Below are 115,343 nucleotides of genomic sequence, written 5' to 3'. Positions count from 1 at the left end.
AGAAAGCTGGCAGCGATGAAGCCGCGCTTGGCAGCCTACGCGAAGCATTGGCGGCCGCCGAGCAGGCGCTGCACCAGGCCGAGGACGCATCCGGCAAGCCCGCGCCAGAGCTGGTGCGCACGGACAAAAAGCCGATCGATGAAACTACTCGCGCGCTGAAGACCGAAGTGGCCTTTGCCCGCGCCGACCTGCGCAAACTGGAGCGTGATGACAGCAGTGCAGCCGATGCCCTGGCCACCGCGCGCCAGCGCCTGACAGACGCCGAACGCCAATTACAGGAACACGCAGGCAGCTGATAACAGCCCTGCGTAGCCAACCCAACAACCGGAGCGCCAATGGCCCTGCCCCGTATCACATCGCCCCACGCCAAGGGCAGCAACCGCACCCAGCAAGTGATGCTGCAGGTGCTGCTGGCTACGGTGCCGGGCATTCTCGCCCTGACCTGGCTGTTCGGCGCCGGCACCCTGATCAATCTGCTGTGGGCCAGCGCCTGCGCCCTAGGCTTTGAAGCAGCCATCCTGGCGCTGCGCAAGCGCCCGGTACTGTTCTTCCTCAAAGACTACAGCGTACTGGTCACCGCCGTGTTGCTGGCCCTGGCGCTGCCGCCCTACTCGCCCTGGTGGCTGACGCTGGTGGCCACCGGTTTTGCCGTGCTATTTGGCAAGCAGCTGTATGGCGGCCTGGGGCAGAACCCGTTCAATCCGGCCATGCTCGGCTATGTGGTGGTGCTGATTTCCTTCCCGGTAGAAATGACCAGCTGGCCAGCGCCGCATACGGTTGGCCTGCTCGAAGGGCTGCAACAGATTCTCGGCATCGCCAACCTGCCGGACGGCTGGGCTCAGGCAACCGCGCTGGACGCGCTGAAGGTCAACAAGAGCCTGACCATCGACGAGCTGTGGGCGCAAAACCCCGCGTTCGGCTATCTCGGCGGCGCCGCCACCGAGGCGGTCAACCTGGCCTTCCTTGCTGGCGGCCTGTACCTGCTGCACAAGCGCCTGTTCACCTGGCATGCACCGGTCGGCATGCTCGCCGCCCTGGCGCTGATGAGCCTGCTGTTCTGGAACGGCTCGGGCTCGGACTCCCACGGCTCGCCGCTGTTTCATCTGCTGACCGGCGCGACCATGCTCGGCGCCTTCTTTATCGTCACCGACCCGGTCAGCGGCGCCACCAGTAACCTCGGCCGGCTGATTTTCGGCATCGGCGTGGGCGTGCTGGTGTATGTGATTCGCGCCTGGGGCGGTTACCCGGACGGCGTGGCCTTCGCCGTGCTACTGATGAACCTGGCGGCACCGACCATCGACTACTACACGCGGCCGCGCACCTACGGCCACCGCAAGCCGACGCGCGGCTTCAAGTTGGGAGAATGACCGTGGCCCTGCCTGAAATTAGCCGCTCGATGCTGAAAAACGCCCTGGTGCTTGGGCTGTTTGCCATCGTCACCGTGGGCCTGGTGGCCGTGTTGCAACAAGCCACTGCCGAGCGCATCGCCAACGCCGAGCGCGAAGCCCAGGTGCGCGCCCTGAGCGAGATCCTGCCCCAGGGCAGCTACGACAATCACCTGCTGGACAACAGCATTCAGCTGCACAACCCGCTGCTTGGCAGCAAATCGCCGCAGACCGCCTATATCGCCCTGAAAGATGGCAAACCCAGCGCGGTGATCCTGCGTGCCACCGCACCGGACGGTTACAGCGGCGCAATCCACTTGTTGATCGGTATTCAGGCCGATGGTCGCCTGGCCGGCGTACATGTACTCGGCCATCGGGAAACCCCCGGTCTGGGCGACAAGATCGAGCTGGCCAAGAGCACCTGGATTCGCAGCTTCGACGGCAAGTCATTGAGCAATCCCGGCGAGGATGGCTGGGCGGTGAAGAAAGATCGCGGTGAGTTTGACCAGTTTGCCGGCGCCACCATCACCCCGCGCGCGGTGGTCAGGGCCGTGCATAAGGCCCTGCAGTATTTCGATGCCAATCAAGAGCAGCTGTTCGCAGCCCAGGTGAAGTCCAATGGCTAGTCCCAGCTACCGCGAAATCACCCTTAACGGCCTGTGGAAGAACAACCCCGCGCTGGTGCAACTACTCGGCCTCTGCCCGCTGCTCGGGGTAAGCAACTCGGCGGTCAACGCCCTCGGCCTGGCGCTAGCCAGCGCCGTGGTGCTGGTGTGCTCCAACACCGCAGTTTCGCTGGTGCGCGGCGTGGTCAACACGGCGGTGAGGCTGCCGGCCTTTGTGATGATCATCGCCGCCCTGACCACCTGCATCGAACTGTTGATGCAGGCGTTCACCTACGAGCTGTACCAGATTCTCGGCATTTTTATCCCGCTGATCACCACCAACTGCGTGATTCTCGGCCGCGCCGATGGCTTTGCCGCGAAGAATGACCCCGCCCGCGCCGCCTATGACGGCCTGATGATGGGCCTGGGCTTTGGCGTGGTGCTGGTGATGATCGGCGCCCTGCGCGAGCTGTTCGGCACCGGCGCAGTGTTCGCCAATATGCACCTGCTGTTCGGGCCTATCGCCACCAACTGGCAGCTGACGCTGATCCCCGAGTACAAGGGCTTCCTGCTGGCCATCCTGCCGCCAGGCGCCTTTATCGTGCTGGGCCTGCTGATCGCCTGCAAAAACCGCGTGGACGAAGTGCTGGCCGAACGAGCCAAGGCGCAGCAGGTYGATACACCGGTGCAGAGCCGCCGTGTGCGGGTGACCGGAGTGATTGAGTGAACGCCGCCAAGCGCTACGAGATCTTCCGCCGCCTGCATGAAGACAACCCCGAGCCGAAGACCGAACTGGCCTACAGCACGCCATTCGAGCTGCTGGTAGCGGTCACCCTGTCCGCCCAGGCCACCGACGTCAGCGTCAACAAGGCCACGGCCAAGCTATTTCCGGTGGCCAACACCCCGGAGGCGATCTACGCCCTGGGTGTCGCGGGCCTCTCCGAATACATCAAGACCATCGGCCTGTACAACAGCAAGGCGAAGAACGTCATCGAGGCCTGCCGCATCCTGATCGAGAAGCATGGCAGCCAGGTGCCGGACAACCGCGAGGACCTCGAAGCCCTGCCCGGGGTCGGCCGCAAGACCGCCAATGTGGTACTCAACACCGCGTTCCGTCAGCTGGCGATGGCAGTGGACACGCATATCTTCCGCGTCAGCAACCGCACCGGCATCGCTCCCGGCAAGAACGTGCTGGAGGTGGAAAACAAGCTGATGAAGTTTGTGCCCAAGGAATTTCTTCTCGATTCACACCACTGGCTGATCCTGCATGGCCGCTATGTGTGCCAGGCGCGCAAGCCGCGCTGCGGCAGCTGTCGCATCGAAGACCTGTGCGAATACAAACAGAAAACCTCCGACGATTGAGCCGCTATTCAGCCGCTCAATAAGCTGATTGAAAAAATCTTTTTTACCCGCCCAGGTTTTGTCGCTATAAGGTGCGCAAATCAGGTTGTGTGAAAACGTAGCGAGCGAAGGTCAGGCAAGGCGGAAATAGGCGAGCACGCGGACGACTGCATGGATGCAGAAGGTAGAACGAAGCAGGATGCCCGAGTCGAGCTTACGAGCTGTAAATGAGCAGTGTGAGCCTGTTTCCAACGCAGCATGACCGAACGCAGTAGTTTTCACAGCAGCTGAATGGCCCTGGTAGCCTGGAGTGAATCTATGAGCACTGATAAAGAAGAACTTGAGCTCGACGAAGATTTTGTTGCCGAAGAAGCGGATGAAGCCGAAGCACCGGTAGAGGTTGCCAAGACCAACCTGACCAAGCGCCGCATCATCGACAACTTCCTCGAAGAGCGCCGCCTGCACAAGCAATTGGCCGAATACGACTTCGACCTCTAACGCCGCCAGCAACAAAAAGCCCCGCTACACTGCGGGGCTTTTTTGTTGCTTAGCCAACAGCCTGCAAACTGCGCCGGGAACACTTGTTGGCATACATCGCAGCATCCGCCTGGGTCAGCAACTGCTCCAGGCTTTGATCGGCCTGCAACGACGACTCCGCCGTGCCCACGCTTAACGACAATGGCCGCCCGGTGCGCTGCTGAAAGACCTGTAGCGCCCTGTCCAGGCGCGTCAGCACTTCTTCACTGCTGCTGTAATGACTGGCCAGCACCACGAACTCGTCACCGCCAATCCGCGCCACCACATCGGTGGTGCGAAACAACGATTTGAGCAGATCGGCTGCGTCGACCAACATGCCATCGCCGGCAGCATGACCGAAACGATCATTGGCCAGCTTCAGGTAGTCCAGGTCGACATACAGCAACAGGCTACGTCCCCGCCGCCTACGCGCGACTTGCAACTCGCGCTCAGCCAGCAGCAGGAAGCCACGGCGGTTGTACAAACCAGTCAGCTCATCAGTCAACGACATCTGCCGCACCAGCTGTTCGGCGCGCAGACGCTCGGCCACCTCGTCTTGCAGCAGTTGGTTGGCCTGCGCCAGTTGCGCCGTGCGCTCCTCGACCCGGCGCTCCAGTTCGGCATATACCTGGACATTCTCCAGGGCCACCGAAGTCGCGTCGGCCAGAGCTTGCAACATCTCGACCTGATCGGCTGTGGCGCGGTACTGACTGGCCCAGTAAGTGCCAATCGCACCAATGGGTTCCAGGGTGCGGATCGGCACCATAACCAGGCTTTTGACGAAGGTCGGTCGATAGGCGGCGTGGGGAATCCGCTCATCCTGATAGATGTCTTCGATCACCGTGGCCTGACGGTTGAGCATGGCCCAACCGCTGATGCAGGCCTGCAGAGGAAAACGCTGACCTTTCCATAACGGACAGATGGCATCTTCATCGCGGTAAAAGCACTGCTCGCCATCACGCAAGACAAAGGTGGCGCCATCGGCTCCCACCAGTTCACGCGCGGCGTGGCGCACCACCTCGGCAACAGCATCCAGATCCCTTGCCATGGACAACTCCTGCACGGCTCGAATCAGCCGCTTTGCATGGTTTCCGCAGGTCATGGAACACCTCGTCTGGCCGGGTAGATTGGCCATTCGCCTTGTAAGCTATCACTTACAAAGATAGCAGCAATCAGTCGGCACGCGATGGCGACAACAGCTCGATTTTGTAGCCGTCCGGGTCTTCGACGAACGCCAGGATGCTGGTGCCGTGCTTCATCGGCCCTGGCTCACGGGTGATCTTGCCGCCGCGGGTGCGAATGTCTTCACAGGCCTTGTACACATCGGCCACTTCCAGAGCGATATGGCCGTAGCCAGTGCCCAGCTCGTAACTCTCCACGCCCCAGTTATGGGTCAGCTCGATCACACTGTTGTGCGCTTCATCGCCGTAACCGACGAAGGCCAGGGTGAACTGCCCTTCCGGGTAGTCTTTGCGACGTAGCAGGGTCATGCCCAGCACTTCGGTGTAGAACGCGATGGATTTATCCATATCGCCGACGCGCAGCATGGTGTGCAGCAGTCTCATCAGGTGTCTCCTCATCATTGCCCATCTTGCGGGCTTATAAATGCAAACCCCGGCTTATGGCCGGGGTTTGGTGTGGCTCAGGTGCTCCAGTCTATCAGAGCATCTTGCGCCCTTTGCCCGCCGCAATGCGCATGCGCAGGGCGTTGAGCTTGATAAAGCCGCCAGCGTCAGCCTGGTTGTAGGCGCCGCCATCTTCTTCGAAGGTGGCGATATTGGCGTCGAACAGCGAGTCATCGGACTTGCGACCGGTGATGATCACATTGCCTTTGTACAGTTTCATACGCACCACGCCGTTCACGTTGGCCTGGGAGGCGTCGATCATCTGTTGCAGCATCAGACGCTCAGGGCTCCACCAGAAACCGTTGTAGATCAGGCTGGCGTATTTCGGCATCAGCTCGTCTTTCAGGTGAGCGACTTCGCGGTCCAGGGTGATCGACTCAATGGCGCGGTGGCCCTTGAGCATGATGGTGCCGCCGGGGGTCTCGTAGCAGCCACGGGACTTCATGCCGACAAAACGGTTTTCGACGATATCCAGACGGCCGATGCCGTTCTCGCCGCCGATGCGGTTCAGTTCGGCCAGCACAGTGGCCGGGCTCATTTCCTTGCCGTCGATGGCAACGATGTCGCCCTTACGGTAGGTCAGTTCGATATAGGTCGGTGCGTCTGGCGCGGCCTCGGGGGAGACAGTCCATTTCCACATGTCTTCTTCGTGCTCGGTCCAGGTGTCTTCCAGCACGCCGCCTTCATAGGAGATGTGCAGCAGGTTGGCATCCATGGAGTACGGCGACTTCTTCTTGCCGTGACGCTCGATCGGGATGGCATGCTTCTCGGCGTAGTCCATCAGCTTCTCGCGCGACAGCAGGTCCCACTCGCGCCAGGGGGCGATGACTTTTACGCCAGGCTTGAGCGCGTAGGCACCCAGTTCGAAACGCACCTGGTCGTTACCTTTGCCGGTGGCGCCGTGGGAGATGGCATCAGCACCGGTTTCATTGGCGATTTCGATCAGGCGCTTGGCGATCAGCGGACGGGCAATCGAGGTGCCCAGCAGGTATTCGCCTTCGTAGACGGTGTTGGCGCGGAACATCGGGTAGACGAAATCGCGGACGAATTCTTCGCGCAGGTCGTCGATGTAGATTTCCTTGACGCCCATGGCCTGAGCCTTGGCGCGTGCCGGCTCGACTTCCTCACCCTGGCCGAGATCCGCGGTAAAGGTCACCACTTCGCAGTTATAGGTATCTTGCAGCCACTTGAGGATCACGGAAGTGTCCAGGCCACCGGAATATGCCAGGACTACCTTGTTTACGTCGGCCATGCCATCAACTCCACGGGGTTGTGCGGGAAAACCGACGATTCTACTGCCCATGCCGCCTGATTTACAGAGGCGCGACAGCTTGTGACGACCAAGCGACGGATAATTGTTGGACAACAGACCAATAGCCGGCGCTAGGAGGTGGCCGCAGGATCAGTCGCTTCAGGCGCTGGAGCAGGTGCAGGCGGCACTGCAGCTTCCGGCACCCGGTCGAGGAGAATGGTTACCCGACGATTCTTTGCCCGATTGGCTTCATTGTTGTTCGGTGCCACCGGGTAGCGCTCGCCATGAAAGCGCATGGTGATCTGCTCGGCGGGAATGCCGTTGGCCTTGAGGTATTCCATCACCGCCAGCGCACGGCGGCGCGACAGGTCGCGGTTGGTCAGGCGATTGCCGCCATTGTCGGCATGCCCATCAAGCTGGATGCGATTGACGCTGGGATCGGCCTTGAGAAAGCTGAGGATGATATCCAGCTTGGCCTGGGCCAGCGGTTCAAGGTCGATACCGCCACCCGGAAAACCGACCTGGCTTTTGCGCACCTGATCGAAATTCACCGGCAGCAGTTTGGCCGTGCAATCCAGGTACTCGTTATAGGCCTTGTTGAATTTGGCCGGCAGCAAGCGCACTTCAACCGCATCACCGCCCATCGCCGCACGATGGCGCACCACGGGGCTGCGCCCTTCCAACAGGCCAGTGAGTAAGCGCGTGCCCTGCTCCTGGGAACTGTTGAACAGCACCTCGGCGGGCACCACACTGACCGAGCCCAGGTTGATATCACCGCGCCCCGGCTGCCAGGGCGCCGCCGCCGCCAGCAAGGTGGCATTGCCGGCACCCAGCCAGCGCTCACGGGCTTTCAGACTGAAGGTGACCTGCTCGCCGGCCCGACGTACAAACACCCCGGAGCCAAAATCGGTGATGGGTTGCGACAAACGGCACTCGAACTGATCGCCTTCGACCTGCCACTCGATCTTCTCCAGACGAGTCTGGAAGCTGATGGCTAGGACGGGCTGGCTTGCCAGCAGGCAAAGCACCGCGAGTGGGTAGGGTCGCACGACAGACTCCAGGGAATACGGCTTACCCTCTGTCTATCGGTGCCACGGCGGAAAACTTGAGCAGCGCTTTATGCCGCTTATGCAAGTCGGGCCACAGCACAACCCGGCCTTCAGTCAGCTTTACCTGTCGCGCCCGCTTTCAACGTGCTGCCACGGGGCTTTTCCGGTAGCATTCTCGCCACGTTTTGCCCGCCTGGAAGCTTCCATGACTGACCGCCTTACCCTGCTGCGTCCCGACGACTGGCACATCCACCTGCGCGACGGTGGCGTTCTGCCGCATACCGTTGCCGATGTAGCCCGCACCTTCGGCCGCGCCATCATCATGCCCAACCTGGTGCCGCCGGTACGCAATGCCAGCGAAGCCGATGCCTATCGCCAGCGCATTCTCAGTGCCCGCCCTGCCGGTAGCCGCTTCGAGCCGCTGATGGTGCTGTACCTCACCGACCTGACCCAGCCTGACGATGTGCGCACGGCCAAAGCCTCGGGCTTTGTACATGCGGCCAAGCTCTACCCGGCCGGCGCGACCACCAACTCCGATTCGGGCGTAACCAGCATCGACAAGATTTTCCCGGTGCTCGAAGCCATGGCCGAAGTCGGCCTGCCGCTGCTGGTGCACGGCGAAGTGACGCGCAGCGAGATCGATGTTTTCGACCGCGAGAAGGTGTTTATCGGTGAACACCTGAGCCGTGTGGTCGAGCGCTTCCCGACCCTCAAAGTGGTGTTCGAGCACATCACCACCCGCGATGCGGTGGAGTTTGTGCAAAGTGCATCGGCCAACGTCGGCGCCACCATCACTGCCCATCACCTGCTGTACAACCGCAACCATATGCTGGTTGGCGGTATTCGCCCGCACTTCTATTGCCTGCCGATTCTCAAGCGCAACACCCACCAGGACGCGCTGCTGGATGCGGCCACCAGCGGCAACGCCAAGTTCTTCCTCGGTACTGACTCGGCGCCGCACGCCAAGCATGCCAAGGAAGCCGCCTGCGGCTGCGCCGGGTGCTACACAGCTTATGCAGCCATTGAGCTGTATGCCGAGGCCTTCGAGCAGCGCAATGCGCTGGACAAACTGGAAGCCTTCGCCAGCCTCAACGGCCCGGACTTCTACGGCCTGCCGCGCAATACCGACAGCATCACCCTGGTGCGTGAAGACTGGACCGCACCAGCCAGCCTGCCGCTGGGCGAGCAAACCGTTATCCCGCTGCGCGCCGGTGAAACCCTGCGCTGGCGCCTGCTGGAGCGCCAAGCGTGAGTGAAGACCTGTACGACGACGAAGCCGAAAGCGGTAGCCACTCCGGCCCGCGCCACCCGATGGCCGCGCGCTTTCGTGGCTACCTGCCGGTAGTCGTGGACGTGGAAACCGGCGGCTTCAACTGCGCCACCGATGCCCTGCTGGAAATCGCTGCCACCACCATCGGCATGGATGAAGGGGGTTTCCTCTACCCGGAGCACACCCAGTTCTTCCGCGTCACACCGTTCGAAGGAGCGAATATCGAACAGGCGGCGCTGGACTTCACCGGCATCAAGCTTGATCACCCGCTGCGTATGGCGGTCACCGAAGAGCACGCGCTGACGGAAATCTTCCGTGGCCTGCGCAAATCGCTAAAAGCCAACAGCTGCAAGCGGGCGATCCTGGTCGGCCATAACAGCAGCTTCGACCTGGGCTTCCTCAATGCCGCGGTAAACCGCACCGGCATCAAGCGCAACCCGTTCCACCCGTTCTCCAGCTTCGACACCGCCACCCTGGCCGGCCTTGCCTATGGCCAGACCGTACTGGCCAAGGCCTGCCAGGCCGCCGGTATCGATTTTGACGGCAAGGAAGCGCACTCGGCCCGCTACGACACCGAGAAGACTGCCGAGCTGTTTTGCGGCATCGTCAATCGCTGGAAAGAGATGGGCGGCTGGATGGATTTCGACGACTAAGTACGTGCAAGACTACAATCTTCTGCGCGTCGGCCCTGCGGCGTTAAAAACAGACTCGGCAAGCCACTATTGCTAACGCGCGTAAGCTCGACCCGAAGGCGAGTGAAACGAGTAATGCTCATGTACAAAAGTACACACCGCTTGACTCGCTACGCTCACCCTTCGGGCCAGCCTGCGGCTGTTACTTCGCTTCGCTGCGTTTCTCGTCTGTTCTTACCTTGCAGGACTCTAGCGCGCGAGATCGGGAGCAATTGCGCCTTCACCACTCTAGACCTACCACCAACAAAAAAAACCGCACTAGGCGGGGCTTTTTGTTGGTTTATTACAGCGCGATCAATGCACTGGTCGCGGCCTGCCGCCAAACGCTTTACAGCACGTTTGGCTCGATCTCCAACTCCACCGCGAAACGCTGGGCGATATCCGCCTGGATACGCTGCGCCAGTGCCAACAACTGCGCACCAGTGGCGGCGCCGTAATTCACCAGCACCAACGCCTGCAGACGATGCACACCTGCATCACCCTCACGAAAGCCCTTCCAGCCCGCACGCTCGATCAACCAGCCCGCGGCCAGTTTGACCTGTCCGTCTACCTGGCCATTCACCACCTGAGGATAGGCCACAAGATCGGCATGCTCAGCGCGCAAGCGTTGCGCCAGCTCACTCGATACCAACGGGTTCTTGAAGAAGCTGCCGGCATTGCCTAGCTCAGCCGGGTCAGGCAATTTTTCGCTGCGAATGGCGCAGATCGCCTGGCTGACATCCAGCGCAGTCGGGGCATTGATGCCCTGCTCCGCCAGACGCTGACGCACCGGGCCGTAATCCAGATGCAGCGCAGCCGCACGGCTCAAGGCAAAGCGCACCCGGAGGATGACCCAGCGCCCGCTTTCGCGCTTGAACAGGCTATCGCGGTAGGCAAAGGCGCAGTCCTGCAGAGAAAACTCGAACAGCTCGCCACTCTGTCGATCCAAGGCGGTCAAACCGGCAAACAGATCCTTCAGCTCAACGCCGTACGCACCGATATTCTGCACAGGGGCTGCACCTACGGTGCCGGGGATCAGACTGAGGTTTTCCAGGCCGGCAAAGCCCTGCGCCAGCGTCCATTGCACAAACGGATGCCAGGGCTCCCCCGCTTCTGCCTCGATCACCACCCGCTCGCCGTCATCGCTCAGTACGCGAATACCGCGACTGGCCATACGCAGCACCAGCGCATCGACGTCGGTTGTGAGCAGCAGATTGCTGCCGCCACCGAGCAACAACAGCGGCAACTGCTGCGTTTGCGCATAGCTCAGCGCTTCGCGCACCTGCTGATCATTCTCAGCTTCGGCAAAATGGCTGGCCTGGGCCTCGACGGCAAAGCTGTTATAGGGTTTCAGTGATACCTGAGTGCGCACCTGCAGGCTCATAAGCGCCCCTTGAGTTCAAGCACCAGGGCATCACAAGCCTGCTCGATCAAATCCAGCACCTGAGAAAAGCCGGCCTCGCCACCGTAATAGGGGTCTGGCACTTCATCCAGCTCCAGCTGATAACGCCGCAGAAACAGGTCCAGCTCGGCCGCATCATTGCCCGGACGCAGCTGCTGCAGGTCGTGCAGGTTGCTGTTATCCATAGCCAGAATCAGGTCGAAGGCATGGAAATCCGCCGCCTTGACCTGTCGGCCGCGCAGTGCTGACAGGTCATAGCCACGCTGCTGCGCGGCCTGACGCGTGCGGATGTCCGCCGCCTTGCCCACATGCCAGTCGCCAGTGCCGGCCGAATCGACCTCGACGCGCCCTTCCAGCCCAGCCTCACGCAGCTTGTGGCGCAACACGCCCTCGGCCGTGGGCGAGCGGCAGATATTGCCCAGGCAGACGAACAGAACGCGCATCAGGCCCCCAGCAGGCGACGAACCCGCTCCAGGTCTTCCGGCGTGTCGACGCCCGCAGGTGGCGCTTGCAGGGCATCGGCGACATGGATACGCACGCCATGCCAGAGCGCACGCAGCTGCTCCAGGCACTCGGTGTCTTCCAGCCAGCACGGGCCCCAGGCGACGAAGTCATGCAGAAACTGCGCACGGTAGGCGTAGATGCCGATGTGGCGACGGTACGGCACGCCTGCTGGCAGCTCGTCACGGCTCTTGGCGAAAGCATCGCGCGCCCAGGCCAGCGGCGCGCGACTGAAGGTCAGGGCAAGGCCGGTCTTGTCGCTGACAACCTTGACCACATTGGGGTTGAACAGCGCCTGCACATCCTCAATCGGCTCAGCCAGGGTGGCAATGGCTGCCTGCGGATTGGCCGCCAGGTTGGCCGCTACCTGATCAATGATCGATGGCGGGATCAGAGGCTCGTCGCCCTGCACGTTGACCACGATGGCGTCAGCAGCCAGGCCCAGCGCCGTGGCCACTTCAGCCAGGCGGTCGGTGCCAGAGTTGTGGGAGGCGTCGGTCAGTACCACCTGCGCACCAAAGCTGCGGCAAGCCTCAACGATGCGCGCATCGTCGGTGGCTACTACTACCTGCTGGGCGCTGCTTTTGCAGGCCTGCTCCCAGACATGCTGGATCATCGGTTTGCCGGCAATATCCTGCAGCGGCTTGCCCGGCAGGCGGCTGGAAGCGAAGCGCGCCGGAATCACAACGGTAAAGGCAGTGCTCATTTACTTGTCCAGACGCTCGTCGACGTTGAGGGTGCGGGCTTCGGTTTCCAGCATCACCGGGATGCCATCGCGAACCGGAAAAGCCAGCGCGTCGGCCTTGCAGATCAGCTCGCTCTTGTCAGCGGCGAGCTTCAGCGGGCCCTTGCACAGTGGGCAGGCGAGAATATCGAGTAGTTTCGGGTCCATGGGAGATCCTTGATAGGAAGCAGCTGCTGGGGCGGACGAGGCCGCCGAATGATCAGAACAGTCAGGCGCGCGGCACTAGACGCTGCAATTGCTGATCAAACCAGGCGACAAACGCGGCCGAAGGCTCGGCATCCACCGCCAGGTACCACCAATCGTCAGCCGCAAAGGCACGGCACTTGACCGCATCCTTTTCCGTCATCAGCACCGGCAGTGCCGGGCTGAAATTCAGCAGCTCGGCGCTGTACGGCGCATGGTCGGCAAAGGCATGCGCGACAGGCCGCCAGTGTAGCCCTTCGAGGGTATTGAAGAAACGCTGCGGGTTGCCGATACCGGCTACCGCATGCAGGGCCTGACCGGCAGGGAAATGACTCAGCGGCTGCTGCTGGCCACTGCGCAGGTTAACCAAGGTACGCGGCTGCAGGGTRAAGCCGTAGCCATCCTGCGGATCGCTGGACGCGCCGTTATACAGCAGCGCATCCACGCCCTGCAGACGCTCGACCGGCTCACGCAGCGGGCCGGCGGGCAGGCAATGGCGATTGCCCAGGCCGCGCGCAGCATCAATCAGCACCAGTTCTAGATCTCGGGCCAACCGGTAGTGCTGCAGGCCGTCGTCACTGAGAACCAGGTCCAGCGGCTCGGCCGCCAGCAAGGCCGCTACAGCGCGACCGCGATCAGGATCAATCATCAGCGGCACGCCGCTGCGTTGCACGATCAGCAGCGGTTCATCGCCGGCCACACTGGCGGCCTGATCGGCCTGCACGCGCCAGGGCAGTTGCGGCGGCTGCGCGCCATAACCGCGACTGACCACACCGACGCGCAGCCCTTGACGGCGGCAATGCTCGATCAGCCAGAGAATCATCGGGGTCTTGCCAGTGCCGCCGACGGTGATATTGCCGACCACCACTACCGGCACGGGAGCACGGTAGATCTCACCTTCACCTGCCAGAAAACGCGCGCGCTTGCGCTGCACCACGGTGCGATACAACCACTCCAGCGGACGCAGCAGGCCCAGCGCCGGATGACCGGCGTACCAGGCAGCAGTGAGTCGTGCGGACAGGCTCATCGGCGGGCAAGCCTCAAGGCGCGGCTTGCGCCTCAATGGTGGTCATGCGCAGGTGGGCAAAACCCAGTTTGCCGGCCGCATCCATGGCGGTAATCACCGCCTGATGCTGGGCCTTGGCATCGGCGCTGATGATCAGCGGCAGGCTGTTATCGCCCTCCGATTCTTTCTGCAGCGCCGCCATCAGGCTTTCCAGATCACTTTTCAGCAACTGTTTGGCATTCAGCGAGTAGCTGCCATCGGCGGCAATCAGGATCTCCAGCTGCTTCAGTTCGCTCTGCTCCGGCGGCGTGCCAGTGGCAGCCTCCGGCAGATCGACCTTGAGCTGGGTCTCACGGGTAAAGGTGGTGGTGACCACGAAGAACAGCAACAGGATAAACACCACGTCGATCAACGAGGCCAGGTTGATCTCGACGTTCTCCCGCGGTTTGCGCCGGAATTTCACGCCTTGTCCTCGCCCATGTCGACATCACGGTCGCCCTGCACCACTTCCACCAGGCGAATCGCCTCCTGCTCCATGCCGACCACCAGCTCATCGATCCGGCGTTGCAGGTAACGGTGGAAGAACAGTGCCGGAATGGCCACCATCAGACCTGCCGCTGTGGTGATCAGCGCCTTGGAAATGCCGCCAGCGAGCAAGGACGCATTGGCCATGCCCGAGCCCATAAAGGAGCTGAAGATTTCGATCATGCCCAGCACCGTGCCGAGCAAACCCAGCAGCGGCGCGATACCGGCAATGGTGCCCAGGGCATTCAGGTAGCGTTCCAGGTCGTGGATCACCCGGGCGGCAGCCTCCTGAATGCACTCCTTCATGATCTCGCGACCATGCTTGGAGTTGGCCAGGCCGGCTGCGAGGATCTGCCCCAACGGCGAGTTGGCGCGCAGTTCCTTGAGCTTCTGGTTATTGAGTTTTTTATCCTTGATCCACTTCCACACCTGACCGAGCAGGTTGGGTGGCGTGATGCGGCTCGGCCGCAGCGTCCACAGGCGCTCGGCAATAATGCCGGCCGCAGCGATAGAACACAGAATGATTGGCAGCATCATCCAGCCGCCAGCTTTAACCAGTTCCCACACGGTGGCAGATCCCCTTCACAAAAGTGGCGCCACTCTAGCATAGGGTCGCGGCCTCGCCGACCGCTGCCGTTCTCATTTTTCCCGCCAAAAACGTGCGTGGTCGCGCAAACTCTGCGCCTGCTCGAATGCGCCCAGGCGAATCCGTACCGCACCGTGCTGCGCCGTGTCATAGGGCTGCGCCGACACCGCGCGATAACGTGCCATAACCTCGGCATGTGGATGACCAAAGCTGTTGTGCGCGCCACGGGAGATCAACACAGCAGCCGGTTTAACCTGTGCCAGCAGCGCCGCCGATGACGAGCTGCGGCTGCCGTGATGGGGCGCCAGTAGCCATTGTGCGRGCATCGCTAGGGCGCTGTTGAGCAAGGCCCGCTCAGCCTGGCTATCGATATCACCGGTCAACCACAGCCGCTCACCATTGGCCTCGATACGCAGCACGCAGGACGCCTGATTGCCATCGGTCGCATCCGTCCAGCGCCAGGTACTGAATTGCACGCCATCCCACTGCCAGTGCTGGCCACTGACGCAGGCTTCGGCCTGTAGTGAGGGCGCGAGCTTATCCGGTTCGCCACTGAGCACCTGCCTGACCGGCAGACCGCGCTTGATCGCTGCGGCGCCACCGGCGTGATCGTTATCGGCATGGCTGATCAGCAGCAGATCGAGCCCACGCACATCCAATGCACGCAACGATGGCAGCACCACCCGCTCGCCAGTATCGAACTCGCCAAAGCGCGGCCCGGCGTCATACAGCAGGTCATGCTCCTGAGTGCGTACCAGCACCGCCAAGCCCTGGCCGACATCCAGCATCCACACCTCGGCTCGCCCGTATTCAGGGCGCTGCTGCGGGCTAAATAACAAGGGCAGTAGCAATAACGCGCCCAGGCTACGCATCGGCAAGGCGGCCGGTAATAACAACACCAGCGCGCCAAGCGCCACCAGCAGCCAGGCCCAAAATGGCAAGGCGCTGGGCAACCAGGCTGGCAGCCATAAGGCCAATTGGATAAGCAGAGAGAACAGCAGGTCTAACACCCAGCCTGCCACCCAAAGCAGCGCAGCCCCCACTCCAGGCAAGGGCAGCAATAGCGTACCGAGCAATGCCAGCGGCACCACCAATAACCCCACCACTGGCACAGCCACCAGATTAGCCAAGGGGCCACTGGCACTCACCGGCAGACCGAGCGCCAGCAACAACGGCAGCAAACCAATGGCCATAGCCCATTGCGCGCGCAACAAGGTGCCCCACCAGGGCCAAGCGCCGAGTCGACCGCTGAAGATCAGGATCAACAGCATCACCGCACCAAAGGACAACCAGAAACCCGGCTGCAAGCTGGCCAACGGCTCACCCAGCAACACCGCAAGCAGTGCCAGCAACAGCGGTAACCACACGCCCAGATGGCGAAAGCGCCAGCGCCAGAGCAGCACTAGGCCGACCATCACACAGGCACGCTGCACCGGCACATCAAAGCCGGCCAACAACCCATAAGCCAATGCCCCGATAAAGCCCAACACACAGGCGCAGGGCAACCAAGGCCAGCTGCGTGGCCAAAGTCCCAGGCGCGCCAAGCCGGCAATCAGGCCATATAACAGCGCCGCCAGCAGACCGATATGCTGGCCGGAAATCACCATCAGATGCACCGTGCCGGTGTTCTGCAACACCTGCCAATCTGCCGTCGACAGCCCCGAATCATCCCCCAACACCAGCGCCGCCAAGGCGCCTTCGCGGCCATGCGCGGGGGTTGCCAAGAGCTGCTGACGCAAGCGGTCACGCCAGGCCCCAGCGCCACTGGCAGGCGCGATTAGCTCGCCGCTTTTTACTGTGCCCGTGGCGCCGATACGCTGCGCCAGCAGCCAGGCTTCGTAATCGAATGCTTGAGGATTGACCAGACCATGGGGGCGCTTGAGCCGTACTGCCAGGCGCCAGGTTTCACCGGCGCGCACGGCAGGCCCGCCATACCAGGCCAGACGCAAACGCGCGGGGAGTTTGCCGCGACGGGAAACCGCCTGTTCCAGCTGAAAGCGCACCACGCCCTCGCCCACCTCGGGCAGGCCGACCACCTGCCCTTGCAGCCACAGGGTACGCGCATCCAATTGCCGCGCCAGGCGATCATCCAGCGCCCACTGCGCCGACACACACGCCCAGGTGAAACCGAATAGAAACAAGGCGATGGGATAACTGCGAAATGGCAACAGCATCAAACCGGCGACCGGCAAAACAGCCAACAACCAGAACGGTGGCAAAACTGAAAGGAAGCGCAGCACCAGCAGCCCGACCACCAGTGCAAAAATCCCTGTGCGCATAGACTCGCTCCGTGAGTCGAATACTGCATTTAACCCATCGATCAGCTTTTGCTTATTTGCTGTCACAAAGTGTGAAAGCAGGCTGTCATCAAAGGGTGCATAATGTCGGCGCTTTTACCCGTCAGAGAGCCTTCATGCCGCGTCGTTTATTCAAGCGCTACATGCCCCACCCAGACCGCATCAAGGGCAATAAATCCCTGCGCTTTCTGGGCAGCCTGATCCACGATCCCAACCTCTGGCACCTCAACCGCCATTCTGTGTCACGCGCCATGGCCATTGGCCTGTTCTGGGCGATGATTCCCATGCCTCTGCAAATGTTAGCGGCAGCAGCCGTTGCCGTACCGGCGCGGGGCAATCTGCCCATCTCGGTCGGGCTGGTCTGGCTGACCAACCCCATCACCATGCCCGCCGTGTTTTACTGCAACTACAAGGTAGGGGCCTGGCTAATGGGCACCCCAGCGATGCACATGCCAGATAACATCAGCCTGGCCTGGGTTGGGCAAATGCTGCAAACCCATTGGCAGCCGCTGTATCTGGGCTCTCTGACGCTGGGTATCCTGCTCGCTCTGATCGGCTACTTCGGCACCAACGCTTACTGGCGCTGGTGGGTGCGGCACAACTGGCGCAAACGCCAGGAGAAACGCCGGCAGCGCGACGCGCAACATTGAAACAAAAAAGCCGTTACTGAGTAACGGCTTTTTTGTTTCTGCCAGCGTAGCTTATTCGTAACGCAGCGCATCGGCCGGCTGAATCTTCGCGGCCCGCCAAGACGGGTAGACGGTGGCCAGAAAGCTCAGACTGAACGCCGCGCCACAGATCAGCAGCACATCAGACAGCAGCAACTCCGACGGCAGGTTGCTGATGAAGTACACATCCGAACTCATCACCTGCTGGCCGCTCAAACGCTCGATCCAGCCCACCAGCTGACTGACATTCAGCGCCGCGAGAATACCCAGCACCGCGCCGATCAGCGTACCGATCACGCCGATCACCGTGCCTTGAACCATAAAGATGCCCATGATCTGCCCCGGCGTCGCGCCCAGAGTACGCAGGATGGCGATATCCGCGCCCTTGTCTGCCACCACCATGATCAACGTGGCGATGATATTGAAGGCCGCCACGGCGACGATCAGCAGCAGCAACAGGCCGATCATGGTCTTTTCCATTTTCATCGCGCTGAACAGGCTGCCCTGAGTCAGGGTCCAGTCTGCAGAGCTGTAACCCGCGCCCAGCTCGCCGACAATCTGTGCGGCCACTTGCGGCGCCTGATAGAGGTCTTTCAGCTTCAGGCGCACGCTCTGCACCTGACCCGGCTGCATACGCTGGATATGCGCGGCATCGGCAACGTGAATCAGCGCCAGCGAGCTGTCCAGCTCGGCGCCAACCTTGAAGATACCGACCACGTTAAGGCGCTGCATACGCGGGCTGATCCCCCCCGGCACACTGCTCAGCTCCGGCACGATCAACGCCAGCTTGTCGCCCACCCGCAGCTGGAAGCGCCGCGCGGCGATCTCACCGAGCACCACACCAAACTCGCCTTCACGCAAATCGCTCAGACGGCCTTGCTGCATATGCTGGTCGATGATCGACACCTGCGGCTCCAGCGCCGGATCGATGCCGTGCAGCTGCACCGGCTGCATCGCCCCACGCACCGAGAGCATGCCTTCGAGCTCGGCAAACGGCACAGCGGCGACCACTTGCGGATTGTTCTTCGCGGCAGCAGCAACCTGCTGCCAGTCATCCAGCGGCTGGCTGCCGGCAATGCTGGCATGCGGCACCATACCGAGGATGCGCGTGCTCATTTCCTTCTGGAAACCGTTCATCACCGACAGCACTACGATCATCGCCAGCACACCAAGGGCCAGCCCGATCATCGAGGTCATCGAGATAAAGGAAATAAAGTGGTTGCGCCGCTTGGCCCCGGTATAGCGGATACCGATAAAGATACTCAGCGGACGGAACATCAGGCAGCCACCAGCTTGCCGTCTTCCAGACGCAGGATGCGGTCCATCTGCTGGGCCAGCGCCATGTCGTGGGTCACCACCAGAAAGGCGGTCTGCGACGAGCTGCTCAGCTCCTTCATCAGGTCCTGAATGCCTTGCGCGGTGTGGTGATCGAGGTTACCGGTGGGCTCATCGAGCAGCACCAAACCGGGCTGATTGACCAGCGCACGAGCGATGGCCACGCGCTGACGCTCACCGCCGGACAGCTCCGAGGGTTTGTGCGCCAGGCGATGGCCGAGGCCAACCCGCTCCAGCAGCGCGGTGGCACGCTGACGCGCTTCGCTGATCGGCGTACGGCCAATCAGCAGCGGCATGCAGACGTTCTCCAGGGCAGTGAACTCGGGCAGCAGGTGGTGGAACTGGTAAACGAAACCCAGGGCGCGGTTACGCAGCAGACCGCGCTGCTTTTCATTCAGCGCCGACAACTCCTCGCCCGCCAGCCAGACGCTGCCGGTGCTCGGCGTATCCAGACCGCCAAGCATATTCAGCAAGGTGCTCTTGCCCGAGCCGGAACTGCCGACAATCGCCACGCGCTCGCCGGGGTGCAGCTCCAGCTGCAAGTCCTGCAGCACGACCACCGACTGTGGGCCCTCGTCGTAGCTTTTACCGAGGTTGCGACAACTCAACACTGCACGATCTTGCATAACCGAATCACTCATAACCTGATCATTCATAACGCAGAGCCTCCGCGGGCTGGGTACGCGCCGCGCGCCAGGCCGGATACAGGGTGGCGAAGAAACTTAGAATCAACGCCGCGCCGCAGACCAGCAGCACATCGGCCAGCATCAGCTGCGAGGGCAGGTAGTCGATGAAATATACGTCGGCATTGAGGAACTTGATCCCCAGCAACCCTTCCAACGCGGCAATCGCACTGCTGATATTCAAAGCGGCCAGGCAACCCAGCACCGCGCCGATGGCGGTGCCGAACACGCCGATCACCGTGCCCTGGACCATAAAGATCGCCATGATCTGTCGCGGTGTGGCGCCCAGGGTGCGCAGAATGGCGATATCGCCCTTCTTGTCGGTGACCACCATGACCAGAGTGGAAATGATGTTGAACGCGGCGACCGCAACGATCAGCAACAGCAGCAGGCCAATCATCGCCTTCTCCATGCGGATCGCCTGGTACAGGTTGCCGTGGGTACGGGTCCAGTCGCGAGCGTAGTAGTCGCCCTCACCCAACGTCTGCGCCAGCGCCCAGGCGGTGCGTGGAGCCTCGAACAGATCAGCGAATTTCAGGCGAATGCCCTGTACCTGATCAGCCTGCCAACGCTGCAAGCGCGCCAGATCCTGCACATGGGTCAGGGCCAGGTGGCCATCGATCTCGCCCGCGCCAACATGGAAAATGCCCACCACGGTAAAGCGCTTGAGGCGCGGAAACATACCGGCCGGAGTGACGGTTACTTCCGGCGCGACAAAGGTGACCTTGTCACCCAGGTCGACGCCGAGTTTGGCGGCTGCCTTGTCGCCCAGCACCATGCCAAACTCGCCGGGCTGCAGTGCCTCCAGGCGGCCCTGCTTGAAGAAGTCACCGATGATCGAGACCTTGGCTTCTTCCAGCGGATCGACCGCATTGATCAGCACTTTCTGCACCTTGCCGTCGTTGGTCAGCAGGCCCTGCATCTGGCTGAACGGCGCAACCGCCAGCACCTGTGGGTTGCTTTGCGCCCGTTCGGCCAGGCTGCGCCAGTCCTTGATCGGCGTGGCGCTCTCGACCGTGGCGTGCGGAACCATGCCGAGCACGCGGGTGCGCATTTCATGGTCGAAGCCATTCATCACCGACAGCACCAGAATCATCACCAGCACACCAAGTGCCAGCCCGATCATCGAGGTCAGGGAAATAAAGGATACGAAGTGGTTGCGACGCTTGGCCCGCGTGTAGCGCGTGCCGATAAATACGAACAGAGGTCTGAACATGTCGGGGCTGATTCGAGGGAAAAAGAAACGTCCTTGTGGGGGCTTGGCGAGCAGCCTTACACTCTAAACCAGGGTAAAGTCTGCTGCGCGTCGGACCTGCTACGTTGAAAACTGTCTCGGAATGCTCATTTACATTCGTAAACTGCGCTTCCTCACCACTTTTCGCCTTGCATGCCGCTAGCTCGCAAGACTTTGAACAGGTTCTTCGACCACTACTGCTGCCATGGGTTCGCCATGCCGACTCAAGATGAAGATGATCGCCGCGAATACTATCGTATCGACGATACGATCGCACTGGAATTCACCCTGCTCTCGGGCGCAGAAGCCCTGGCCAGTGACGAGCTTCACGACAGCTCGCCGCTGTTCAACCTGCTCAGTGATCTGCACCTGATGGACTTCGAGTCGCAGCATCTGCTGCGGCATATCACCGAGCGCGACCGCACCCTGGCCAATTACCTCAAGGTCATGAACAAGCGCATCGACCTGCTCGGTCAGGCCGTGGCACAAAGCCTGCTGCGCGACATCGGTACGCCGCGCAAGGTCAGCCTGTCCGAGGGCGGCGTCAGCTTCAATAACCCTCAACCCGTGGCAGCCGGCGCGCACCTGGCAGTAAAGATGGTGCTGATGCCACAGGCCTTGGGGTTGCTGCTACGAGCCAAGGTGGTGCATTGCCAACCACTGCCCTCGCAGCAATTTGAGATTGGCGCGGAATTCGAAGCTGTGAGCGATGCCCAACGCCAGTTGCTTGCCCGGCATATCCTGCAACGCCAGGCCCTGGAACGTCGCCAGGCCCGCGAGCAACCCCTGCAATCCTGATAGCGAGCCACCATGTCCCGCCTGTTTCTGCTTCTCGCCCTGCTCCTGCCTCTCGGCGCTGCCGCCGATACTCTGCAAATCCCCATCGGCCAGCAAGGTGGCGGCGAATTGCGCCTGCCGCAATTCGGCGAATCCCAGCGCGCGGTACTGGAGCGTTTCGGCCTGGCGGATGAAGAGCACCCCAGCGTTGGCAACCCGCCGATCACCCGCTGGGATTACCGTGAGTTCAGCGTCTATTTCGAGCATAAACACGTGATCAACAGCGTGCGTCATCACCAGCCCGGCGCCGCCCTGCCCGACAAGGAGCAACAGTGACAGTCATCTATGGACATCGCGGCGCCAAAGGCGAGGTGCCGGAAAACACCCTGGCCAGCTTCCAGCAATGCCTCAAGCACGGCGTGCGCCGTTGTGAGCTGGACCTGCACCTGTCGCGCGATGGCGAGCTGATGGTGATTCACGACCCAACGCTCAAGCGCACCACCGGCCATCGTGGCAAGGTAGTCGAGCATGACGCCGCCGAACTGGTGACCTATGACGCCCGTAAAGGTGGCCCTGGCGCCGTCACGCCCTGCCCGATCCCACGGCTGGAAGAGCTGTTCCAGCACTGCGATTTCGAGCACTGGCAGCTGGAAGTCAAAAGCGCCTCGAAGGTTCGCTCGGCGCGGATGGTCAAGGCGATTGCCGAACTGGCTGAACGCTACCAGCTGACCGACAAGGTCACCGTAACCTCCAGCTCACGCGAGGTGCTCGGCGCCCTGCAGCGCCTGACGCCGCACCTGCAGCGCGGCCTGGTCGCCGAATATGCCTGGCTTGATCCGCTGAAAGTCGCCAAGCATTACGGCTGCCACCTGCTGGCCCTGAACTGGACGCTGTGCACCCCGGAGCGCCTGCTCAAAGCGCAGAAAGCCGGCCTGCATGTTTCAGTGTGGACGGTCAACGAACCGGCGCTGATGCGCCGCCTGGCAGACTTCGGTGTGGACAGCATCATCACCGACTTCCCCGGCCTCGCCGTGGCGACCCTGGAGTAATCTCCCACCCAGTTCCAGCTACAGAAACGAAAAAACCGGCCGCAAGGGCCGGTTTTTCGTTAAGCCTGATCAGAAACTTTCGCGATTAGGCCAACGCCAGTCGCAGGAGTCGCTGAACGGGTTCTCCCCGGCCGGCTCAGGCCACCGGCCGGAGCCGCTCAAAAAAGCCGGTTGAGGCCGTCGAACGCCGCCACCCGGTAGGCTTCCGCCATGGTCGGGTAGTTGAAGGTGGTGTTGACGAAATACTTGATGCTGTTGGCCTCCCCCTTCTGGTTCATGATCGCCTGGCCGATATGCACGATCTCCGAGGCCTGGTAGCCGAAGCAGTGCACGCCAAGCACTTCCAGGGTTTCGCGGTGGAACAGCAGCTTGAGCATGCCCACCGGCTCGTGGGAAATCTGCGCACGGGCCATGCCTTTGAAGAACGCCTTACCGACTTCGTAAGGGATCTTGGCCTGGGTCAGCTCGCGCTCGTTCTTACCAATCGAGCTGATTTCCGGAATGGTGTAGATGCCGGTCGGCACGTCATCGACGAAGCGCCAGCTGCCATTGTCGACGATGCTACCGGCAGCCGAACGGCCCTGGTCGGCGGCGGCACTGGCCAGGCTTGGCCAGCCAATCACATCGCCCGCCGCGTAGATGTTCGACACCTGGGTGCGGTAGCTCTGGTCAACCTCGATCTGTCCACGGCTGTTGACCTTGATGCCGATGTTTTCCAGGCCCAGCTGATCGGTATTACCGGTACGGCCGTTGCACCAGAGGAAGGCGTCCGCCTTGATCTTCTTGCCGGACTTGAGGTGCAGGATCACCCCGTTCTCCACCCCTTCAACACTTTCGTACTCTTCGTTATGACGAATCAGCACGTTGTTGTTGCGCAGGTGATAGCTCAAGGCATCGGAAATTTCCGCATCGAGGAAGCTCAGCAACTGGTCACGGTTGTCGATCAGGTCGACCAGCACGCCCAGGCCGCTGAAGATCGAGGCGTACTCGGAACCGATTACCCCGGCTCCGTAAATGATGATGCGGCGCGGGGTATGACCGAGGCTGAGGATGGTATCGCTGTCGTAGATGCGCGGGTGGTGGAAGTCCACGTCCACCGGGCGGTAAGGCCGCGAACCGGTAGCAATGACGATCTGCTTGGCCACCAGTTTTTCCACCACGCCATTGGCGCAAACCACTTCGATGGTGTGCTCATCGGCAAAACTGCCAGTGCCGAAGAACACATCGATGCGGTTGCGCGCATAGTAGCCGGTACGCGAGCTGACCTGCTTGGCGATCACCCGCTCGGCGCTTTTCAGCACATCGGGGAAAGAGAACCAGCGCGGTTCGCCGATCTGGCGGAACATCGGGTTGGTGTTGAACTGCATGATCTGCCGCACCGAATGGCGCAGCGCCTTGGACGGGATGGTGCCCAGGTGGGTGCAGTTGCCGCCGACTTCGCGGCGGCTGTCGACCACGGCCACCTTGCGCCCGGCCTTGGCCGCGTTCATTGCCGCGCCTTCACCCGCAGGGCCGGAACCCAGCACCACTACGTCGTAGTTGTAGACCGCCATGTTTACTCCTTCAGATCACACCGGAGCACTTGTACCGCACTCTCGGCAGGGCCAGCACTGCGCGCGCAGCCTGACAATCAATTCGTTCGCTGCAAGCCTAGCCTTTTAGCCGGCCGCAGGACGATTAGCGTTTGGTCGCGTCATAGGCCAGGTCTTCGGTTTTGCCTTGCGGGTCGCTGTTGATCTCCTCGCACTTCTCGCGGCTACCACCACAGATCGAGCACTCCTTCTCGATACCCAAGTTGGCGATACCGCCGCACGAACCGGCGATGGGCTTGCGGCCCATGATCACACCCACAGCCATCATGCCGACTACCAGCACCATGACCAGAAACACCACTAAAAACGTCATTGCTCGTCTCCTGCAGCGAATAGCTGCTCGAAAGCCTGAGTTGTCTGTGTGACGAAAGCGTCACCTTCACGGGTCACGAAAAACGCCGCAATCCCCATGCGCTCAGCAAATGCCAGGCCACGCTCAGTGCCCATTACCATTAGCACTGTAGACAAGCCATCGGCGCGCAAGGTCGATTTGTCCACCACGGTTACCGCTGCCAGCTTGTGAGTGATCGGTGCACCGGTCAACGGATCGAGTGTGTGCGAGTAGCGCTGGCCCTCTTCCTCGAAGTAATTGCGGTAATCACCTGAGGTGGAAATACCGTAGCCATCCACCGCCAGCACCCGCTGGGCGACACGCTGACCGTCCTGCGGGGCCTCCAGGCCAATGCGCCAAGGCTGACCGTCGGGCTTTTTACCCGCGGCCTTAAGCTCACCAGTGACCTCAACCATATAGCTGGTCACGCCCAGCTCAGTGAAGCGCTGCACAAGCTTGTCCACCGCATAACCGGCAGCAATGCTGTTGAAGTCGACCTGTACATCAACCTCTTTGCACAGCTGCTGCCCATCACGACGCAGATGCTGCATGCCCACCCGCGCACGCGCGGCGGTCAGTTGCTCAGCGGTCGGCACCTTTTCGGCGCGCGCTTTGGGGCCAAAACCCCAGAGATTTAGCAGCGGTTCCAGGGTCAGGTCGAATGCACCCTGACTCTGCTCATGCAGCAGGCGCCCGGCGTCGACCAGCTCCAGCACCCCGTCCGGCATGGCCTGACAGGTACCCGCTGGGGCCTGGTTGAATTGCTCGATTGCGGAATCATCGCGATAGGTCGACATCTGTTGGTCAACCTCAGCCAGGATGGCATCGGTCTCGCGCTTGAGTAACTCAAGGCTCGGCGAATCCTTGCTGCGCACATATTTGACGGTGTAGGTGCTGCCCATGGTCGGGCCGCCAAATTCTTCTACACGTTCTGAAAACCAACAGCCCGTTAGGGCTGTCAGCAAGCTGACAGCGATAACGGGCCGCAGTAGCACATGGCTCATGCTTAACCGCCGAAGTCGTCGAGCAGGATGTTCTCCTCCTCCACACCCAGGTCGATCAGCATCTTGATCACGGCAGCGTTCATCATGGGCGGGCCGCACATGTAGAACTCACACTCTTCCGGAGCCGGATGGTCCTTGAGGTAGTTCTCGTACAGCACGTTGTGGATAAAGCCCTTGAGACCGGTCCAGTTGTCTTCCGGCAACGGATCGGACAAGGCCAGGTGCCACTTGAAGTTGGGGTTCTCGGCCTGCAGCTGATCGTATTCTTCAACGTAGAAGGCTTCACGCATGGAGCGCGCGCCGTACCAGAAGCTGATCTTGCGGGTCGACTTCAAGCGCTTGAGCTGGTCGAAGATGTGCGAACGCATCGGCGCCATACCAGCACCACCACCGATAAATACCATCTCGGCGTCGGTTTCCTTGGCGAAGAACTCACCAAACGGGCCGTACACATCGATCTTGTCGCCCGGCTTGAGGCTGAACACGTAGGAACTCATCTTGCCCGGTGGCAGATCGTCCTTGCCCGGTGGCGGCGACGCAATACGGATATTGAACTTCACCAGGCCCACTTCTTCCGGGTAGTTGGCCATGGAGTAGGCACGGATCACGGTCTCTTCGACCTTGGACACGTACTTCCACTGGTTAAACTTGTCCCAGTCGCCGCGGTACTCTTCCTGAATATCGAAGTCTTTGTAATGCACTTCGTGCGGCGGGCACTCCAGCTGCACATAGCCACCAGCGCGGAAGTCGACGCTTTCGCCTTCCGGCAGTTTCAGCGTCAGCTCCTTGATGAAGGTGGCCACGTTGGGGTTGGACTCAACGGTGCATTCCCACTTCTTCACGCCGAAGACTTCTTCCGGCACTTCGATCTTCATGTCCTGCTTGACCGGAGTCTGGCAGGACAGGCGCCAGCCAGCCTTAGCTTCGCGACGGGTGAAGGCAGCTTCTTCGGTCGGCAGCATTTCGCCGCCGCCATGCTCGACCACGCACTTGCACTGGGCGCAGGTACCGCCGCCACCGCAGGCCGAAGACAGGAAGATATTGTTGGCCGCCAGGGTCTGCAGCAACTTGCCGCCCGCTGGTACCACAATGGTTTTTTCGCCGTTGATCTCGATGCTTACGTCACCGCTGGAAACCAGCTTGGCGCGCGCCGCGATAATGATCAGCACCAACGCCAGCACAATGCCGGTGAACATGCCGATGGCGATGAAAATCTCGAAATTGATCATCTATTCATCCCTTCCTTACAACTGCACGCCGGAGAAGGACATGAAGCCCAGAGACATCAGACCGATGGTGATAAAGGTAATGCCCAGTCCCTGCAGACCTTCAGGTACATCGCTGTACTTGAGCTTCTCGCGAATCCCCGCCAGAGCGGCAATCGCCAGGGCCCAGGACACACCGGCGCCGACACCGTAGACGGTGCTTTCCGCCAGGTTGTAGTCACGCTCGACCATAAACAGCGAGCCACCCATGATGGCGCAGTTCACGGTGATCAACGGCAGGAACACACCGAGGGCGTTGTACAGCGAGGGCACGTACTTATCCAGGGTCATCTCGAGGATCTGTACGATCGCCGCGATCACACCGATAAAGGTCAGCAGGCCGAGGAAGCTCAGATCGACTTGCGGGTAACCGGCCCAGGCCAGTGCACCGTCCTTGAGCAGGTTGGTGTAGATCAGGTTGTTCACCGGCATGGTGATACCCAGCACCACCACTACGGCGATACCGAGACCAATGGCGGTTTCGACCTTTTTCGAGATGGCAATAAAGGTGCACATGCCGAGGAAGAACGCCAAGGCCATGTTCTCAACGAACACCGCACGGACGAACAGGCTGATGTAGTGCTCCATTAGTAGGCCTCCTTATTGGATACCTGAGGCGCCATCTTGAAGCTCGGCTTCTCGATCTGGTCTTTTTTCCAGACGCGAATACCCCAGATAAACAGACCGATCAGGAAGAACGCCGAAGGCGGCAGCAGCAGCATGCCGTTAGGCTGGTACCAGCCACCGTCGTTGATCACCGGAATGATCTCGTAACCCATCAGTTTGCCCGCGCCAAACAGCTCGCGAATAATGCCCAGAACGATCAGAAAGGCGCTATAGCCCAGGCCGTTACCAATACCGTCGAAGAACGACAGCACTGGCGGGTTCTGCATGGCAAAGGCTTCGGCGCGGCCCATCACGATGCAGTTGGTGATAATCAGTCCGACAAACACCGAGAGCTGCTTGGACAGGCTAAAGGCAAAGGCCTTGAGCACCTGATCGACCACGATCACCAGGGAAGCAATGATCACCATCTGCACGATCATGCGGATCGAGCCTGGGATCTGGCTGCGAATCATCGAGATAAACAGGTTGGAGAACCCGGTTACCAGGGTCAGCGCGGCAGACATCACCAGCGCGGTTTTCAGGTTCGAGGTCACCGCCAGGGCGGAACAGATACCGAGAATCTGCAAGCCAATCGGGTTGTTGTTGAAAATCGGGTTAAGCAGGACTTCTTTAATAGTCGGCTGCGACATGATCAAGCCTCCCCTGCGCGCAGGTTCGCGATAAACGGACCGAAGCCATTCTGGCCAAGCCAGAACTTCAGCAGGTTGTCCACACCAACGCTGGTCAGCGTAGCGCCTGCCAGGCCATCAACCTGATGCACGGCCTTGGGGCTCTGTGCATCGACACCACCCTTGACGATTTGTACGGCCAGTTTGCCGTCCTCATCGAACAGGGTTTTGCCTGGCCATTGGCCTTTCCACTTCGGATTGTCGACTTCACCACCCAGACCCGGCGTTTCGCCATGCTGGTAGAAGCCCATACCGACCACGGTATTCAGGTCGCCCTTGACTGCGATAAAGCCATGCAGAGTCGACCACAGACCGTAACCGCGTACCGGCAGAATCAGGGTTTCAACCTGACCATCCTTCTCCACCACATACACGGTGCTGAAGCGCTCCTGACGCTTGATCCCGGCGATGTCATCGCTGCCCTTGAGCACCGAGGACAGTTTCGGGTCCTTGGAGGCTTTAAGCGGGTCAAAGGTGACTGGGTCCTGGGCATCGGAAAACTTGCCGGTTTCCAGGTCCACCAGCTTGGCGCTGATGGTGCCTTTGAACATGTCCTTAACCTGGGCGCTGGACATGCTGGCATCGCCCAGACCGGCAATCGCCAGAATACTGCGCTGCTTGTCCAGCAGACGGTTGTCCACCTGGGTCGGCTTCAGCGCCACGGCTGCACCGGCAACAAACACCGAGCACACCAGGCACACCAACAGGGCCACCACCAGCGTACGGACGGTGGATTCTTTTTGACTAGACATTGCGCGCCAGCCTCCGCTTGATATTGGCTTGAACGACGAAGTGGTCGATCAACGGTGCGAACAGGTTGGCGAACAGAATCGCCAGCATCATGCCTTCCGGGAAGGCCGGGTTGACCACACGGATCAACACCACCATCACACCGATCAGGGCACCGAAAATCCACTTACCGGTATTGGTCATGGACGCCGACACCGGGTCGGTGGCCATAAAGAACATACCGAAGGCAAAACCGCCCACCACCAGGTGCCAGTACCAAGGCATGGCAAACATCGGGTTGGTGGTCGAACCAAGTGCGTTGAACAGCAGGCTCAGGCCAACCATGCCCAGCATCACGCCGGCGACGATGCGCCAGGCGGCAATCTTGGTGATCAGCAACACCAGGCCGCCGATGGCGATGGCCAGGGTGCTGGTTTCACCAAGCGAACCGTGGATGGTGCCGACAAAGGCGTCCATCCAGGTAATGCCGTTGTTGATCACGTTGTCGATGCCGCCGGAAGCCGCCAGGCTCAGCGAAGTGGCACCGGCAAAGCCGTCCACCGCAGTCCATACCGCATCACCGGACATCTGCGCCGGGTAGGCGAAGAACAGGAAGGCACGGCCGGTCAGCGCCGGGTTGAGGAAGTTCTTGCCAGTACCGCCAAACACTTCCTTGCCGATGACCACGCCGAAGCTGATACCCAGCGCGACCTGCCACAGCGGAATGCTCGGCGGCAGAATCAGGGCAAAGAGTACCGAGGTGACGAAGAAACCTTCGTTGACTTCATGCTTGCGGATCGAAGCGAACAGCACTTCCCAGAAGCCACCGACGATAAACGCCGTTGCATACACCGGCAGGAAGTAAGCCGCGCCCTGGATAAAGTTATCCCACAGGCTGTTCGGGTCAAACCCGGCCAGCGAGCCGATCAGCGCAAAGCGCCAGCCTTCCTGGGCCGCCAGCAGCTCAGGGCTGTTAGCGAAGATCAGGTTGGCCTGATAACCGGTGTTCCACATGCCGAAAAACATCATCGGGAAGGTACACAACCACACGGTGATCATCATGCGCTTGAGGTCGATGCCGTCACGCACGTGGGCGGTGGTCTTGGTTACGCTGCCAGGGCGATAGAAGAAGGTGTCCACAGCCTCATAGAGGGCGTACCACTTCTCGTACTTGCCGCCTTTTTCGAAGTTGTGCTCGACTTTATCGAGGAATGCACGAATACCCATGACTTAACCCTCCTTCTCAATACGGGCGAGGTTATCGCGCAGGATCGGGCCGTACTCATACTTGCCGGCACAGACATAGGTGCACAGCGCCAGGTCTTCTTCATCGAGTTCCAGGCAGCCCAGTTTCTGAGCCATCTCGGTGTCACCGACGATCAGGTAGCGCAGCAGTTGCGTCGGCAGGATATCCAGCGGCATCACAGCTTCGTAGTTACCCACTGGCACCATGGCGCGCGGGCTGCCATTGGTGGTGGTGGAGAAAGCGAACTTCTTCGCAGCATTGAGCTTGGAAACGAAGATATTCATCACCGAGTGCTTGTTAACCCCGGCACGCAGGTAATGCATCAACTCACGCTCATGCCCTTCAACCAGGCAGGACACCTGCAGGTGATAGCGACCGAGGAAGGCGAAAGCGCCCTGCGCGGTACGACCACCCAGTACCGAGCCGGAAATAACCCGGTTGAAACCAGGCTGCAGCTGACCTGCAGTCAGCTCGCTGAGGCTCGCGCCCAGGCGCGTGCGCAGCAGGCGCGGCTGCTCAACCACGGGACCGGCCAGCGCGACAACGCGCTCAGTCCAGAGCTGCCCGGTGGTGAACAGTTTGCCGACGGCAATCACGTCCTGATAATTGATCGACCAGACGCTCTTGCTGGCGCTGACCGGATCGAGGAAATGAATGTGCGTACCCGGCAAGCCCGCAGGGTGCGGGCCGGCGAAGGCCTCGGTATGTACCTTGCTCAGCTGTTCGCCAGGCAGGCTGGCGCCCTCAGCCTTGCACAGAAATACCTTGGCCAGATTGCTCAGCACCTGCAGACCATTAGTAAAGTCGGCGGCGTACTCGGCAATCACGACAGCCGGATCGGCTGCCAGCGGGTGGGTATCAATGGCCGTGACGAAAATCGAGCTAGGCTGTGCATCAGCAGCCGGTACTTTGCTGAACGGACGAGCGCGCAGCGCGGTCCACAAGCCCGATTGCAGCAGCACTTCACGCACTTTGGCGTCGCCGACGGTCGCCAGTTGGTCAACTGTTACGTGATCAAAGGTGATTTGCTCATCGCCCTCGACATCGATTACCACCGATTGCAGCACCCGCTTCTCACCGCGATGGATGGCGCTGATCACGCCTGCGGCTGGAGCGGTGTATTGCACGCCTGGCGACTTCTTGTCCGAGAACAGCACCTGGCCAAGCTTGACCCGGTCACCGACCTGAACCTCCATCGAAGGCTTCATACCGTGATAATCGAAGCCTATGACGGCGACGCTACGCACCGGCCTTGCAGCCTCAATGCGCTGCGCCGGCACGCCTGTTATGGGCAAATCAAGCCCATGTTTTATTTTGATCATAGGTTTGCCTAACCACTGATTTATAAGCTTTTTTAGAATACGGACGACACCAACGCAGAAAAATGCGGCGCAACGCCAAAAACACGTCAGGCGCTGGGCAGGATGTCGGTCGCGGGAAAAAATCTGGCCGATTATAAGTCGCACCTTCGGCCACTGACCACCCAAGCGCTTGCTTTTATCCGGTTTAACGTAACAGAAGGCAACAGATGGCGGCTTGACTGCCAAGCCGCCGCGCGCGACATAAGACTAATAGACCAACCGGAGCCCTGCCATGCGCCTGTTATTCGCGCTTACCACCCTACTGCTGCTCAGCGGCGAGTTATTCGCCAACAACCGCGAACGCCTGCAAGAAGCCAACTTCGCCGCCACCCACCAGTTCGAACAGAACAGCCTGGAGCGCAAGAACCAGAGTGTGCTGACCTACCTGTGGGCCGACGTCTACGCCGCCGCCTTCTACGCCCCCAGCGAGGCCAGCGCCAGCCAGGCGGTCGCCAAGCCACTCACGCAACGCCTGGAGCTTTACTACTTCCGCAATATCGACAGCCAAGACGTGATCAAGGCGGCCTGGGTCACGCTCGAACGCCAGCACGACGCAGCTACATTACAGCGCCTGCGCCCCGAGGTAGACGCCCTGCACGCCACGTTCAGGGATATTCGCCCGGGCGACCGCTACGCCCTGAACTTCAACCAAGACAGCGGCCTGACCCTGGAGGTGAATGGCAAAGTCGCCTACACCAGCCAGGACCCAGCCCTGGCCAGGGCCTACCTGGGCATCTGGCTGTCGCCCAACGGCCTGTCGGATAAGTTGCGCACTAGCTTGCTGGCCGATTAATTCCAGCAATTTCAGGCAACAAAAACGGGAGCCGAAGCTCCCGTTTTTTATGCATCGCCTGCGCTTAGCGCGGGAAAGCTGGCGGGTTGACCCCGGCCATATCTTCCATCACGCGAACCACCTGGCAGCTGTAACCGAACTCGTTGTCGTACCACACGTACAGCACAACGCGGTTGTCGTTGCAGATGGTGGCTTCAGCATCGACCACACCGGCGTGACGCGAACCGACGAAGTCGGTGGAGACCACTTCCTGCGACTGCACGAAGTCGATCTGCTTCTGCAGGTCCGAGTGCATGGCCATCTGGCGCAGGTATTCGTTGACTTCTTCACGGGTGGTGGCTTTCTCAAGGTTGAGGTTGAGAATGGCCATCGACACGTTCGGCGTCGGTACGCGAATGGCGTTGCCGGTCAGCTTGCCTTTCAGTACTGGCAGCGCCTTGGCAGCAGCAGTGGCGGCACCGGTTTCGGTGATCACCATGTTCAGCGGCGCGCTGCGGCCACGGCGGTCGCCCTTGTGGAAGTTGTCGATCAGGTTCTGGTCGTTGGTATACGAGTGAACGGTTTCGACGTGACCATTAACGATGCCGTACTGATCATTGATCGCTTTGAGCACCGGCACGATGGCGTTGGTGGTGCAGGAAGCAGCCGAGATGATCTTGTCTTCTGGGGTGATTTCGCCGTGGTTGATGCCGTGCACGATGTTCTTCAGCGCGCCTTTGCCAGGTGCGGTCAGAACAACGCGATCAACACCCGGGCAGGCCAGGTGCTGGCCCAGGCCGTCGGCGTCGCGCCATACACCGGTGTTGTCCACCAGCAGGGCGTTCTTGATGCCGTACTGGGTGTAATCCACCTCGGCTGGCGACTTGGCGTAGATCACCTGAATCAGGTTGCCGTTGGCGGTCAGGGTGCTGTTTTCTTCGTCGATGGTGATAGTGCCATCAAACTTGCCGTGGACCGAGTCGCGACGCAGCAGGCTGGCGCGCTTGACCAGGTCATTGGTCGCGCCTTTGCGCACAACAATGGCGCGCAGACGCAGGCCGTCGCCACCACCGGTTTTCTCGATCAGGATGCGTGCCAGCAGACGACCGATACGACCGAAACCGTACAGCACCACGTCGGTGCCTTCGCGGGCTTCACTATTCTGCTTGCCGGCCACTTCAACCAGCTCGTCCTTGACGAACTGCTCGATGCTACGGCTCTGGCCTTCGCTCTTGAACTTGCTGACCATCTTGCCCAGGTCCACCGAAGCGGCGCCCAGTTTGAGCTCGCTCATGGCCTTGAGCACTAGGAAGGTATCGTGCACCGACAGTTCGCTGTCGCCAGTCAGGCGGTGACGCGCGAAGCGGTGGGCCTTGAGAATGTCGATCACCGAGCGGTTGATCAAACCACGGCCGTAGATCGAGGTGACCACGTTGTTGTTACGGTAGAGTTGGCCAATCATCGGAATCATCGCTTCCGCAAGGGCTTCTCGATCGATCCACTCACCGAGACACTGGTCGGGCTTCTGAGTCACGGGCAGTACCTTCCACATGTAGGGGCTGAAAAAAGGGGCTACATTATGACGGCGCAAGCAAGCATGAGCAATGCACGACTGTCGTAACTGACACCGCACATAAACGCCCGCTACAATCGCCGACCTTGTGCCATGACCGTGAGCCGCCCGTGTCCGTACTGCGTCTACCGTCCCTACCGGCCACTGCCGGTAAACAACACTGGGGCAACCTGCCCGGTGCCGCGCTGAGCCTGGCGATTGCCGAAGCCGCCAGCAATGCCAAACGCTTCACCCTGCTGCTGACTGCCGACAGCCAGAGCGCCGAGCGCCTGCAAGAGGAGCTGAGCTTTTTCGCTCCGAATTTGCCGGTGCTGCACTTCCCCGACTGGGAAACCCTGCCCTACGACCTGTTTTCGCCGCACCAGGACATCATTTCCCAGCGCATCGCCGCGCTCTACCGCCTGCCTGAGCTGAAACACGGCGTATTGGTAGTTCCGATCACCACCGCCCTACACCGCCTGGCGCCCAAGCGTTTTCTGCTCGGCAGTAGCCTGGTCATGCAGGTCGGCCAGCAACTCGACGTCAACCAGATGCGCGGCAATCTGGAAGCCGCCGGCTATCGCTGTGTGGATACGGTGTATGAACATGGTGAGTTCGCCGTGCGCGGCGCGCTGATCGACCTGTTCCCGATGGGCAGCAGCCAGCCATACCGCATCGACCTCTTCGATGACGAAATCGAAACCCTGCGTACCTTTGATCCGGAAAACCAGCGCTCCATCGACAAGGTCGAGTCGATCAAGCTGCTGCCGGCGCGCGAATTCCCGCTGGAAAAGAAAGCCGTTACCGATTTTCGCGGGCGCTTTCGCGAACGCTTCGACGTGGATTTCCGCCGCTGCCCGATCTATCAGGACCTCAGCACCGGCATCACCCCGGCCGGTATCGAGTACTACCTGCCGCTGTTCTTCGAAGAAACCGCCACCCTCTTCGACTATTTGCCCGCCGACACCCAGGTATTTTCCCTGCCCGGCATCGAAAAAGCCGCCGAGCAGTTCTGGGTGGATGCGCGCAGCCGTTACGAGGATCGTCGCGTCGACCCGGAACGCCCGCTGCTGCCGCCAGCCGATATCTTCCTGCCAGTAGAAGACTGCTTCGCCAGGCTGAAAAACTGGCCGCGCGTGGTGGTCAGCCAGGACGATATCGAAGAAGGCGTCGGTCGCCTGCGCTTCAACGCCAAACCGCTGCCTGACCTGGCGATCCAGGCCAAGGCCGGCGAACCACTGGCGGCGCTGCGGCGCTTTATCGAGGAATACCCTGGCCGCGTGCTGTTCTGCGCCGAGTCCGCAGGGCGCCGCGAGGTGCTGCTGGAGCTGCTCGCACGCCTCAAGCTCAAGCCCAACGAATTCGAAAGCTGGCCGGCCTTCACCGCCAGCAAACAGCGCTTAGGCATCTGCATCGCCCCGCTGGATGACGGCCTGCTGCTCGAAGACCTGGCCTTGGTGGCGGAAAGCCCGCTGTTCGGCCAGCGCGTTATGCAGCGCCGGCGCCGCGAAAAATCCCGCGATGGCGGGGACAACGTCATCAAAAACCTTACCGAGCTGCGCGAAGGCGCGCCGGTGGTGCATATCGACCACGGCGTCGGCCGCTACCTGGGCCTGGTGACCATGGAGTTCGACGGCCAGGCCGCCGAATTCCTTGCCCTGATGTACGCCGAGGAAGCCAAGCTCTACGTGCCGGTGGCCAGCCTGCACCTGATCGCCCGCTACACCGGCAGCGACGACGCCCTCGCCCCACTGCACCGCCTGGGTTCGGAAATCTGGCAGAAGGCCAAGCGCAAGGCCGCCGAACAGGTGCGCGATGTCGCCGCCGAACTGCTCGACATCTACGCCCGCCGCGCCGCTCGCGAAGGCTATGCCTTTGCCGACCCGAAAGCCGATTACGCCACCTTCAGCGCCGGCTTCCCCTTCGAGGAAACCCCGGATCAGCAAGCCGCCATCGAAGCTGTGCATGACGATATGCTCGCACCCAAGCCGATGGATCGCCTGGTCTGCGGCGATGTTGGCTTCGGCAAAACCGAAGTAGCGATGCGCGCCGCCTTTATCGCCGTGCATGGCGGCAAGCAAGTGGCGGTGCTGGTACCGACCACCCTGCTCGCCCAGCAGCACTACAACAGCTTCCGCGACCGCTTCGCCGACTGGCCGGTAAAAGTCGAGGTGATGAGCCGCTTCAAAAGCGCCAAGGAAGTCAGCGACGCCGTGCAGCAGCTGGCCGAGGGCAAGGTCGACATCGTTATCGGCACCCACAAGTTGCTGCAGGAAGACGTCAAGTTCAGCAACCTGGGCCTGGTAATTATCGACGAAGAGCATCGTTTCGGCGTGCGCCAGAAAGAGCAGCTCAAGGCCCTGCGCAGCGAAGTCGACATCCTCACCCTCACCGCCACACCAATTCCACGCACCCTGAATATGGCCGTGGCCGGCATGCGCGACCTGTCGATCATCGCCACGCCACCGGCGCGCCGGCTGTCGGTGCGCACCTTTGTCATGGAACAGAACAACCCGACGATCAAGGAAGCGCTGCTGCGCGAACTGCTGCGCGGCGGCCAGGTGTACTACCTGCATAACGATGTGAAAACCATCGAGAAATGCGCCGCCGATCTGGCCGAACTGGTGCCGGAAGCACGCATCGGCATCGGCCACGGGCAGATGCGCGAGCGCGAGCTGGAACAGGTGATGGGCGACTTCTACCACAAGCGCTTCAACGTGCTGATCGCCTCAACCATCATCGAAACCGGTATCGACGTACCGAGCGCCAACACCATCATCATCGAGCGCGCCGACAAGTTCGGCCTGGCTCAGCTGCATCAGTTGCGCGGCCGCGTCGGTCGTAGCCACCACCAGGCCTACGCCTACTTGCTGACACCGCCACGCAAGCAGATGACCGATGATGCGCAGAAGCGCCTGGAAGCCATCTCCGGCGCCCAGGACCTCGGCGCCGGCTTCTTGCTGGCCACCCATGACCTGGAAATCCGCGGCGCCGGCGAGCTGCTCGGCGACGGCCAGAGTGGGCAGATACAGGCAGTGGGCTTCACCCTCTATATGGAAATGCTTGAGCGCGCGGTGAAATCGATCCGCAAAGGCGAGCAACCTAACCTCGACCAACCGCTTGGCGGCGGCCCAGAGATCAACCTGCGTGTACCGGCGCTGATCCCCGAGGATTACCTGCCCGACGTGCATGCGCGGTTGATTCTCTACAAACGTATCGCCAACGCCGCCGACGAGGATGGCCTGAAAGAGCTGCAAGTGGAGATGATCGACCGCTTCGGCCTGCTACCAGATGCAAGCAAGAACCTGATACGCATCACCCTGATGAAATTGCAGGCGGAAAAGCTCGGGATCAAGAAGGTCGATGCCGGCCCGCAAGGTGGACGGATCGAATTCGCCGCCGACACCTGCGTCGATCCGCTGACCCTGATCAAGCTGATCCAGAGCGCGCCGAATCGCTACAAGTTCGAAGGCGCGACGATGTTTAAGATCCAGGTGCCCATGGAGCGCCCGGAAGAACGCTTCAACACCTTAGAGGCGCTGTTCGAGCGCCTGACTCCCTCAACCTAAAGGACTGACCCATGCGCGCATTCCGCACCCTGGCCCTGCTGCCGCTTATCCTGCTAGGCCTGCTCAGCAGCACCGCCGCCCTGGCTGACAGCCTGTACCAGGTTGAAGTCATCGTATTCCGCCAGGCCGCCACACCGATTTCCGCCGGTCAGCTGCCGCCCGACAACTGGGCGCAGAGCGCGCTGCCGGTGGATGGCAGCAACAGCCGCAGCACCGCGCTGAACGCCGAAGCCGGCAAGCTCAGCCCTTCCAATGGTTATCAGGTATTACTGCACAAGGCCTGGTCCCAGAGCCTGGGCGAATCGAGCAGCCGCGTCGCCATCAGCACCGGCAACGAGCAGTTCGGCCACTACCCCGTCGAAGGCACCATCAGCCTCAAGGCCGGCCGCGTGATCGAGCTGGACAGCGACATCTGGGTCAACCAGCTCGACGCCAGCGGCATTCTCAACGACAGCGAGCGCATCAAGCAGAGCAGCCGCCTGAAAAGCGGCGAGCTGACCTTTGTCGATAATGGCAGCCTGGGCCTACTGATTCGCGTCACCCCACTGTAAGTGGCACAAAGAGGCGACTCTTCACCATTGTTCAGTGCCACACACAACAAGGCAGCATCAGACGAGAACGGTAATGCTTGCAGCTAAGCAGCGCAGGCCAGGCCTGCGCTGCTTCTATCAGGCGCTTTGCGCTAGGTCCATCAACTCGCGGTTAGCCACAGCGTACATGGCGTAATCGGTGTTGGTGGCCGCACGCAGCTCGCCCAGCATGACCTTCCAGCGATCCACCAGACGGCGGTGCTGATCCAGCCACACGCCGACCCGCTCTTCGATATCCGCCGGGCCTTCGGCCATTTGCAGTACCGACACGGTGATGGCGCGTTGCTGCCAGTCCAGGTCATCGCGGAAGGCTTCACGGGCCAGCGCTTGCCAGTTGTTTTCCACCGGCAGACTGGTGATCTGCTGCAGGTACCAGGACAGCTCCAGCGACCCGCCAATGGCAAAGTACGCCGCTGCTACACGATCCGGTTCCTGCCCGGTCACATCCGACGCTTCGATGATCGGCAGCAAGGTGTACAGATGGCTGGTGCCGGCGACAACGCGCGCCAGCTCTTCCGGCACACCGGCCTCAACATACGCCTGGAAGCGCGCCAGCCACTGTTCACGGGCCGGGCCTTCAAGCAGTTCGTCGAGTCGGCCAACCAGTGCTTCGATGCGCGGCGCGAAATGCGCCACATCGCGGGCAGCGTCCAGCTCGTTACGGCGGCTGCGCAGGAACCAGCGGGTAGCGCGGCGCCCCAAGCGCATCAGCTCGTCCATCAGCTGCAGTTGCAGCTCGGCCGGGACCTGATAGTCCAGTGCCTCGATCTGTTTCCACCAATGCGGCAAGCGGAACAGGTCACGCACGATCACATAGGCGCCGGCAACATTCGCCGCGCTCATGCCGGTGGACTCCTTCAGGCGCTGCACGAAGGTGATGCCCATATGGTTGACCAGATCGTTGGCGATCTGCGTGCTGACGATTTCGCGCTTGAGGCGATGGCGACGCATTGGTTCGCCGAACTTCTTCGCCAGCAGCGGCGGGAAGGCGGTTTCCATCTCACGCGCCAGGTACTCATCATCCGGCACCAAGGATTTCAGCAGCGATTCCTTGAGGTCGATCTTGCTGTAGGAAATCAGTACCGACAGCTCCGGCCGTGTCAGACCCAAACCATTGGCCGCACGTTCGTTAAGCTCGTCATCGGTGGGCAAGAACTCCAGGGCGCGGTCCAATTTGCCGGCCGCTTCCAGGGCGCTCATCAGACGCTTGTACTCACCGACCCGCTCGCGGGCGCGGCGCTCGGCCAGCGACAACGCCTGGGTCTGCTTGTAGTTATTGCCCAGCACCAAGCCGCCCACTGCATCGGTCATTTCCACCAGCAGCTTGTTGCGCTGCTTGCCGGTCATGTCGCCCGCGCCGACGATTTCGCCGAGCAGAATCTTGATGTTCACCTCGTGGTCGGAGCAGTCCACACCACCGGCGTTGTCGATAAAGTCGGTGTTGCTCTTGCCGCCATTGAGGCCGTACTCGACGCGGCCCAACTGGGTCATACCGAGGTTACCGCCCTCGCCCACCACCTTGGCGCGCAGTTCGCGACCGTCCACGCGCAGCAGGTCATTGGCCTTGTCGCCGACATCGGCGTGGCTTTCCTTGCTGGATTTGACGTAGGTGCCGATACCGCCGTTCCACAGCAGATCCACCGGCGCCTTGAGCAAGGCATTCAGCAATTCATTCGGCGCCAGCTTGTCAGCGCTGATATCGAAGCGCTCTTTCATCTGCGGACTGATGGCGATGCTCTTGGCGCTGCGCAGGAAGATCCCGCCACCCGCTGAGATCAGCTTGGCGTCGTAATCGGCCCAGCTGGAGCGAGGCAGATCAAACAGGCGCTGACGCTCAACGAAGCTCTTCGCCGCATCCGGATTCGGGTCGATAAAGATGTGCATGTGGTTAAAGGCCGCGACCAGCTGCAGACTTTCCGAAAGCAGCAGGCCGTTACCGAATACGTCGCCGGCCATGTCGCCGATGCCGATTACGGTGACGTTGTCCTTCTGCACGTCGATGCCACGCTCACGGAAGTGGCGCTGCACCGAGACCCAACCGCCCTTGGCGGTGATGCCCATGCCTTTGTGGTCGTAACCAGCCGAGCCGCCCGAGGCGAAGGCATCGTCCAGCCAGAAGCCGTATTCGGCAGCAATGCCGTTGGCGATATCGGAGAAGGTTGCGGTGCCTTTGTCGGCCGCTACCACCAGGTACGGATCGTCGCCATCGTGGCGTACCACGTTCTGCGGTGGCACCACGGCGCCGTCTTTCAGGTTGTCGGTGATATCCAACAGGCCCGAAATAAAGATGCGGTAGCAGGCAATGCCCTCGGCCAGCACATCATCACGGCTGCCGCCGACCGGCATACGCCGTGGAATAAACCCACCCTTGGCGCCCATCGGCACGATCACCGCGTTCTTCACCTGCTGCGCCTTGACCAGGCCCAGCACCTCGGTGCGGAAGTCTTCCTCACGGTCCGACCAGCGCAGACCGCCACGGGCGACGTCGCCAAAGCGCAGGTGCACGCCTTCAACACGCGGCGAGTAGACGAAGATTTCGAACTTCGGCGTCGGCCGCGGAATATCCGGAATGGCCCGCGGGTTGAGCTTGAAGCTGAAGTAGCTCTTCGGCGCACCGCTGGCATCGGTCTGGTAGAAGTTGGTACGCAGGGTGGCTTTGATCAGGTCCAGGTAGCGGCGCAGGATGCGGTCTTCGTTGAGCACCGCAACGTTATCCAGCGCGGCGAGAATCGCCTGCTCAAGCTTCTGCTGCTTGTCTTCCAGGTCATCAGCGGTGAGCTTGCGCGCCAGGTAGAAACGCGTCTTGAACAGGCGCACCAGCTCCTTGGCGATATCGGCGTGGTTGACCAGGGTGCTGGCGATGTAGCTGAGGTCGAAGCCCAGGCGAATCTGCTTGAGGTAGCGCGCGTAGGCACGTAGCAGCGCCACGTCGCGCCACGGCATGGCGGCCATCAGCACCAGACGGTTGAAGCCGTCGTTCTCCGCAGCGCCGCCAACGATATTGACGAAGGCGCCCTGCAGCGTGTCGTTGAGCTGCTGGATGTCGACATCCAGGCCTTCGGCGTAGGTGAAGGCGAAGTCGTGAATCCAGAACTCGCGGCCATCGGCGCGGCGCAGTTTGTAAGGGAACTCGCCCAGTACGCGCAGGCCGAGGTTCTCCAGAATCGGCAGCACGTCCGACAGTGGCAGTGGCGTATCGGCGTGGTACAGCTTGCAATGCAGCTGCTGCTCGCCCTGGGTCAGCGGCTGGTAGAAGCTCATCACCAGCTGACGCTCATTATTCAGGCTAAGCAGGTGCTGCATATCCACCACCGCCGAATGCGGGGCGAAACGTTCGCGGTAGCCGGCCGGGAAGCCGCCGGGGAATTCGCTGAGCACTTCAGTGCCCTGAGCTTCGCCGAGGCTTTCGACGATCAGGCTGGTGTAGTCGTCCTTCCACGAACGGCAGGCCTGGATCACTTCTTTTTCCAGGCGCAGCGGGTCGATCTGCACGCGGTTTTTCGGGTCAACCTTGAGGATGAACTGCACCCGCGCCAGTACCGACTCGGAGAAGAAGGTCCAGAACTCGCAATCGGTAGCCTGCAGGCGCTCCATCAGCACCTGCTGGATCTTCATGCGGGTTTCGGTGGAGTACACATCACGCGGCACATAGGCCAAGCAGTAGCAGAAACGGCCGTACGGATCGCGGCGCAGGAATACGCGAATCTTGTTGCGTTCCTGAATCTGCACGATCGCCATGGTGGTGTTGAACAGCTCATCCACGGGGGTCTGGAACAGGTCGTCACGGGGCAGCACTTCCAATACCTGAGCCAGCTCTTTGCCCAGGTGCGCGCTGCTGTCGAAACCGGAACGCTGCTTGATCACCGCCACCTTGCGGCGGATAAACGGAATGTTCCACACGCTCTCGGCGTACACCGCCGAGGTGTACAGGCCCATAAAGCGGCATTCCTTGACCACCTTGCCCTTGGCGTCCAGTTCGCGGATCGACACCAGGTCCGGATAAGCCGGACGGTGCACGCGGCTCGGCACGGCGGCCTTGGCGAAGGACAGCAGCTGCGGCTCACGCAGGTAGGCCACGGCTTCAGGCTCGATATGCAGTTCATCAGCCTTGAGGCCGCTGCGCAGGCGCTTGGACATGCCCAGCAGGGACTTCTCGTCGTAGACCATACTGCCGCCGCCGGCGCTGTCGGCGACGGTGAATTCTTCATAGCCGAGGAAGGTGAAGTGGTCGTCAAGCAACCAGCTCATGAATACCTTGATCTCTTCCAGCTCGGCGCCTTCGACCTTGAGCTTGGCTTTATCCAGCCAAGTCAGTAGTTCCTTGGCCTTGGCTTTCATCGGCTGGAAGTCGGCGACGCTCAGGCGTACATCGCTGAATACTTCGTGCAGGTCTTTTTCCAGGGTCTTCAACTCGCCGACGTTGGCGCAGCGGTCAATCTCCAGAAACATCAGCGCTTCTTGCTGCACATCCTTGCCCTGGGCACCCTTGGGCAGGATTTCCTGCAGCTCGCCGCTCTTGTTGCGGCGCACGCTGAACACGCTGTTCTGCAGGGTGTGGATGCTGTAACCGCGACGGTTCAGCTCCATACGCACCGAGTCGACCAGAAACGGAATATCGCTGTGCAGAATCTCTACGGCAGTGTGGGTGGACTGCCAGCCATGTTTTTCATAATCGGGGTTGAATACCCGCACTTCGGGCTTGGCCGGTTCAAAACGCTCCAGCAACCGCCAGGACGACAAGGTGCAGCCGACCAGATCAGAGAGGCGACGCTGAGTCAGCTCCTCGAGGGCGATGATGCCGAAGAATTGCTCGGCGAACAGGGCTACTTGTGGCAGAGCCTGTTCACTGACGTGCTGCGCCAGCGCCGTTTGCAGGTGATGCTGAAAATCGGCTTTGCTGGCCGCCGTAAAGAACGCCATGGGTTTGCTCCGTTTGGCTTGTTATTCGTCAGGGGACTCGATCAAGGCAGTCGCGAGTAATGACCTTCGCCACAACCTTGTTGTTCAACGTTAGTCTAGGAGGCAGCGATTGCATTAAAGTGGCTGCCACTTAACTCTGGCGAGATTCAAGACTCGCTGGTCACATTTGCCGGATGAGCTTAACGATGGAACACCGTGAAGCGCTTGTCGCGCTGCGACATTTTCTTTCAAGTCAGATCCTCGGCCAGGAAAAACTCATCGAAAGGCTGCTGATTGCCTTGCTCGCTGATGGCCACATGCTGGTCGAAGGCGCACCTGGTCTGGCCAAGACCAAGGCGATCAAGGAGCTGGCCGAAGGTATCGAGGCCGAGTTCCACCGTATTCAGTTCACCCCTGACCTGCTCCCGGCGGATATCACCGGTACCGAGATCTATCGTCCGGAAACAGGCAGTTTCGTGTTTCAGCAGGGGCCGATCTTCCACAACCTGGTGCTGGCCGACGAAATCAACCGCGCTCCGGCCAAGGTGCAATCGGCGCTGCTCGAAGCCATGGCCGAGCGCCAGGTCAGCGTGGGCCGCAGCACCTATCACCTGTCGCCGCTGTTTCTGGTGATGGCCACGCAGAACCCGATTGAGCAGGAAGGCACCTACCCGCTGCCCGAAGCCCAGCTCGACCGTTTTCTGATGCACGTGAAGATCGGCTTCCCCGACGCCAGCGTGGAACGCAAGATCCTCGCCCAGGCCCGTGGCGAAGCACTCAACGGTGAAACCAAGCCTGAACAGCTGGTCAGCCAGCAGGCAATCTTTGCCGCGCGCCAGGAAATTCTCGGCCTGTATATGGCCGACGCAGTGGAAGAGTATTTGGTGCAACTGGTGATGGCCTCGCGCACCCCGGCCAAGTTCGACCCTGAGCTGGCCGAGTGGATTGCCTACGGCGCCAGCCCGCGCGGCTCGATTGCTTTGGACCGTTGCTCACGTGCCCACGCCTGGCTGGCCGGGCGGGATTTCGTCAGCCCGGAAGATATACAGGCGGTGCTGTTCGACGTGCTGCGCCACCGCATCATTCTGTCGTTCGAGGCGGAAGCCGCCGGCATCGACCAGGACCGCGTGGTGCAGCGCATTCTCGACGTCGTGGCGGTCGCCTAACCACCATGCACGAGCAACCCACGCAACCCGGCATTCGCGTCAGCCTCGGTGAACTGATCGAGATGCGCCACCGTGTGCGTGAGGTGCAGCTGTTTTCCACTCCGGCACGGCGCAGCCCACTGATTGGTCTGCACCACTCCAAACTGCGCGGGCGCGGCGTGGACTTCGACCAGGTGCGCGTGTACCAGCCCGGCGACGACGTACGCACCATCGACTGGCGGGTCACCGCGCGTACTCAAGAACCGCACACCAAGCTGTTCCATGAAGAGCGCGAACGGCCGATCTACATCATGGTCGAGCAGAGCAAGCGGCTGTTCTTCGGCTCCGGGCTGATGTTCAAATCGGTACTCGCCGCCCAAGCTGCCAGCCTGATCGGCTGGGCCGCCCTGGGCCACAACGACCGCATCGGCGGCCTGGTATTTGGCGATCTGGAACACCACGAAATCAAACCACGGCGCAGCAAGCAGAGCCTATTGCAGCTGCTCAGCCGTCTGGCCAAAGCCAATCAGGCCCTGAGCAACGACAGCCAGGGCGGCCGCGACAGCTTCGGCCTGGCCCTGCGCCGCGCCCGCGAAGTGTTGCGCCCTGGCAGCCTGGTGGTGATTCTGTGTGATGAGCGCACCTTGAGCGACAGCAGCGAACAGCAGTTGCTGCTGCTGGCGCGGCATACCGACCTGCTGTTGCTGCCACTTTCCGACCCGCTCGACCATGCACTGCCGAATGCCGGCCTGCTGCGCTTTACCGAACACGACGCACAACTGGAGCTGGACACCCAGGATGCCGAACTGCGCCAGGCCTACCGTAGCCTGGCCGATGCCCGCCAGGCGCGCTGGCAGCGCCTGGCGCAGAAACTCGGCGTGCCGCTACTGGCGCTGAACACCCAGAGCGAGATGATCGAGCAGCTGCGCGAGCACCTGAATGCCCAGCGGCCGAGGAAGGCCCTGTGAACCCGCTGGATCAACTCGAACCGCTGATCGCCCCAGCGCCGATCAGCTGGTGGCCGCCGGCGCCAGGCTGGTGGCTGCTCGCGGTTCTACTGCCGCTGCTCTTGTGGGCTGGCTTCAAACTGCTTAAACGTCTGCCGCGCAAAGCTGCCGGGCAGTCGGCCGAAGCGCCGCTTGATCCGTTGCGTCAGGCCGCACTGAACGAACTCGAACGCCTGAGCAAACCCTACGACGGCGTCGACGCAGGGCCTTGGCTGCAGCAGCTCAACGCCATCCTCAAACGCCTGTGCCGCGAGCGTTACCCGCAAAGCCACAGCCATATTCTCAGCAGCCGCGCCTGGCTGGCCTTCCTCGACAGCCGCTGCCCCGCCGCCGGCCTGACCCGTTGGATGATTCTGGTGGAAGGCGCCTATCGCCCGCACTGCAGCCTGGATGACAAGGCCATCGCCGGCCTCAACCAGGCAGTGTCGATCTGGATTCGCAAACATGTTTGAGTTTGCCTGGCCCTGGGTCTTTCTTATCGCTCCCCTGCCCTGGCTGCTGCGCGCCTGGCTGCCGGCTGCGGACAGCGGCGAGGCGGCGCTGAAAATCAGCTTTCTGGCCGAACTCGAAGGCCTGAGCGGACGCCGCGCCCGCGTGCGACTGCCAGCCTTGCGACAACAGGCGCCGTTTGCACTGATCTGGTTGCTACTGCTGCTCGCCAGTGCGCGTCCGCAGTGGCTGGGCGAACCTCTACCGTTGCCGGCCAGCGGCCGCGACCTGCTGCTGGCGGTGGATGTGTCCGGCTCCATGGATTATTCCGACATGCTCTGGGAAGACCAGGAAGTCAGTCGCCTGACCCTAGTCAAACACCTGCTCGGCGACTTTATCGACGGCCGCCAGGGTGATCGGGTCGGCCTGATTCTGTTCGGCAGCCGCGCCTACCTACAGTCGCCGCTGACCTTCGACCGACAGACCGTGCACACCTGGCTGGATGAAGCGCAGAAAAATATCGCCGGACCGCAGACCGCCATCGGCGATGCCATTGGCCTGGCGGTCAAACGCCTGCGTGAACGCCCGGCGCAGAGCCGCGTACTGGTGCTGGTCACCGATGGCGCCAACAACGGCGGGGAAATCGATCCCTTGACCGCCGCACGCCTGGCCGCCGAAGAAGGCATCACCATTTACCCCATCGGCATCGGTGCCGATCCTGAGCAAGGCGGCGTGCTCGGCATGCTCGGTTTTAATCCCGGTATCGATCTGGACGAGCCCAGTCTGCGCGCGATTGCCGAGGCCACTGGCGGCGAGTACTTTCGCGCCCGGGACAGCGAAGAGCTGCAAGCCATCGAAGCGACCCTCGACCGCCTGGAGCCGGTGGCGCAGAAGCCGACTCTGGCGCGGCCAACCTTGCCGCTCTATCCCTGGCCGCTGGGTCTGGCCCTGCTGTTCAGCCTGCTGCTAGTCAGTCAAACACTCTGGCCGAGTCTGCAACAACGCTGGCGCAATCAGCTGACACTGCTGCGGGGAAAACAGTCATGAGCGAACTGACCAGCCTCTGGCCGCACTGGCAACGGCCCTTCTGGCTGCTATTGATTCCGCTGCTGGGCATTCTGCTCTGGCAACTCTGGCACCGGGAAAAACGCACTGGCCGCTGGCAAGCGCTGCTGCCGGCCGCTTTTCAGGCTGCACTGCTGACTGCAACCGGAGGGCGCAACAGTCGCCTGCCCTGGCTGGCCCTAGGCCTGGCCTGGTTGCTCGCCCTGCTTGCGCTGCTTGGCCCGAGCTGGCAACGCATCGAACAGCAAAACCCCAAGCCGGCCGACCCGCTGGTGGTACTGCTCGAACTGACCCCGGAGATGCTCGCCAGCGACGCCTCGCCTAATCGCCTGGCCCAGGCCAAGCGCAAGCTGCTCGACCTGCTGGAGGCGCGCCAGGATGCGCAAACCGCGATCGTCGTGTATGCCGGCAGCGCACATACCCTGGTGCCGCTGTCCGACGACCTGGCCACCAGCCGCAATCTGCTCGATGTGCTGAACCCAGAGATAATGCCGGAGCCTGGCAAGCGCGCCGATCTGGCTGTGGCCAAAGCCCTGCAGCTGCTCGAACAGGGCGCCCAGGGCAATGGCCGCCTGCTGCTGCTGACCAGCAGCCTCGACGAAACGCAACGCCAGGCCATCACCCAGGCACTCGGCCGTCGTGGCGAGCGCCTGCGCATTCTCGGAATTGGCAGCACTCAGGGCGCGCCGATCATTCAGGAGGACGGCTCGTTCCTCAAGGACGCCCAAGGCACCATCCTACTGCCGCGCCTAGACAGCAACGGCCTCAAGCGCTTTGCCAATGAGCTGGGCGGCCTGTATCAGGGCGTCACCCTGGATGAACGCGACCTGCGTAGCCTCGGTCTGCTCGATGCGCCGCAACAACTGCGCCGCGATGGCGAGCTGACCCGCCTGCAAGCCTGGGCTGACCAGAGCCACTGGCTGCTTCTGCCCTTACTGTTACTCGCCGCCTGCGCCGCACGCCGGGGCTGGCTGCTGTGTTTGCCGCTGTTGCTGCTGAGCCTGCCGCAGAACAGCTACGCCTTCAGCTTCGACGACCTCTGGCTGCGCGCCGACCAACAAGGCCAGCGCCTATTGGAGGCGCAGCAACCAGCAGCAGCCGCGCAGCGTTTCAACGATCCGCGCTGGCAAGGTCAGGCGCTCTACCAGGCCGGCGATTACGCCGCGGCCGCAGAACGCTTCGCCAATGGCGAAACCGCCAGCGACCACTACAACCGTGGCAACGCCCTGGCGCGCAGCAATGAACTGGAAGCCGCCGTGGACGCCTACACCCAGGCACTGGAACTGCAACCCGACTTGGCTCAGGCGCAAAAGAACAAAGCCCTGGTCGAAGAACTGCTGCGCCAGAACCAGCAGCAACAGCAGAATCAAGCCGACAATCCGCAAGAACCCAACGAGCAGCAGAATCAGCCCAGCAGCCAGCCGCAGGCAGGCCAGTCCGATCCAGATGCCCAGCAGCAGGCCGAGCAATCGCCGGCCAAGCCGTCAGAGTCTGATGATGAGGGCGAAAAACCCGCGCAACCCGGCGCCGATGAAGACGCGGATACACCGCCGAAACCACCAGAAGAAGATGACAGCGATAGCGGCGAAGAACAGATCGCCAGCGCCGAGCCGAGCCTCGACGGCGAGCGGCGTCAGGCATTGGAACAATGGCTGCGGCAGATCCCCGACGATCCGGGCGAGCTGCTACGGCGTAAATTCAGGCTGGAACAACAACAGCGCCAGGAACAACTGCAATGAGCCGACTGCTCTGTACCCTTCTGCTTGGCCTGCTGGCCCTGAATGTCAGCGCGCAAAGCCTGACCGCCAGCGTCGACCGCACCCGTCTGGATGCCGGCGAGAGCGTTGAGCTGACCCTGGAATCGGATGACGCCACGCTGTTCGGCAAGCCCGACCTGCAGCCACTCAATGAGCTGTTCGAGGTGCTCGGCACCCGCCAGGTCAACCGCCTGACCAGCGGCAGCAACGGCGCCCAGGCCAGCACGCGCTGGATTGTCACCCTGCAACCCAAGCACAGCGGCTATGTGGTGATACCGCCGCTAAGCCTTGGCCAGCTGCAAAGCGAACCCATCACCCTGCACGTACAGCAGGCCTCCAGCGCCGATGACAGTCGCCTGGCACCGGTGTTTATCGACGCCAGCCTGGATCAGGAAAGCGTGTACGTGCAGGCGCAAACCGTGCTGACGCTGCGCATCTACCACTCCGTCTCGCTTTACGACGACAGCAGCCTGACCCCGCTGGACATGCCCCAGGCACGGGTTGAAGCGCTCGGCGAGCCGCGCACCTACGAGAAAGACATCAACGGCGTGCGCCATGGGGTGATCGAGCTGCGTTACGCGATCTTCCCGCAGGAAAGTGGCGAGCAGCTGATCCCCTCGCAGGCCTTTACCGCCACCGCGGTTGATCGCTCCGCCAGCAATGCCTACAACCCGTTCGGCCCGCGTCCGGGCAAGGTGGTACGGGTCAGGTCCCCGGAAATCCCGCTGACGGTAAAAGCCAAGCCGGCCAGTTACCCGGCCGATGCCCCCTGGCTGCCAGCGCGCGCACTGAGCCTGAGTGAAGTCTGGAGCCCCCAGCCGGAGACAGCCCGCGTCGGCGACTCACTGACCCGCAGCCTGCTGCTCAAGGTCGAAGGTCTTGCCAGCGCACAACTGCCGCCCTTGCCGGCCACCCAGGTTGCCGGCCTGCGCCGTTACCCCGATCAGCCGCAACTGGCCAATCAGGCCAGCGACAACGGGCTGGTGGCCAGCCGTGAAGAGCGCGAAGCGCTGGTGGCCAATCGTGAGGGCATGATTGCCTTGCCGGCAATCGAAGTGCTGTGGTGGAACACCACGACCGATCAGCTCGAACGCAGCAGCTTGCCCGCGCGTAACCTGCAGGTAGCTGCCAACCCTAACCTGGAAACCCTGCCGGTTGAGGCAACACGCCCTGCAGTCAGCGAGGTGGCCAACGTACAACTCTGGCCCTGGCAGCTGAGCAGCGCACTGCTGAGCCTAACCACCCTGCTCGGCTTTACCCTGTGGTGGCGCGCGCGCCGTCAGCCTCCCGTATTGCCTAGCCAGCAGACTGGCCCCAGTCAACGCAACCTGCTTGATGACCTCAAACGCAGCTGCCTGGCCAACGACTCGCAGGCCACTCGCCATGCGCTGGACGCCTGGGCCCGCCAGCAACCGGAAACCCTGGCCGATATGGCCGCGCGCTTTACCCCGCTGTCCGATGCCCTCGACGGCCTGAATGGCGCGCTGTACAGCGAAAGCGGCCAACACTGGCAAGGCCGCAACCTGTGGCTGGCGATTCGCAGCCTCCCCGCCGTAGAAGACCTCGAAAGCAGCGCCAACCCGGACACCAGCGCCCTGCCGCCGTTGTATCCGCGCTAACTGCAATCTAGTCAGAGATCCGGCACGCGCAGCTTTTGCAGGACGGGGGGTGTGGCGCAAAGCCGAACTTGAGCATCAACTACGCAATCTGTGTGTCACCTAACCCTGCAGCGGTTATCGGATTGCCTCACTAACGGATTACGGGGCGACCATGTAGGCACGAGTACATACCGTGGGAGGGGCCGGGCGGCGTTCCGCTTTAGCCGCAAGCTTTTGCTATTTCAGCACGTAGCCCGAACAAGCGCAGCGCAGCCCGGGGCATGGATGCTGGCGCAGTGGCCTGTGAGTTGGGCGGAACTGCCTCCCGGACTGTGCCAAGGCTTATCCGAGCTACGGCGCCCGCTGTTGTGAGAGCGGCCTTGGCCGCGAAACTTCTAGAACCCAACACGATTCGCGGGCAAGTCCACACCACAAAAGCCATCTGCAAACCTAACCCATAGGCAATAAAAAACCGCGGCACAAGGGCCGCGGTTTTTTGTGTTGCTACTGCGTATCAGGCTCAGGCCTTGTTGCGCAGCTTCTCCGGGTTGATCAGGAAGCGAGCCAGTGCAGGCAACAGCCAGATTGCGCCGATCATGTTCCAGAGGAACATAAAGGTCAGCATCAGGCCCATGTCGGCCTGGAACTTGATCGCCGAGAAGATCCAGGTCGCCACACCAATCGCCAGACAGACGCCGGTGAACAGCACCGCTTTACCGGTCGACTTGAGGGTCTCGTAGTAGGCGTCCTGCAGCGACAGACCCTGACGCAGGTAGGTCTCCAGGCGGCTGTAGATATAGATGCCGTAGTCGACACCAATGCCCACGCCCAGCGCGATTACCGGCAGAGTCGCCACCTTCACACCGATGCCCATATAGGCCATCAGCGCGTTACCCAGCACCGAGGTCAGCACCAGCGGCAGGATCACGCAGAGCGTGGCAGCCAGGGAACGGAAGGTCAGCAGACACATGATGCTCACGGCCGCATACACCGCGATCAGCATGGTGGTTTCCGACGCGGCGATCACCTCATTGGTGGCCGCTTCGATCCCGGCGTTACCGGCGGCCAGAATAAACTCCAGGCCGTCCTTGTTGTTTTCCTTGGCAAAGTCTTCGGCGACATCAACCACGCGAGACAGGGTTTCCGCCTTGTGGTCGGTGAGGAACACCAGCAGCGGCGCCACCGAGCAATCACCGTTATACAGGCCGTCGGCCCGAGCAATGGAGTTGTTCAGTACGTCCTGGTTACGCGACAGGGTTTCCCATTTCAGGTTGCCCTCGTTCATGCCCTTGATCACCTGACGCGACACGGTGACCATGGAAATAGCCGACTGCACGCCTTCGGTGTTCTCCATCTTCCACATCAACTCATCCATGGCCGACAGAGTCGGGTAAGTCGAGCAGCCTTCAGGCGCCGTCTTGACCATGATCACCAGTACGTCGGAACTGGTGGAGTAGTTGCGGATGACGAAATCGTTATCCAGGTTGTAGCGCGAGTCTGGATGCAGCTCGGGTGCGCCCTGATCGAGGTCACCGATTTTCAGGTTCTGCCCATACCACACACCACCGGCCAGCGCCGCGATTGCCACCACCACGGAAATCGGCGCCACCATAGGGTGAGCGCATTTGGACAGAAAGCGCCAGAAAGGATGTTCTTTAGCGGCTTCTTCACGGCTGATCTGCACCGCCTTCTTGCTGATGCCGATATAGGAAATCATCACCGGCAGCAGAATCAGGTTAGTCAGAATGATCACCGCCACACCCATGGATGCGCCGATGGCCAGCTCACGGATCACACCGATATCGATCAGCAGCAGGGTGATAAAGCCCACGGCATCCGACAGCAGCGCCACCAAACCCGGAATAAACAGCTGACGGAAAGCCATACGCGCGGCGGACAGCGAATCGGTCGCCTCGCCTGAGGCCATGGCAATGCCGTTGATCTTCTGCACACCGTGGGAAATACCAATGGCGAAGACCAGGAACGGCACCAGCATTGAGTACGGATCAAGCCCGAAGCCCAGGGTATGCAGCAAGCCCAGCTGCCAGACCACCGCGATCAACGTGGTCAGAACCACCGCCAGGGTGCTCTTGAAGCAGTGGGTGAACCACAGCAACAGGACGAAAGTAATGGCGATTGCCACGGCAAAGAACAGCGCCACGCCAATCAGACCATCGATCAGGTCGCCGACCTTCTTGGCGAAACCGATGATGTGGATTTTGACGTTGGGGTTCTGCGCCTGGTACTTCTCGCGGATCTTCTCTTCCAGCTCGTGGGAGAATTTCTGGTAGTCCAGCGGGATCTGCTTGCTCTGGTCATTCGGGTCGGCATAGGTCTCCAGCAACGGCAGGTCGACGATGCTCGACTTGAAGTTGTTAGCCACCAGACGGCCAATCTGACCAGATTTGAGGATGTTGCTACGCAGCTCCTCGAGGCTTTCGGAAGAGCCGTCGTAGGTTTGCGGAATCACTTCGCCACCGGCAAAACCTTCTTCAGTCACTTCGGTCCAGCGGACGCTTGGGCTCCACAGCGACTTCAGGCCGGAACGATCAACACCTGGGATATAGAAGGCTTCGTCATTGATCTGACGCAGCGTCTCCATGTATTCCTTGCTGAAGATATCGCCATCCACCGCTTCCACCGAGATACGCACGGTGTTGCCCAGGTTCGCCAGGTCATTACGGTGCTCGAGCATCTTCTGGATGTAGGGATGCCCCAGCGGAATCATCTTCTCGAAGCTGGTCTGCGGACGCACCTGCGCCGCTTGGAAGAACAGAAACAGACTGATCAACAGGCACAGCAGAATAACGGCCGGGCGATTGTTGAAGATCAACCGCTCCAGGAAGGAGGCAGGTTGTTGTTGGTGCTTACTCATGCAAAGGCTCCCGGCTTATTATTGTTGGCCCAGATCGGCGCCAGTAGGCGCAGCAGCGTGAACGCCACCCTGCCCTACCAGAATCAGATTGCCGTTTTCCATTGCTGCAACGCCTGCCAGCGAAAGCCGGTCGGCACGATTGGTCACATTGAAAGTGCGGCCGTTGTCGGTGCTCTTGAGTACGGTACCGCCATGCCCAACCACCACGATGGAGCCGTCGGCCAGACGATTGCCATCAGCCAGGCCAAACTCCAGAGGGCCATTGTTGGCGGTATTAAGGCTGATCGCCTGCCAGGTCGTACCGAAGTCTGCCGAACGGAACAGATGCCCACGTAGACCATAGACCAGCAACGCACCGGCTTCATCAGTGCCCAGGGCACCGAACAGCGACCCCTCGTAAGGGCCTTCCAGGGTTTCCCAGGTCTGCCCCCAGTCCGGGGAGCGGAACATCGCGCCCTGCTCGCCCACAACAAACAGGCCGGAATCTTTGACTTCGACAATGGCGTTGAGGTGGTAGGCGTCTTCGTTGTCCATGCGGTCGCTGACATCTTCCCAGTTGGCGCCACCATCGGTGGTTTCCAACAAGGCGCCGTAAGCACCTACGGCATAACCGTTGTTACGGTCTTTAAACCACACATCCAGCAGCGGCGCTTCGCGCTCAAGGTCTTCGAACTGCTTGACCCAGGTGGCGCCGCCATCGGTGCTGGCAAGAATCTGCGCATCGTGACCAACAGCCCAGCCATGGCTGTCGTCGATAAAGAACACGGCAGTGAGCATCTGCTTGGTCGGCACCTTGGCCTGAACCCAGTTTGCGCCGTTGTCGTCAGAATAGAGGATATGCCCACGATCACCCACGGTGACCAGGCGCTTACCCAGGCTGGCGACATCCAGCAGCAGACTTTGTTGAGCTTGGGCAGAGGCTACCGAGTAATGACTGGCGTCATCGCTGGCAGCCTGCAGTGGCGCACTGGTAAACATCAGCACGGATAGCACACTGCACAGCGACAGCGCTTTGGCTATCGGTGAGTGGACGCGGAGCGCCGGTGCGCGGGACGACCCCACAACACGACCGGCCTGGGTGCGCCGCATGACGGGCTCACTCATATACCTTCCCCCTTATTCTTATAGGTAGCACTACCCTTTTAGCAGTGCGCCTATCCTACTGAGCTTTCAAAAGGCCTGACAATCGGCGCGACGTTATGTTTTGTTAAACCCGCCCGTCTACCATGCCCTGTTCGACTGACAAATAGCAAAAGGCCGCTACAACAGTAGCGGCCTTTTGCTCAACCTACACGCGGATTAACGCGTACCGCGGCGACGCAGCGCGGCAGGTTTAAAGTAACCGTCATCCGGTACAGCCTGGCTGAAGTCGATGGTGCTTGGCTCTTCGTTGTCCAGGTTTTGCACGTGGTAACGACGGGCTTGCAGATCGTGGAAAGTATCCAGCGCAGACCAGGTGGTCGGCAGGTCGTAGTAGTTTTTCAGGTAGGCAATCGAAACGCGCCACAGCTCGCCACGACCGTCGTACTGATCAACCACTGCTGCTTGCCAGCTGTCCTCGTCGAGGAACAGGGTACGCTTGGAGTAGATGTGACGCGAACCCGACTTCAGCGTGCCCTCGACCACCCACACACGGTGCAGCTCGTTGCGCGTAAAGGCCGGGTTCAAGTGACCGACTTGCAGCAGGTCCTTGTACTTCACTTCAGGGCTGGTGACCTTGTAGCTGTTGTAAGGAATGTAGATTTCCTTCTTGCCGATCAGCTTCCAGTCATAACGATCTGGCGAACCGTTGATCATGTCGGTGTCGTCTGCAGTACGCAGGCCGTCAGCGGCAGCGATCGGGGTGTCATAAGCCAGGTTCGGCGCACGACGTACGCGACGCTGGCCGGCGTTGTAGCCCCAAGCCTGACGTGGCTCTTTCACCTGATCCAGGGTTTCATGTACCAGTACCGCACCACCGGCCAGACGCGCCGGGCTCTTGGTGAAGGACAGGTAGTAGAACATGATGTTGTTCAGGTCAGCTGCAGTCCCTTTCGGGTTGTAGAACTTGAACATGGCTTCCTGCTGCGAGGTCACCAGGGAGTAGCTGCCGTTACGCTGCACGGCTACTTCCGAAGCGCGACGCACGATGTAGGTACCACGGTAACGTGCGATGTGGTTCCACAGCGCTTCCACGCCATTTTGCGGGATCGGGAACGGGATACCGCCGTAGGCGTCGGAGAAGCCGTTACCGCCATCGAGCAACTTGGCTGTGCTGGCGTTCTTGATGGTGTTGTCATACACCCACTTTGGCGCAGAACCGGAACGACGGGTCTGGTAGACCGGCATCTGGTAGCTGTTCGGGTAGGTGTTGAACATCGCAATCTGACCTGGGGTCAGGTTGTCTTTGTACTGATCCAGATTGGCTTTGGTGATGGTAAACAGCGGCTTGTCATCAGCAAACGGATCTACGTGGTGCTGGCCTGGCGTCTTGTAAGCCGCCGGAGCCTGGGCAATACCACCGGTCCACTCAGGGATGGTGCCTGCCGCGTTACCGGCTTTCTCGGCACCGAACGGGGTGAGGCTTGCGCCCAACTTGGCCGCTTCCGCAGGCGAAACTGCAGCGAACGCGCTGCCAGCGGACAGTGCCAGCGCAATCGCAGCACCAATCAGCGTGTGCTTTTTCAGCATCTTGATTCTCCGTGAAATAAGTCAGCAACCGAGTGCCCGCAGGCACTCGATATTTTCTAGTTATGATTAGAAGGAATACTTGACGTTTACACCGACGTTGTCGCGGTCGCGGCCCGAGTTGTTCTGACCGGCACCATAGAATTCAGTGTATTGAATTTCAGCCTCCAGGCTATTCAGGTAGCTGGCACGCAGACCCAAGGTGTAAGCCTTACGACCTTCAATAAAGTTACCGGTCTGGTGCGAGTTACCTTCGAAGTCATGCTTGTAGACGGCGAATGGAGAGAGGTTTACACCCGCGTAAACGTCGTTCCAAGTACCAGATGCTACAAGTGTATAGCCGTAAGCATTCTTGTTGATCTGGTCATCGCGATTTGCACCGCCCAAATATGAACTATTACCACGACCTGCATAGTAACGAACTGATCCGTCATTCGCAGTGTATTTCAAACTACTGCCACGCACATGCTCAGAAGCCAGCTCTGCAACACCAAACAAGGAATCAAAACTCAAAACATTACCAAAGTTATGAATAGCACCAAAAGAGGTATTGAACGCTTCAACGCGCTCATAGTTGCTAAGTGAACCGTCCAGAGCAACAAGCTTCCCCGCAACCAACGCCTTACCGTCCCAACCCCGAGCACCCGCGAGCAGAGCGTTAGTGTTTCCCAACTCAGCGGCTTGACTAACAAGATCACCCAACAAGTCGTTAGTAGTTGCAATACCGACAGGTAGATTTGGACGATATGAAAGGTCACCAAAAACCGACGTCTCATTTACTGTTGTGTTAAAGCTAACGCCATACATCCGAATGTCCTCAGCATACTCGCGTTTAGCCTGGACACTATTCAAGAGATCAACTGTAGCAAGCCCGCCGGCCAGCCCAACGCAATTAGCATTAAAAGCGCCGCCGCCGCCGCAGTTTGCTTGAACCAGCGCAGAACCGCTAAGCGCCAACAAATCAACGCCGTTATAGCCGTTCAGATCAGCATAAATAGTTGGCTCCTTAGCATGATAATTTACTAAATAGAAACCAAACTCCGTACTATTTAACTGCTCAGCAATATAACGAAAAGCAACACCGTACTGCCCATCATTCTTCGCATTAAGGTCCTGAGTTATATCTGCCACATTGGCAATAGATCCAAAGGTAGGTGTAACACCATTCTGATAGAGCCCCGCATTACCGAGTGCAACAGATGGCGCAGCAGCGAAACCTCGATATGCATTAAATACTGCATCTGGAATCTGACCAGTGAAATCGTTATAGGCCGTGCTTCCACCATCAGCAAACAAGTCAGTTTCGGAGAAGAAAGTACCCGCTGGATCGACAGCAGTCTCTTTCCAGTTCCACTGATAGAATGCTTCCATGGAAAGATTGTCAGTCAGACCAATATTGAAGCTAAAAGCCTCAACAGGAACCAATACCTCTTTAACTTCAGCGCCAGGCAAGCGAAACTTTGCTGCGTCTACCGCGTTAGTGGTGTTGATACCACCACGATAGAATAAACCCTCACCCCAGTTGAATACCTGCTTACCAATACGTGCAGTGACCGGCTTCTCCATTACATCCCAGCTGCCATATAGATAGGCATCAAGAATTTGTGCATCACGCCCAGCCTTGTGGCGAGTAGCACGGGTAAAACTATCGTCTTTCGGCACATTCTGGCTTGGCTGATAAGCCAGACTGGTATCGTAGTAGTTGTTGCGCTTATCCATGATCTGGGTGTCATAGAACGCAGTACCACGCACAAAGGCACCGTAGTTCTGGTAGGTCACTTCCATATCGGTAGTGATCTTGAACACTTCAGATACCAGACCGGTATTGAAGTTACGGTTACCGTCGTTGGTGTTGATATCGTTATTGGTCTTGTCCTGGCCCTGGACACGCCAGAGTTGGCCGTAGGACACGGTGGTATCGATGGAGCCGCTGATTTCATCGTCGGCGAAGCTGAATTCCACTGCCTGGGCGTGAGCCGCTACCAGCAGGGGAAGAAGACCGACAAAAGCAAAACCTGCCTTGGCAGGTGCGAAACGCAATACGGGCTTACGGGACTTAATTTCCATCGAAACATTACTCCGTGGACAGATCATCTTTTTTGTACCCCAACCGCTGGGGCACGTTATGGCCGTACTGGTGACGGCCTTAAATGTTGATTGGAAGGCAAACCCCCAACGCGTTTACACGCACCTCACTGTTTGGCGTGCACCATGACGAGGTCAAATCGATTTAGTTCCCTGCAACCATAGTGCCAATTCAAACGGCCGTATAAAAAATCCAGTGAGAAGCACGACCGAACTATAAAACCACTTTGTGACTGAGCATTCAGCAACCAGGTAACCACATGCAGTGACAGATTTTTCCTATTTTGTCCTACCATCTGGCGCGATCAGTCACTTTGTTGCGCTGTACACGCCCAGACGCTTCAAACAAATCAGCCAAGGTCAAGCCAAGCAGTTCAATTCATATTGCGCAAACTTTGCTTACATTTAATCAGGTAACACAAAAAGTGTTACCTGATTAAGCCAGGTAACACTTTTATACCGATATGCAGGGCTCGACGAAGAACCTGTAACCCTATGCATTGCACATAGATACGCAGGATCGGTCTTTAGTGTTAACGCGCTGATCAAAAATCGATCAAGCGTACCCAGCACTTTATATAGGGTGGCGCTGCCACCCTAGATTGTTACCGCTCACTCATTAACCAGCCAGGCTCTTGCTGACCACTTCATAGACATCACTGGACAGCTCACCCGAGGCCAGAATGCGCTGTAGTTGCGCTTTCATTTGAACCTGACGAGCACTGCCGTATTTGGCCCAGCGAGTCAGCGGCGCCAGCAGGCGCGAAGCGATCTGCGGGTTGAGGGCATTCAGGGTAATCACCTGATCGGCCAGGAAGCGGTAGCCACTGCCATCAGCCTGATGGAAACCCAGCAGGTTCTGCCCGGCAAACGCACCGATCAATGAACGAACCTTATTCGGGTTCTTCAGGGTAAACGCTGGATGCTGCATCAGTTGCTCAACGCGCTGCAGCGCGCCAGGCAAGGCGCAGGCGGCTTGCACGCTAAACCACTGATCCATAACCAGCGGGTTGTCCTTGAAGAAATCGGCGAAGCTGGCCAGGGCAACGGCCTTCTCGGCTTCGAACGGTGAGTTAACCAGCACCGCCAACGCAGTCAAACGCTCGGTCATATTGTCGGCGTTCTCGAACTGCTCCAGACAAGCCGCCAACACCTCCGCCTTGCCGCTGAGCATCAGGTAGGACAGCGCAATGTTCTGCAGGCTACGCCGGGCAAAGTGTTCGGCCTCGGCTACATAGGCGCTGGTACGGGAGACTTCGCGGTTGCGCTGGTAACGCTGCCACAGCAGATCGAACAGCGCATCCGACAATTGCTTGCGGGCAAACTCACGGGCGGCGTGGATGGCTTCGACATCGGCCACTTCGCTGATTTCGGTCAGATAGGCCTCGCCTGGTAGCGAAAGCATTTCGGCGACCATGGCCTGATCCAGCGAGTCATCGGCCAGCAGAGTACGGCAAGCCTCGACAAGACGCTGATCGAGCACCAACGGCTCGCCACGCTGATGCTGGCCAATCAGCTCCTGCAGCACTTGCACGGACAGTTGCTGCCCCGCTTCCCAACGATTGAAGCCATCGCTGTCGTGCTGCATCAGGAACATCAACTGATCACGGCTGTAGGGGAAGCTCAGTTTGATCGGCGCAGAAAAGCCGCGCAGCAAGGAAGGCAGCGGTTTTTCCGCCAGATTGACAAAGGTGAACGCCTGTTCGGCTTCGGTCACCTGCAGCACACGGCAAAGGCCACCCGCCGCATCTTCACCGACTAGCTGCAGCGGCAGCTCACGGCCCTGGGCATCCAGCAAAGCCAGCTCCACAGGGATAACAAAGGGCTGTTTTTCCGCCTGCCCGGGAGTAGCCGGGCAGCTCTGGCGGAAGTGCAGGCGATAGCTGTTGGCCGCCGCGTCATAGCTTTCACTGACCTCCAGACGCGGTGTGCCGGCCTGGCTGTACCAGCGTTTGAACTGGGTCAGGTCGATGCCATTGGCCTCTTCCATCGCGCGGATAAAATCGTCGCAAGTAACGGCCTGACCGTCGTGGCGCTCGAAGTACAGATCACTGCCTTTGCGGAAACCCTCGGCACCAACCAGGGTGCGGATCATGCGCACCACTTCCGAACCCTTCTCGTACACCGTCAGGGTGTAGAAGTTGGAGATTTCCATAAAGGCGTCCGGACGTACCGGATGGGCCATGGGGCCGGCGTCTTCAGCGAACTGGTGGGTGCGCAGATAGGCGACGTCCTCGATGCGCTTAACCGTACGCGAGTGCATATCGGCGCTGAACTCGGCGTCGCGGAAAACGGTAAAGCCTTCCTTGAGCGACAACTGGAACCAGTCGCGGCAGGTCACGCGGTTGCCCGACCAGTTATGGAAGTACTCATGCGCCACCACCGCTTCAACGCGCTGGTGCGCAGCATCGGTAGCGGTTTCGGCCTTGGCCAGCACACAGCTGGAGTTGAAGATATTCAGGCCCTTGTTTTCCATGGCGCCCATGTTGAAGTCGTTGACCGCGACGATCATAAAGATGTCTAGGTCGTATTCACGGCCGTAGACCTCTTCGTCCCACTTCATGGATTTCTTCAGGCTGTCCATGGCGTGCTGGCACTTGTCGATATTTTCCGGCTCGACATAAATGCGCAGCGCCACTTCTCGCGCACTCATGGTGGTGAAGCTGTCTTCCACACACCAGAGATCGCCGGCGACCAGGGCGAACAGGTAAGCCGGTTTCATAAACGGGTCTTCCCAGGTCGCCCAGTGCCGGCCGCCTTCCTCGCTGCCGCTGGCAATCGGATTGCCGTTGGACAGCAGCACCGGATAGTCATGCTGCGCCGCGCTCAGGGTGGTGGTGAACTTGCTCATCACGTCCGGGCGGTCGAGGTAATAGGTGATCTTGCGGAAACCCTCGGCCTCGCACTGGGTGCAGAACATGCCGCTGGACTTGTACAGCCCTTCCAGCGCGGTGTTGCTTTCCGGGTGAATGCGCACGCTGCTGTCGATCACAAAGCTGGCGCTAGTGGGCTGCACAGTCAGATGGCTGTCGCTCAGCTGGTAATCGCCGGCACTCAGCTCGCGGTCGTCGAGCGCCACACTGAGCAGTTCCAGCTGCTGACCGTCCAGCACCAGCGGAGGTAAACCTGCGCCGGCAGCCGGGTTACGGCGCATCACCAGCTGCGCGTGCACCAGGGTGTGGTCGTCGAACAACTCGAAGGTCAGGTGCGTTTCATCAATCAGATAATCCGGAGCCTGGTAGTCCTTGAGGTAGATCATCTTCGGCTGTTCGGTGCGCATGGCTTGTGGCCCTTTGTCTGCGGCGCGCGGGCGCCGGGTTCGCGAATAAGTAACTTAGGCGGCCAGTTCGTGAACGGCCAACTGGTAAGCGGTGTACTTGCGGATATTGATCACGCCGGTGTCGAACATCAGGTACTGGCCCTTGATGCCCAGTAGCGTGCCCTCGGCCAGTGGATTCTTGTCCAGATTGAAGCTGGTGATCTTCGCCGGATAAGCCTCAATCGGATAGCTAATCTGCACCACCGGCTGATCGCTGAGCGGCTGGATGGCCTGAATGCCAAAGCGCTGCTGCAACTCGGTCAGGCCGCTGCCGCAACTGGCAAACAGCTGTTCGCGTACGGCAAGCAGATCCACCGGCGCAGCATCACCCTTGAGCAGCGCGCGCCAGTTGGTTTTATCCGCCACCTGGCTACGCAGCAGGTCTTCGACAAAGCCGGACTGCTGTCGGGTGGCGACCCGCAGAATCGGCAGCGCCTGGGTCGCACCTTGATCGATCCAGCGTGTGGGGATCTGCGTGGCGCGGGTGATACCGACTTTCACGCCGCTGGAATTGGCCAGATAGACCACATGATCGGTCATGCAGAACTGCTCGCCCCAGCTCGGTTCGCGGCAGGTGCCGGCCTCATAGTGGCAACGCTCCGGGCTCATGATGCAGATATCGCACTGCGCCAGCTTCTGCATGCAGGGGTAGCAATAGCCCTGGCTAAAGCTGCTCTTGGTTTTGCGTCCGCAATGGCTGCAGTGGATCGCGCCGAGGAATTCCAGACGCAGGCTTTTGCCGATCAACGGATTAACCGGCAGCAGTTCATTGCCCAGGCGAAAGCTGTATTGCACCGGCGCATCCAGCTGCGCCGCCATTTTGCTCAGGGCACCACGGGCCAACTCGCTCATCAGTGCAGGGTATCCGAGGACTTGAACAACAGATTGTGCACCGGCTCGGATTTGCTGCTGCACTCCTGCGGGCCCATATAACCGATGCGCTCGTCTTCCGGCAGGTTATGGATTTCCCAGGCAATCAGCGCCTGCAGAGTCAGTTCCTTCTGCTCCTGGCTCAGCTTGCGGCCATCAGGCCATTTGCCGATTTCCACAGCCAGCTTGAGGCTCTGGTAGATCTCAGGGGTGATGTTTTCAATCGCTTCGAGAAAGGACGACATGGCGCCTCCAAATGCAAAGTGGCAGTTTACCAGCCTGTAGAAGAACTAACTGTGTCGCCGACGCGCCAGCGCACCGCCAACCAGCCCGGTCAGACAACCGGCCAGCAGGCCGCCGACATGCGCCGCGTTGGCAATTGCGCCGAATTGCAGCAACTCGAAGATGCCCGTCATGCAGATCAGCAGCCAGGCCAGCATCATCACTAATACGCCCGGCGGCAGGCGATAAGCGGGAGTCGGCGCCAGGCGCTGGAAAATCCAGCAATGCCCAAGCAGGCCGTACAGCACCCCGGACAGGCCGCCGAATAGCGATGGGCCGGCATGCAGGTATTGGGCGAAATTGGCCGCAAGACTAAACAACAGGGTCAGCCCCAACAGCATCACGGCGCCCTGACGCGCCTCGATCCGCCGGCCCAGCTCCCAATACCACAGGGTATTCATCGCCAGGTGGAGGATGCCGAAGTGAATCAGCATCGGCGTCAGCAGCCGCCACCACTGACCACTGGCCAGTGTGTCGTTCAGATAGCTGAAGTAGATGTAATCGCCCTGCACGCGATAGTCGACAAAGCTTAGCCAGCTGACCGTCGCCAGGTTATCGCCGAGCAAGGTGATAGCGGCTGCAATAAAGCTCAGCAACAGGACAACAGCCGTCATACGGCTGGCTTTCAGCTGCTGAACAAAACTCGGCGCGGCCTCTGCAGAAGCCGGTGACGGCTCAAGCAACACCTCAGCATCGCCTTGCGGGTAGCGCCCATAGAGTTCGCGCACTTGCTCGGCCAGTTGCTCTCCGGGCACCCAGAGCACCTGCTCGCCCGCCTCTTCAGCGACGCGGTGCGGTACCTGCAAGCGCTGCAGCAAGCTGATAAAGCCGCTCAAGTCGACCTGCTCAGGCAGGCGCATTGCCGCTACTGCACTCATGGCCGCGCCTCCGGGCTTTCGACATCGACCCAGACAAACTTGCTGGCATCCAGGCGCGTTTCCTGGTCGAGGCGATAGGCCACCAGTTTGCCGTTGAGCACGGCGCTGTAATCCAGGCAGGCCAGGTTGCTGCGAATCGGTGCGGGCTTGCCGCTGCGCCAGTAGTGGCCGACAAACAGCAAGGGCTGATCAGCACCGTATTTAAGCAATTCGGTTTTCTGCATCTCGCTGAGCGGCATCTGCGCCGCCAGCTCCGGCAAGGCATCGGGCTGGAAGACGATATCGCCGTAGGTTTGCGGATCTTCCTCCCAGAATTTGGTTCGGAAATGCGCGCGGGTAAAGCCGTCATCGCTGGTCAGGGTCATGCCGTGTGGCAGACGCATATCAGTGCCGCGCAGCAGGCGATCCAGCGCGGTATTGGCAAAGCTGCCATGCACGGCCGCTGCCTGGAGAAAATGCTCATCGATGCAGCCATCGGCAAACTGCGCACGCAGCGGCTCGATCAGGCTGTCGTCCCAACAGGCATGCACCACGCGGAAATGCCCGGCATCGATAAACAGCGGCAACTCGTAGAACCAGTCGAGAAATGCCTGCCACTCCGCCGGATAGGCGTCGAACTGCTCCAGGGTTTCCTTGATCAGGCGCGCATGCCGTGGCGTGTGCTCACGGACAAACTGCCGGCCGCTACCGGGCGCAGCCGGCGTGCTCCAGGCCAGGGCATTGAACTCATGATTGCCCATGATGCACAGCGCCTGACCAGCCACGACCATATCGCGCACCAGGTGCAGCGCCTCACGGATACGCGGCCCCCGGTCGACAAGGTCGCCAAGGAAAATCGCCATACGCTGCGGATGACGCCACACCCCGCCCTGCTGGCGATAGCCCAGGGTGCTCAGCAGATGTTCCAGGGTTTTCGCGCAGCCATGGATATCGCCGATCAGGTCGTAACCGCGAGCTGGATCGAGGCGCATCAAGCCCCCCCGCCGAGCCGGCTACCCCAGCCCAGCTTGTTGCGACAGACTTCGTAATAGTTGTGATCCAGCGGGTGAATCAGGCGCAGCTTCTGCGGCCGCTTGGCCACGGTGACGGTGTCGCCGGGGGCGCAGGTGAAGTGATTCTGCCCGTCGCAGGACACCTGCGGATACAGCTGCAGATCCTTGGACACGACAATTTTCAGCTCGCTGTTGCCATCCACCACAATCGGTCGACTGGACAGCGTATGCGGGTACATCGGCACGATCACGATGGCATCCAGTTTGGGGTGCATGATCGGCCCGCCGGCGGACAGCGCATAGGCCGTGGAGCCGGTCGGTGTGGCGACAATCAGGCCGTCAGCCTTCTGGCTGCAGACGAACTGGCCATCGATAAACAGCTCGAACTCAATCATCCGCGTGGATTTACCCGGATGCAGCACCACATCGTTGAGCGCATCACCCTGGCCGATGGCCTCGCCATTACGGCGTACCTCGGCCTCCAGCAGAAAGCGGTTCTCGGTCAGGTAATGCCCTTCGAGTACCTGAGCCACCTTCACTTCCAGCTCATCGGGACGAATATCGGTGAGAAATCCCAGGCTGCCACGGTTGACTCCCAGCACCGGCACCTTGTGCCGCGCCAGAGCGCGGGCGGCGCCGAGCATGCTGCCGTCACCACCGACGACGATCACCAGATCGCAGACTTCGCCGAGAATCTTGCGTGACGAGGTCTGCAAGCCATGGCCCGGCAGCACTTCGGCAATGGTGTCTTCGAGGATCACATGCAGGTGGCGAGCGAGCAGAAATTTCTTCAGCCGGCGAATGGTGTCGAGTACCTGGGTGCTGCCCAGCCGACCGATGATGCCGATATTACGAAACTGCTCCATGGTGCTCCCGCCAGGCTCTGGATCTAATGGGTCGGATTATGGGCGAAAGCCCATGGCAGCAGCAAACCGCTGACCGGCTATGGCAGCGTTTAAGCGCTTGTTGAAGAGCATGCAGAGCTGCTTTTAAAGCCGTCAGGCCGACACGCAGCAGATCGTAAACAGCCGCAAAGCGCTATGCTCGCAACATGACGCCCTTCCCTTCACTCAGCGATCTGCCCTCGCAGCTGCGCCAGCCTGCTGTACGCGACCTGGCCTGGGCGCTGCTCTCGCCACCACTGCTGGCGCAGACGCCTTGGCCACAGCGTCACCCGCTCAAGGCCAGCCGCTGGAGCCAGCAACCCGACGCCCTGGCGGACTGGTTGCTGAGCCTGGATGCCGACAGCCACACCCTTCTCCACTGGCTGAGCCAGAGTTCAGTGCGCCGCCTGGGGCTGTACTACGAACGGCTCTGGCAGTTCGCCCTACATGCCGCGCCGGGTATCGAGGTGCTGGCAGCCAACCTGCCGATCCGCCAGCAGGGCCATACCCTGGGTGAGCTGGATATGCTGCTGCGCGATGAGGAAGGTGTGCATCACCTGGAGCTGGCGATCAAGCTTTATCTGGGCCAGCAGCCGTGCAGCGGCGCTGAGCTGGCGCACTGGTTAGGCCCCGGCAGCCACGACCGCCTGGATCTCAAGCTGACGCATCTGGGTCAGCACCAGCTGCCGCTGTCGGCCCGCGCCGAAGCCCAACAGCGGTTGGCCGAGCTGGATATTCAGCGGCCTCAGGCGGCGTTGTGGCTGGGCGGTTATCTGTTCTATCCCTGGCAGCAACCTTCCTATGCCGCGCCAGCGGATGGCAACCCAACGCACCTGCGTGGGCGCTGGCTGCATCGCGCTGACTGGACACCTTTTGCCGCGCACAACCCAGGTCACTGGCAGCCGCTAGCTCGGCACGCCTGGTTGGCGTCAGCACGGATCGAGGAAGAACATCTGTGGTCGCGCGAGCAGTTCAATCAATGGCTCACGGCGCTGCCGAGCGATGCCAACGCGCAGCTGCTCGTTCGTCTGATTGCAGCCCCACAGCATGACTGGCTGGAAGCCGAGCGAGTGTTTCTGGTGAATGATCATTGGCCGGCGCAAGCGGCCGACTAGTTCAGAGACTACGCTCGGTGCGCCCGCCCGAGCGCGCCAGATAGCCCGAGCCACTTTCACAGAGCAGCGCATCACGCTGGATCGCCGGCAAGGCATCCACCCCATCACGCAGGGCGTAGGCGCGGTAGCCAAGCTGCGAGAGGAGAAACACCGCACTGCTGCTGCGCTTGCCGCTGTCGCAATAACACAGGTAGGTGCGCGTTTTATCCAGCAGACGCGCTTTCAGACGCAGCAGTTGCAGCGGCATATTCAGTGATTGCAACGCATGGGCCCGCTCGTATTCTTCCTGCAGACGCACATCCAGCCACTGCGCCCCCGCCGCCAGCAAACGCGATGCTTCGCCAAGCGACACCTCATCGACCACCGGGGCTTTCAGCAGGGCGAAGAAGTCCTGGCGATCCAAACGCAGCACTACGCCGTCTTCCAGCATGGTCACCGTGGCATTACGCGGGCTGTCAGCCAGCAAGGCCTCCTCACCAAAACAGGCGCCGATCTCCAGCTCGGCCAACACTTGCTGCGCACTGTCCGCGCCACGAATCACTTCGGCCCGGCCATTTTTCAGAAAGTAGCAGCTGTCACCGACATCGCCTTCCTGCAGCACGGTGCTGCCAGCGACCAATTCGATACGCTGCAGACGCTCCAGCATGGCGCGCACGTTGGACGGCGGCACCTTGGCAAACAGCGGATTTTCCAGCAGGCGCTCCAGCCACTCGACTTCGGCATGGTTCTGCCCCAGCTCGAGCAGCAAATCCTGGTAGGCCAGACGCCAAGTCAGCAGACGATTGAGGGTCGCGGTGTCCAGCGCCAGCACGCTGGCATCGGTCAGCGCCCGCGCTTCATGCAAGCGCGGCAGGCTCGGTGACAACGGGTGACAACTGGCCTCGCTGCCGGCTTGCAGGCGTTGCTCCTGGCCGTCGACCGATTGCAGCAGCAACTCGCCCGCCAGCAGGTAGTAGGTCAAGCGCGCCTGATCCCCCGGGCGAAACAACAGCTGCCCCGCCAGCAACGGCTGCGGTACCAATTGCGTACGCAATTCGCGCCACTGCTGCTCGGACAACACGTTAAGTGGCGTCAGGCTGCGTAACTGTTCGGGGTTAAGGGGTTCGCTCATGGAATATCCAGGCTCCGCTGGTGAAATTCAGTGTAGCCGGGTTAATCGGCCGAGCATGCTTTCGCCGCCTGCAACATGGCCGCAGCACGACCCTGCAAGCCCCCAGTGTGGACAAACACCAGACGGCTGCCGCGAGCAAAGTAACCGGCCTCGACCTGCTGGCGCAACGCCATTAATGCCTTGGCGGTATACAGCGGCTCCAGCGGCACGCCACTTTGCGCTTCCGTTGCTTGCATAAAGTCGAGCAACTCAGCATCCACCTTGGCAAATCCACCTCGGCTGGCCTCATGCAACTGATAATGTCCAACAGGCATATCCGCAGCCTGGACAATCGCCTGCACCTGTTGCTCGACACCATGATCGGCCGGTACGGCCAACGCCGCATGCAGCGGATGCGCGGCGGCTTCGCCTAACAGCAAACCGGCCAGGGTGGTGCCCGTGCCTGCCGCCAGCCACCAGGCGTCGTAATCAACCCAACCGAGGTTTGGCAGCTGCTCACGAACTTGCTGCACCAGGCTCATGCAGCCCAGCGCACCCGGCAGACCACCGCCACCCTCCGGCAGCGGATAAAAGCCCGGATAGTGTGCCTGCCAAGGCAACCAGAAGTCGGCCGCATGCCGAGCGCGATAACCCGCATAACCCAGCCAGTGCAGCTGCATGCCGAAGGCCTGCAGATCAGCCACAGTCGGCGTCTGCTGCGGGTGGCCGCGCAAAAGCCCGACGGTTTGGAAATGGAAGCGTTCACCGGCGGCAGCCAGGGCGTGCAGATGATTGGAATGCGCGCCGCCCAGGCTGATCACGCCAGTGGCAGCACAGGCTTCTGCCGCACGTAGATGCTCGGAGAGTTTGAACCATTTATTGCCGCTGATCAGTGGATCAAGCAGATCCAGACGTAGCACCGCCAGCTCAACCCCGGCGGCGATTGACCAATCCAGCGCAAAATGCTGCAAAGGGGCGCGGGGCGCCCAGTCAGGCAGGACAACAGGCAAGGTTAACTGACAGTACGCAAACGGCTACTGGCCTTGTGCCGTGCACAGCAATTGGACTCACCCAGGGCAAAACGGCTGGGGGTATCGATGCGGTCGATAGGGATGGCGCAGCGCTCGCCACTGGGCAGCGAGGCTTCGCAACTCGGCTGCTGATAATGCGCCAGCCAATGGCGGTATTGCTCTTCGCTGACAAAACACTTGGCCGCTGCATAGGCCAGCGGGTTGTCCTGGTACGAGGCGATATCCTGCAGCGGAATGGTCAGGTGGCCAGCACCTGGGTGATAAACCACAAAGACCACACCCAGCTTGGCCAGGCGCTCAAGAATCTGGTCACCACCCTGGCTGGCCAGGTCGGCATAGGCGCGCTTGAGGCGATTGATTTCCTGCAGCGCCTGGGTGTCCTGCTCACCGCGATAAGCCAGCTCGACATCGCGAATGGCAATCTGCTCTTTATATTCGGCAACCGCTGAGGCGATCTTGGCCTGCATCTCGCCTTCGAACTGCGCACGCAAGCTGTCGCTCTCACTGCGGCCATCACGCTCCAGCGCACGCAGTTGCTCGGTCATCTCTTCACGGGCGGTCTGGAAACTCGCCGCCTGAGCAGCCAGTTGGGCCTTCAGCGCAGCGTTGTGCTCTTCCTGCTGACGCAAGGCCTGGTGCAACCCGTGGATTTGCGCCTGCAGGTTCTTGCTTTGCTCGTCGCTGGCCAACTTGAACTTGGCCAGTTCTTCTTCATGCTGCTGGGTCAGGCTGCTGATGCGCAAACGCTGCTGCTTGATCAGCTGCGCTGCTTTCAGGCGCTGTTCCTGATCAAGCTTTTCGGTGGCCTTGGCGGCCTCTTCCTGAGCGGGATCGGCTGCGTACCACTTATCCTCCGAGGCCATTTGCAACCGCTCGGGGGCAACCGCCTGGGGATTTTCGTCTTCAGCCAGCAAACCGAGGCTGTTGCGCTTGACCACATCACGCAGCAGCGCCAGATCGTTATTGCCAGGGGTCAGGCTAGGGTCCCAGAGGTGCATCTGGTGCCAGGACACCGGGCACTGGCTGCGGCAAGCCAGGCGAATCGGCCCGGCGCCCAGATCAGGTCCGCGCCCAGCCCGCTCGGCCAGGGCCTGCAGAGGGATATTCCAGCCGGAATCCGGCGCGCCCTTTTCATCGAAATCCAGGTAGAAAAACACCAACGCCTTGATCAGCAAGCGTGGATTGATCAGCACATACGCCACGCGCATCTGCTGATCGGCAAACTCCGGCATATTCACCACGCCGTCGAGCAAGGCTTCAAACTCGGGGAAAAACATTTGCTTGCAGATGCCGCCGCGCTCACTGAAGAACAGTACGGCCTCAACCATCTGCGGCTTGTTCTGCATGCTCATCGCTTTTCCTCTAGGCCGAAACGGGCGCTCCGCTCAGCAGTGACTCATCCTGCTTATGCTGCGCAAAAAATGGCGCACATGGCAAGACTGCCAACATTCTGACGGGTTAAGCAAGACCCATGTTGCAGGCGCTATACCCTTGTTCAGGCAAGTCTAGGGGAAAAACCAAGCCCAGCAATGTGACTGGGTTGGCAGTCACCCTGCCAGCCAGGCGCTAAAAACCGGCTTACAGGGCGAAACTGTGATGGATTCGGTGCAACGACTCAGGCTTTGGCGGCAGCCAGAAATGGCGCCAGGCGCCGACCCATTTCCTCGCCCAAGGCCTGCAGGCCACTCATGGGGCGAACCATTACTTCAAAATCGACAATCTTGCCGGCTTCATCGAAGCGAATCATGTCGATGCCCTTGAGCTCGCGCTCGCCCACTTTGGCACTGAATTCCAGCACCACGTTAAGGCCATCGGCGCTGGCCAGCTCGCGGTGATAGGCAAAGTCGACAAACACCTTGCTCACGGTATTGAGGATCAGCGACACCATGGGCGCACCGGCATAGGGTTTGTGCGCCATGGGCGAACGGAACACCGCCTGCGGGTGCAGCAACTCCGGCAGGCTGCGCAGGTCGTTGTTCTGCATCAAACCATGCCACTGCGCTAGCGTGGCGGCGGCAGCCGGTTGCAGTTGAGCATTCTCGGTCACGGGCTTTTCCTTATTGTTGTAAGCCACATACAAAACGCCCCGCACTAGGCGGGGCGTCGGTTGCGTTAGAGTTCGGCAGCGAGGCGCGAGCCCTGGTTGATTGCGCGCTTGGCGTCCAGCTCACTGGCCACATCGGCGCCACCGATCAGGTGCACGGTCTGCCCGGCGTTTTCCAGGCCTTCCTGCAGCTCGCGCAGTGGGTCCTGGCCGGCACAAACGATCACCGTATCCACCGGCAATACCTGCGGCTCGCCACCCGCGATGCTGATATGCAGGCCGGCGTCGTCGACCTTGAGGTACTCGACCGAGTTGAGCATCTGCACGTTCTTGTTCTTCAAACCGGTGCGGTGAATCCAGCCAGTGGTCTTGCCCAGGCCGTCACCGACCTTGGATTTCTTGCGCTGCAGCAGGAACACCTCACGCGCCGCCGGGTGCGGATGGGCCTGAATACCCGCCACACCGCCACGGGCTTCCAGTGCACCGTCGATACCCCACTCCTTCCAGAACTCCTCACGGTTGAGGCTCGTGGCCTCACCCTGGTGAGTGATGAACTCAGACACGTCGAAGCCGATGCCACCGGCACCGATCACCGCAACCTTCTGGCCAACCGGCTTACGCTGCAGGATGGCGTCCAGGTAGCTGATCACCTTGGCGTGTTCAATGCCCGGAATGGCCGGGGTGCGCGGGGCGATACCGGTGGCCAGGATGATTTCGTCATAACCGCCCTTGGCCAGGTCATCGGCCGATACGCGGGTATTCAGGCGCAGATCGACACCGGTGGTTTCCAGCTTGCGCTTGAAGTAGCGCAGGGTTTCGAAGAACTCCTCCTTGCCCGGCACGCGCTTGGCCACGTTGAACTGGCCGCCGATTTCGCTGGCCGAATCGAACAGGGTCACGCTATGGCCACGCTCGGCGGCCACGGTGGCAGCGGACAGGCCAGCAGGACCAGCACCGACCACAGCAATCTTCTTCACCGCAGCGGTCGGAATGTAGTTCAACTCGGTCTCATGGCAGGCGCGCGGGTTGACCAGGCAACTGGTCAGCTTGCCGCCGAAGGTGTGGTCCAGGCAGGCCTGGTTGCAGCCGATGCAGGTGTTGATTTCATCGCTACGGCCTTCTGCGGCCTTGTTCACGAAGTCCGGGTCGGCGAGGAACGGACGGGCCATGGAGACCATGTCGGCATCGCCCTCGGCCAGCACCTGTTCGGCCACTTCCGGGGTGTTGATGCGGTTGGTGGTGATCAGCGGAATGCTCACCTCGCCGCGCAGCTTGGCGGTGACCTTGGTGAACGCGGCGCGCGGCACCTTGGTAGCGATGGTCGGGATACGCGCTTCGTGCCAGCCGATACCGGTGTTGATGATGGTCGCACCGGCCTTCTCGATGGCTTTGGCCAGCAGGACGATCTCGTCCCAGGTGCTGCCGCCTTCGACCAGATCGAGCATCGACAGACGGTAGATGATGATGAAGTTCGGGCCAACGGCCTCACGCACACGGCGGACGATTTCCACCGGCAGGCGCATACGGTTCTCGTAGCTGCCGCCCCAACGGTCGGTACGGTGGTTGGTGTGGGCGGCAAGGAACTGGTTAATGAAATAGCCTTCCGAGCCCATGATCTCCACGCCGTCGTACTCGGCCTGCTGGGCCAGCACGGAGCAGTTGATAAAGTCCTGGATCTGCTTCTCGATGCCTTCCTCGTCCAGCTCTTTGGGCTTGAACGGGTTGATTGGCGCCTGAATGGCGCTTGGCGCTACCGATTTCGGGCTGTAGGCATAGCGGCCGGCGTGGAGGATCTGCATGCAAATCTTGCCGTCCGCCGCGTGCACCGCACGGGTGACGATCTTGTGCTTTTCCGCCTCTTCCGCGGTGGTCAGCTTGGCTGCGCCGGAATACACGCCGCCCTCATCGTTTGGGCCAATACCGCCCGTCACCATCAAGCCAACGCCACCACGGGCACGTTCAGCGAAGTACGCCGCCATACGCTCGAAACCATTGGGCTTTTCTTCCAACCCGGTGTGCATCGAACCCATCAGAGTGCGGTTCTTCAGGGTGGTGAAGCCCAGATCAAGCGGGGCCAGCAGGTGGGGGTACTGAGCAGTCATGGACATCTCCACATCGGGTGTTGGCTTTCACGGATGCCGCAACCTCTTAGCGGGTCGCGGTCGAATATGGTCTAGACGATAATCAGCCGCGCCGAACAGCTCAATGACCTAAAGTAACAACCTAATGATCAAAAAGAGCAGCAGCTCTTGGCAAAGCCCAAGCACCTGCCTACCCTGGTGCCTTATCTAAATGCCCAGCACTGAATGGGCGCAGACGGAATAACGTTGCCATGCTGAAAAGCACACGGGTGAAACTCGGTGATCTGTCAGTCGGTTTTGTCGACAGCCTGGCGGACGCCATGCGTCGCTGCGCCCAGGACCCACAACCACTGCTCGACAGTTACGGCCTGGATGCCGCGCGACTGGCCGAACCGCGCGCGCGACTGTCGATCCCGCGTTATATGCGTTTGGGTCATAGCGCCATCCAGCAATGTGGCGATCCCGGCCTGGGCCTGCTGATGGGGCAAACCAGCCGCCTGAGCCAACTTGGCCTGGCCGGCGTCACGGCCATGCAGGCTCCGACGGTGCGGGAGGCGGCGCGGGCGCTGATTCGCTTCGAACCGCTGTATGCCAGCAACTACCGCGGCCAATCCAGCCTGCACGAAGACAATCGCGGGGCCTGGCTGCGCTTTTATTCGATCAGCCCGTACAACGCCTATAACCGCTTTGTGGTCGATTCGGTACTGGCCAGTTGGGCGCAGCAGCTCAGCAAGCTGGCGCAACAGGCGCTGCCCGTGGAGAAAGTGCAGATCGAATTTCCCGCGCCTGACTATGCAGCGCAGTACGGCGAACTGTTTAACTGTCCGGTGGAATTTGCCAGCGAGCATAACCAGCTGCGCCTGAGCCAGCAGAGCCTGAACCTGCGCAACCCCGAACACTGCCCAAGCACCTGGCGGCACCTGCTGGAAATCTGTGAGCGGGAACTGACGCAGCTGACCCGCACGCGCAACCTGCGCGAGCGCATTACTCAGCTGCTCGGCCCACTACTGCACGGCCGCGAGCCGGACCTCGCCGAAGTGGCGGCGCGCTTGCAGCTGCCCACCTGGACCCTGCGGCGCAAGCTGGCCGAGGAAGGTACGCAGTTTCGCAGCATCCTCAACGACACCCGCCGCGACCTGGCCATGGCCTATATTCGCGACACAGAGCTGGCCTTCGGCGAAATCGCCTACCTGCTCGGCTTTGCCTCCGCCGAAGCCTTCCAGCGCGCGTTTAAACGCTGGAATCAGCGAACCCCGGGCGAGTATCGCCGCGAACAGCGCCGGGCGCTCTAGCAGTTCAAAAACGGATCAAAGCTCGGTGGCGTCTTCGTCGCGCTCCGGCACATCCTGCTCGGTGGCGCGCGCTTCCAGCAGCTCTTCTTGATAATCGTCCATTGCCTGTTCCTCCTACTCGATAAGTCAGCAACCGCTCATTGCATAAACAAAGAGCATGCCAATCAAGCTAGAGCAGGCAGATGAACGCAAGATGACAGGTTGTCGCGCTGCGCGCCTTCGGACTGAGACCTGGAAAACAGGCAATAAAAAACCCGCTGATATTGCTATCAGCGGGCTTTCTAATATGGCGCAGCGGACGGGACTCGAACCCGCGACCCCCGGCGTGACAGGCCGGTATTCTAACCGACTGAACTACCGCTGCATGTCGGTGGACTTACGTCCGTACAACTCTTGCTTCATCTGATGGAACAGCTTGTTAGAGCTTTTCCATCTCAACCTGAGCGAACTCAAGCTGGAAAATATGGCGCAGCGGACGGGACTCGAACCCGCGACCCCCGGCGTGACAGGCCGGTATTCTAACCGACTGAACTACCGCTGCGCGTCGGTGGACTTTCGTCCGGTTTCACAAGAGTGGTGGGTGATGACGGGATCGAACCGCCGACCCTCTGCTTGTAAGGCAGATGCTCTCCCAGCTGAGCTAATCACCCGCTGCTTGCGAGGCGCGAAATTTACGCAAGGGCCGCACCTAAGTCAACACCCTGCTTCAAGTTTTTCTAAAAAAGTGCAAAAAACGCTGCCCTTGCCAGGTGCTATCACAGGGCACGCCGCACCATTATTGCGCTACCCGCAGACTGAGCCGAGCAGCAACCTTATTGTCTTCGGCGCGATCCAGCCCGGCTTCGGCGATTTGCACGCCCTGTTCCTGCAGCACAGTGAACCAACGCAACAACTGGGCAAAAGGTGCCGGCTGTAGATTGAGCTGCAAAGCGCCGTCACCGGAATTGTCTAGGCGCTCAATGGTCAGGCCCTGGGTCGCAGCCGTGGCCGTGACCATGCCTTGCAGCCGCTCCGGATCAATCGCCTGCTGCGGGGTGCTGGCCACATTGCGCGCCGCCGGCGCCTGGCTATGCAGATAGACATTCAACTCGCGCTGCGTTTCAAATGCACTGCGCGCTGCAGCCAGGCGCTCCTGTGTCGGTTGCCAGAGAGTCAGATAGAGCAGCACCAGCAGCAGAAAGATCCCGAGGCTGCCGAGCGAAAACTGCTCACGCGGCGCCAGAGCACGCCAGCGCTGCAGCAACAGCGAATTATCCAACTGCGCGGTAAAGCCTTTGCCTTGCGAAACCATACTCATCCTCCGATCACCACACGCGCGCTGACGCCCGCCTCCTCGCGGCTGGCCGAGCCTAGCTGCACCGCCAGGCCACTTTCCTGCAAGCGCTCACGCAGACGCTCCAGCTCGGCAAAGCCGGCGGCCTGCACCTGCATGGCCAGATCGCCGCGCACCTCACTGAAATCCACCTGACTGACCTGCACTTGGCCGCCTTCGGCAGCCAACGCGCCGCTGACCTGGGCTAGCAAACCGAGCAGACGGGTTTGCCCACTGCCCGCGCCGGCCTGCAGATGCTGATCAAACTGCGCACGCAGGTTGACCAGCTTGCTGTCCTGCGGGAACAGCTCCTTGTACAACGCGGCGCTGGCAGCGGCGTATTCATCGGCCTGACGCTGCAGATGCCAGCCCTGCGCCAGATTGAAGCCCCACTGCAGCACCAGCCACATGCCGACCAATCCCAGCAGTGGCCGCCAGCGCTGCCACTGGCCACTACTGCTTTGCACGGCGAACTCGCCCTGGGCCAGGTTATTGCGCAGCGGCTGCTGGACCAGCCAAACATAGGGATCGACCACCTCCATGCTTTCATCCACCGGTTGCGGCGCCTGGTGCTGCGCATCACACCAGGCAACCTGCGGCTGCACACACAAGGGACTCAGCTGCGGCCAGTCCTGCGCCTGCAGCGCCATCCGCGTGACATTCTCACCGCCCAGCAACCAGCGGCCGTGCAGCGGCAAGAGCGCTGTACCCGATCCAGGCAGCAGATCGGCATCCACGGCAATCGCCTGCGGCGCTGTGGGGCACAACGCCAGCCAGCCGGCCAGCCAGCTGCGGCGCACGGCAAACACGCGATGACGGCCATCGGCCAATTGCTCGCCCAACGCCAGGTGCATCAGCTCGACTTCTTCGGCGAGCAGCTCCTCCACCGCAAACGGCAGCGCCTGGCGCAACCAGCGGGCTTTGCGCGTCGGCAGATTGACCGCGCAGGAGGTGACCGCCTCAACGGGCAGGACCAGGGTCCAGCTGGCGCCAAGCTGCGTCTGCGCCTCACCGAACTCCAGGGTTTCGCTTACCCCGTCGGCCACCCACTGCACGGGTAAATCCGCCTGCGCGCCGGCACAGGCGGCGGGCGGCAGAAATACATAGGTCTGACTCATGGTTCGACTTCCTTAACGAGCGTGGGCGGTATACCGCCCTGCCCCAAATCACGGGCTAGAACATACAGCTGACCATCACTGGCGCGCTGCAAAGTGCTGCGTAAAACCTGACGACGCTCACCAACAGTCACTTCGCTGAGCACCTGAAAATACTGACTGCCGACCGCCAGACCCTGGCTTTGCACCTGCAAGCCACTGAGCTGCGCGGTAAAGCTCGGTAAATCACGATAGCCTTCACTGCCCCGCGCGGCGACCAAGCCCTGGGCGGTACTCAGCGGCAGCCCTTCGGCCACGCTGGCCAACACCCGCGCACTGGCGGTGTTGACGTTAAGCGTGGCATCCGCCGGCAAGGCGCTGACATAGGGCGACAGGCGCTGGTAATCCGCCTCGGTCATTTCCAGCAACAGGCGCAGCTCGGAGACATCCTGCAACTCTCGGTTGCCCGCACGATAAGGCGGCTGCGCCAGCAGGTATTGATTGTCTTCCGCACCGTAACCGCCGCTGGGCTGATCATCGGCATCCAGCCAATCGAGCAGGCGTTCGGCATAGGGCGCTTCAATCTGCAGCCCCAGCAACAGACGACGAAATTGCGCCACGGCGGCCTCGTTGGGCTGACCCTGACGCAGCAAGCTGTTGAGATTGAAACGTGCGGTCAGATCGGTGATCTGCACACGCAAGGCGCCGCCTTCATCCAGGGCAAAAGGCGCACGGGCTTTGGCCCAGGCCTCACCCGGATGATCCACCGGGGCACGCGGGTCCCCCTCACGCAGATCGCGCTGCAGAATGGCCTTGGCCAGGGTCTCGCCGCCCAGGGCGTAATGCCAGGCCTGGCGCACATGCAGCTGATTGGCGCTGCTGCGGATCGACAGCTGCTGGCGGGCGATAATCCCCGCGCTGACCACCGTGACTACCGCCACCACCAGCAAGACGGTGATCAGCGCCATACCGCGCTGCCGACTCATGAGCGCGGCTCCTCGGGAATATCGCCGCCGGGCTCGACAGGATCGTCCGGGCTAGGCTCAGGCGCCTGTTGCAGACGCTCCGGCAACCCTTCGGGCAGGCGCAGCACACGGCGCAGCTCACCATAACGGCGATGCTCCAGCACCAATTCAACGGCCTGCGGCAACAGCTTGAGTGCATCGTCCGGGTTGTTGCCCAGAGGCGGCCAACTGGTCTGCCAGCTGCCTTCCTGATCCAGATAACGCAACTGCAGTCGGGTCACCCCATCCAGCGCCTGTTGCACCTGCGGCTGGCTGTCCTGCGCTTGATCCAGCACCGTCCAGTAGTGACGTTGCCACTGCTCGCCGCTGAGCTGCCAGCGCACTCGCTGCAGGTCGGAGCGCGACTGCCCCAGGGGATTGCGCCAGCCGCTGCGGGTCAGCTCCAGGGCTGGGTTATCCAGGTCCTCACCAACCAACGCGGCGCGTGGATCACCAAAGGGATCACGTGTGGGCCTGGCCTGCACCTGCAACACATCGCGTTCGAATGCAGCCATGGCGCGCACCAGCTCGCGCAGCTGCATTTCATGGGCGCGGGTGACCTTGTCGGTTTGCAGCACGCTGTCGAGCATGCGGTAGGTGCCCAGCCCCAGCAGCGCAAAGATGGCGATGGCGATCAGCAATTCGAGCAGGGTAAAACCGCGAGACGCCCTCATTGCAGCACCCCGAGAAAACCGTTCAGGCTGACCACCGCACGCTCACGCACATCGTCGCCCGAACGCCCCTGCTCTGCCGGCGCGACCCACAGAGTGACGCGGCGCATATCTGCCTCGCTGGTGGCCAGCACCTCGCTTTGCCACTGCCAGCGCCGCCCGGCGAAGTCCACCTCGCCCTGGTCGCGGCCATCAGCAACCGGAGTCTTCGACAATTGCAATTCAGCCAGGCGGTTGTCGGCTATCCACATGGCCAGGGTCTTGTCTTCCAGGCGCGAGGCGGTTTGCAGGCTGCGCGCGGTGGCGGTCAGCACGCTGGCAGCAACCAGCGCGAAAATGGCCAGAGCAACCAGCACCTCAAGCAGGGTAAAACCGCGTGCGCGCCTCATCGTTTACGCCCTGCAGGCTGCTCGCTCTCGACCTTGGGCAGCTGAAAGCCATCACTGACCAATTGCAGGCGCAGCCCATCGGCGCGGCGCTCGGCCAGGCGTAGACGAAACGGACTGATCTCCCCACTGGACAGCAACAACAACTGCGGCGTCAGTGCGCCTTTGCTGGGTTCCTCACCCTCCGGCAGCGGCAACTCCAGCGCAGCGCCTTCCAGCTCGACGCTCAATTCGGCCCAGCCCGGCAGCTTATGCGGTTTGGCCGACAGCGCCTGCCAGCTCTGTTTCGCCGAGTCGTAACGCAGCACTTGGTAGGCCTCGCGACTGAGCAGCAGGCCGTATTCCTGGTTATCCAGCACCGCTTCCTCAGCCAGCACGCCAATCAATCCAGCTAGCCGCTCAGCCTCATTGTGCAGCTCACGACCCGGGCCGGCGATGCCCACGCTGAGCACCGCAATACCGATCAGGCTGCCAAGAATCACCAGCACCACCAGCAGTTCGATCAGGGTAAAGCCCCCAGCCTGGCTCGGTTGCTGGCGCATGGGAATCAGAGGTCCCAGTTACCGATATCGGTATCCTGATCGCTGCCGCCTTCCTTGCCGTCAGCGCCCAGCGAATACAGGTCGAAGGCACCCTTGGTGCCCGGCGCCAGGTATTGGTATACGTTACCCCACGGATCAACCGGCAAACGCTTGAGGTAACCGTCGCGGTTCCAGTTCTTCGGCTGTGGATTGCCGGAGGGCTTCTTCACCAGTGCTTCCAGGCCCTGCTGGGTGCTCGGGTAGGCATGGTTATCCAGCTTGTACATATCCAGCGCGGCCGCCACAGCCTTGATATCGCCCTTGGCCACAGTAACTTTGGCCTGATCGGGGCGGCTCATTACCTGCGGCACCACCAACGCGGCGAGAATGCCGAGGATCACCACCACCACCATAATTTCGATCAGCGTAAAACCGGATTGACGCTTGTTCACTGCTTACCCCACCAACTGATTGAGAGACAGAATCGGCAGCAGAATGGCCAGTACGATCACCAGCACCACCGCCCCCATAAAGACCAGCATAAAGGGCTCGAACAGCCCCACTAGCAGTGCCACCTGGGCACCTAAATCGTTTTCCTGATTGCGCGCGGTACGCGCCAGCATCTGGTCCAGCTCACCCGAGCGTTCGCCGCTGGCGATCATATGCAGCATCATCGGCGGAAACTGCCCACTGGCTTCCAGCGCGCGGGTCAGGCTGCCGCCCTCGCGCACCTTCTGCGCGGCAATCACCACGTCAGCGCGAATCACCCGGTTGGCAATCACCTGTGCGCCGATGCCCAGGGCTTCCACCAGCGGCACGCCGCTGCGGGTCAGAATCGCCAAGGTTGAAGCGAAGCGTGCGCAGTCGGTGGCACGAATCAAGCGCCCTACCAACGGGATGCGCAGCAAAAAGCCGTGCCAGCGCGCCTTGACCGCATCATCACGCAGCGCCCAGCGCAGGGCGAACACACCCAAGATGGCGAGAATCACCGCCAGCCAGCCCCAGCCTTTGACCCAATCACTCAGGGCAATCAGGCCACGGGTCAACGCCGGCAGGGTTTGCCCGGAGTCGACAAACACCCGCACCACGTCCGGCACCACATAACCGAGCAAGAAGCCGACGATCAGTAGTGAGGCGCACATCAGAATCAGCGGATAAAGCAGCGCCAGCTGGATTTTCTGCCGCGACTGCTGACGTTGCTCGGTGTAGTCGGCCAACTGTTCCAGCACCGGGCCTAGGTGGCCGGCATGCTCGCCCGCCGCCACGGTGGCGCGGTACAGCTCAGGGAAAGCCGAAGGGAATTCTTTCAGGCTACTGGCCAAGTCATGGCCTTCCAGCACCCGCGCACGCACCGCCAACAGCATGCTTTGAATGCGCGGCGAACTGGCCTGGGCTGCTGCTGCGCGCAGGGCTTCCTCAATCGGCAGCGCCGCCTGCACCAGGGTCGCCAATTGCCGGGTGATCAGCGCCAGATCACGGGCGGAAATACCCCGGGCAAAACTGAAGTGCGAACCTGCGCCGGCATTTTCACGGGTACGGGTGGCTTTCACATCCAGCGGCGCCAGTTGCCGTTCACGCAAAATCTGCCGCACCTGGCGCGCGCTGTCGGCCTCCAGCACGCCTTTCTGCTGGCGGCCTTTAGCGTCAAGGGCGAGGTATTCGAACGCGGCCATTATTCTTCTCGCGTCACGCGCAGCACTTCCTCAACCGTGGTCGCGCCTTCCAGCACCTTGCGTCGGCCATCCTCGCGGATGCTCGGGCCGAGGCTACGGGCGTGGCGGGTCATGTCCTGTTCGGAGGCGGCGTTGTGGATCAGCGTGCGCAGGTGGTCATCAAACACCACCAGTTCGTAGATGCCGGTACGGCCGCGGTAGCCCTGCTGATGGCACTCGGCGCAACCGCGGGCGTGATACAGCGTCGGTGGCTGTGCGAACGGCATACCGAGTAATGTGCACTCGGCTTCGTCGGCCTGGTAGGCCTCTTTGCAATGTGGGCAGAGCACCCGCACCAAGCGCTGGGCCAGCACACCGAGCAAGGACGACGACAGTAGAAACGGCTCAATACCCATGTCCACCAGACGGGTAATCGCACCGATGGCGCTGTTGGTGTGCAGGGTCGAGAGCACCAAGTGGCCAGTCAATGAGGCCTGCACGGCGATTTCTGCGGTTTCCTTGTCACGAATCTCGCCGACCATCACCACGTCCGGGTCCTGGCGCAGGATGGCGCGCAGGCCGCGAGCGAAGGTCATGTCGACCTTGGAGTTGACCTGGGTTTGGCCGATGCCTTCGAGGTGATATTCGATGGGGTCTTCGACGGTGAGGATATTGCGCGTACGGTCATTCAGGCTGACCAGGCTGGCGTACAGCGTGGTGGTCTTACCCGAGCCGGTAGGCCCGGTGACCAGCAAGATGCCGTAGGGCTTGCGCACTGTGGCTTCCATCAGGTCGCGGTCACGCGCGCTCATGCCCAGATGCTGCAGGTTGAGGCGGCCGGCCTGCTTGTCGAGCAGGCGCAGCACCACGCGCTCGCCATTGGCCGATGGCAGGGTCGAGACCCGCACATCCACCTCGCGGCCGCCGACTTTCAGGGAAATCCGTCCGTCCTGCGGGATGCGTTTCTCGGCGATATCCAACCGCGCCATAACCTTGATCCGCGAGACCAGCAACGCCGCCAACTCGCGCTTGGGCTCCAACACTTCACGCAGAATACCGTCCACCCGGAAGCGCACGACCAGACGTTTTTCGAAGGTTTCCAGGTGGATATCCGAGGCGTTTTCCTTGATCGCCTCACCGAGGATGGCGTTGATCAAGCGAATGATCGGCGCGTCGTCTTCCTGCTCCAGCAGGTCTTCGGTTTCCGGCACTTGCTCGGCCAGTGCCGCCAGATCGAGGCTACCGCCGATATCCTCGGCCAACTGCATGGACGCCGAATCATGCTGGTAGGCCTTGGCCAGGGCCTGCTCAAAGGCCTCCACCGACAGCGCCTGCAACGGCAGCTGCGCACCGACAAAGCGCTGCGCCTCGCTCAGTGCCACCAGTTCAACGCCAACACGGTAAGCCAGGCAAGGGAGGCCGCCCTCCACAACGAGGACCACACCGTGACGCCTGGCAAAGCTGAAAGGTAAACGCCGTGATGGCACTTCTGTAAGCAACGCATTCATCCGTAATATGCCTTAAGCACAGAAAGCTGATGATGAACCCAAGAATATCAAGCAAGGGCTCAAAAACTGGGGTTTTGCAACATAGTTGTTGTAAGTTAGCCGCAATAGAGCGAAAAACAGCGCGCTATCTTTAGCACATTGAACTGGTCTATACACTACCCCAACCAGGGGCTGCCAAATGCTTGGCAAATGTCTATGATCAGCGCGCGAACCACACCACATAATAATAAGTTACGGAGTGACGCCCCCCTTGCAGCTTATGGTTCCCCAACGCTGGCTACAGCGCCAAGCCACCTCCCTTGCTGGCATCGCGCTGATTCTTGTTATGAGCATCAGCCTGGCCTGGCAGAGCGCCGATTGGCTGCGCTTACTGCGTGCGCCGGTGGCAGCCAGCAGCAACAGCGCAAGCGAAGCGCCAGCGGCGGCAGTCAACCCCGAGATAGGCCAGCTGTTCGGCAGCAGCAGCGCGGCCAACGATGGCCCCGCCCCTAGCACCAACCTGCGCCTGACCCTGCTCGGCAGCTTTGTGCATGCCGATCCGCAACGCTCCACTGCCATCATCCTCAGCGAAGGCAGTACGGCCCAGCGCTACAGCGTCAACAGCGAAATCAGCAGCGGTGTGCGCCTACATTCAGTGGCCGCCGACCGCGTCGAGCTGCTGCGCAACGGCCGCCGCGAAAGCCTCAGTTTCCCGCTCAACAGTTCGACCGCTGGCAGCCTGCAGAGCAACAGCCAGGAGGTTATGGCCGACCCGCTTGAGCAGCTCAGCGAGATGGAATCCGATGATCTGAGCCAACTGCGTGAGCGTATGGACGCCCTGCGCCAGCAGATGCAGGACTCCGGCAGCCTGCCGGGCACTGCAGAACCCACCGAACAGCCCATGGAAGAAAACTGACACGATGACTCCGACTCTCTCGCGCCTTACCTTCGCCCTGCTGGCCGCTGGCCTGGCCTGCAGTTCGCTGCCACTGAGCGCTGCCGTTACCGCCGTCGCGCCGAGTGCCAGCCAGCAGGAAGAAAGCTGGACCATCAACCTCAAGGGCGCCGATATCCGTGAGTTTATCGACCAGGTGGCGCAGATCAGCGGGCAGACCTTTGTCGTCGATCCACGGGTCAAGGGCCAGGTCAGTGTGGTGTCCAACAGCCCACTGACGCTGACCGAGGTCTACCAGCTATTTCTCTCGGTAATGGCCACCCACGGCTTCAGCGTGATTACCCAGGGCGACCAGGCGCGCATCGTGCCCAACGCCGAGGCCAAGGCCGACGCCGATGCCGGGCGCAACGCGCCGGATCGTTTGGAAACCCGCTTGATTCAGGTGCAACATGGCTCGGCCACCGAACTGATTCCGCTGATCCGCCCACTGGTGCCGCAATACGGCCACCTGGCGGCGATCAGCAGCGCCAACGCGATCATCATCAGCGACCGCACGGCCAATATCGAACGTATCGAAGACCTGCTGCGCCAGCTCGACCAGAAAGGCCAGAACGACTACAGCGTGCTCAACCTGCAGCATGCCTGGGTCATGGACACCGCCGAAGTACTGCGCAATGCCGTGGATCGCGGCCAGGCCAAGGGCGCTTCCGGCACCCAGGTGATTGCCGACGGCCGCACCAACCGCCTGATTCTGCTCGGCCCACCGGCTGCGCGAGCCAAACTGGTGGCGCTGGCGCAATCGCTGGACACCCCTACCAGCCGCTCGGCCAATACCCGGGTGATCCGCCTGCGTCATGGCGACGCCAAGGGCCTGGCAGAAACCCTCGGCGAAATTTCCGAAAAACTCAAACCGGAAGCCGGCGGCGAAACCACCGGCAAGCCGCAGACCATCCTGATCCGCGCCGACGAGAGCCTCAACGCCTTGGTGCTGCTGGCCGAGCCCGATGTGGTGGCAACCCTGGAAGACATCGTGCGCCAGCTCGACGTACCGCGCGCCCAGGTGATGGTCGAAGCGGCAATTGTCGAAGTCTCCGGCGACATTACCGATGCCCTCGGCGTGCAGTGGGCCGTGGATGGCCGCGGCAGCACCGGCGGCCTGGGCGGTACCAATTTCAGCGGCACCGGACTGTCGATAGGACGGGTGCTGCAAGCCATTCAGGACAACAAGGGCGACGCCGACAACAACACCCTGGCCAACTTGCCGGATGGTGCGATTATCGGCCTGGGCACCGACAGTTTCGGCGTGCTGATTACCGCGTTGTCAGCCAACAGTAAAAGCAACCTGCTGTCGACGCCGAGCCTGCTGACCCTCGATCACCAGAAGGCAGAAATCCTGGTCGGGCAGAACGTGCCGTTCCAGACCGGCTCCTTTACCACCAGCGGTTCGGGCGCCGACAACCCCTTCACCACCATTGAACGCCAGGACATCGGCGTGACCCTGAAAGTCACCCCGCATATCAACGATGGCGCCAGCCTGCGCCTGGAAATCGAGCAGGAAATCTCCTCCATCGCGCCCACCAGCCAGGGCGTAAATGCCGTCGACCTGATCACCAATAAGCGCTCGATCAAAAGCACCATCCTCGCCGAAAACGGCCAGGTCATTGTGCTCGGCGGGCTGATTCAAGATGACGTGACCCAGGCCGACTCCAAGGTGCCGCTGCTCGGTGATATTCCGCTGCTCGGCCGCCTGTTCCGCTCGACCAAGGAAACCCGCATCAAGCGTAACCTGATGGTCTTCCTGCGCCCGACCGTGATCCGTGACGCGGCCGGCATGGCGGCTTTATCCGGGAAGAAATACAGCGACATCCGCGTGCTGGGCGATATTCGCGAGAACTACCGCCCTGGCATCCTGCCGCGTGACCCGGTGCAACTGTTCGACCAGGCCGCGCCTGAGGCTATCGACCTGCGCGAGTAACCTCGCGCTACACCTCGACGCCATGGACAGGACGGCATAGAAATAGAAAAGGCCTCGGTATCTACCGAGGCCTTTTTGTTTAGCGCGACTAACCCTTATTTGTCTTCGTTACGCTGGTGCTTGAAGAACACCCCGTTGTCACCGAAGGCCGAGGCGATAAAGGCCGAGGTCAGTTCCATCTCACCGATCTTCACCGCGCTGCTACGGCGTTGAGCGGCGTAGTTGCGACTGATCGACGGAATGATCGAGGTCTTGATCTCCATCGAGGTGGCGTACAGGTCATAGACCTTGGTGCCGGCACTCAGGGTCAGCAGGTCCGTACGGAAGTCATGGGCGGTGCTGGCAAAGCGGTTACGCAGCTCAGGGCGCGGAACAAAGTAGATCTGCGTCGGCGCCTTGGGTTTGGCCACTGTCGCGCCGGCCTGGGTGACTTCTGCCATGTCGTTGAGCAGCAGCAGCGTCGGTTTCAGGCTTACCGCCGAAAACAGAATAGTCGTGCCCAGGGTGTCATTGGCTTCCGGCACCACATACTGCGATAGCTCGTTGGCGAAGAAATTATGGTTAGCGCCCTGCCCGCTCAGGGTGTACAGCGCCGAGACGTTCTCCGACGGTTTGCCATCGACAAAGGCCTTCCAGGCCAGGCCCGGTGCGAAGCCTCGATCCGCCGGATCACCGGTTACCGAAAGACGCAGCAGACCGCTGTCGGAGCCCTGGAACAGGCCGCTGAATGGGTTATTCGGCACCGCGACAAACTTGACCTTGGCCATCACACCATGAGGGTGAATCGGCTTCTCATAACCGGCCGGGGCCACGTCGCTACGCACCTTCACCTTGTTCCACAGAATCGAGCCGATCAACCCACCGACATTGACGCGCTGCAACGCCGGCAGCTGGTCTGCCGCATACTGAGTGCGCAGCGCGCCGTTGACCCAGAGGTTTTCCTGCTTGTTGGCCCCAGGCCAGCTTTCGTAATCCGCCGGAATATTCAGGCCCCAGGGTTTGAAGGCGTTTTCCACACCGGCCAGGCTGGTTTGCAGCTGCGGGTTATGCCGACGCAGCACATCGACCATGGTGGTGTGCTCGACCCAGTCGATACCTTCCTGGGTGTACACCTCAGAGCGGTAATCCTTGGTGTAAAAGCGGTCGGCCATCAGCCGGCGCGAGGCGTTCATGATAAAGATTTGGAACGCCGTTTCACCAAAGGCAAAGCCCTCCGGGCGTACGGTTTCCGCCAACTGACCGACCAGGGTGTCGATCTTCTCGATGTCGTTGTTGTATAGACGCTTGAGTTCGGCCAGGGTCGCGGCGTCCTTGGTCAGGTCCTCAAACTTGGTGATCGGGTTGAGGCCGATCTGCCGACGGAACTCGTTGTAGCGCGGCACACCCCGCTCGCGGTCACGCAGCACGTCGATGGCGGCCAGGTCGATATCGCCCACCAGTGGCATCGACAGATTACGCAGGAAGTTCGGGTAGTTGTTCAGCGTCAGCGAACCGGGATTGGTGATGCCGAAGGAGTACCACAGGCGTTCCGGCCGCTCGACGTTGAGCAGGTTCTCGGCGTCGCGGTCACGGGTGTTCTGCAGCGCGATGGTGCGCGCAACCTGGTTCGAGCCGATGTCATACACCTGCACGTTGTCGCGCATCAGCGGGTGCATGCGGTACACCGCGACAAACTCTTCGGTGAGGGTGAACGGCACACCATAGTTGTTCGGCGCAGTGGAGCCGACGATGCCGGTCAGGGCGTGGTCGATGGCGCTGTTGCCGACGCCTGGCGCGACGTTCGGGTCGAAACCGAGGATGCGTTTGACGAAGGAATCGGAGCGCGCCAGGTCCGCCTGGAGCATACGCACTTCGGCCTGGAAGTCGTCACGCGGGCCGCCCTGGCCGAGCAGGCCCCACCAGTTGGAGTACATGGCGCGCTCGGTGATCGGGTTGGCGATTACCGCCGGGGTCCATTCCACGGTGTGGATCTTGGCCATCAGCGCCGAGTTGATCAGGCGCGCGCGGTCGTATAGCCACTGGTCGCTCTGCGCCGGGTACTTCTGCTTAAGCTTGCTGGCGATGGCGTTGTGTTCGAGGGTGAACAGCTGATGCAGCATGCTCAGACCCACCCACCAGTTTTCGTTGAAACCGGTCACCGGCTTGCCACTGAGCAACTCGGTGGGCAAGGTGCCGTTGGCATTGACCTTGAGCTTGCCGTCCACAAACGAGCGCACCTTGTCGTTGGTTTCCTTGCTGCTGCCATACAGCTGCGAGCCGTCCCACCAGTGGGTGTTGTGGTTACGGTAGGTTTGCGGCTTGCCGGCGTCAGCGCTGCTGCGCGTCGGGTCGGGCTGAGTGCGCTTGACCGACATGCTGCCACTGCCCAACACATCGCCCGGCGGCAGCGGAAACTGGATCGGATCGGCGTCGGCATTCGGGCCGTGGTCGAACCAGTCGTGCACCATAAATTGAATCCAGGCGGCGGCGATAAAGTTCAGGCTCGGTGCCGGCTTGAACTCTTCACGCGCCATCAGGCTGTTACTCACTTCGCGCGGGTTAGGGCTGAGCAAGGTAGTGGTTTCACCCTGAGTCACCGCCGGGTTGACGTTGCGGCCGAAGCGCCGATACACCGAACCCTCGGCCGGGTTGCTGAGAATGTTGCAGGTGCCATCTTCGGTACGGGCCGCCAGGCTGCGCGCATCGCAGGTGATGTTGGCGTTGTAGCCCACGTAATTTTCGACATCGAAGAGGTTGTTCTCGAACAACGCCTGGCGTTCGACCGCCAGCACCAGTAGCCCGGAGACTACGCCCAACGTTCCCAGCTTGGTCAAAGCTGGCCAAGTGACCCATACCGACATGGCTAATGCTCCCGTTTTTATTGTTGTACGGACAAGGCGGCTACTGACATAGCAGCGCAGGATCAAGCCTATCGACGGGTACGGCGCAACGCCCCCTTCCAGCGGAGGGGCTATGGCCAATCAGTTATGCAGAGCGGTCTAGTTGAGCGAGGCGCGCGGCCGGACGGCGAGAATCGCCTCGGTGCGGCTGGAGACATTGAGCTTGGAGTAGATGTTTTTCAGGTGCCATTTGGTGGTGGACAAGGCGATACCGGTCTTGTCGCTGATCTGCGTGTTCGACAGGCCGCTGAGYAGGCACTCGAACACTTCCACCTCACGCCCGGTCAGCAGGCCACAGGCCAACGCATCAAGCGGCGGCGCAGCCTGAATACCCTGGAGAAATTCGCCGTAGTGCTCACGGTACTTGTCTGGCACCACCAACAACCCGGACTGCGCCAGGTCCAGTACGCCGGCGGCAAAACCTGGCGCCTCATCGAATACCGAGCGGTTGATATTGACGATGCCATAGGTCTCGACCAGAACGCCCAGCGCCGCCAGCTGCTGACCCTTGCTCTGGCTGGGCGCCGCCAGCACCAGGCGGCTGGCTTCGACGATCAACAGCCGCGCACGCATCTCGCTTTGCCGTAATGAGGCTGCCAGCACTGTAAGAATCCGCTCGGCCTGGGCCTGTGCACCACGCGCCTGCAACCAGTACACGCAAGCCAAACCCTGGCGCTCCCAACTTTCGTCATAGGCGCGCACGCGCTCCCACTCCCCCGCCTGCAACCGCGCCGGCAAGGCAAAACGCTGAGCCACGGCATCCATGGCGGTACTCTTACCGCTCAAATACGCCTGGCGCATACTTTCCTGGGCCACCTGGCTGACAAAACGCGCGTAGTTACCCAACTGCAGGATGCACGACAACTGGTCGAGTAAACGGCTAGCCCGCGCCGTCTGCTGCTGGCGATGCAGCAGGCGCGACAAGGTGATGTAGACCGTGGCAATCGCCTCGGTGGCCGAAGACGAGTTGWCCAGCGCCATCAGCTCATYGCACAGCTGCTGCGCCTCGACCAGCTGATTTTGCTCGTACAGCACCACCACCATGGCCGTGGCCCGGTTGATCCAGGCCGGAGCCGCTTTGTCGGTGCGTAGATAATCGCTGCACACCTCTTTGCGCGCATGGGTGGCGCGGCCGGCATTGCGGTGGCAGAGCGCGATAATCAGATCGGTGTAGCTCTCCAGAAAGCTGTGCCCGCACTGCGCAAGCAACTGCTTGGACTCACTGGCAAAACGAATCGCGTCCTGCAGACGCGCCGCCAACAAATGCTGGTAGGCAATCACCGCCAGGGTGCAGGCGCGGATTTCCAGGTCCTGCCCCGCGCCTAACAAGTCACGCCAGGCCGGCGGCGGTACAAAGTCCTTGTCCTGCTCGAACAACCCCAGCAGCAGGGCGAGAAACTGCCGCGTCGCCGGCTCCAGATTAGCGCCCGGCACGGTCTGCTCCAGGCCGTCGAGCAAGTCCAGATGGTAATGCGCCTGATGAAAACGCCGTGACAGCGACAACGCGGCAATCAGCCAGCCGAGCAGCTTGGGTTGCGCCAGCAGCAGCGCCTCTGGCAGTGGTTCGAGCCAACGCAGAATGTCGCCAAACTGCCCACTGCGCACCCATGACGCGCAGCAGTGCTCCAGCAGCCCCAGGAAGATGCGCTGATCGCTACAGTGCCGGGCGTGCTGCAACGCCAGCTCATACTCACCCAGGCTCAGGTAGTAGTCGGCGGCGCGGCTGTGCAGCTGATCCAGACGCGCGTATTCCTCGACCTGCAGGCGGCGACAGAGAAAATCCTGCAACAGGGCATGAAAACGAAACCAGCCTGGCTGATTGTCCACCGGCAACAGAAACAGCTGGCGCTCTGCCAACTCTTCCAGCAGCAACGCCGAGCCACTGCGCTGCATCACATGATCGCAAAGCGCACCGTCAAAGCGCTCGAACAGACCACTGCACAGCAGAAACTCGCGCAGGTTCGGCGGCAACTGGCGCAGCACCACATGGCCGAAGTAATCGACAATTTCCGGCTGGCTGCCGTTAAAGCGCTGCAGCGCCTGAGTGCCGAAGCGCGCATAGGCCAGCAGCGCAATCTTCACCCCCGCCACCCAGCCTTCAGTCATGCCCAGCAGGCTGTCGACATACGCCTGACTCAGCGCCTGACCACCCAGGTGGGTATTGAGCTGCTGCACCTGTTCGGCCGACAGGCGCAGGTCATGCTGATCAATACACAGCAGGCGGTTTTCCAGCTTCAGCTGGCTCAGGGCAAAACCTGGGTGATTACGGCTGGCGATGATCAGGTGGACATGGCCTGGCAACTTCTCCAGCAGCGCCGCCATCACCTCAAGAATGCTGCGCGACTCGATCCACTGAAAATCATCCAGCACGATAAACAGCGGGCCCTCTACCCGCGCCAGGGCATCAGCGAGCAGCTCGCCCAATAGCTGCGGCGATAGGCTGGAAGCCACCGCCAGAGGGTTGAACCAGGACGTATCGAAGTCGCCCACTTGGGCGCGGATGCTGTCAGCCAGACGGCGGAAAAAACACAGAGGGTCGTTGTCCCGCGCTTGCAGCGGGTAATGCACCACCGCCGCAGCGCAACGGCCGCGCCAGTGTTGCAACAGCGTCGACTTTCCCGAACCAGCCGGGGCCAACAGCAACGTCAGGGCAAAATCTTCACTGCGCGCCAACAGGTTCAGCAGGCTCTGGCGGAGCACACCGTTGGCAGGCAGCACGCATGGCTGAAGTCGGTCCATCAGGCAGACCCTGTTCTTATTATTCGTCGCACGGTCAGACGCCGCGCTTGGCGGTGGATGCTAGCGCCTGCGCACCTTCAAACTTTGAAATGCGTCATGTTTTACCCGCCGCTAGCCAAAGGTTTGCCCACAGCTGAACGCGCCCGAGGATGTGGCAAGGCAAGGGAGTACATTTGGGGAGAAATGAAGCAGCCTGGCGGGCCGGGAAGGCCCGCCAGGTATGCAGAACGACTTAGAGCGCCGCCAGACCGCGAGCCAGATCGGCTTGCAGGTCAGTCAGGTCTTCCAGGCCCACCGCGACGCGGATCAGGTTGTCACGAATACCGGCGTTAGCCCGCTCGGCAGGGCTCAAGCGACCGTGTGAGGTGGTCGCAGGATGAGCAATGGTGGTCTTGGTGTCACCGAGGTTGGTGGTGATCGAGATCACCCGCGTGGCATCGATAAAACGCCAGGCCGCCTCTTTGCCGCCCTTGACCTCAAAGCTGACCACGGCACCGAAGGCACTCTGCTGACGCTTGGCCAGCTCATGCTGTGGATGGCTGGGCAAACCGGCGTAGTACACATGTTCGATGCCTAGCTGCTGCTGCAGCCACTGCGCCAATTGCAGCGCGCTGGCGCAATGCGCCTGCATGCGGATGCGCAGGGTTTCCAGGCCTTTGAGGAAGATCCAGGCATTGAACGGGCTGAGTGTCGGCCCGGCGGTGCGCAGAAAGCCGACAACCTCAGTCATCAGTTTGGCTGAGCCGGCGACCACGCCGCCCATGCTGCGGCCCTGACCGTCGATGTATTTGGTTGCCGAATGCATCACCACGTCGGCACCGAGCTTGAGCGGCTGTTGCAGCGCCGGGGTGCAGAAACAGTTGTCCACCGCCAGCAGTGCGCCCTTGCTGTGGGCGATGTCCGCCAATGCGGCTATATCCACCAGTTCGGCCAACGGATTGGACGGCGACTCGACAAACAGCAGCTTGGTGTTGGGCTTGAAGGCAGCGGCCCAGCCATCCAGATCAGCCAGCGGCACGTAGTCAACCTGCACGCCGAAGCGCTTGAGGTACTTCTCAAACAGGCTGATGGTCGAGCCGAATACGCTGCGCGACACCAGCACATGGTCACCGGCGCTGCACAGGCTCATGACAATCGCCAGAATTGCCGACATACCGGATGAGGTCGCCACCGCCTGCTCGGCCCCTTCCAGAGCGGCGATGCGCTCTTCGAAAGCCCGCACGGTCGGGTTGGTGTAACGCGAGTAGACGTTGCCCGGCACTTCGCCGGCAAAGCGCGCAGCCGCATCGGCTGCAGTGCGGAACACATAGCTGGAGGTCGGGTAGATCGCTTCGCTGTGCTCACCTTCCGGCGAGCGGTGCTGACCGGCGCGCACCGCCAGGGTGTCGAAGCCGACGCCGTCGAGATCACTGTCCAGACGCCCGGCTTGCCATTCAATCGTCATTGCCAATTTCCTCAACCGGCCCGCCGCAACGGGCCGGACTGCAACCTAGTTGTTGTACAGGTCGATAATCGCGCTGACGGCCTGGGACTTGACCTTGGAAGCATCGTTGCGCGCCTGCTCGATCTTATCCAGATATGCCGCATCGACATCGCCGGTCACGTACTTGCCGTCGAACACCGCACAGTCGAAATTGTCGATCTTGATCTTCTTGCTGCCACTGACTGCTTCGATCAGGTCCGGCAGGTCCTGGTAGATCAGCCAGTCGGCACCGATCAGCTCGCACACTTCCTCGGTGGTCCGGCCGTGCGCGATCAACTCATGGGCGCTGGGCATGTCGATGCCGTACACGTTCGGGTAACGCACCGCTGGTGCGGCCGAGCAGAAGTACACGTTCTTCGCCCCGGCTTCACGGGCCATCTGAATGATCTGCTTGCAGGTGGTGCCGCGCACGATGGAGTCATCCACCAGCATCACGTTCTTGCCGCGGAACTCCAGCTCGATGGCGTTGAGCTTCTGCCGTACGGATTTCTTGCGGGCTGCCTGGCCCGGCATGATAAAGGTACGACCGATATAACGGTTCTTGACGAAGCCTTCGCGGAACTTCACGCCGAGATGGTTGGCCAGTTCCAGTGCCGCAGTACGGCTGGTATCCGGAATCGGAATAACCACGTCAATGTCATGCTGCGGACGTTCACGGAGGATCTTGTCGGCCAGCTTCTCGCCCATGCGCAGGCGCGCCTTGTACACCGAGATGCCATCCATGATCGAGTCCGGACGCGCAAGATAGACGTGCTCAAAGATGCAGGGCGCGTATTTTGGGTTCGCCGCGCACTGACGGGTGAACAGCTTGCCTTCTTCGGTGATGTACACCGCTTCGCCCGGCGCGAGGTCGCGAATCAGGGTGAAGCCGAGCACGTCGAGGGAGACGCTTTCCGAGGCGATCATGTATTCCACGCCTTCGTCGGTATGACGCTGACCGAAGACGATCGGGCGAATACCGTTGGGGTCACGGAAACCGACGATGCCGTAACCGGTGATCATCGCGACTACCGCGTAGCCACCCAGGCAGCGCTCGTGCACGTCAGTCACGGCAGCAAACACGTCTTCTTCGGTGGGCTGCAGTTTGCCGCGCTGGGCCAGCTCGTGAGCGAACACGTTAAGCAGCACTTCCGAATCGGAGTTGGTGTTCACGTGGCGCAGGTCAGACTCGTAGATCTCCTTGGCCAGCTGCTCGACGTTGGTCAAGTTGCCGTTGTGCGCCAGGGTGATGCCATACGGCGAGTTGACGTAGAACGGCTGCGCTTCGGCCGAGCTGGAGCTACCCGCAGTCGGGTAGCGCACGTGGCCAATGCCCATATGGCCGACCAGACGCTGCATATGGCGTTGTTGGAACACGTCACGTACCAGGCCGTTGTCCTTGCGCAGGAACAGGCGGCCATCATGGCTGGTGACAATACCGGCAGCATCCTGGCCGCGGTGCTGGAGGACGGTGAGCCCGTCATACAGCGCCTGATTGACGTTCGATTTACCGACGATACCGACAATGCCGCACATGTGACGCAACCCCTACTCAATGAAACACGATGATTCGCAATGCACTTACGGCAGTTTAGGCTGCTGCAGTGCCTCTTTGAACGGTAACTCCACCGGCGCCGTAACGCCGCTGGCCAGCCACTCACTGGACAGACCCAGAATCAGGTTTTTCGACCAATCAGCAACCATCAGAAAATGCGGTACAAGTGCTGATTCCTGCCACCAGCTGTCTTGCTCCACCGGTGCCAGGCTGATCAAACCGACCAGCACCACGACCAGCAGGCCTCCGCGCGCCGCGCCGAAAACCATGCCGAGAAAACGATCTGTCCCTGACAGTCCGGTCACCCGGATCAATTCACCAATCAGGTAATTGACCAGGGCACCCACCAACAAGGTAACCACAAATAGAATCGCGCAACCTGCAATCACGCGCGCCGAGGGCGTTTCGATAAAATCCACCAGGTGCTGCGACAGCGCGCCGCCGAACATCCAGGCGACCACGCCAGCAATGATCCAGGTAAGCAATGACAGGGCTTCCTTGACGAAGCCACGGCTCAGACTGATCAGACTTGAAACGGCGACAACGGCGATAATCGCCCAATCGACCCAGGTGAATGCCACGATGCAGGTTACCGACAAGAAAGGCGCTGCATTTTAGCAGAGCACCTGTGTGGGGCGTAAGCAAAGGATTCGCCAACCGCTGAAATGCCCGGCCAGCCTAGCGGCGGGCCAAACAATTCGGCTTGGCGAAGTACGCCAAGCCGCTTGCTCAGCCCGCCTCGGGCTGAAAACGCACCACAAAACCATTGAGCTTGTGCTGACGATTGAGCTGATCACGCAGGCGATCCGCCTCGGCACGCTCGATCAGCGGCCCGACAAACACCCGGTTCATGCCATCGACACTGCGGATATAGGCGTTGTAGCCCTGGCTGCGCAGGGTTTTCTGCAGTTTCTGCGCGCCATCGCTGCTGGACAGACTCGCCAACTGCACCGACCAGCTGATTGGCAGGCTGTTGGCATCCAGCTTACCCGGAGCAGGTTGAGGCGCCGTTATTACAGGCTCAGGTACTGCAGACTCAGGTGCTGTAGCTGGTGTTGCCGGAGTGATTGGCGCGGCGGTTGGTTGCTCGGCCACAACAGGCTCGCTTGACTCCAGGCTTTGCGCAGCTTCGGCACCAATCGGCTCATCGGGCAATATTTGCGGCTGGGGAACGGCCACCGGTTGCAGTTCAACCTCAGGGGCCTCGGGCGCCACCGGCATTGCCGGCGCATCAACCTGAACCCGCTGCGACTCATCTTCACGCGACAGCAACATCGGCAGGAAAATCACTGCCAGCGCCAGCAATACCAGCGCACCGACCATGCGCTGCTTCAATCCCTTATCCAGCAAAGCCATCCTGCACGCCCCCATTGGCTTGGCGGGCCAGCCAATCCAGGGCCTCGGCCACGCAGTAGAAAGATCCAAACAGCAGCACTTCATCCCCAGCCGAAGCCTGCTCACACTGAGCCTCGAGCGCTGCCTGCACGCTGGCATAGGCGGCCACTTGCGCCCCACTGCTCTGCAGATGCGCCTGCAACTCGGCAGCAGCACGTGTGCGACTGGTCGGCAAAGCCGCCACCGCCCAACTGTCCACTTCGCTCAGCAAAGGCGCCAGCACACCAGGCAGGTCCTTGTCAGCCAGCAAACCGAACACGGCCAGGCGCTTGCCTGATAGCGAACGACTGGCCAGACGCTGCGCGAGGTACTCGGCAGCATGGGGATTATGCCCAACATCGAGCAGCAGCGTGAGTGACTTGCCCTGCCAATTAAGCATTCTGCGATCCAGTCGCCCGGTCACTCGAGTCTGCTGCAGTGCCTGACTGATCACCTCGGGCTGCCAGGGCAATTGCATCACCGCGTAAGCCTGCAAGGCCAGAGCAGCGTTTTCCATGGGCAGATCGAGCAGCGGCAAGTGCGCCAGGCTCAGCACTTCGCCTTGATGATTGAGGCCGTACCAGGACCAATCCTGCGCAGTGATGCTCAGGTCATAGTCACGGCCACGCAGGAAGAACGGAGCATCGAGCAGCGCGACCTGATCAAGCAGAGGCTGTGGCGGCTCAAGATCGCCACACAAGGCAGGCTTGCCGGCGCGGAAGATCCCGGCCTTCTCGAAGGCAACCGACTCACGGGTATCACCTAGCCAGTCGGCATGATCAATGCCGATACTGGTGACCAAGGCGATGTCGGCATCCAGCAGATTCACCGCATCCAGCCGACCGCCGAGGCCAACCTCCAGCACCAGCGCATCCAGACCGGCCTGCTGAAACAGCCAGAATGCCGCCAGGGTGCCCATCTCGAAATAAGTCAGCGAGGTGTCGCCACGCGCAGCCTCGACCACGGCGAAGGCCTCACAAAGCATGGCATCAGTGGCTTCAACGCCCGCAATCTGCACCCGCTCGTTGTAACGCAATAGGTGCGGCGAGCTGTAAACACCGACCTTGAGCCCCTGCCCTTGCAGCAGCGAGGCGATAAACGCACAGGTCGAACCCTTGCCATTGGTCCCAGTGACGGTAATCACCCGCGGCGCCAGCTTGGCCAGACCAAGGCGCTGCAGCACTACCCGAGAACGCTCCAGCCCCATATCAATGGCGCTGGGATGCAGCTGTTCCAGATAGCTCAGCCAATCGGCAAGGGAGCGCTCGGTCATGCAGTCGCCGGCAAGGCTACAGGCGACGGCAGCCCCATCAACTGAGCCAGAAGACGCGCCAGGCGCGGACGCAATTCGGCGCGGTGAATAATCATATCGATGGCGCCGTGTTCCAGCAGGAATTCGCTGCGCTGGAAGCCTTCCGGCAGTTTCTCGCGCACGGTTTGCTCGATCACACGCGGGCCGGCAAAACCGATCAGCGCGCGGGGCTCGGCGACAATAACATCACCGAGCATGGCCAGGCTGGCAGATACGCCGCCATACACCGGGTCGGTCAGCACGGAAATAAACGGAATACCTTCTTCACGCAAACGCGCCAGCACGGCCGACGTCTTGGCCATCTGCATCAGCGAGATCAGCGCTTCCTGCATGCGTGCACCACCGGATGCCGAGAAGCACACCAGCGGGCAACGCTGTTCCAGGGCGGCATTGGCGGCGCGGACAAAGCGCTCACCAACGATGGCGCCCATCGAACCGCCCATAAAGGAGAATTCGAACGCGCAGGTCACAATCGGCATGCCTTCCAGGGTGCCGCGAATGGACACCAGGGCATCTTTCTCACCGGTCTGTTTCTGCGCACCGCTGAGGCGATCCTTGTACTTCTTGCTGTCGCGAAACTTCAGGCGATCAACCGGTTCGAGGTCGGCGCCCAGCTCTTCACGCCCCTCGGCATCGAGGAAGATATCCAGGCGCGCGCGGGCATCGATACGCATGTGGTGATTGCACTTGGGGCAAACATCCAGGGTCTTTTCCAGCTCAGGCTTGTACAGCACCGAATCACAGGACGGGCATTTGTGCCACAGGCCTTCGGGCACCGAACTCTTTTTGACCTCGGAACGCATGATCGATGGGATCAGTTTGTCTACCAACCAGTTGCTCATGCTCTTGACTCTCCAAAGCTGTTAACCGGACGGGCTGCGCTATATGCGACCAGGCCTAACCGGGAAAATTCATGGGTACAGCCGTTTCAGGGGCCGGTGCACTGCCATCAGCATTGACGCACCCGCCGCCTCGAACGACCGCCTGCAGCGTTTATCCAACCTGCAACAGGGTTATGGACGGCCAAGCCAGCAGCGTCGTCACATCAACCCTGCACACCTCAAACAGTCTTTACTGCCTGCATAAAAGCGCGAATCTTCTCGGCATCCTTGATGCCCTTGGCCTTTTCCACGCCACCGCTGACATCCACGGCATAGGGACGCACCTGCGCGATAGCCTGCGCAACGTTCTCAGCCGTCAGGCCGCCCGCCAGAATAATCGGTTTGCTCAAACCCTGTGGCACCAGCGACCAATCGAATGCTTCGCCCGTACCACCTGGAATACCTGGCACGTAGGTGTCCAGCAATACGCCACTGGCATTCCTGTACAGCGCCACCTGCGCAGCAATGTCATCGCCCGGCTTGACGCGCAGCGCCTTGATATAGGGACGGTGGTAGCCATCACAGTCGTCCGGGCTCTCGTCGCCATGGAACTGCAGAAGATCCAGCGGCACTGCATCAAGAATCTCACCCAGCTCGCAGCGGCTGGCATCAACAAACAGGCCCACCGTAGTCACAAAAGGCGGCAAAGCGGCAATGATCGAGCGTGCCTGCTGCAGCGTGACCGCGCGCGGGCTCTTGGTATAAAACACCAGGCCAATCGCATCCGCGCCCGCCTCGACAGCCGACAATGCATCCTCTATGCGGGTAATGCCACAAATCTTGCTGCGAACGGCTGACAACAGGATGACCTCGATAAATTCAGTGAAAGCCGGATGCTAGCAAATAGCCTTTCAGGCGTCAGCCGCCACATCCGGCAAGCCAGAAAGAAAGTGCGGACCCAGGTAGCGCTTGGGCAAGTCGAACTCCTCGGGGTAATCAACCTGCACCAGGTACAAGCCATAGGGATGCGCAGTCACTCCACCGGTACGCCGCACGCGGGTTTCCAGCACTTCCTGCGCCCACTCAACCGGCCGCTCACCCGTACCAATGGTCATCAGCACGCCTGCGATATTGCGCACCATATGATGCAGAAAGGCATTGGCGCGAATATCCAGCACGATAAACCGCCCGTGCTGCAGCAACTCCAGATGATGCACGGTCTTGATCGGCGACTTGGCCTGACACTGCCGCGCGCGGAAGGCGCTGAAATCATGGGTGCCGATAAATGCGCGGGAAGCCTGACGCATGCGCTCGACATCCAGCGGCCGATGGTTCCAGGTCACTTCTTCGGCCATATGCGCCGGGCGAATCTGGTCGTTATAAATCACATAACGGTAACGCCGCGCCTGGGCGCAGAAACGCGCATCAAAGTGCGCTGGCATCGACTTGGCCCAGGTCACGCTGATATCACCGGGCAGGTTCATATTCGCGCCCATCACCCAGGCATGCATGGAACGCTCGACCGGCGTATTGAAGTGCACCACCTGGGCACTGGCATGCACCAGCGCATCGGTACGCCCGGCGCAACTCAGGGTAACGGGAACACCGCCAGCGACTTTCGCCAGGGCTTTTTCCAGCGATTCCTGGATTGAAGGCACACCGGCGCGCTGGCGCTGAAAGCCGCGATAGCGCGAACCTTTGTACTCGACACCCAGGGCTATCTTGAAAACGCCAACGGCAGCCGAATCGGCTGCCGTTGTAGTAAGACCATCAGACATGTATCAGACCAATTTAGCGATCAGCTCACGCGCTTCATTTTGCTGACCTTCGTTACCTTCAGTGATGACTTCATCGAGGATATCGCGAGCACCTTCGGTATCACCCATGTCGATGTAGGCGCGAGCCAGGTCGAGCTTGGTTGCCGTCTCGTCGGTACCCGAGAGGAAGTCGAAGTCATCGTCATTATCCATGCTGGACGAAGCAGCATTTGCCGGCACTTCCAGATCCGCAGGCTGATCCAGGTCATCCGACAACAGATCCAGCTCAGCGCTGACTTCATCCAACTGAGCTGCGAAGCTGTCGCTCGACGGCTGCGCTGGCGCGTCATCATTCAGCGACAGATCGAAATCAGCCGACAGATCGAAATCACCGTCCGCTTGCTCACTCGGCAGATCAAAACCTGGCTCCGCCACAACCGGCGCTGCACTTGGTTCATCATCCAGACTCAGCAGGAAATCATCTTCAGCGGCTGCCGCAGGCTTGGCTGGAGTATCCAGATCTAGGCTGAAGTCAGCCAGATCACCACTCAGGTCAAGACCGCTATCGCCGCTATCAGCCAGGCTCAGGTCAAAACCCAGGTCATCGTCTTTGTTATCGGCTTGCTCAACTGGCGAGCTGAAGTCCAGGTCGTCATCCAGTGACAAGCTATCCAGATCATCCAGCGAAGCGTTGTTACCAGCAGCTTGCAGATCACGATCCAGCTCGGACTCAAGGTCATCCAGGCTCAGATCGAATGCATCATCCTGATCGCCAGTAGCGGCTTTCGGGCTCGGCTCGTCCAGGGCCAGATCGTCCAGGCTGAAGCTGTCCAGATTTTCTTCAGCAGCAGCCGCGGCAGCAAAGCCCGCACCGGCCGCAACGGCCATGGCTGGGTAACGGGCCTTGATCTGATCAAGCTCGGCAGCACTGCCACCAATTTCACGCAGTTCGTTGTCCTGGCGGGCGAAACCATTGCGGTCACCCATCTCGGCATAGACTTCCATCAACTTCAGACGCAGATCGCTGCGCTGCGGCTCATCATTGATGGCGCCTTGCAGCAGTTCAGCAGCCTGAGGGAAGCGACCATAGGCGATGTAGATATCCGCCTCGCCCAGCGCATCACCGGTTTGCGCAGTCACGCGTTCTTCGCTTGGCAGATCCGCTTGCTGACCATCCAGATCGTCCGCCATACCGGCAAAGCTGTCATCCGGCAGATCCAGGCCAGCGCCCAAATCGGACGAACCATCATCTGCGGCCAGGCTTTCCTGCAGCTCGGCCTCTTTCAGGGCGTTACGGCGCGACAGCATCATCAGCGCAACCAGCAATATCAACAGCGCACCGCCACCAGCGGCGCCCAGCAACATCGGGTTGGCCAGCAGGTCATCGATAGTGCTGCTTTCAGCTTGCGGCTCGGCCACTACCGGTGCTTCGACAACCGGAGCAACGGGCGTTACCGGAGCTGGCTCGGGAGCAGCAATCGGGGCCGGCTCAGGCGCCGCTACTGGCGCAACAGCTTCTGGCTGGGCAGCAGGCTCTTCGCTGTAATTAAAATCCGTCTCGCCAGTTGCTGCAGGCACTACTGGAGTCGCTGCAGCTGGATCTTGTGGCGCAGCTTCAGGGGCCGGCTCAACTGGAGCAGCCGGGGTTTCAGCTACAGGGGTTGCTGGGACGGCAGGTGCAACGGCTGGCGCCTGACCTTGCGCAGCAAGATCAGCCTGCAGTTTGGCCATCTGGTCGTCTTTCAACTGGATCAGGCGCTGCAGTTTGTCGAGCTGGCTCTGCAGATCTGTCATGCGGCCTTTCAGTTCATCGTTTTCACGACGGCTGGAGTCCAGGCTTTCCTGGGTCACGGCCAACTTATCAGTCAGTGCCTTGCTGTCAGCTGCGCCCTTGTCGCTGCCGGCGGTAGCTTTACCGCTATCAGCAGCAACCAGTTTCAGGCTATCGCCGGTTTCAACTTTGGCTGGAGTCGCGGCGGCGCTGGTGCGTTTGGTGGCATCCAACTGACGGGCGCTGGCGGCAACAGTACGCCCTTCACGCCAGGCGGTATTCTGTTCGGTAACCTGAGCCAGGGCTTCGCCCTGAGCACGGCTCTTGACCTGCTGTTCATCCGGCAGGCGCAGTACCTGGCCACTTTTCAGGCGGTTGATATTGCCGCCGATAAAGGCATCCGGATTCAGGTCTTGAATCGCCAGCATGGCCTGATGCACGCTGCCGCCGGCACGCGCACGCTGGGCTATTTCCCAGAGGGTGTCGTTGGCGGTGGTTTTGTATTCATTGCCTTGCAGCGGTTTGGCTGCTGGCGCAGAAGGTGCTGCCGGAGCCGCAGGCGCTGCTGGTTGAGCTGCAGCAGTTACTGGACGCGGCGCAGGGGCTGGCGCTTGCACACGTGGAGCAGGCGTTGGTGCAGCTACAGGCATCTGCGCGGCTGCAGGAATAACGCTTTGCGGGGTATACAGCGGCGGATCAAGCAACAGGGTGTATTCACGCAGCAAACGGCCATTCGGCCAGAGCACTTCAACCAGGAAGTTCAGGTAAGGCTCACGCATGGGTTTGCTGGAGGTCACCCGAATGACGCTTTTGCCATTGGGCTTGAGCACCGGGGTGAATTTCAGGTCAGTCAGGAAGAACTGACGATCAACGCCGGCTTTATTGAATGCTTCCGGGGACGCCAAGGTCGGTATAACTTCATTGGAAGCCAGGTCACGCACCTCCAGCAACTCAATCTCAGCCACCAGCGGCTGATTGAGCGCCGATTGCAGGGTCACCTCACCCAGCCCCAGCGCGTGCGCCATACCGGATGACAGCGCCGAAGCAGCTGCGATTGCCAGCACCAGTTTGCGAACCCGAACCATAGCGTTATCCCTTGTTTTATCTTTTTTTCTCGACCAGCGAGAGGATGTTGAAAATTGCTGCCTGCCACACCCGAAGGCGCAACCCCAATCAGCAATCAACTCAGCCAGTATTGCCAAGCTCGAAAGATTCTTCAAATTTCTAGGTAAGTATCTTTTACAGATAGTGTTTTATCAACAACTCGGCTAATTGCACAGCATTTAGCGCCGCGCCTTTTCTCACGTTATCAGACGCAATCCACAAATTGAGTTCGGCTGGATCACTCAAACCTGTGCGCACCCGGCCAACATAGACCACATCCTGGCCGACGGCGTCGCCGACTACGGTCGGGTAATCATCCAATTCCACCAGTTCCAGAGCCGGTGCGGCGTCCAGCGCRGCATATACCTGCTTAAGATCGATGGCCGCTTCGGTCTGCAGTGAAACGCTCAGACTGTCACCAAAAAACACCGGAACCTGGATGCAAGTCACCGCAACCTGCAACTCAGGCAATCCCAGCAACTCCTTGAGTTCGGCGGCAATCTGCCGTTCCAGCGCGGCGTGCCCTGCACTGTCGGTCTGCTCGACCTGTGCCAGCAGATTAAACGCCATTTGCCGATCAAACAGCTGCGGCTCGAATGCTCGGCCATTGAGCAGCTCGGCGGTTTGCCGCGCCAGTTCGGAGACGCCTTCCCGCCCGCGACTGGAAACCGCCAGGCAGGCCGTCACAGTCACCCGCTGAATGCTGACTTGCTCAGGCAACGCTGCCAGCACAGCGGCCAATGCAATACCCGGAGCACTTGGGCTGGTCAACAGATAGGGCGCGCTCAGGCTTGCCAATACAGCGGGGTTGACCTCGGGAATCAGCCGTGGCGCCTGAGCAGCAGGCAAACCGCTGGCCAGATCAATCACTGCACAGCCCGCCGCAGCGGCCTGGGCTGCATATTTTTGCGTCACCTTGCTACCGGCAGCCAAGAACACCAGTCGCACACTGGCAAAGTCGAAGGTTTCCAGATCACGTACGCGCAGGTTCTTGCCCTTGTAGGACAGGGAGCGCCCGGCCGACTCACCGCTGGCCACCAGATGCAGGTTAGCCACCGGGAACTCGCGCTCTTCCAGCAGCTGCACCAGGGTTTCGCCAACACTGCCGGTGGCGCCAATGACGGCAATATCGAAGGTACGGGTCATGACAAGGCTCGAAGAAATAAGCCCAGCACTGTATAGGCGCACCCGCCAAATGCAAAGGAGCGGACTGCTGAGCGCTCGATTTGACTCGAACGTCCAACAGCCCGCCCCTTTTAGACAGCCTGCTCGCGTATCAACGCTGCGCGATTAACGCTCCAGCAGGATACGCAGCATGCGCCGCAGCGGTTCAGCCGCGCCCCACAGCAGCTGATCGCCGACAGTGAACGCGCCGAGGTACTGCGAACCCATGTTGAGTTTGCGCAGACGACCAACCGGCACACTCAAGGTACCGGTTACCGCAGTCGGACCCAGCTCGCGAATGCTCGCTTCGCGCTGGTTTGGCACCAGCTTGACCCAAGGGTTGTGCTGGCTGATCAGACCTTCGATGTCCGACAGCGGCACATCCTTGTTCAGTTTGATGGTCAGCGCCTGGCTGTGGCAGCGCATGGCACCGATGCGCACGCACAGACCGTCGACCGGGATCGGATTCTTGAAGCGACCCAGAATCTTGTTGGTCTCCGCCTGGCCCTTCCACTCTTCGCGGCTCTGGCCGTTTGGCAGTTCCTTATCGATGTAAGGAATCAGGCTGCCGGCCAGCGGTACGCCGAAGTTGTCGACCGGGAAGGACTCGCCACGCATGGCTTCAGCCACTTTGCGGTCGATATCCAGAATGGCGCTGGCAGGATCAGCCAGTTCATCGGCTACCGAGGCGTTGATCGCGCCCATCTGCTTGATCAGCTCACGCATATTCTGCGCACCAGCACCGCTGGCCGCCTGATAGGTCATAGCGCTCATCCACTCGACCAGGCCAGCCTCGTACAGACCACCCAGAGCCATCAGCATCAAACTGACGGTGCAGTTGCCGCCGATGTAGTTCTTGGTGCCAGCATCCAGCTGCTGATCAATCACCTTGCGGTTGACCGGATCGAGCACGATGACCGAGCTGTCGTCCATGCGCAGCGACGAGGCAGCATCAATCCAGTAACCCTGCCAGCCGGCTTCGCGCAGCTTGGGGAATACCTCGCTGGTGTAGTCGCCACCCTGGCAGGTCAGAATCACGTCCAGGCTTTTCAGCTCGTCAATGCTGTAGGCGTCCTTCAAAGGCGCCGTTTCCTTGCCAATAGCGGGGCCTTGGCCGCCGACATTGGAGGTGGTGAAGAACACCGGTTCGATCAAGTCGAAATCCTGTTCTTCCAGCATACGTTGCATCAGCACGGAACCAACCATGCCGCGCCAACCGATCAGACCTACACGTTTCATAACCACTACACCTATATAAGCTGACCGCCGGAGCCCCGGCGGGCCAGGAAGATTACAGACTACGCAGCGCTTCGACTACCGCATCACCCATTGCCGCAGTGCCGACCTTGGTCGTACCCGCGCTGTAGATGTCACCGGTGCGCAGGCCCTGATCCAGCACCTTGCTCACGGCCAGCTCAATGGCATCAGCTGCAGCCGTTTGATTGAAGCTGTAACGCAGCATCATCGACACCGACAGAATGGTCGCCAACGGGTTGGCAATGCCCTGGCCGGCGATATCCGGCGCACTGCCGTGGCACGGCTCATACATGCCCTTGTTGTTGGCATCCAAGGAGGCCGACGGCAGCATGCCGATGGAGCCGGTGAGCATCGAGGCTTCATCCGAGAGGATGTCACCGAACATATTGTCGGTGACCATCACGTCGAACTGCTTGGGCGCGCGCACCAGCTGCATCGCCGCATTGTCGACGTACATGTGGCTGAGTTCGACGTCCGGATAATCCTTGGCCACCTCAATCACCACGGCGCGCCACAGTTGGCTAGAGGCCAGCACGTTGGCCTTGTCCACCGAGCAGAGCTTCTTGCCACGCACACGGGCCATGTCGAAACCGACGCGGGCGATACGGCGGATTTCGCTCTCGCTGTACGGCAGGGTGTCGTAGGCCATGCGCTCGCCGTTTTCCAGCACTTTGCTTTCGCGCGGCTGACCGAAATAGATGCCGCCGGTCAGCTCACGCACGATGAGGATATCCAGGCCAGCAACGATTTCGCGCTTGAGGCTGGAAGCATCGGCCAGCTGCGGGTAGAGAATCGCAGGACGCAGGTTGCCGAACAGGCCCAGCTGCGAACGAATTTTCAGCAGGCCACGTTCCGGGCGGATCGCCGGGTCAATGGTGTCCCACTTCGGGCCGCCTACGGCGCCGAGCAGAATGGCATCAGCGGCCTTGGCGCGCGCCAGGGTTTCGTCGGCCAGCGGCACGCCGTAACGGTCGATGGCCGCACCACCGAGGTCATCGAAACTCAGTTCGAAGCCCAGGTTGTACTTGTCGTTGGCCAGTTCCAGCACCTTGACCGCTTCGGCCATGATTTCCGGGCCGATACCGTCGCCGGGGAGAATCAGAATCTGTTTGGACATACTTTTCTCAACTCATTAAATAAGCGAGTGGCGCATGCACTCGCCCGCTGATTACTTGATGGCGCCGAACAGCCAGGGGCTGCGCTGCTGATAAGTGGTTTCAAAGGTCTTGATCGCGTCACTGTCCTGCAGGGTCAGGCCGATATCGTCCAGGCCATTGAGCAGGCAATGCTTGCGGAAGGCATCGACCTCAAAGCTGTACTGCACGCCATCCGGACGGGTCACGGTTTGCGCAGCCAGGTCGACGGTCAGCTGGTAGCCGACCGTGGCTTCTGCCTGCTGGAACAGCGCATCGACCTCGTCTTCCTTGAGGATGATCGGCAGCAGGCCGTTCTTGAAACTGTTGTTGAAGAAGATATCGGCAAAGCTCGGCGCGATGATCGTGCGGAAACCGTACTCTTCCAACGCCCAAGGCGCGTGTTCGCGGCTCGAACCACAACCAAAGTTCTCCCGCGCCAGCAGCACGCTGGCGCCTTGATAGCGCGGAAAGTTCAGCACGAATTCCTGGTTCACCGGGCGCTTGGAGTTGTCCTGATTCGGCTGACCGACATCGTGATAGCGCCACTCATCGAACAGATTCGGGCCAAAACCCGTGCGCTTGATCGACTTCAAGAACTGCTTGGGGATGATCTGGTCGGTGTCGACGTTGGCGCGATCCAGTGGTGCAACCAGGCCGGTGTGTTGGGTAAAGGCTTTCATCGTCAGCTCCTTAGGCCTGGATCAATTCGCGCACATCGATAAAGCGGCCGGTCACCGCAGCGGCTGCAGCCATTGCCGGGCTAACCAGATGCGTACGCCCACCGGCGCCCTGACGGCCTTCAAAGTTGCGGTTGGAGGTGGAGGCGCAATGCTCGCCACTGCCAAGTTTGTCCGGGTTCATCGCCAGGCACATGGAGCAGCCCGGCTCGCGCCATTCAAAACCGGCTTCGATAAAGATGTGGTGCAACCCTTCCTGTTCCGCCTGGGCTTTGACCAGGCCAGAGCCCGGCACCACCATCGCCTGTTTGATGGTGCTGGCGACCTTGCGACCCTTGGCCACTTCAGCGGCGGCGCGCAGGTCTTCGATTCGCGAGTTGGTGCAGGAGCCGATAAATACGCGATCCAGCTGGATATCGGTGATCGCCTGATTGGCCTGCAAACCCATGTATTTCAGGGCACGGATAATCGAGTCTTTCTTCACCGGGTCGCTTTCGGCGGCTGGGTCCGGCACGTTCTGATCCACAGCCAGCACCATTTCAGGCGAAGTACCCCAGCTGACCTGTGGTTTGATGTCTTCGGCGCGCAGCTCAACCACAGTGTCGAAATGCGCATCGGCATCGGACACCAGGTCCTGCCACTGCGCCACGGCGGCGGCCCAATCGGCGCCTTTCGGGGCAAACGGACGGCCTTCAACGTAGGCAATGGTTTTCTCATCCACCGCCACCAGGCCCACGCGGGCGCCGGCTTCGATGGACATATTGCAGATGGTCATGCGCCCTTCCAGCGACAGGTCGCGGATTGCGCTGCCAGCAAACTCCAACGCATGGCCGTTACCGCCGGCGGTGCCGATCTTGCCGATCACTGCAAGCACGATGTCTTTGGCAGTAACGCCGAACGGCAGCTGACCTTCGACCAGCACCTGCATGTTCTTCATCTTCTTGGCCACCAGGCACTGGGTCGCCAGCACATGCTCGACCTCGGAGGTGCCGATGCCGTGGGCCAGGGCGCCGAAGGCACCGTGGGTCGAGGTGTGCGAGTCGCCGCAGACCACGGTCATGCCCGGCAGGGTGGCGCCCTGCTCTGGACCAACGACGTGAACGATGCCCTGGCGGATGTCGTTCATCTTGAATTCGAGGATGCCGAAGTCATCGCAGTTCTCATCCAGGGTTTGCACCTGAATCCGCGACACTTCATCGGCGATAGCTTCCAGGCCACCCTGACGCTCGGCCTTAGTGGTCGGCACGTTGTGGTCCGGGGTGGCGATGTTGGCGTCGATGCGCCACGGTTTACGGCTGGCCAGACGCAAGCCCTCAAAGGCCTGGGGCGAGGTCACTTCGTGGAGGATATGCCGGTCGATATAGATCAGCGACGAACCATCGTCGCGGCGCTTCACTTCGTGCATTTCCCAGAGCTTGTCGTACAGCGTTTTGCCGGCCATCAGCGAGTCCCTCATCAGCGTCTTTCTATGCCAAGGCAAATAGCCCTTTGGCTTATGGGGTAATCCTATGGGCTTGCATTAAATTACTCAAATTCATATTTTTCATTCAAAGCATTCCACAATGGAATACAAATAAGCTTAAACAGCGCACATTGCGCCCCGCACACCGCCAGGAACAGCCGCATGGATCTCGCCACCCTCAATGCTTTTATTGCCATCGCCGAGCTGGGCAGCTTCTCCGAAGCGGCGGAGCGCCTGCACCTGACCCAGCCGGCAGTAAGTAAACGCATCGCCAGCCTGGAGCAGCAGCTGAGTGTGCGCCTGTTTGATCGCCTGGGCCGCGAGGTGAGCCTGACCGAGGCCGGCCGCGCCCTGCTACCGCGGGCTTACCAGATTCTCAATGTGCTCGATGATACGCGCCGCGCACTGACCAACCTGAATGGCGAGATCAGCGGTCGCCTGACCCTGGCCACCAGTCATCATATCGGCCTGCACCGCCTGCCACCGCTGCTGCGCGCCTTTACCCGGGCGCACCCGCAGGTGGCGCTGGATATCCAGTTTCTCGACTCCGAAGTGGCCTATGAAGAGGTGCTGCATGGCCGCGCCGAGCTGGCGGTGATCACCCTGGCTCCGGAAACCCGCGAGCCGGTGCATGCGGTGGCCGTGTGGGACGATCCGCTGGATTTCGTCGCAGCACCCGAGCATCCGCTGGCACGCAGCAAGGCGATCAGCCTGGCCGATGTGGCGCACCACCCGGCGGTATTTCCCGGCGGCAACACCTTTACCCACCATATCGTGCGGCGCCTGTTCGAGGCCCAGGGGCTGACGCCGAATATCGCCATGAGCACCAACTACCTGGAAACCATCAAGATGATGGTCTCCATCGGTCTGGCCTGGAGCGTACTGCCGCGCACCATGCTCGACGAACAGGTCGCGCGCCTGCCATTGCCGGGCATCCAGCTGACCCGCCAGCTGGGCTATATCAGCCATACCGACCGCACCCTTTCCAACGCTGCGCGGGCCTTTATGAACCTGCTGGATGCCCAGCGTGATGGCCTTGCAATGGCCAACGACTAAGGGCTAACGTGGGCTTATAACGATAAGAAAGGTTTCTGCATGACTCAGCCCCGTTGCTCAGCCAAAGGCCAGAAAACCCACGCAGACAAAGGAAGCGTTGGTCGTGGCTAAATCCAGTGATCGCCGTCCGCCACTGCCGTTTATCCCGGCGCTGGACCCTGCCGAATTTGAAAGCACCTGGAACGATGCTCCGCGCCTGTTGCGTGCGCTCAACGGTGCCAAGCTGGGCACCTGGTACTGGGATATCGAAAGCGGCCGGGTCAGCTGGTCTCGCGGCGCCCAGGCCCTGTTCGGCCTCGACCCCAAGCAGCCGCTGGAAAAACGCATCGACTATATCGAGCTGATCCCCGAGGAAGACCGCCCCGACGTCCTGCGTCTGTTCGAACAACTGCTGGCTGGCAACCCAAGCAACCGCGCCTTTCGCCACCGCATTCGCTGGCCAGACGGCAGCCTGCACTGGCTGGAAATCAGCGGCAGCCTGCAACTGGATGCCGATGGCAAACAGCGGGTTATTGGCGTTATCCGCGACATAAGCAGCCAGCAAGCCCGCGAACAGGCGCTGCGCAGCAGCGAGGAAAAGTTCGCCTATGCCTTCAATTACAGCCCCGACGCCGTGGTCATCACCGAGAAATCCAGCGGCCGCTTTGTCGAGATCAACGCCGGCTTCGAGCGCCAATTTGGCTGGACCAGTGAACAGACCCTCGGCCGTACCTCCCTGGAAATGGGCATCTGGGCCTGCCTGAAAGACCGTCAACGGATGATGGATGCGGTCAAAAGCAACACCCTCAACGGCCTGGAAGTACCGCTTTACCACCGCGACGGCAGCATCCGCAAAAACCTGCTGTTTGGCGGCGAAATACTCCTGGACGGTATCCCCTGCCTGGTCCTGTCGCTGCGTGATATCACCCAGCAACGCCAGCAGGAACAGGACCTGCACGACAGCCAGGAACGTCTGAATCTGGCCCTGGACTCGGCCGACCTCGGCACCTGGGACTGGCACATCCCCAGCAATATGCTGTTTGGCTCGGCCCGCGCCTCAAAGCTGCACGGCTTGGCGGACGAGCCCTTTCATGACGATTTCCGCAAGTTCTTCAGCTTTGTTCCGCTGGAAGACCGCCACGCCATGCGCAAACACTTCAACAACCTGGCGCTGGGCCTGACCGAGGAATACCAGGTCACCTACCGCGCGGTGTACGGCAACCAGGAGGTGCATTACCTGGAAAGCACCGCCAAGCTCTACCGCGATGCCGATGGCAAGCCCGAGCGCATGGCCGGCATTCTTATCGACATCAGCGAGCGGGTGCGCCGCGAACAGAGCCTGGCCGCCTCCGAAGCCAAATTCGCCAACCTGTTCCAGGCCAGCCCCGACCCCGTCGCCCTGACCACCCTGCCGGACGGCGTGGGCATGGAAATCAACGCAAGCTTCAGTCAGACCTTCGGCTGGCAACCCGAGGAAGTCATCGGCCGGCGCATGACTGACCTGAACTTCTGGGCCAACCTCGACGTGCGGGCCGCGCTGTACGACAAGCTCGAACGCGACAAAAGCCTGCACAACGAAGTGGCGGATTACCTGGATAAACAGGGCCGAGTGATCACCTGCGYGGTTTCATCCAGGCCCATGCTGCTGAATAACCAGCGCTGTATCCTCACCACCTTCCGCGACATCAGCGAGCGGCAGAAAGCCCAGGCTGAGCTGCAGGCCAGCCAGGAAAAGTTCGCCCTGGCGTTCCACTCCAGCCCCGACGCCATCACCATCACCGAGCGCGATACGGGCCGCTATATCGAAGTCAACGAAGGCTTCGGCCGCCTCACCGGCTATAACGTGGATGAGGTGATCGGCCGCAGCGCCATGGAGCTCAATGTCTGGGCAGACCTGGCTGAGCGGGACGCGATGGTGCAGAAGCTGCAGCGCGAGGGCCATGTCTACCACATGGAAATGCACGGCAAGCACCGCGACGGCACGGTCAAGCTGGTCGAGGTGTCGGTCGAGCCCATCGAACTCAACAACACGCCTTGCCTGCTGCTTACCGCGCGCGACATCAGCGAGCTCAAGGCAGCCCAGGCCCAGGTGCAACACCTGGCCTACCACGACTCGCTGACCAACCTGCCCAACCGCGCGCTGCTGCTCGACCGCCTGACCCAGCAGATATCCCTGCTCAGACGCCACGAACTGCGCGGCGCCCTGCTGTTTATCGACCTCGACCACTTCAAGCACATCAATGATTCGCTCGGTCACCCGGTCGGTGATGCGGTGCTCAAGCTGGTTACCGCACGCCTGGAAGCCAGCGTGCGCCAGGAAGACACCGTGGCGCGCCTGGGCGGCGACGAATTTGTCGTGCTGATTTCCGGCCTGGAAGGCAAACGCTCGAAGGTGGTGCAGCAAGTCCGCGCCCTGGCGGAAAAACTGCGCCACCTGCTGGCCAAACCCATGCTGCTCGACGGCCATCAACTGCAAGTCACCCCGAGCATCGGCATCGCCCTGATTCCCGACCATGGCGACACCCCCTCGGACCTGCTCAAGCGCGCCGATATCGCCCTCTACCGGGCCAAGGATTCCGGGCGCAACTGCATCCAGCTGTTTCGCAACACCATGCAGAAAGCCGCCAGCGAACGCCTGCGCCTGGAAAACGACCTGCGCCTGGCGCTGGCGCGGGGCGAGTTCGAACTGCACTTTCAGCCCCAAGTGGATGCGCGCAACAACCAGATCATTGGCGCCGAAGCCCTGCTGCGCTGGATGCACCCAACCCTGGGCGCGCAATCACCGGCGCTGTTTATCCATGTGCTCGAAGAAAGCGGGCTGATTCTCGAAGTCGGTGGTTGGGTCCTCGCCGAAGCCTGCCACGCCTGCGCCCAGTTGCTTGAGCAGGGCATGGTCAACGCCGCACAGTTCAGCCTGTGCGTGAATATCAGCCCTCGGCAGTTCCGCCAGAATGACTTTGTCGAATTGGTGGAAAGCAGCCTGACCAGCAGCCACCTGCCGCCGCATATGCTCAAGCTGGAAATCACCGAAGGCATCGTGATCCAGAACATCGACGACACCATTGCCAAGATGAACCGCCTCAAACGCCTCGGCGTGACTTTCGCCATGGACGATTTCGGCACCGGCTACAGCTCGCTGACCTACCTCAAGCGCCTGCCGGTGGATGTGCTGAAGATCGACCAGTCCTTCGTGCGCGACGCCACCCTGGATGCCAACGACGCAGAAATCATCCGCGCCATCGTCGCCATGGCGCGCAGCCTGGGTCTGGACATGATTGCCGAAGGCGTCGAGCAGATCGATCAACTGGAGTTTCTCCAGCAGCAGGGTTGCCACCACTACCAGGGCTACCTGTTCAGCCGTCCGGTGCCGCTGGAGCAGTTCCGTCAGTTACTGCACGACAACCGCATACCGGCCCCCCTGTAAAACAACAAGGGCACCCGCAGGTGCCCTTGTTGTTAACAGCGTGGCTGTTTAACTCTGCAGCACAGTGCGGCTGCCCCCAATCGGAATGCGCTTGGCCTTGGCCTCTTCCGGCACGATGCGCACCAGGTCGATATTCAGCAGACCGTTAACCAGGCTGGCCGCCTTGACCTCGATATGGTCGGCCAGACGGAACGACAGCTTGAACGCCCGCTGAGCGATGCCCTGGTACAGATAGGTGACGTTGTCGGCGCTGGTGTCGCGCTTGCCGCCGGTAACGGTCAGCACGCCGCGCTCGACCTGCAGTTCCAGATCGTCTTCCTGGAAGCCCGCCGCGGCGACCACGATGCGGTATTGATCGTCGGCATACTTCTCGACGTTGTAGGGTGGATAGCTGCTGCCCGCCTCGTTGCGCATGGCCGACTCGAACAGATCATTGAAACGGTCGAAGCCAACGGACTGACGGAACAGCGGGGTCATGGAAAATGCGGTGCTCATGATTTAAATCTCCTGAAATTCAGCGAGTGGTTAACCGCGGAACCCGACTTCGGCATCCCGCAAACTAAAAATGTGGCTGCTCAGGTAGATTTCAAGCCTCTGCAAAATTTTCTTACAGGGAGCAATTCGATGAGCAAGGTCATGCTGATCACCGGCGCCAGCCGCGGTATTGGCGCCGCCACCGCCAGGCTGGCGGCTGCCCAGGGTTATGCGCTGTGCCTGAACTACCACCGGCAGCAGGCAGCGGCTGAGGCGCTGGTGAGCGAAATCACCCAGGCCGGTGGCCAGGCCATTGCCGTGCAGGCGGATGTCGCCGACGAAAACCAGGTGATGCAGTTGTTCGCCCGCCTCGACCAATACTTTGGCCGCCTCGATGTACTGGTCAACAACGCCGGTATCCTGGAAACCCAGATGCCTTTGCAGCAGATGGACCTGGCGCGCTGGCAGCGGGTATTTGCCACCAATGTGTTCGGCAGTTTTCTCTGCAGTCGTGAGGCGGTCAAACGCATGTCGGCCCGCCAGGGCGGCAACGGCGGCGCTATCGTCAACCTGTCCTCGGTGGCTGCGCGGCTCGGCGCGCCGGGGGAATACATCGACTACGCAGCGGCCAAAGGCGCCATCGACAGCATGACCCTGGGCCTGGCCAAGGAAGTGGCGGCCGATGGCATTCGCGTAAATGCGGTACGCCCAGGAGTGATTGAGACCGAGATTCACGCCAGCGGCGGCGAGCCGGAGCGGGTCGCGCGGGTCAGCCAGAGCGTGCCCATGGGCCGTGGCGGTTTGGCCAGCGAGGTAGCTGAAGCGATTCTCTGGCTGGCCAGCGAACAGGCCTCGTACACCAGCGGCGCGCTGCTGGATGTCAGCGGCGGGCGCTAGTCGCACAGTGGCAATGCGAAGCACGTAGGGTGGATGACGCTTTTTCATCCACCCAATGTCGAGAACATGGTGGATCGGTGCAGCGTGATCCACCCTACGAACTATGTAGCCCGCCTAAATTCATAGAGCAGGCCCTGGCGCAATCCGGGTTAACGAACCCCCGGATTGCGCTGCGCTTATCCGGGCTACAGGCTCAGGCTCGATAAAGAGTCAGGCGCTCGCCTGCTCGGCACGCTCAGGCTCGATAAAGTCGATACCGAGCAGACCATCGATACGCAGGCAATCGCTTTCACGGCGCAGCAGGTTGAACAGCTCGGTGGCTTCGGGGTAGCTGCGCGTCAGCATCGCCAGCCATTGTTTGAGCCGCCCCGGTGCGTAGCGTGGCGACATCTTGCGCCGCGCCTGCAGCCAGAAATCCGCCAGCAGCGGCTGCAATTCAGCCCAGCTCATAGGCAGCACATCCTGCCCGGCCTTAGCAGCAGCGATCTGCCGGGCCAGGTCCGGGCGTGCGACCAGGCCACGGCCGAGCATGATGTCCTCAACCCCGCTGACCTCACGGCAACGCCGCCAGTCATCCAGGGTCCAGATCTCGCCATTGGCGAAAACCGGCACTTTCACCGCCTCTTGCACGCGCGCCACCCACTCCCAATGCGCCGGTGGCTTGTAGCCTTCGACCTTGGTCCGCGCATGCACCACGATCTGCGCCGCGCCACCATCGGCCAGGGCCTGGGCGCACTCCAGGGCGTAATCCTTGTGATCAAAACCCAGGCGCATTTTCGCCGTCACCGGAATCGCTGCCGGCACCGCACGGCGCACCTCGCGGACGATGGCATGCAGCAGCTCGGGCTCTTTGAGCAATACCGCGCCGCCACGGGACTTGTTCACCGTCTTGGCGGGGCAGCCGAAATTGAGGTCGATCACTGGCGCCCCCAGGTTGCAGGCAAAGGCGGCGTTGTCCGCCAGGCAGGCGGGATCGGAGCCGAGAAACTGCACGCGCAACGGTGTGCCGGCAGCCGTTTGCGCGCCGCTGAACAATTCAGGCGCGAGCTTCTCGTAGCTGCTGACGGGCAGCACCCGCTCAGTGACCCGAATAAATTCCGTCACGCACCAGTCGATGCCGCCCACCTGAGTGAGCACATCGCGAAGGATTTCGTCGACCAACCCCTCCATCGGGGCCAGGGCGATTTGCATAGGCAGTCTCTTGAAAATTCTTTGCCGCGCGAGCTAAAGGGCGCATATAGAAAAACGCCGCGTAGTGTACGCGGCGCGGTGGTGAAGCGCTCAGGCATTAGCCCGACGGTGCGTCACAGCTCCATCGGGAAAGGTGGCTGCAACGCCGCGCCATAGCCTTCGACGAACTCTGGCGGCATGCGCTTGGGCTTGCCGCTGGACAACTCGATGCAGACAAAGGTGGTTTTCGCCCGCAGCAGGGTAACGCCGTCTTCCGGGCGAATCAGCTGGAAGCGCCGGTCCATCTTCAGGCGCTGGTCGGACTCGACAATCCAGGTGGCCATCTGCAGCTGCTGGTCTTCATAGGCACTGGCCAGGTAGTCGATCTCATGGCGCAGTACGGCCATGGCGCGGTCGAGGCGGCGATACTCAGCCAGATCCAGGCCGAGAAACTGCGAATGGCGCCAGGCGCAGCGCTCCAGCCAGCTGACGTAGACCGCATTGTTGGCGTGACCGAGGCCATCGATATCCTCTGCAGTCACCTGAATATCGATGACAAAGGGATTGCTCAGCTCCCAGTTCATGCCGGCTGCTCCAGGCTACCGGCCAGGGCGCGGGCCTCGGCCGCCAATTGAGTGATCTGGTCCCAGGCGCGGGCGCGCACCAGGTTGCTTGGCGCGATCCAGGTGCCGCCGACGCAAGCCACGTTGGGTAGGCGCAGGAAGCTCAGCAGGTTATCCGGGGTTACCCCACCGGTTGGGCAGAAGCGAATGCCGGTGAACGGCCCCTTGAAGCTCTTGAGCATCTTGATGCTGGTGGCGCCGTTGGCCGGGAACAGCTTCAGCGAGCGATAACCATACTCCAGCGCCAGCAGCACTTCCGAGGGCGTCATCACCCCCGGCAAATACGGCAAGCCGGAGTCTTCCGCCGCCGCCGCCAGGCGCTCGGTGCAGCCAGGGCTGACGGCGAACTGCGCACCGGCATCACGGGCTTCGCTGAACTGCTCGGCATGAATCAGGGTGCCAGCGCCCACCAGCAGGTCCGGCAATTCCTTGCGCATGGCCGCCAGGGCATCCAGCGCGCCAGGGGTGCGCAGGGTCACTTCCAGCACGCGAATGCCGCCGGCGTGCAGCGCACGGGCCAGGTCCACCGCCAGGCTGATATCGTCGATCACCAACACCGGCAACACCGGGCGGGCCTGTTGCAGCACCACATCCATCGTCAGGCTCATGCCTTGCTCCCCGCTCTCAAGATTCAATCATCGCGTTCAGTCTTCAAACAGGCTGCTGGCGCCCTGCTCAGCCGAGCCAACCAGACGGCGCTGGGCGGCGAACATTTCCAGACCATAGCCCAATTCCAGCTCGGCACTGGCAGACGCCAATGGCCGCGCGGCCAGTTGCTGCGCGCTCAGCTCCACCTGCAGCAGCCCGTTTTGCGCATCCAGCACCAGCCAATCACCG

99 protein-coding genes and 3 tRNA genes (2 of these 102 only partly in view) are annotated in these 115,343 nt (G+C 60.9%); 28 read left to right on the top strand and 74 right to left on the bottom strand.

Going from position 1 to position 115,343, the window contains the following annotated elements:
* From rsxC to P3C18_RS17925, 6 genes are all read left to right on the top strand, one after another.
* Nucleotides 1-296, top strand: the 3' portion of a protein-coding gene (gene rsxC, locus P3C18_RS17950; protein WP_275963162.1) for an electron transport complex subunit RsxC. It extends 2,008 nt beyond the left edge of the window; only the last 296 of its 2,304 coding nucleotides appear in the window; its start codon lies off the left edge, out of view; its stop codon occupies nt 294-296.
* Between the two features lie 39 nt (nt 297-335).
* The gene (locus tag P3C18_RS17945) at nt 336-1,367 is read left to right on the top strand and encodes an RnfABCDGE type electron transport complex subunit D (RefSeq protein WP_275963161.1); all 1,032 of its coding nucleotides are present in this window, start codon (nt 336-338) and stop codon (nt 1,365-1,367) included.
* Nucleotides 1,368-1,396: 29 nt separating this feature from the next.
* Nucleotides 1,397-2,011, top strand: coding sequence for an electron transport complex subunit RsxG (rsxG, locus tag P3C18_RS17940; protein ID WP_275963227.1), 615 nt, complete (start codon nt 1,397-1,399; stop codon nt 2,009-2,011).
* Nucleotides 2,004-2,717, top strand: a complete 714-nt coding sequence (locus P3C18_RS17935; RefSeq protein WP_275963160.1) for an electron transport complex subunit E — start codon at nt 2,004-2,006, stop codon at nt 2,715-2,717. Before rsxG ends, P3C18_RS17935 begins: the two co-directional genes overlap by 8 nt.
* Nucleotides 2,714-3,352 carry an endonuclease III gene (nth, locus tag P3C18_RS17930; protein WP_275963159.1) on the top strand — a complete coding sequence of 213 codons (639 nt, stop codon included), beginning with the start codon at nt 2,714-2,716 and terminating at the stop codon, nt 3,350-3,352. The genes P3C18_RS17935 and nth overlap by 4 nt, the downstream gene beginning before the upstream one ends.
* Nucleotides 3,353-3,649: 297 nt before the next feature.
* Nucleotides 3,650-3,829 carry a hypothetical protein gene (locus P3C18_RS17925; protein ID WP_275963158.1) on the top strand — a complete coding sequence of 60 codons (180 nt, stop codon included), beginning with the start codon at nt 3,650-3,652 and terminating at the stop codon, nt 3,827-3,829.
* A gap of 49 nt (nt 3,830-3,878) precedes the next feature.
* Here P3C18_RS17925 and P3C18_RS17920 read toward each other — a convergent pair whose 3' ends face one another.
* The 4 genes from P3C18_RS17920 to P3C18_RS17905 form a co-directional block, all read right to left on the bottom strand.
* Entirely contained in the window at nt 3,879-4,895 is a 1,017-nt protein-coding gene (locus P3C18_RS17920; RefSeq protein WP_275963157.1) for a diguanylate cyclase, read from the bottom strand.
* 124 nt (nt 4,896-5,019) lie between these two features.
* Complete coding sequence (gloA, locus tag P3C18_RS17915) at nt 5,020-5,412, bottom strand: lactoylglutathione lyase (RefSeq protein WP_090252363.1); 393 nt, start codon at nt 5,410-5,412, stop codon at nt 5,020-5,022.
* Nucleotides 5,413-5,506: 94 nt separating this feature from the next.
* Nucleotides 5,507-6,724, bottom strand: coding sequence for an argininosuccinate synthase (locus tag P3C18_RS17910; RefSeq protein ID WP_275963156.1), 1,218 nt, complete (start codon nt 6,722-6,724; stop codon nt 5,507-5,509).
* Nucleotides 6,725-6,855: 131 nt separating this feature from the next.
* Nucleotides 6,856-7,773, bottom strand: coding sequence for an OmpA family protein (locus P3C18_RS17905; RefSeq protein WP_275963155.1), 918 nt, complete (start codon nt 7,771-7,773; stop codon nt 6,856-6,858).
* Nucleotides 7,774-7,978: 205 nt separating this feature from the next.
* Here P3C18_RS17905 and pyrC point away from each other — a divergent pair, with 205 nt between their 5' ends.
* Both pyrC and rnt read left to right on the top strand, forming a co-directional pair.
* Nucleotides 7,979-9,025, top strand: a complete 1,047-nt coding sequence (gene pyrC, locus P3C18_RS17900; protein WP_275963154.1) for a dihydroorotase — start codon at nt 7,979-7,981, stop codon at nt 9,023-9,025.
* Nucleotides 9,022-9,696: a ribonuclease T gene (rnt, locus tag P3C18_RS17895; RefSeq protein WP_275963153.1), complete on the top strand. Its 675-nt coding sequence runs from the start codon at nt 9,022-9,024 to the stop codon at nt 9,694-9,696. Before pyrC ends, rnt begins: the two co-directional genes overlap by 4 nt.
* Nucleotides 9,697-10,063: 367 nt before the next feature.
* On the opposite strand, the gene murB is transcribed toward rnt, so the two are convergent.
* From murB to P3C18_RS17855, 8 genes are all read right to left on the bottom strand, one after another.
* On the bottom strand, nt 10,064-11,098 hold the full coding sequence (gene murB, locus P3C18_RS17890; RefSeq protein ID WP_275963152.1) for a UDP-N-acetylmuramate dehydrogenase: 1,035 nt from the start codon (nt 11,096-11,098) through the stop codon (nt 10,064-10,066).
* Nucleotides 11,095-11,559, bottom strand: coding sequence for a low molecular weight protein-tyrosine-phosphatase (locus tag P3C18_RS17885; RefSeq protein ID WP_275963151.1), 465 nt, complete (start codon nt 11,557-11,559; stop codon nt 11,095-11,097). Before P3C18_RS17885 ends, murB begins: the two co-directional genes overlap by 4 nt.
* The gene (gene kdsB, locus P3C18_RS17880) at nt 11,559-12,323 is read right to left on the bottom strand and encodes a 3-deoxy-manno-octulosonate cytidylyltransferase (protein ID WP_275963150.1); all 765 of its coding nucleotides are present in this window, start codon (nt 12,321-12,323) and stop codon (nt 11,559-11,561) included. The genes P3C18_RS17885 and kdsB overlap by 1 nt, the downstream gene beginning before the upstream one ends.
* Nucleotides 12,324-12,509 carry a Trm112 family protein gene (locus tag P3C18_RS17875; protein ID WP_090387286.1) on the bottom strand — a complete coding sequence of 62 codons (186 nt, stop codon included), beginning with the start codon at nt 12,507-12,509 and terminating at the stop codon, nt 12,324-12,326.
* 61 nt (nt 12,510-12,570) lie between these two features.
* Nucleotides 12,571-13,572, bottom strand: coding sequence for a tetraacyldisaccharide 4'-kinase (gene lpxK / locus P3C18_RS17870; RefSeq protein WP_275963149.1), 1,002 nt, complete (start codon nt 13,570-13,572; stop codon nt 12,571-12,573).
* A gap of 13 nt (nt 13,573-13,585) precedes the next feature.
* Entirely contained in the window at nt 13,586-14,014 is a 429-nt protein-coding gene (locus P3C18_RS17865; protein WP_275963148.1) for a biopolymer transporter ExbD, read from the bottom strand.
* Nucleotides 14,011-14,643, bottom strand: a complete 633-nt coding sequence (locus tag P3C18_RS17860; RefSeq protein ID WP_275963147.1) for a MotA/TolQ/ExbB proton channel family protein — start codon at nt 14,641-14,643, stop codon at nt 14,011-14,013. The genes P3C18_RS17865 and P3C18_RS17860 overlap by 4 nt, the downstream gene beginning before the upstream one ends.
* Before the next feature lie 72 nt (nt 14,644-14,715).
* Entirely contained in the window at nt 14,716-16,941 is a 2,226-nt protein-coding gene (locus tag P3C18_RS17855; protein WP_275963146.1) for a DNA internalization-related competence protein ComEC/Rec2, read from the bottom strand.
* Between the two features lie 134 nt (nt 16,942-17,075).
* Between P3C18_RS17855 and P3C18_RS17850 the strand changes: the two genes are divergently transcribed.
* Complete coding sequence (locus P3C18_RS17850; RefSeq protein ID WP_275963226.1) at nt 17,076-17,609, top strand: DUF2062 domain-containing protein; 534 nt, start codon at nt 17,076-17,078, stop codon at nt 17,607-17,609.
* A gap of 51 nt (nt 17,610-17,660) precedes the next feature.
* Here the strand turns inward: P3C18_RS17850 and P3C18_RS17845 are convergent, their stop codons facing one another.
* Genes P3C18_RS17845 through P3C18_RS17835 form a run of 3 tightly spaced genes read right to left on the bottom strand, consistent with a single transcriptional unit; the run spans nt 17,661 to nt 20,861 of the window.
* On the bottom strand, nt 17,661-18,905 hold the full coding sequence (locus P3C18_RS17845) for a lipoprotein-releasing ABC transporter permease subunit (protein ID WP_275963145.1): 1,245 nt from the start codon (nt 18,903-18,905) through the stop codon (nt 17,661-17,663).
* Nucleotides 18,905-19,588 (bottom strand): lipoprotein-releasing ABC transporter ATP-binding protein LolD, encoded by a 684-nt coding sequence (gene lolD, locus P3C18_RS17840; RefSeq protein ID WP_170049072.1) that lies wholly within the window; start codon nt 19,586-19,588, stop codon nt 18,905-18,907. The genes P3C18_RS17845 and lolD overlap by 1 nt, the downstream gene beginning before the upstream one ends.
* Before the next feature lie 22 nt (nt 19,589-19,610).
* Nucleotides 19,611-20,861 (bottom strand): lipoprotein-releasing ABC transporter permease subunit, encoded by a 1,251-nt coding sequence (locus P3C18_RS17835; RefSeq protein ID WP_275963144.1) that lies wholly within the window; start codon nt 20,859-20,861, stop codon nt 19,611-19,613.
* Between the two features lie 234 nt (nt 20,862-21,095).
* Between P3C18_RS17835 and P3C18_RS17830 the strand changes: the two genes are divergently transcribed.
* From P3C18_RS17830 to P3C18_RS17820, 3 genes are read left to right on the top strand one after another with little or no spacing between them, the layout of a single operon-like run.
* Nucleotides 21,096-21,677, top strand: coding sequence for a PilZ domain-containing protein (locus P3C18_RS17830; protein ID WP_275963143.1), 582 nt, complete (start codon nt 21,096-21,098; stop codon nt 21,675-21,677).
* 12 nt (nt 21,678-21,689) lie between these two features.
* On the top strand, nt 21,690-21,992 hold the full coding sequence (locus tag P3C18_RS17825) for a phosphodiesterase (protein ID WP_275963142.1): 303 nt from the start codon (nt 21,690-21,692) through the stop codon (nt 21,990-21,992).
* Nucleotides 21,989-22,705, top strand: a complete 717-nt coding sequence (locus P3C18_RS17820; RefSeq protein WP_275963141.1) for a glycerophosphodiester phosphodiesterase family protein — start codon at nt 21,989-21,991, stop codon at nt 22,703-22,705. The genes P3C18_RS17825 and P3C18_RS17820 overlap by 4 nt, the downstream gene beginning before the upstream one ends.
* A 158-nt stretch (nt 22,706-22,863) precedes the next feature.
* Here the strand turns inward: P3C18_RS17820 and sthA are convergent, their stop codons facing one another.
* From sthA to P3C18_RS17775, 9 genes are all read right to left on the bottom strand, one after another.
* On the bottom strand, nt 22,864-24,258 hold the full coding sequence (sthA, locus tag P3C18_RS17815; protein WP_275963140.1) for a Si-specific NAD(P)(+) transhydrogenase: 1,395 nt from the start codon (nt 24,256-24,258) through the stop codon (nt 22,864-22,866).
* Nucleotides 24,259-24,382: 124 nt separating this feature from the next.
* Nucleotides 24,383-24,610 (bottom strand): (Na+)-NQR maturation NqrM, encoded by a 228-nt coding sequence (gene nqrM, locus P3C18_RS17810; RefSeq protein WP_167141192.1) that lies wholly within the window; start codon nt 24,608-24,610, stop codon nt 24,383-24,385.
* Nucleotides 24,607-25,530 (bottom strand): FAD:protein FMN transferase, encoded by a 924-nt coding sequence (locus P3C18_RS17805; protein ID WP_275963139.1) that lies wholly within the window; start codon nt 25,528-25,530, stop codon nt 24,607-24,609. The genes nqrM and P3C18_RS17805 overlap by 4 nt, the downstream gene beginning before the upstream one ends.
* Nucleotides 25,531-25,634: 104 nt before the next feature.
* On the bottom strand, nt 25,635-26,861 hold the full coding sequence (nqrF, locus tag P3C18_RS17800; RefSeq protein ID WP_275963138.1) for an NADH:ubiquinone reductase (Na(+)-transporting) subunit F: 1,227 nt from the start codon (nt 26,859-26,861) through the stop codon (nt 25,635-25,637).
* Nucleotides 26,862-26,876: 15 nt separating this feature from the next.
* A complete protein-coding gene (gene nqrE, locus P3C18_RS17795) occupies nt 26,877-27,485 on the bottom strand; it encodes an NADH:ubiquinone reductase (Na(+)-transporting) subunit E (RefSeq protein ID WP_090387314.1) in 609 nt (202 codons plus the stop codon).
* Nucleotides 27,485-28,159 carry an NADH:ubiquinone reductase (Na(+)-transporting) subunit D gene (locus P3C18_RS17790; RefSeq protein ID WP_275963137.1) on the bottom strand — a complete coding sequence of 225 codons (675 nt, stop codon included), beginning with the start codon at nt 28,157-28,159 and terminating at the stop codon, nt 27,485-27,487. The genes nqrE and P3C18_RS17790 overlap by 1 nt, the downstream gene beginning before the upstream one ends.
* Complete coding sequence (locus P3C18_RS17785; protein WP_275963136.1) at nt 28,156-28,944, bottom strand: Na(+)-translocating NADH-quinone reductase subunit C; 789 nt, start codon at nt 28,942-28,944, stop codon at nt 28,156-28,158. Before P3C18_RS17785 ends, P3C18_RS17790 begins: the two co-directional genes overlap by 4 nt.
* The gene (locus P3C18_RS17780; RefSeq protein WP_275963135.1) at nt 28,937-30,148 is read right to left on the bottom strand and encodes an NADH:ubiquinone reductase (Na(+)-transporting) subunit B; all 1,212 of its coding nucleotides are present in this window, start codon (nt 30,146-30,148) and stop codon (nt 28,937-28,939) included. The genes P3C18_RS17785 and P3C18_RS17780 overlap by 8 nt, the downstream gene beginning before the upstream one ends.
* 3 nt (nt 30,149-30,151) lie before the next feature.
* A complete protein-coding gene (locus P3C18_RS17775) occupies nt 30,152-31,489 on the bottom strand; it encodes a Na(+)-translocating NADH-quinone reductase subunit A (protein WP_275963134.1) in 1,338 nt (445 codons plus the stop codon).
* Between the two features lie 271 nt (nt 31,490-31,760).
* On the opposite strand from P3C18_RS17775, the gene P3C18_RS17770 reads away from it, so the two are divergent.
* On the top strand, nt 31,761-32,321 hold the full coding sequence (locus tag P3C18_RS17770) for a chalcone isomerase family protein (RefSeq protein ID WP_275963133.1): 561 nt from the start codon (nt 31,761-31,763) through the stop codon (nt 32,319-32,321).
* A gap of 64 nt (nt 32,322-32,385) precedes the next feature.
* Here the strand turns inward: P3C18_RS17770 and P3C18_RS17765 are convergent, their stop codons facing one another.
* A complete protein-coding gene (locus tag P3C18_RS17765; protein WP_275963132.1) occupies nt 32,386-33,852 on the bottom strand; it encodes a glyceraldehyde-3-phosphate dehydrogenase in 1,467 nt (488 codons plus the stop codon).
* 131 nt (nt 33,853-33,983) lie between these two features.
* Between P3C18_RS17765 and mfd the strand changes: the two genes are divergently transcribed.
* A complete protein-coding gene (mfd, locus tag P3C18_RS17760) occupies nt 33,984-37,421 on the top strand; it encodes a transcription-repair coupling factor (RefSeq protein WP_275963131.1) in 3,438 nt (1,145 codons plus the stop codon).
* An 11-nt stretch (nt 37,422-37,432) separates the two neighbouring features.
* Nucleotides 37,433-37,972, top strand: a complete 540-nt coding sequence (locus P3C18_RS17755; protein ID WP_275963130.1) for a CsiV family protein — start codon at nt 37,433-37,435, stop codon at nt 37,970-37,972.
* A 117-nt stretch (nt 37,973-38,089) separates the two neighbouring features.
* Here P3C18_RS17755 and P3C18_RS17750 read toward each other — a convergent pair whose 3' ends face one another.
* Nucleotides 38,090-42,931: an NAD-glutamate dehydrogenase gene (locus tag P3C18_RS17750; RefSeq protein ID WP_275963129.1), complete on the bottom strand. Its 4,842-nt coding sequence runs from the start codon at nt 42,929-42,931 to the stop codon at nt 38,090-38,092.
* Between the two features lie 185 nt (nt 42,932-43,116).
* Here P3C18_RS17750 and P3C18_RS17745 point away from each other — a divergent pair, with 185 nt between their 5' ends.
* The 6 genes from P3C18_RS17745 to P3C18_RS17720 are packed head-to-tail and all read left to right on the top strand — an operon-like array spanning nt 43,117 to nt 49,932.
* Nucleotides 43,117-44,076: a MoxR family ATPase gene (locus P3C18_RS17745; RefSeq protein ID WP_136662503.1), complete on the top strand. Its 960-nt coding sequence runs from the start codon at nt 43,117-43,119 to the stop codon at nt 44,074-44,076.
* 5 nt (nt 44,077-44,081) lie between these two features.
* Nucleotides 44,082-45,023, top strand: coding sequence for a DUF58 domain-containing protein (locus tag P3C18_RS17740; RefSeq protein WP_275963128.1), 942 nt, complete (start codon nt 44,082-44,084; stop codon nt 45,021-45,023).
* Complete coding sequence (locus P3C18_RS17735; RefSeq protein ID WP_275963127.1) at nt 45,020-45,514, top strand: DUF4381 domain-containing protein; 495 nt, start codon at nt 45,020-45,022, stop codon at nt 45,512-45,514. Before P3C18_RS17740 ends, P3C18_RS17735 begins: the two co-directional genes overlap by 4 nt.
* A complete protein-coding gene (locus P3C18_RS17730) occupies nt 45,507-46,538 on the top strand; it encodes a VWA domain-containing protein (protein WP_275963126.1) in 1,032 nt (343 codons plus the stop codon). Before P3C18_RS17735 ends, P3C18_RS17730 begins: the two co-directional genes overlap by 8 nt.
* A gap of 5 nt (nt 46,539-46,543) precedes the next feature.
* Nucleotides 46,544-48,295: a VWA domain-containing protein gene (locus tag P3C18_RS17725; RefSeq protein WP_275963225.1), complete on the top strand. Its 1,752-nt coding sequence runs from the start codon at nt 46,544-46,546 to the stop codon at nt 48,293-48,295.
* Nucleotides 48,292-49,932 (top strand): BatD family protein, encoded by a 1,641-nt coding sequence (locus P3C18_RS17720; protein ID WP_275963125.1) that lies wholly within the window; start codon nt 48,292-48,294, stop codon nt 49,930-49,932. Before P3C18_RS17725 ends, P3C18_RS17720 begins: the two co-directional genes overlap by 4 nt.
* 499 nt (nt 49,933-50,431) lie before the next feature.
* Here P3C18_RS17720 and P3C18_RS17715 read toward each other — a convergent pair whose 3' ends face one another.
* The 10 genes from P3C18_RS17715 to P3C18_RS17670 form a co-directional block, all read right to left on the bottom strand.
* A complete protein-coding gene (locus tag P3C18_RS17715) occupies nt 50,432-52,786 on the bottom strand; it encodes an RND family transporter (protein ID WP_275963124.1) in 2,355 nt (784 codons plus the stop codon).
* Nucleotides 52,787-52,804: 18 nt separating this feature from the next.
* The gene (locus tag P3C18_RS17710) at nt 52,805-53,890 is read right to left on the bottom strand and encodes a YCF48-related protein (protein ID WP_275963123.1); all 1,086 of its coding nucleotides are present in this window, start codon (nt 53,888-53,890) and stop codon (nt 52,805-52,807) included.
* 195 nt (nt 53,891-54,085) lie between these two features.
* Nucleotides 54,086-55,456 (bottom strand): DUF1329 domain-containing protein, encoded by a 1,371-nt coding sequence (locus P3C18_RS17705; protein WP_275963122.1) that lies wholly within the window; start codon nt 55,454-55,456, stop codon nt 54,086-54,088.
* A 66-nt stretch (nt 55,457-55,522) separates the two neighbouring features.
* On the bottom strand, nt 55,523-57,520 hold the full coding sequence (locus P3C18_RS17700; protein ID WP_275963121.1) for a DUF1302 domain-containing protein: 1,998 nt from the start codon (nt 57,518-57,520) through the stop codon (nt 55,523-55,525).
* Nucleotides 57,521-58,157: 637 nt separating this feature from the next.
* Entirely contained in the window at nt 58,158-60,818 is a 2,661-nt protein-coding gene (gene pepN, locus P3C18_RS17695; RefSeq protein ID WP_275963120.1) for an aminopeptidase N, read from the bottom strand.
* Nucleotides 60,819-60,872: 54 nt separating this feature from the next.
* Entirely contained in the window at nt 60,873-61,709 is an 837-nt protein-coding gene (locus P3C18_RS17690) for a DUF2797 domain-containing protein (RefSeq protein WP_275963119.1), read from the bottom strand.
* Nucleotides 61,709-61,972, bottom strand: a complete 264-nt coding sequence (locus P3C18_RS17685; RefSeq protein ID WP_275963118.1) for a DUF1315 family protein — start codon at nt 61,970-61,972, stop codon at nt 61,709-61,711. The genes P3C18_RS17690 and P3C18_RS17685 overlap by 1 nt, the downstream gene beginning before the upstream one ends.
* Before the next feature lie 45 nt (nt 61,973-62,017).
* Complete coding sequence (locus P3C18_RS17680) at nt 62,018-62,887, bottom strand: rhomboid family intramembrane serine protease (protein WP_275963117.1); 870 nt, start codon at nt 62,885-62,887, stop codon at nt 62,018-62,020.
* The gene (locus P3C18_RS17675; protein WP_275963116.1) at nt 62,884-63,858 is read right to left on the bottom strand and encodes a metallophosphoesterase; all 975 of its coding nucleotides are present in this window, start codon (nt 63,856-63,858) and stop codon (nt 62,884-62,886) included. The genes P3C18_RS17680 and P3C18_RS17675 overlap by 4 nt, the downstream gene beginning before the upstream one ends.
* The gene (locus P3C18_RS17670) at nt 63,858-64,745 is read right to left on the bottom strand and encodes an NAD(+) kinase (RefSeq protein ID WP_090252309.1); all 888 of its coding nucleotides are present in this window, start codon (nt 64,743-64,745) and stop codon (nt 63,858-63,860) included. The genes P3C18_RS17675 and P3C18_RS17670 overlap by 1 nt, the downstream gene beginning before the upstream one ends.
* Before the next feature lie 185 nt (nt 64,746-64,930).
* Here P3C18_RS17670 and P3C18_RS17665 point away from each other — a divergent pair, with 185 nt between their 5' ends.
* A complete protein-coding gene (locus P3C18_RS17665; protein WP_275963115.1) occupies nt 64,931-65,878 on the top strand; it encodes a DUF1853 family protein in 948 nt (315 codons plus the stop codon).
* 1 nt (nt 65,879) lies between these two features.
* Here the strand turns inward: P3C18_RS17665 and P3C18_RS17660 are convergent, their stop codons facing one another.
* The 5 genes from P3C18_RS17660 to P3C18_RS17640 form a co-directional block, all read right to left on the bottom strand.
* The gene (locus P3C18_RS17660; RefSeq protein WP_275963114.1) at nt 65,880-66,989 is read right to left on the bottom strand and encodes a cyclic nucleotide-binding domain-containing protein; all 1,110 of its coding nucleotides are present in this window, start codon (nt 66,987-66,989) and stop codon (nt 65,880-65,882) included.
* A 41-nt stretch (nt 66,990-67,030) separates the two neighbouring features.
* Nucleotides 67,031-67,978: a pyridoxal-phosphate dependent enzyme gene (locus P3C18_RS17655; protein ID WP_275963113.1), complete on the bottom strand. Its 948-nt coding sequence runs from the start codon at nt 67,976-67,978 to the stop codon at nt 67,031-67,033.
* Between the two features lie 2 nt (nt 67,979-67,980).
* Nucleotides 67,981-69,351 carry a chromosome partitioning protein ParA gene (locus tag P3C18_RS17650; RefSeq protein ID WP_275963112.1) on the bottom strand — a complete coding sequence of 457 codons (1,371 nt, stop codon included), beginning with the start codon at nt 69,349-69,351 and terminating at the stop codon, nt 67,981-67,983.
* 263 nt (nt 69,352-69,614) lie between these two features.
* Nucleotides 69,615-69,983, bottom strand: coding sequence for a nuclear transport factor 2 family protein (locus P3C18_RS17645; protein WP_275963224.1), 369 nt, complete (start codon nt 69,981-69,983; stop codon nt 69,615-69,617).
* A 128-nt stretch (nt 69,984-70,111) separates the two neighbouring features.
* Nucleotides 70,112-72,145: an NADPH-dependent 2,4-dienoyl-CoA reductase gene (locus tag P3C18_RS17640; protein ID WP_275963111.1), complete on the bottom strand. Its 2,034-nt coding sequence runs from the start codon at nt 72,143-72,145 to the stop codon at nt 70,112-70,114.
* 233 nt (nt 72,146-72,378) lie between these two features.
* Between P3C18_RS17640 and P3C18_RS17635 the strand changes: the two genes are divergently transcribed.
* The gene (locus tag P3C18_RS17635) at nt 72,379-73,416 is read left to right on the top strand and encodes an AraC family transcriptional regulator (protein WP_275963223.1); all 1,038 of its coding nucleotides are present in this window, start codon (nt 72,379-72,381) and stop codon (nt 73,414-73,416) included.
* A 287-nt stretch (nt 73,417-73,703) separates the two neighbouring features.
* On the opposite strand, the gene P3C18_RS17630 is transcribed toward P3C18_RS17635, so the two are convergent.
* The 12 genes from P3C18_RS17630 to gspE all read right to left on the bottom strand — a co-directional run bounded on the left by P3C18_RS17630 (nt 73,704) and on the right by gspE (nt 81,564).
* A tRNA-Asp gene (locus tag P3C18_RS17630) sits at nt 73,704-73,780 on the bottom strand.
* Between the two features lie 100 nt (nt 73,781-73,880).
* Nucleotides 73,881-73,957, bottom strand: a tRNA-Asp gene (locus tag P3C18_RS17625).
* A gap of 33 nt (nt 73,958-73,990) precedes the next feature.
* Nucleotides 73,991-74,066: transfer RNA gene (locus P3C18_RS17620), tRNA-Val, on the bottom strand.
* A gap of 125 nt (nt 74,067-74,191) precedes the next feature.
* Complete coding sequence (locus P3C18_RS17615; protein WP_275963110.1) at nt 74,192-74,713, bottom strand: type II secretion system protein M; 522 nt, start codon at nt 74,711-74,713, stop codon at nt 74,192-74,194.
* Nucleotides 74,710-75,846 carry a type II secretion system protein GspL gene (gene gspL / locus P3C18_RS17610; protein ID WP_275963109.1) on the bottom strand — a complete coding sequence of 379 codons (1,137 nt, stop codon included), beginning with the start codon at nt 75,844-75,846 and terminating at the stop codon, nt 74,710-74,712. The genes P3C18_RS17615 and gspL overlap by 4 nt, the downstream gene beginning before the upstream one ends.
* Entirely contained in the window at nt 75,843-76,808 is a 966-nt protein-coding gene (gspK, locus tag P3C18_RS17605) for a type II secretion system minor pseudopilin GspK (protein WP_275963108.1), read from the bottom strand. Before gspK ends, gspL begins: the two co-directional genes overlap by 4 nt.
* A complete protein-coding gene (gene gspJ, locus P3C18_RS17600; RefSeq protein WP_275963107.1) occupies nt 76,805-77,500 on the bottom strand; it encodes a type II secretion system minor pseudopilin GspJ in 696 nt (231 codons plus the stop codon). Before gspJ ends, gspK begins: the two co-directional genes overlap by 4 nt.
* Nucleotides 77,497-77,886 (bottom strand): type II secretion system minor pseudopilin GspI, encoded by a 390-nt coding sequence (gene gspI / locus P3C18_RS17595; RefSeq protein WP_275963106.1) that lies wholly within the window; start codon nt 77,884-77,886, stop codon nt 77,497-77,499. The genes gspJ and gspI overlap by 4 nt, the downstream gene beginning before the upstream one ends.
* On the bottom strand, nt 77,883-78,425 hold the full coding sequence (gene gspH / locus P3C18_RS17590) for a type II secretion system minor pseudopilin GspH (protein WP_090252280.1): 543 nt from the start codon (nt 78,423-78,425) through the stop codon (nt 77,883-77,885). Before gspH ends, gspI begins: the two co-directional genes overlap by 4 nt.
* Nucleotides 78,426-78,430: 5 nt before the next feature.
* Nucleotides 78,431-78,856: a type II secretion system major pseudopilin GspG gene (gspG, locus tag P3C18_RS17585; RefSeq protein WP_160087847.1), complete on the bottom strand. Its 426-nt coding sequence runs from the start codon at nt 78,854-78,856 to the stop codon at nt 78,431-78,433.
* Nucleotides 78,857-78,859: 3 nt separating this feature from the next.
* Nucleotides 78,860-80,077 carry a GspF family T2SS innner membrane protein variant XcpS gene (gene xcpS / locus P3C18_RS17580; RefSeq protein ID WP_275963105.1) on the bottom strand — a complete coding sequence of 406 codons (1,218 nt, stop codon included), beginning with the start codon at nt 80,075-80,077 and terminating at the stop codon, nt 78,860-78,862.
* Complete coding sequence (gspE, locus tag P3C18_RS17575; RefSeq protein ID WP_275963104.1) at nt 80,077-81,564, bottom strand: type II secretion system ATPase GspE; 1,488 nt, start codon at nt 81,562-81,564, stop codon at nt 80,077-80,079. The genes xcpS and gspE overlap by 1 nt, the downstream gene beginning before the upstream one ends.
* A 325-nt stretch (nt 81,565-81,889) precedes the next feature.
* Here gspE and P3C18_RS17570 point away from each other — a divergent pair, with 325 nt between their 5' ends.
* Both P3C18_RS17570 and gspD read left to right on the top strand, forming a co-directional pair.
* Nucleotides 81,890-82,459, top strand: coding sequence for a type II secretion system protein N (locus tag P3C18_RS17570; protein WP_275963103.1), 570 nt, complete (start codon nt 81,890-81,892; stop codon nt 82,457-82,459).
* Nucleotides 82,460-82,463: 4 nt separating this feature from the next.
* On the top strand, nt 82,464-84,413 hold the full coding sequence (gspD, locus tag P3C18_RS17565) for a type II secretion system secretin GspD (protein ID WP_275963102.1): 1,950 nt from the start codon (nt 82,464-82,466) through the stop codon (nt 84,411-84,413).
* Between the two features lie 95 nt (nt 84,414-84,508).
* Here gspD and P3C18_RS17560 read toward each other — a convergent pair whose 3' ends face one another.
* From P3C18_RS17560 to leuC, 16 genes are all read right to left on the bottom strand, one after another.
* Nucleotides 84,509-87,253, bottom strand: coding sequence for a peroxidase family protein (locus tag P3C18_RS17560; RefSeq protein ID WP_275963101.1), 2,745 nt, complete (start codon nt 87,251-87,253; stop codon nt 84,509-84,511).
* Between the two features lie 138 nt (nt 87,254-87,391).
* The gene (locus tag P3C18_RS17555; protein WP_275963100.1) at nt 87,392-90,031 is read right to left on the bottom strand and encodes a LuxR C-terminal-related transcriptional regulator; all 2,640 of its coding nucleotides are present in this window, start codon (nt 90,029-90,031) and stop codon (nt 87,392-87,394) included.
* Between the two features lie 232 nt (nt 90,032-90,263).
* Nucleotides 90,264-91,475, bottom strand: a complete 1,212-nt coding sequence (locus P3C18_RS17550) for an O-succinylhomoserine sulfhydrylase (RefSeq protein WP_275963099.1) — start codon at nt 91,473-91,475, stop codon at nt 90,264-90,266.
* 45 nt (nt 91,476-91,520) lie between these two features.
* Nucleotides 91,521-93,029, bottom strand: a complete 1,509-nt coding sequence (gene purF, locus P3C18_RS17545; RefSeq protein ID WP_090252254.1) for an amidophosphoribosyltransferase — start codon at nt 93,027-93,029, stop codon at nt 91,521-91,523.
* A gap of 45 nt (nt 93,030-93,074) precedes the next feature.
* The gene (locus tag P3C18_RS17540) at nt 93,075-93,629 is read right to left on the bottom strand and encodes a CvpA family protein (protein WP_160087864.1); all 555 of its coding nucleotides are present in this window, start codon (nt 93,627-93,629) and stop codon (nt 93,075-93,077) included.
* Nucleotides 93,630-93,777: 148 nt separating this feature from the next.
* Complete coding sequence (locus P3C18_RS17535) at nt 93,778-94,404, bottom strand: SPOR domain-containing protein (protein WP_275963098.1); 627 nt, start codon at nt 94,402-94,404, stop codon at nt 93,778-93,780.
* Nucleotides 94,388-95,695 carry a bifunctional tetrahydrofolate synthase/dihydrofolate synthase gene (gene folC / locus P3C18_RS17530; protein WP_275963097.1) on the bottom strand — a complete coding sequence of 436 codons (1,308 nt, stop codon included), beginning with the start codon at nt 95,693-95,695 and terminating at the stop codon, nt 94,388-94,390. The genes P3C18_RS17535 and folC overlap by 17 nt, the downstream gene beginning before the upstream one ends.
* Nucleotides 95,692-96,576, bottom strand: a complete 885-nt coding sequence (gene accD, locus P3C18_RS17525) for an acetyl-CoA carboxylase, carboxyltransferase subunit beta (RefSeq protein ID WP_275963096.1) — start codon at nt 96,574-96,576, stop codon at nt 95,692-95,694. The genes folC and accD overlap by 4 nt, the downstream gene beginning before the upstream one ends.
* Nucleotides 96,577-96,794: 218 nt before the next feature.
* Nucleotides 96,795-97,415 carry a phosphoribosylanthranilate isomerase gene (locus P3C18_RS17520; protein WP_275963095.1) on the bottom strand — a complete coding sequence of 207 codons (621 nt, stop codon included), beginning with the start codon at nt 97,413-97,415 and terminating at the stop codon, nt 96,795-96,797.
* A gap of 51 nt (nt 97,416-97,466) precedes the next feature.
* Nucleotides 97,467-98,333 carry a tRNA pseudouridine(38-40) synthase TruA gene (gene truA, locus P3C18_RS17515; protein WP_275963094.1) on the bottom strand — a complete coding sequence of 289 codons (867 nt, stop codon included), beginning with the start codon at nt 98,331-98,333 and terminating at the stop codon, nt 97,467-97,469.
* Between the two features lie 3 nt (nt 98,334-98,336).
* Nucleotides 98,337-101,168, bottom strand: coding sequence for a FimV/HubP family polar landmark protein (locus P3C18_RS17510; RefSeq protein WP_275963093.1), 2,832 nt, complete (start codon nt 101,166-101,168; stop codon nt 98,337-98,339).
* Nucleotides 101,169-101,322: 154 nt separating this feature from the next.
* Nucleotides 101,323-102,333 carry an aspartate-semialdehyde dehydrogenase gene (locus tag P3C18_RS17505; RefSeq protein WP_275963092.1) on the bottom strand — a complete coding sequence of 337 codons (1,011 nt, stop codon included), beginning with the start codon at nt 102,331-102,333 and terminating at the stop codon, nt 101,323-101,325.
* A gap of 144 nt (nt 102,334-102,477) precedes the next feature.
* Nucleotides 102,478-103,590 carry an aspartate-semialdehyde dehydrogenase gene (gene asd / locus P3C18_RS17500; protein WP_069521323.1) on the bottom strand — a complete coding sequence of 371 codons (1,113 nt, stop codon included), beginning with the start codon at nt 103,588-103,590 and terminating at the stop codon, nt 102,478-102,480.
* A gap of 52 nt (nt 103,591-103,642) precedes the next feature.
* Nucleotides 103,643-104,725: a 3-isopropylmalate dehydrogenase gene (gene leuB / locus P3C18_RS17495; protein ID WP_275963091.1), complete on the bottom strand. Its 1,083-nt coding sequence runs from the start codon at nt 104,723-104,725 to the stop codon at nt 103,643-103,645.
* 51 nt (nt 104,726-104,776) lie between these two features.
* The gene (gene leuD, locus P3C18_RS17490; RefSeq protein WP_275963090.1) at nt 104,777-105,424 is read right to left on the bottom strand and encodes a 3-isopropylmalate dehydratase small subunit; all 648 of its coding nucleotides are present in this window, start codon (nt 105,422-105,424) and stop codon (nt 104,777-104,779) included.
* 10 nt (nt 105,425-105,434) lie between these two features.
* Nucleotides 105,435-106,862 (bottom strand): 3-isopropylmalate dehydratase large subunit, encoded by a 1,428-nt coding sequence (leuC, locus tag P3C18_RS17485; protein ID WP_275963222.1) that lies wholly within the window; start codon nt 106,860-106,862, stop codon nt 105,435-105,437.
* 183 nt (nt 106,863-107,045) lie between these two features.
* Between leuC and P3C18_RS17480 the strand changes: the two genes are divergently transcribed.
* Both P3C18_RS17480 and P3C18_RS17475 read left to right on the top strand, forming a co-directional pair.
* A complete protein-coding gene (locus tag P3C18_RS17480; RefSeq protein WP_275963089.1) occupies nt 107,046-107,939 on the top strand; it encodes a LysR family transcriptional regulator in 894 nt (297 codons plus the stop codon).
* 103 nt (nt 107,940-108,042) lie between these two features.
* A complete protein-coding gene (locus P3C18_RS17475) occupies nt 108,043-111,342 on the top strand; it encodes a PAS domain S-box protein (protein ID WP_275963088.1) in 3,300 nt (1,099 codons plus the stop codon).
* A gap of 48 nt (nt 111,343-111,390) precedes the next feature.
* Here P3C18_RS17475 and P3C18_RS17470 read toward each other — a convergent pair whose 3' ends face one another.
* Nucleotides 111,391-111,837 (bottom strand): Hsp20 family protein, encoded by a 447-nt coding sequence (locus P3C18_RS17470; RefSeq protein ID WP_275963087.1) that lies wholly within the window; start codon nt 111,835-111,837, stop codon nt 111,391-111,393.
* Nucleotides 111,838-111,966: 129 nt separating this feature from the next.
* On the opposite strand from P3C18_RS17470, the gene P3C18_RS17465 reads away from it, so the two are divergent.
* Entirely contained in the window at nt 111,967-112,713 is a 747-nt protein-coding gene (locus tag P3C18_RS17465) for an SDR family oxidoreductase (protein ID WP_275963086.1), read from the top strand.
* 210 nt (nt 112,714-112,923) lie between these two features.
* On the opposite strand, the gene P3C18_RS17460 is transcribed toward P3C18_RS17465, so the two are convergent.
* The 4 genes from P3C18_RS17460 to edd all read right to left on the bottom strand — a co-directional run.
* The gene (locus tag P3C18_RS17460; protein WP_275963085.1) at nt 112,924-113,904 is read right to left on the bottom strand and encodes a tRNA-dihydrouridine synthase; all 981 of its coding nucleotides are present in this window, start codon (nt 113,902-113,904) and stop codon (nt 112,924-112,926) included.
* A 113-nt stretch (nt 113,905-114,017) separates the two neighbouring features.
* On the bottom strand, nt 114,018-114,467 hold the full coding sequence (locus P3C18_RS17455; protein WP_275963084.1) for a thioesterase family protein: 450 nt from the start codon (nt 114,465-114,467) through the stop codon (nt 114,018-114,020).
* Nucleotides 114,464-115,114: a bifunctional 4-hydroxy-2-oxoglutarate aldolase/2-dehydro-3-deoxy-phosphogluconate aldolase gene (locus tag P3C18_RS17450; protein ID WP_275963083.1), complete on the bottom strand. Its 651-nt coding sequence runs from the start codon at nt 115,112-115,114 to the stop codon at nt 114,464-114,466. The genes P3C18_RS17455 and P3C18_RS17450 overlap by 4 nt, the downstream gene beginning before the upstream one ends.
* Before the next feature lie 36 nt (nt 115,115-115,150).
* A protein-coding gene (gene edd, locus P3C18_RS17445) for a phosphogluconate dehydratase (RefSeq protein WP_275963221.1) crosses the window boundary here: on the bottom strand, nt 115,151-115,343 show its 3' end. Its footprint extends 1,616 nt past the window's final position; the window shows 193 of its 1,809 coding nt (coding positions 1,617-1,809); the start codon falls outside the window, past its right edge; its stop codon occupies nt 115,151-115,153.

Source organism: Pseudomonas sp. 1928-m (assembly GCF_029269135.1).
Classification (GTDB): Bacteria; Pseudomonadota; Gammaproteobacteria; order Pseudomonadales; family Pseudomonadaceae; genus Aquipseudomonas.
The sequence above is the reverse complement of the archived record's forward strand: the minus strand, read 5'-3'. Positions and strand labels throughout refer to the sequence as shown.

Excerpts from the sequence above, each read along its gene's own strand:
- P3C18_RS17875 (WP_090387286.1), bottom strand. The coding sequence starts at position 12,509 with ATGGACCCGAAACTACTCGATATTCTCGCCTGCCCACTGTGCAAGGGC.
- P3C18_RS17945 (WP_275963161.1), top strand. The coding sequence starts at position 336 with ATGGCCCTGCCCCGTATCACATCGCCCCACGCCAAGGGCAGCAACCGC.
- gspI (WP_275963106.1), bottom strand. The coding sequence starts at position 77,886 with ATGAGGCGCGCACGCGGTTTTACCCTGCTTGAGGTGCTGGTTGCTCTG.
- P3C18_RS17465 (WP_275963086.1), top strand. The coding sequence starts at position 111,967 with ATGAGCAAGGTCATGCTGATCACCGGCGCCAGCCGCGGTATTGGCGCC.
- P3C18_RS17640 (WP_275963111.1), bottom strand. The coding sequence starts at position 72,145 with ATGACTGCTCAGTACCCCCACCTGCTGGCCCCGCTTGATCTGGGCTTC.
- P3C18_RS17660 (WP_275963114.1), bottom strand. The coding sequence starts at position 66,989 with ATGAGCGAACCCCTTAACCCCGAACAGTTACGCAGCCTGACGCCACTT.
- purF (WP_090252254.1), bottom strand. The coding sequence starts at position 93,029 with ATGTGCGGCATTGTCGGTATCGTCGGTAAATCGAACGTCAATCAGGCG.
- pepN (WP_275963120.1), bottom strand. The coding sequence starts at position 60,818 with ATGCGCACCGAACAGCCGAAGATGATCTACCTCAAGGACTACCAGGCT.
- P3C18_RS17755 (WP_275963130.1), top strand. The coding sequence starts at position 37,433 with ATGCGCGCATTCCGCACCCTGGCCCTGCTGCCGCTTATCCTGCTAGGC.
- P3C18_RS17770 (WP_275963133.1), top strand. The coding sequence starts at position 31,761 with ATGCGCCTGTTATTCGCGCTTACCACCCTACTGCTGCTCAGCGGCGAG.
- P3C18_RS17710 (WP_275963123.1), bottom strand. The coding sequence starts at position 53,890 with ATGAGTGAGCCCGTCATGCGGCGCACCCAGGCCGGTCGTGTTGTGGGG.
- P3C18_RS17550 (WP_275963099.1), bottom strand. The coding sequence starts at position 91,475 with ATGACGATTGAATGGCAAGCCGGGCGTCTGGACAGTGATCTCGACGGC.
- P3C18_RS17765 (WP_275963132.1), bottom strand. The coding sequence starts at position 33,852 with ATGTGGAAGGTACTGCCCGTGACTCAGAAGCCCGACCAGTGTCTCGGT.
- P3C18_RS17805 (WP_275963139.1), bottom strand. The coding sequence starts at position 25,530 with ATGGGCAGCACCTACACCGTCAAATATGTGCGCAGCAAGGATTCGCCG.
- leuD (WP_275963090.1), bottom strand. The coding sequence starts at position 105,424 with ATGAAAGCCTTTACCCAACACACCGGCCTGGTTGCACCACTGGATCGC.
- P3C18_RS17470 (WP_275963087.1), bottom strand. The coding sequence starts at position 111,837 with ATGAGCACCGCATTTTCCATGACCCCGCTGTTCCGTCAGTCCGTTGGC.
- P3C18_RS17835 (WP_275963144.1), bottom strand. The coding sequence starts at position 20,861 with ATGTTCAGACCTCTGTTCGTATTTATCGGCACGCGCTACACGCGGGCC.
- xcpS (WP_275963105.1), bottom strand. The coding sequence starts at position 80,077 with ATGGCCGCGTTCGAATACCTCGCCCTTGACGCTAAAGGCCGCCAGCAG.
- nqrM (WP_167141192.1), bottom strand. The coding sequence starts at position 24,610 with ATGACGTTTTTAGTGGTGTTTCTGGTCATGGTGCTGGTAGTCGGCATG.
- P3C18_RS17645 (WP_275963224.1), bottom strand. The coding sequence starts at position 69,983 with ATGCAGAACAACGACCTGCGCAGCCTGCCGGAGTTGCTGCACCCGCAG.
- P3C18_RS17850 (WP_275963226.1), top strand. The coding sequence starts at position 17,076 with ATGCCGCGTCGTTTATTCAAGCGCTACATGCCCCACCCAGACCGCATC.
- murB (WP_275963152.1), bottom strand. The coding sequence starts at position 11,098 with ATGAGCCTGCAGGTGCGCACTCAGGTATCACTGAAACCCTATAACAGC.
- P3C18_RS17675 (WP_275963116.1), bottom strand. The coding sequence starts at position 63,858 with ATGCGCCTCGATCCAGCTCGCGGTTACGACCTGATCGGCGATATCCAT.
- P3C18_RS17570 (WP_275963103.1), top strand. The coding sequence starts at position 81,890 with ATGAGCATCAGCCTGGCCTGGCAGAGCGCCGATTGGCTGCGCTTACTG.
- P3C18_RS17535 (WP_275963098.1), bottom strand. The coding sequence starts at position 94,404 with ATGGCTTTGCTGGATAAGGGATTGAAGCAGCGCATGGTCGGTGCGCTG.
- P3C18_RS17845 (WP_275963145.1), bottom strand. The coding sequence starts at position 18,905 with ATGTTCCGTCCGCTGAGTATCTTTATCGGTATCCGCTATACCGGGGCC.
- asd (WP_069521323.1), bottom strand. The coding sequence starts at position 103,590 with ATGAAACGTGTAGGTCTGATCGGTTGGCGCGGCATGGTTGGTTCCGTG.
- P3C18_RS17700 (WP_275963121.1), bottom strand. The coding sequence starts at position 57,520 with ATGGAAATTAAGTCCCGTAAGCCCGTATTGCGTTTCGCACCTGCCAAG.
- P3C18_RS17920 (WP_275963157.1), bottom strand. The coding sequence starts at position 4,895 with ATGGCAAGGGATCTGGATGCTGTTGCCGAGGTGGTGCGCCACGCCGCG.
- lolD (WP_170049072.1), bottom strand. The coding sequence starts at position 19,588 with ATGCAAGATCGTGCAGTGTTGAGTTGTCGCAACCTCGGTAAAAGCTAC.
- P3C18_RS17730 (WP_275963126.1), top strand. The coding sequence starts at position 45,507 with ATGTTTGAGTTTGCCTGGCCCTGGGTCTTTCTTATCGCTCCCCTGCCC.
- P3C18_RS17450 (WP_275963083.1), bottom strand. The coding sequence starts at position 115,114 with ATGAGCCTGACGATGGATGTGGTGCTGCAACAGGCCCGCCCGGTGTTG.
- P3C18_RS17780 (WP_275963135.1), bottom strand. The coding sequence starts at position 30,148 with ATGGGTATTCGTGCATTCCTCGATAAAGTCGAGCACAACTTCGAAAAA.
- P3C18_RS17705 (WP_275963122.1), bottom strand. The coding sequence starts at position 55,456 with ATGCTGAAAAAGCACACGCTGATTGGTGCTGCGATTGCGCTGGCACTG.
- P3C18_RS17740 (WP_275963128.1), top strand. The coding sequence starts at position 44,082 with ATGCACGAGCAACCCACGCAACCCGGCATTCGCGTCAGCCTCGGTGAA.
- P3C18_RS17615 (WP_275963110.1), bottom strand. The coding sequence starts at position 74,713 with ATGAGTATGGTTTCGCAAGGCAAAGGCTTTACCGCGCAGTTGGATAAT.
- rsxG (WP_275963227.1), top strand. The coding sequence starts at position 1,397 with ATGCTGAAAAACGCCCTGGTGCTTGGGCTGTTTGCCATCGTCACCGTG.
- P3C18_RS17910 (WP_275963156.1), bottom strand. The coding sequence starts at position 6,724 with ATGGCCGACGTAAACAAGGTAGTCCTGGCATATTCCGGTGGCCTGGAC.
- gspL (WP_275963109.1), bottom strand. The coding sequence starts at position 75,846 with ATGAGTCAGACCTATGTATTTCTGCCGCCCGCCGCCTGTGCCGGCGCG.
- P3C18_RS17510 (WP_275963093.1), bottom strand. The coding sequence starts at position 101,168 with ATGGTTCGGGTTCGCAAACTGGTGCTGGCAATCGCAGCTGCTTCGGCG.
- P3C18_RS17745 (WP_136662503.1), top strand. The coding sequence starts at position 43,117 with ATGGAACACCGTGAAGCGCTTGTCGCGCTGCGACATTTTCTTTCAAGT.
- P3C18_RS17480 (WP_275963089.1), top strand. The coding sequence starts at position 107,046 with ATGGATCTCGCCACCCTCAATGCTTTTATTGCCATCGCCGAGCTGGGC.
- P3C18_RS17775 (WP_275963134.1), bottom strand. The coding sequence starts at position 31,489 with ATGATCAAAATAAAACATGGGCTTGATTTGCCCATAACAGGCGTGCCG.
- truA (WP_275963094.1), bottom strand. The coding sequence starts at position 98,333 with ATGTCTGATGGTCTTACTACAACGGCAGCCGATTCGGCTGCCGTTGGC.
- P3C18_RS17560 (WP_275963101.1), bottom strand. The coding sequence starts at position 87,253 with ATGTCGGTATGGGTCACTTGGCCAGCTTTGACCAAGCTGGGAACGTTG.
- leuC (WP_275963222.1), bottom strand. The coding sequence starts at position 106,862 with ATGGCCGGCAAAACGCTGTACGACAAGCTCTGGGAAATGCACGAAGTG.
- P3C18_RS17685 (WP_275963118.1), bottom strand. The coding sequence starts at position 61,972 with ATGTCGTCCTTTCTCGAAGCGATTGAAAACATCACCCCTGAGATCTAC.
- P3C18_RS17680 (WP_275963117.1), bottom strand. The coding sequence starts at position 62,887 with ATGAGTGCAGTAGCGGCAATGCGCCTGCCTGAGCAGGTCGACTTGAGC.
- P3C18_RS17455 (WP_275963084.1), bottom strand. The coding sequence starts at position 114,467 with ATGAACTGGGAGCTGAGCAATCCCTTTGTCATCGATATTCAGGTGACT.
- gspH (WP_090252280.1), bottom strand. The coding sequence starts at position 78,425 with ATGCGCCAGCAACCGAGCCAGGCTGGGGGCTTTACCCTGATCGAACTG.
- gspK (WP_275963108.1), bottom strand. The coding sequence starts at position 76,808 with ATGAGTCGGCAGCGCGGTATGGCGCTGATCACCGTCTTGCTGGTGGTG.
- P3C18_RS17785 (WP_275963136.1), bottom strand. The coding sequence starts at position 28,944 with ATGTCTAGTCAAAAAGAATCCACCGTCCGTACGCTGGTGGTGGCCCTG.
- leuB (WP_275963091.1), bottom strand. The coding sequence starts at position 104,725 with ATGTCCAAACAGATTCTGATTCTCCCCGGCGACGGTATCGGCCCGGAA.
- kdsB (WP_275963150.1), bottom strand. The coding sequence starts at position 12,323 with ATGAGCACTGCCTTTACCGTTGTGATTCCGGCGCGCTTCGCTTCCAGC.
- P3C18_RS17650 (WP_275963112.1), bottom strand. The coding sequence starts at position 69,351 with ATGAGCATGCAGAACAAGCCGCAGATGGTTGAGGCCGTACTGTTCTTC.
- sthA (WP_275963140.1), bottom strand. The coding sequence starts at position 24,258 with ATGGCGGTCTACAACTACGACGTAGTGGTGCTGGGTTCCGGCCCTGCG.
- gspJ (WP_275963107.1), bottom strand. The coding sequence starts at position 77,500 with ATGAGGGCGTCTCGCGGTTTTACCCTGCTCGAATTGCTGATCGCCATC.
- gspD (WP_275963102.1), top strand. The coding sequence starts at position 82,464 with ATGACTCCGACTCTCTCGCGCCTTACCTTCGCCCTGCTGGCCGCTGGC.
- P3C18_RS17830 (WP_275963143.1), top strand. The coding sequence starts at position 21,096 with ATGCCGACTCAAGATGAAGATGATCGCCGCGAATACTATCGTATCGAC.
- P3C18_RS17885 (WP_275963151.1), bottom strand. The coding sequence starts at position 11,559 with ATGCGCGTTCTGTTCGTCTGCCTGGGCAATATCTGCCGCTCGCCCACG.
- folC (WP_275963097.1), bottom strand. The coding sequence starts at position 95,695 with ATGACCGAGCGCTCCCTTGCCGATTGGCTGAGCTATCTGGAACAGCTG.
- nqrF (WP_275963138.1), bottom strand. The coding sequence starts at position 26,861 with ATGATCAATTTCGAGATTTTCATCGCCATCGGCATGTTCACCGGCATT.
- P3C18_RS17750 (WP_275963129.1), bottom strand. The coding sequence starts at position 42,931 with ATGGCGTTCTTTACGGCGGCCAGCAAAGCCGATTTTCAGCATCACCTG.
- P3C18_RS17670 (WP_090252309.1), bottom strand. The coding sequence starts at position 64,745 with ATGGAGCAGTTTCGTAATATCGGCATCATCGGTCGGCTGGGCAGCACC.
- P3C18_RS17665 (WP_275963115.1), top strand. The coding sequence starts at position 64,931 with ATGACGCCCTTCCCTTCACTCAGCGATCTGCCCTCGCAGCTGCGCCAG.
- nqrE (WP_090387314.1), bottom strand. The coding sequence starts at position 27,485 with ATGGAGCACTACATCAGCCTGTTCGTCCGTGCGGTGTTCGTTGAGAAC.
- P3C18_RS17715 (WP_275963124.1), bottom strand. The coding sequence starts at position 52,786 with ATGAGTAAGCACCAACAACAACCTGCCTCCTTCCTGGAGCGGTTGATC.
- P3C18_RS17720 (WP_275963125.1), top strand. The coding sequence starts at position 48,292 with ATGAGCCGACTGCTCTGTACCCTTCTGCTTGGCCTGCTGGCCCTGAAT.
- gloA (WP_090252363.1), bottom strand. The coding sequence starts at position 5,412 with ATGAGACTGCTGCACACCATGCTGCGCGTCGGCGATATGGATAAATCC.
- P3C18_RS17690 (WP_275963119.1), bottom strand. The coding sequence starts at position 61,709 with ATGAGCGAGTTGGCCCGTGGTGCCCTGAGCAAAATGGCGGCGCAGCTG.
- gspE (WP_275963104.1), bottom strand. The coding sequence starts at position 81,564 with ATGAATGCGTTGCTTACAGAAGTGCCATCACGGCGTTTACCTTTCAGC.
- accD (WP_275963096.1), bottom strand. The coding sequence starts at position 96,576 with ATGAGCAACTGGTTGGTAGACAAACTGATCCCATCGATCATGCGTTCC.
- P3C18_RS17825 (WP_275963142.1), top strand. The coding sequence starts at position 21,690 with ATGTCCCGCCTGTTTCTGCTTCTCGCCCTGCTCCTGCCTCTCGGCGCT.
- P3C18_RS17460 (WP_275963085.1), bottom strand. The coding sequence starts at position 113,904 with ATGCAAATCGCCCTGGCCCCGATGGAGGGGTTGGTCGACGAAATCCTT.
- pyrC (WP_275963154.1), top strand. The coding sequence starts at position 7,979 with ATGACTGACCGCCTTACCCTGCTGCGTCCCGACGACTGGCACATCCAC.
- P3C18_RS17925 (WP_275963158.1), top strand. The coding sequence starts at position 3,650 with ATGAGCACTGATAAAGAAGAACTTGAGCTCGACGAAGATTTTGTTGCC.